This is a genomic window from Niallia sp. MER 6, assembly GCF_023714395.1.
Lineage (GTDB): Bacteria > Bacillota > Bacilli > Bacillales > Cytobacillaceae > Niallia.
In genome coordinates this window covers 1-115,343 of sequence record NZ_JAMAUK010000012.1, presented here as the reverse complement: position 1 = coordinate 115,343, position 115,343 = coordinate 1, and the positions used below count along the sequence as shown (strand labels likewise).

At 39.0% G+C, this 115,343-nt stretch carries 111 protein-coding genes, 11 tRNA genes, 1 rRNA gene, 2 riboswitches and 1 other annotated feature (1 of these 126 running past the window's edge); of the genes, 100 read left to right on the top strand and 23 right to left on the bottom strand.

Annotated elements, in window-relative coordinates:
• The 3 genes from M3600_RS16000 to M3600_RS15990 all read right to left on the bottom strand — a co-directional run.
• Positions 1-331 carry the start of a DHH family phosphoesterase gene (locus M3600_RS16000; RefSeq protein ID WP_233316835.1) on the bottom strand. 851 nt of this gene lie to the left of the window's left edge, so the window shows 331 of its 1,182 coding nt (coding positions 1-331); its start codon is at positions 329-331; its stop codon lies beyond the left edge, outside the window.
• A gap of 123 nt (positions 332-454) precedes the next feature.
• On the bottom strand, positions 455-3,544 hold the full coding sequence (gene ileS, locus M3600_RS15995) for an isoleucine--tRNA ligase (protein WP_396953818.1): 3,090 nt from the start codon (positions 3,542-3,544) through the stop codon (positions 455-457).
• Between the two features lie 83 nt (positions 3,545-3,627).
• Positions 3,628-3,873 (bottom strand) — a binding site (T-box leader).
• Between the two features lie 86 nt (positions 3,874-3,959).
• Positions 3,960-5,852, bottom strand: coding sequence for a terpene cyclase/mutase family protein (locus M3600_RS15990; RefSeq protein ID WP_396953817.1), 1,893 nt, complete (start codon positions 5,850-5,852; stop codon positions 3,960-3,962).
• A gap of 148 nt (positions 5,853-6,000) precedes the next feature.
• On the opposite strand from M3600_RS15990, the gene M3600_RS15985 reads away from it, so the two are divergent.
• Positions 6,001-6,882: an SMP-30/gluconolactonase/LRE family protein gene (locus M3600_RS15985; RefSeq protein ID WP_237940555.1), complete on the top strand. Its 882-nt coding sequence runs from the start codon at positions 6,001-6,003 to the stop codon at positions 6,880-6,882.
• Between the two features lie 34 nt (positions 6,883-6,916).
• Here the strand turns inward: M3600_RS15985 and M3600_RS15980 are convergent, their stop codons facing one another.
• Positions 6,917-8,380 carry a SulP family inorganic anion transporter gene (locus M3600_RS15980; protein WP_251646672.1) on the bottom strand — a complete coding sequence of 488 codons (1,464 nt, stop codon included), beginning with the start codon at positions 8,378-8,380 and terminating at the stop codon, positions 6,917-6,919.
• A gap of 152 nt (positions 8,381-8,532) precedes the next feature.
• Between M3600_RS15980 and M3600_RS15975 the strand changes: the two genes are divergently transcribed.
• From M3600_RS15975 to M3600_RS15965, 3 genes are all read left to right on the top strand, one after another.
• Positions 8,533-9,072 (top strand): recombinase family protein, encoded by a 540-nt coding sequence (locus M3600_RS15975; RefSeq protein WP_237940556.1) that lies wholly within the window; start codon positions 8,533-8,535, stop codon positions 9,070-9,072.
• A gap of 22 nt (positions 9,073-9,094) precedes the next feature.
• Positions 9,095-9,631: a GrpB family protein gene (locus tag M3600_RS15970; RefSeq protein WP_233316841.1), complete on the top strand. Its 537-nt coding sequence runs from the start codon at positions 9,095-9,097 to the stop codon at positions 9,629-9,631.
• Positions 9,632-9,742: 111 nt separating this feature from the next.
• Positions 9,743-10,768, top strand: coding sequence for a DUF3231 family protein (locus tag M3600_RS15965; RefSeq protein WP_233316842.1), 1,026 nt, complete (start codon positions 9,743-9,745; stop codon positions 10,766-10,768).
• Between the two features lie 46 nt (positions 10,769-10,814).
• Here M3600_RS15965 and M3600_RS15960 read toward each other — a convergent pair whose 3' ends face one another.
• Positions 10,815-11,552: a MurR/RpiR family transcriptional regulator gene (locus M3600_RS15960; RefSeq protein ID WP_237942198.1), complete on the bottom strand. Its 738-nt coding sequence runs from the start codon at positions 11,550-11,552 to the stop codon at positions 10,815-10,817.
• 227 nt (positions 11,553-11,779) lie between these two features.
• On the opposite strand from M3600_RS15960, the gene M3600_RS15955 reads away from it, so the two are divergent.
• The 3 genes from M3600_RS15955 to M3600_RS15945 all read left to right on the top strand — a co-directional run bounded on the left by M3600_RS15955 (position 11,780) and on the right by M3600_RS15945 (position 13,800).
• On the top strand, positions 11,780-12,079 hold the full coding sequence (locus tag M3600_RS15955; protein ID WP_233316843.1) for a PTS sugar transporter subunit IIB: 300 nt from the start codon (positions 11,780-11,782) through the stop codon (positions 12,077-12,079).
• Positions 12,080-12,209: 130 nt separating this feature from the next.
• Entirely contained in the window at positions 12,210-13,550 is a 1,341-nt protein-coding gene (locus M3600_RS15950) for a PTS sugar transporter subunit IIC (protein WP_233316844.1), read from the top strand.
• Between the two features lie 4 nt (positions 13,551-13,554).
• Positions 13,555-13,800, top strand: a complete 246-nt coding sequence (locus tag M3600_RS15945; protein ID WP_233316845.1) for a hypothetical protein — start codon at positions 13,555-13,557, stop codon at positions 13,798-13,800.
• Positions 13,801-13,902: 102 nt separating this feature from the next.
• Here M3600_RS15945 and M3600_RS15940 read toward each other — a convergent pair whose 3' ends face one another.
• Complete coding sequence (locus tag M3600_RS15940; RefSeq protein ID WP_233316846.1) at positions 13,903-14,373, bottom strand: Lrp/AsnC family transcriptional regulator; 471 nt, start codon at positions 14,371-14,373, stop codon at positions 13,903-13,905.
• Between the two features lie 198 nt (positions 14,374-14,571).
• Between M3600_RS15940 and M3600_RS15935 the strand changes: the two genes are divergently transcribed.
• Positions 14,572-15,510, top strand: a complete 939-nt coding sequence (locus tag M3600_RS15935) for a DMT family transporter (protein WP_251646670.1) — start codon at positions 14,572-14,574, stop codon at positions 15,508-15,510.
• A gap of 202 nt (positions 15,511-15,712) precedes the next feature.
• Positions 15,713-16,693, top strand: a complete 981-nt coding sequence (gene trhO, locus M3600_RS15930; protein ID WP_233316848.1) for an oxygen-dependent tRNA uridine(34) hydroxylase TrhO — start codon at positions 15,713-15,715, stop codon at positions 16,691-16,693.
• 39 nt (positions 16,694-16,732) lie between these two features.
• On the opposite strand, the gene M3600_RS15925 is transcribed toward trhO, so the two are convergent.
• On the bottom strand, positions 16,733-17,425 hold the full coding sequence (locus tag M3600_RS15925; RefSeq protein ID WP_233316849.1) for a metal-dependent hydrolase: 693 nt from the start codon (positions 17,423-17,425) through the stop codon (positions 16,733-16,735).
• Positions 17,426-17,834: 409 nt separating this feature from the next.
• On the opposite strand from M3600_RS15925, the gene M3600_RS15920 reads away from it, so the two are divergent.
• From M3600_RS15920 to M3600_RS15840, 17 genes are all read left to right on the top strand, one after another.
• Positions 17,835-18,281 (top strand): hypothetical protein, encoded by a 447-nt coding sequence (locus M3600_RS15920; protein WP_237940557.1) that lies wholly within the window; start codon positions 17,835-17,837, stop codon positions 18,279-18,281.
• A gap of 181 nt (positions 18,282-18,462) precedes the next feature.
• Positions 18,463-19,071, top strand: coding sequence for a sigma factor-like helix-turn-helix DNA-binding protein (locus tag M3600_RS15915; protein WP_233316851.1), 609 nt, complete (start codon positions 18,463-18,465; stop codon positions 19,069-19,071).
• A complete protein-coding gene (locus M3600_RS15910; RefSeq protein ID WP_233316852.1) occupies positions 19,068-19,226 on the top strand; it encodes a YvrJ family protein in 159 nt (52 codons plus the stop codon). Before M3600_RS15915 ends, M3600_RS15910 begins: the two co-directional genes overlap by 4 nt.
• The gene (locus M3600_RS15905) at positions 19,223-19,462 is read left to right on the top strand and encodes a helix-turn-helix domain-containing protein (protein WP_233316853.1); all 240 of its coding nucleotides are present in this window, start codon (positions 19,223-19,225) and stop codon (positions 19,460-19,462) included. Before M3600_RS15910 ends, M3600_RS15905 begins: the two co-directional genes overlap by 4 nt.
• A gap of 155 nt (positions 19,463-19,617) precedes the next feature.
• Positions 19,618-19,941: a PadR family transcriptional regulator gene (locus M3600_RS15900; protein WP_233316854.1), complete on the top strand. Its 324-nt coding sequence runs from the start codon at positions 19,618-19,620 to the stop codon at positions 19,939-19,941.
• Positions 19,934-20,485 (top strand): HAAS signaling domain-containing protein, encoded by a 552-nt coding sequence (locus M3600_RS15895; protein WP_251646668.1) that lies wholly within the window; start codon positions 19,934-19,936, stop codon positions 20,483-20,485. The genes M3600_RS15900 and M3600_RS15895 overlap by 8 nt, the downstream gene beginning before the upstream one ends.
• Positions 20,485-21,285: a DUF4097 family beta strand repeat-containing protein gene (locus tag M3600_RS15890; RefSeq protein ID WP_251646666.1), complete on the top strand. Its 801-nt coding sequence runs from the start codon at positions 20,485-20,487 to the stop codon at positions 21,283-21,285. The genes M3600_RS15895 and M3600_RS15890 overlap by 1 nt, the downstream gene beginning before the upstream one ends.
• 141 nt (positions 21,286-21,426) lie before the next feature.
• The gene (locus M3600_RS15885; RefSeq protein WP_233316857.1) at positions 21,427-22,002 is read left to right on the top strand and encodes a TetR/AcrR family transcriptional regulator; all 576 of its coding nucleotides are present in this window, start codon (positions 21,427-21,429) and stop codon (positions 22,000-22,002) included.
• Positions 22,003-22,060: 58 nt separating this feature from the next.
• Positions 22,061-23,488, top strand: coding sequence for a lincomycin efflux MFS transporter Lmr(B) (gene lmr(B), locus M3600_RS15880; protein WP_233316935.1), 1,428 nt, complete (start codon positions 22,061-22,063; stop codon positions 23,486-23,488).
• Between the two features lie 292 nt (positions 23,489-23,780).
• Positions 23,781-24,437, top strand: coding sequence for a sugar transferase (locus tag M3600_RS15875; RefSeq protein ID WP_233316858.1), 657 nt, complete (start codon positions 23,781-23,783; stop codon positions 24,435-24,437).
• Positions 24,438-24,693: 256 nt separating this feature from the next.
• Complete coding sequence (gene tuaC, locus M3600_RS15870) at positions 24,694-25,902, top strand: teichuronic acid biosynthesis protein TuaC (RefSeq protein ID WP_251646664.1); 1,209 nt, start codon at positions 24,694-24,696, stop codon at positions 25,900-25,902.
• Between the two features lie 2 nt (positions 25,903-25,904).
• The gene (locus M3600_RS15865) at positions 25,905-26,840 is read left to right on the top strand and encodes an NAD-dependent epimerase/dehydratase family protein (RefSeq protein WP_237940560.1); all 936 of its coding nucleotides are present in this window, start codon (positions 25,905-25,907) and stop codon (positions 26,838-26,840) included.
• Positions 26,841-26,869: 29 nt separating this feature from the next.
• Entirely contained in the window at positions 26,870-28,336 is a 1,467-nt protein-coding gene (gene tuaE, locus M3600_RS15860; protein WP_251646662.1) for a teichuronic acid biosynthesis protein TuaE, read from the top strand.
• Positions 28,326-28,997 (top strand): hypothetical protein, encoded by a 672-nt coding sequence (locus M3600_RS15855; protein ID WP_233316862.1) that lies wholly within the window; start codon positions 28,326-28,328, stop codon positions 28,995-28,997. Before tuaE ends, M3600_RS15855 begins: the two co-directional genes overlap by 11 nt.
• Position 28,998: 1 nt before the next feature.
• Positions 28,999-29,757: a teichuronic acid biosynthesis protein TuaG gene (gene tuaG / locus M3600_RS15850; RefSeq protein WP_233316863.1), complete on the top strand. Its 759-nt coding sequence runs from the start codon at positions 28,999-29,001 to the stop codon at positions 29,755-29,757.
• Between the two features lie 11 nt (positions 29,758-29,768).
• Complete coding sequence (gene tuaH / locus M3600_RS15845; protein ID WP_237940562.1) at positions 29,769-30,926, top strand: teichuronic acid biosynthesis protein TuaH; 1,158 nt, start codon at positions 29,769-29,771, stop codon at positions 30,924-30,926.
• Between the two features lie 213 nt (positions 30,927-31,139).
• Complete coding sequence (locus M3600_RS15840; RefSeq protein ID WP_251646661.1) at positions 31,140-32,528, top strand: protoporphyrinogen oxidase; 1,389 nt, start codon at positions 31,140-31,142, stop codon at positions 32,526-32,528.
• A gap of 31 nt (positions 32,529-32,559) precedes the next feature.
• Here the strand turns inward: M3600_RS15840 and M3600_RS15835 are convergent, their stop codons facing one another.
• Positions 32,560-33,276: a tryptophan-rich sensory protein gene (locus tag M3600_RS15835; RefSeq protein WP_233316866.1), complete on the bottom strand. Its 717-nt coding sequence runs from the start codon at positions 33,274-33,276 to the stop codon at positions 32,560-32,562.
• A 235-nt stretch (positions 33,277-33,511) separates the two neighbouring features.
• Between M3600_RS15835 and M3600_RS15830 the strand changes: the two genes are divergently transcribed.
• From M3600_RS15830 to murB, 3 genes are all read left to right on the top strand, one after another.
• Positions 33,512-35,101 (top strand): histidine kinase N-terminal 7TM domain-containing diguanylate cyclase, encoded by a 1,590-nt coding sequence (locus M3600_RS15830; RefSeq protein ID WP_251646659.1) that lies wholly within the window; start codon positions 33,512-33,514, stop codon positions 35,099-35,101.
• Positions 35,102-35,151: 50 nt separating this feature from the next.
• The gene (locus tag M3600_RS15825) at positions 35,152-35,973 is read left to right on the top strand and encodes an ABC transporter ATP-binding protein (RefSeq protein WP_237940569.1); all 822 of its coding nucleotides are present in this window, start codon (positions 35,152-35,154) and stop codon (positions 35,971-35,973) included.
• A gap of 147 nt (positions 35,974-36,120) precedes the next feature.
• Positions 36,121-37,035: a UDP-N-acetylmuramate dehydrogenase gene (murB, locus tag M3600_RS15820; RefSeq protein WP_233316869.1), complete on the top strand. Its 915-nt coding sequence runs from the start codon at positions 36,121-36,123 to the stop codon at positions 37,033-37,035.
• Between the two features lie 30 nt (positions 37,036-37,065).
• On the opposite strand, the gene M3600_RS15815 is transcribed toward murB, so the two are convergent.
• Entirely contained in the window at positions 37,066-37,698 is a 633-nt protein-coding gene (locus M3600_RS15815) for a VanZ family protein (protein WP_237942200.1), read from the bottom strand.
• A gap of 240 nt (positions 37,699-37,938) precedes the next feature.
• On the opposite strand from M3600_RS15815, the gene M3600_RS15810 reads away from it, so the two are divergent.
• Both M3600_RS15810 and ilvD read left to right on the top strand, forming a co-directional pair.
• The gene (locus M3600_RS15810) at positions 37,939-38,838 is read left to right on the top strand and encodes an aldo/keto reductase (RefSeq protein ID WP_233316937.1); all 900 of its coding nucleotides are present in this window, start codon (positions 37,939-37,941) and stop codon (positions 38,836-38,838) included.
• Between the two features lie 293 nt (positions 38,839-39,131).
• A complete protein-coding gene (gene ilvD / locus M3600_RS15805; protein WP_233316870.1) occupies positions 39,132-40,808 on the top strand; it encodes a dihydroxy-acid dehydratase in 1,677 nt (558 codons plus the stop codon).
• 35 nt (positions 40,809-40,843) lie between these two features.
• On the opposite strand, the gene M3600_RS15800 is transcribed toward ilvD, so the two are convergent.
• The 4 genes from M3600_RS15800 to M3600_RS15785 all read right to left on the bottom strand — a co-directional run bounded on the left by M3600_RS15800 (position 40,844) and on the right by M3600_RS15785 (position 44,252).
• Complete coding sequence (locus M3600_RS15800; RefSeq protein WP_233316871.1) at positions 40,844-41,857, bottom strand: AI-2E family transporter; 1,014 nt, start codon at positions 41,855-41,857, stop codon at positions 40,844-40,846.
• Between the two features lie 77 nt (positions 41,858-41,934).
• A complete protein-coding gene (locus tag M3600_RS15795) occupies positions 41,935-43,161 on the bottom strand; it encodes a cation:proton antiporter (protein ID WP_233316872.1) in 1,227 nt (408 codons plus the stop codon).
• Positions 43,161-43,667, bottom strand: a complete 507-nt coding sequence (locus M3600_RS15790; protein WP_233316873.1) for a cation:proton antiporter regulatory subunit — start codon at positions 43,665-43,667, stop codon at positions 43,161-43,163. Before M3600_RS15790 ends, M3600_RS15795 begins: the two co-directional genes overlap by 1 nt.
• Positions 43,668-43,688: 21 nt before the next feature.
• Positions 43,689-44,252 carry a tyrosine-type recombinase/integrase gene (locus M3600_RS15785; protein WP_233316874.1) on the bottom strand — a complete coding sequence of 188 codons (564 nt, stop codon included), beginning with the start codon at positions 44,250-44,252 and terminating at the stop codon, positions 43,689-43,691.
• A 616-nt stretch (positions 44,253-44,868) separates the two neighbouring features.
• On the opposite strand from M3600_RS15785, the gene M3600_RS15780 reads away from it, so the two are divergent.
• The 6 genes from M3600_RS15780 to M3600_RS15755 all read left to right on the top strand — a co-directional run bounded on the left by M3600_RS15780 (position 44,869) and on the right by M3600_RS15755 (position 52,747).
• Positions 44,869-46,176, top strand: a complete 1,308-nt coding sequence (locus M3600_RS15780) for a hemolysin family protein (protein ID WP_237940570.1) — start codon at positions 44,869-44,871, stop codon at positions 46,174-46,176.
• 248 nt (positions 46,177-46,424) lie between these two features.
• On the top strand, positions 46,425-47,885 hold the full coding sequence (locus M3600_RS15775; RefSeq protein WP_251646657.1) for a PTS mannitol transporter subunit IIBC: 1,461 nt from the start codon (positions 46,425-46,427) through the stop codon (positions 47,883-47,885).
• A gap of 207 nt (positions 47,886-48,092) precedes the next feature.
• Positions 48,093-50,207 carry a BglG family transcription antiterminator gene (locus M3600_RS15770; protein ID WP_233316877.1) on the top strand — a complete coding sequence of 705 codons (2,115 nt, stop codon included), beginning with the start codon at positions 48,093-48,095 and terminating at the stop codon, positions 50,205-50,207.
• The gene (locus M3600_RS15765; RefSeq protein WP_233316878.1) at positions 50,195-50,626 is read left to right on the top strand and encodes a PTS mannitol transporter subunit IIA; all 432 of its coding nucleotides are present in this window, start codon (positions 50,195-50,197) and stop codon (positions 50,624-50,626) included. Before M3600_RS15770 ends, M3600_RS15765 begins: the two co-directional genes overlap by 13 nt.
• Position 50,627: 1 nt before the next feature.
• Entirely contained in the window at positions 50,628-51,776 is a 1,149-nt protein-coding gene (locus M3600_RS15760; protein ID WP_233316879.1) for a mannitol-1-phosphate 5-dehydrogenase, read from the top strand.
• Positions 51,777-51,889: 113 nt separating this feature from the next.
• The gene (locus tag M3600_RS15755) at positions 51,890-52,747 is read left to right on the top strand and encodes a glycosyltransferase family 8 protein (protein ID WP_233316880.1); all 858 of its coding nucleotides are present in this window, start codon (positions 51,890-51,892) and stop codon (positions 52,745-52,747) included.
• Between the two features lie 81 nt (positions 52,748-52,828).
• Here M3600_RS15755 and M3600_RS15750 read toward each other — a convergent pair whose 3' ends face one another.
• Entirely contained in the window at positions 52,829-52,954 is a 126-nt protein-coding gene (locus tag M3600_RS15750) for a hypothetical protein (protein ID WP_233316881.1), read from the bottom strand.
• Positions 52,955-53,163: 209 nt separating this feature from the next.
• Here M3600_RS15750 and M3600_RS15745 point away from each other — a divergent pair, with 209 nt between their 5' ends.
• The 11 genes from M3600_RS15745 (at position 53,164) to M3600_RS15695 (ending at position 65,732) form a co-directional block, all read left to right on the top strand.
• Positions 53,164-55,260, top strand: coding sequence for a transglycosylase domain-containing protein (locus M3600_RS15745; RefSeq protein ID WP_251646688.1), 2,097 nt, complete (start codon positions 53,164-53,166; stop codon positions 55,258-55,260).
• 423 nt (positions 55,261-55,683) lie between these two features.
• On the top strand, positions 55,684-56,628 hold the full coding sequence (gene qoxA, locus M3600_RS15740) for a cytochrome aa3 quinol oxidase subunit II (protein ID WP_233316882.1): 945 nt from the start codon (positions 55,684-55,686) through the stop codon (positions 56,626-56,628).
• Positions 56,628-58,583: a cytochrome aa3 quinol oxidase subunit I gene (gene qoxB / locus M3600_RS15735; protein WP_233316883.1), complete on the top strand. Its 1,956-nt coding sequence runs from the start codon at positions 56,628-56,630 to the stop codon at positions 58,581-58,583. The genes qoxA and qoxB overlap by 1 nt, the downstream gene beginning before the upstream one ends.
• Positions 58,583-59,182 (top strand): cytochrome aa3 quinol oxidase subunit III, encoded by a 600-nt coding sequence (gene qoxC, locus M3600_RS15730; protein WP_245399827.1) that lies wholly within the window; start codon positions 58,583-58,585, stop codon positions 59,180-59,182. The genes qoxB and qoxC overlap by 1 nt, the downstream gene beginning before the upstream one ends.
• A gap of 3 nt (positions 59,183-59,185) precedes the next feature.
• Positions 59,186-59,485: a cytochrome aa3 quinol oxidase subunit IV gene (gene qoxD, locus M3600_RS15725; RefSeq protein WP_233316884.1), complete on the top strand. Its 300-nt coding sequence runs from the start codon at positions 59,186-59,188 to the stop codon at positions 59,483-59,485.
• A 248-nt stretch (positions 59,486-59,733) separates the two neighbouring features.
• A complete protein-coding gene (locus tag M3600_RS15720) occupies positions 59,734-60,690 on the top strand; it encodes an ABC transporter permease (protein WP_233316885.1) in 957 nt (318 codons plus the stop codon).
• Positions 60,677-61,633, top strand: coding sequence for an iron chelate uptake ABC transporter family permease subunit (locus M3600_RS15715; protein WP_237940573.1), 957 nt, complete (start codon positions 60,677-60,679; stop codon positions 61,631-61,633). Before M3600_RS15720 ends, M3600_RS15715 begins: the two co-directional genes overlap by 14 nt.
• Complete coding sequence (locus M3600_RS15710; RefSeq protein ID WP_233316887.1) at positions 61,627-62,385, top strand: iron ABC transporter ATP-binding protein; 759 nt, start codon at positions 61,627-61,629, stop codon at positions 62,383-62,385. Before M3600_RS15715 ends, M3600_RS15710 begins: the two co-directional genes overlap by 7 nt.
• 273 nt (positions 62,386-62,658) lie before the next feature.
• The gene (locus M3600_RS15705) at positions 62,659-63,606 is read left to right on the top strand and encodes a siderophore ABC transporter substrate-binding protein (protein ID WP_282581412.1); all 948 of its coding nucleotides are present in this window, start codon (positions 62,659-62,661) and stop codon (positions 63,604-63,606) included.
• Positions 63,607-63,759: 153 nt separating this feature from the next.
• Positions 63,760-64,749, top strand: coding sequence for a Gfo/Idh/MocA family protein (locus M3600_RS15700; protein ID WP_233316888.1), 990 nt, complete (start codon positions 63,760-63,762; stop codon positions 64,747-64,749).
• A 92-nt stretch (positions 64,750-64,841) separates the two neighbouring features.
• Entirely contained in the window at positions 64,842-65,732 is an 891-nt protein-coding gene (locus M3600_RS15695; RefSeq protein WP_237940574.1) for an ROK family protein, read from the top strand.
• 48 nt (positions 65,733-65,780) lie between these two features.
• Here M3600_RS15695 and M3600_RS15690 read toward each other — a convergent pair whose 3' ends face one another.
• On the bottom strand, positions 65,781-66,224 hold the full coding sequence (locus M3600_RS15690) for a GNAT family N-acetyltransferase (RefSeq protein WP_233316890.1): 444 nt from the start codon (positions 66,222-66,224) through the stop codon (positions 65,781-65,783).
• Between the two features lie 175 nt (positions 66,225-66,399).
• On the opposite strand from M3600_RS15690, the gene M3600_RS15685 reads away from it, so the two are divergent.
• From M3600_RS15685 to M3600_RS15670, 4 genes are all read left to right on the top strand, one after another.
• Complete coding sequence (locus tag M3600_RS15685) at positions 66,400-67,098, top strand: response regulator transcription factor (RefSeq protein WP_233316891.1); 699 nt, start codon at positions 66,400-66,402, stop codon at positions 67,096-67,098.
• Positions 67,088-68,497, top strand: a complete 1,410-nt coding sequence (locus tag M3600_RS15680) for a sensor histidine kinase (protein ID WP_251646655.1) — start codon at positions 67,088-67,090, stop codon at positions 68,495-68,497. Before M3600_RS15685 ends, M3600_RS15680 begins: the two co-directional genes overlap by 11 nt.
• A 246-nt stretch (positions 68,498-68,743) precedes the next feature.
• Positions 68,744-70,357, top strand: a complete 1,614-nt coding sequence (locus tag M3600_RS15675; RefSeq protein WP_311315927.1) for a trypsin-like peptidase domain-containing protein — start codon at positions 68,744-68,746, stop codon at positions 70,355-70,357.
• A 181-nt stretch (positions 70,358-70,538) separates the two neighbouring features.
• Positions 70,539-71,435 (top strand): peptidylprolyl isomerase, encoded by an 897-nt coding sequence (locus M3600_RS15670; protein ID WP_233316893.1) that lies wholly within the window; start codon positions 70,539-70,541, stop codon positions 71,433-71,435.
• A 46-nt stretch (positions 71,436-71,481) separates the two neighbouring features.
• Here the strand turns inward: M3600_RS15670 and def are convergent, their stop codons facing one another.
• The gene (gene def, locus M3600_RS15665; RefSeq protein ID WP_233316894.1) at positions 71,482-72,057 is read right to left on the bottom strand and encodes a peptide deformylase; all 576 of its coding nucleotides are present in this window, start codon (positions 72,055-72,057) and stop codon (positions 71,482-71,484) included.
• A 208-nt stretch (positions 72,058-72,265) separates the two neighbouring features.
• Here def and M3600_RS15660 point away from each other — a divergent pair, with 208 nt between their 5' ends.
• From M3600_RS15660 to M3600_RS15625, 8 genes are all read left to right on the top strand, one after another.
• The gene (locus M3600_RS15660; RefSeq protein ID WP_237940575.1) at positions 72,266-72,991 is read left to right on the top strand and encodes a hypothetical protein; all 726 of its coding nucleotides are present in this window, start codon (positions 72,266-72,268) and stop codon (positions 72,989-72,991) included.
• Positions 72,992-73,452: 461 nt separating this feature from the next.
• Positions 73,453-73,698: a hypothetical protein gene (locus tag M3600_RS15655; RefSeq protein ID WP_233316896.1), complete on the top strand. Its 246-nt coding sequence runs from the start codon at positions 73,453-73,455 to the stop codon at positions 73,696-73,698.
• Between the two features lie 199 nt (positions 73,699-73,897).
• Positions 73,898-74,440 (top strand): helix-turn-helix domain-containing protein, encoded by a 543-nt coding sequence (locus tag M3600_RS15650; protein ID WP_233316897.1) that lies wholly within the window; start codon positions 73,898-73,900, stop codon positions 74,438-74,440.
• Between the two features lie 23 nt (positions 74,441-74,463).
• Entirely contained in the window at positions 74,464-75,570 is a 1,107-nt protein-coding gene (locus tag M3600_RS15645) for an ABC transporter ATP-binding protein (protein WP_233316898.1), read from the top strand.
• Entirely contained in the window at positions 75,560-76,363 is an 804-nt protein-coding gene (locus tag M3600_RS15640; protein WP_233316942.1) for an ABC transporter permease, read from the top strand. Before M3600_RS15645 ends, M3600_RS15640 begins: the two co-directional genes overlap by 11 nt.
• Positions 76,360-77,163: an ABC transporter permease gene (locus M3600_RS15635; protein WP_233316899.1), complete on the top strand. Its 804-nt coding sequence runs from the start codon at positions 76,360-76,362 to the stop codon at positions 77,161-77,163. The genes M3600_RS15640 and M3600_RS15635 overlap by 4 nt, the downstream gene beginning before the upstream one ends.
• Entirely contained in the window at positions 77,160-78,233 is a 1,074-nt protein-coding gene (locus M3600_RS15630; protein ID WP_233316900.1) for an ABC transporter substrate-binding protein, read from the top strand. Before M3600_RS15635 ends, M3600_RS15630 begins: the two co-directional genes overlap by 4 nt.
• Before the next feature lie 98 nt (positions 78,234-78,331).
• Positions 78,332-79,111 carry a divergent polysaccharide deacetylase family protein gene (locus tag M3600_RS15625; protein ID WP_233316901.1) on the top strand — a complete coding sequence of 260 codons (780 nt, stop codon included), beginning with the start codon at positions 78,332-78,334 and terminating at the stop codon, positions 79,109-79,111.
• Positions 79,112-79,309: 198 nt separating this feature from the next.
• On the opposite strand, the gene M3600_RS15620 is transcribed toward M3600_RS15625, so the two are convergent.
• A complete protein-coding gene (locus M3600_RS15620; RefSeq protein ID WP_233316902.1) occupies positions 79,310-80,824 on the bottom strand; it encodes a mechanosensitive ion channel in 1,515 nt (504 codons plus the stop codon).
• Positions 80,825-80,977: 153 nt separating this feature from the next.
• Complete coding sequence (locus tag M3600_RS15615) at positions 80,978-81,634, bottom strand: potassium channel family protein (protein ID WP_233316903.1); 657 nt, start codon at positions 81,632-81,634, stop codon at positions 80,978-80,980.
• A gap of 138 nt (positions 81,635-81,772) precedes the next feature.
• On the opposite strand from M3600_RS15615, the gene M3600_RS15610 reads away from it, so the two are divergent.
• The gene (locus M3600_RS15610) at positions 81,773-82,675 is read left to right on the top strand and encodes a YegS/Rv2252/BmrU family lipid kinase (protein WP_233316904.1); all 903 of its coding nucleotides are present in this window, start codon (positions 81,773-81,775) and stop codon (positions 82,673-82,675) included.
• Between the two features lie 33 nt (positions 82,676-82,708).
• Here the strand turns inward: M3600_RS15610 and M3600_RS15605 are convergent, their stop codons facing one another.
• The 3 genes from M3600_RS15605 to mgtE form a co-directional block, all read right to left on the bottom strand.
• Positions 82,709-83,161: a Dps family protein gene (locus M3600_RS15605; RefSeq protein WP_251646654.1), complete on the bottom strand. Its 453-nt coding sequence runs from the start codon at positions 83,159-83,161 to the stop codon at positions 82,709-82,711.
• A gap of 295 nt (positions 83,162-83,456) precedes the next feature.
• Positions 83,457-84,617 carry an FtsW/RodA/SpoVE family cell cycle protein gene (locus tag M3600_RS15600; RefSeq protein WP_251646653.1) on the bottom strand — a complete coding sequence of 387 codons (1,161 nt, stop codon included), beginning with the start codon at positions 84,615-84,617 and terminating at the stop codon, positions 83,457-83,459.
• A 171-nt stretch (positions 84,618-84,788) separates the two neighbouring features.
• Positions 84,789-86,147: a magnesium transporter gene (gene mgtE, locus M3600_RS15595; protein ID WP_233316907.1), complete on the bottom strand. Its 1,359-nt coding sequence runs from the start codon at positions 86,145-86,147 to the stop codon at positions 84,789-84,791.
• Positions 86,148-86,322: 175 nt separating this feature from the next.
• A riboswitch (purine riboswitch) is annotated at positions 86,323-86,422 on the top strand.
• A gap of 45 nt (positions 86,423-86,467) precedes the next feature.
• Here mgtE and M3600_RS15590 point away from each other — a divergent pair.
• From M3600_RS15590 to uvsE, 12 genes are all read left to right on the top strand, one after another.
• Positions 86,468-87,802 (top strand): 5'-deoxyadenosine deaminase, encoded by a 1,335-nt coding sequence (locus tag M3600_RS15590; protein ID WP_233316908.1) that lies wholly within the window; start codon positions 86,468-86,470, stop codon positions 87,800-87,802.
• 322 nt (positions 87,803-88,124) lie between these two features.
• Positions 88,125-88,904, top strand: coding sequence for a hypothetical protein (locus M3600_RS15585; RefSeq protein WP_233316909.1), 780 nt, complete (start codon positions 88,125-88,127; stop codon positions 88,902-88,904).
• Positions 88,905-88,924: 20 nt separating this feature from the next.
• On the top strand, positions 88,925-89,668 hold the full coding sequence (gene sfsA, locus M3600_RS15580) for a DNA/RNA nuclease SfsA (protein ID WP_251646652.1): 744 nt from the start codon (positions 88,925-88,927) through the stop codon (positions 89,666-89,668).
• Positions 89,669-89,711: 43 nt separating this feature from the next.
• Positions 89,712-89,900: riboswitch (cobalamin riboswitch) on the top strand.
• A 189-nt stretch (positions 89,901-90,089) separates the two neighbouring features.
• Positions 90,090-91,049, top strand: coding sequence for an ABC transporter substrate-binding protein (locus M3600_RS15575; protein WP_233316911.1), 960 nt, complete (start codon positions 90,090-90,092; stop codon positions 91,047-91,049).
• A complete protein-coding gene (locus M3600_RS15570) occupies positions 91,015-92,067 on the top strand; it encodes a FecCD family ABC transporter permease (protein ID WP_251646651.1) in 1,053 nt (350 codons plus the stop codon). The genes M3600_RS15575 and M3600_RS15570 overlap by 35 nt, the downstream gene beginning before the upstream one ends.
• A 4-nt stretch (positions 92,068-92,071) precedes the next feature.
• On the top strand, positions 92,072-93,556 hold the full coding sequence (locus M3600_RS15565; protein ID WP_251646650.1) for an adenosylcobinamide amidohydrolase: 1,485 nt from the start codon (positions 92,072-92,074) through the stop codon (positions 93,554-93,556).
• A complete protein-coding gene (locus M3600_RS15560; protein ID WP_251646649.1) occupies positions 93,553-94,134 on the top strand; it encodes a cob(I)yrinic acid a,c-diamide adenosyltransferase in 582 nt (193 codons plus the stop codon). Before M3600_RS15565 ends, M3600_RS15560 begins: the two co-directional genes overlap by 4 nt.
• Positions 94,135-94,351: 217 nt before the next feature.
• Positions 94,352-95,422: a D-alanine--D-alanine ligase gene (locus M3600_RS15555; protein WP_237940578.1), complete on the top strand. Its 1,071-nt coding sequence runs from the start codon at positions 94,352-94,354 to the stop codon at positions 95,420-95,422.
• A gap of 115 nt (positions 95,423-95,537) precedes the next feature.
• Positions 95,538-96,920, top strand: coding sequence for a UDP-N-acetylmuramoyl-tripeptide--D-alanyl-D-alanine ligase (locus tag M3600_RS15550; protein ID WP_251646648.1), 1,383 nt, complete (start codon positions 95,538-95,540; stop codon positions 96,918-96,920).
• 145 nt (positions 96,921-97,065) lie between these two features.
• Positions 97,066-97,749 (top strand): alpha/beta hydrolase, encoded by a 684-nt coding sequence (locus M3600_RS15545; RefSeq protein ID WP_237940580.1) that lies wholly within the window; start codon positions 97,066-97,068, stop codon positions 97,747-97,749.
• Between the two features lie 719 nt (positions 97,750-98,468).
• Positions 98,469-99,959 carry a degradosome RNA helicase CshA gene (gene cshA, locus M3600_RS15540; RefSeq protein WP_282581413.1) on the top strand — a complete coding sequence of 497 codons (1,491 nt, stop codon included), beginning with the start codon at positions 98,469-98,471 and terminating at the stop codon, positions 99,957-99,959.
• 96 nt (positions 99,960-100,055) lie between these two features.
• The gene (uvsE, locus tag M3600_RS15535) at positions 100,056-101,030 is read left to right on the top strand and encodes a UV DNA damage repair endonuclease UvsE (RefSeq protein WP_233316918.1); all 975 of its coding nucleotides are present in this window, start codon (positions 100,056-100,058) and stop codon (positions 101,028-101,030) included.
• Positions 101,031-101,044: 14 nt separating this feature from the next.
• Here uvsE and M3600_RS15530 read toward each other — a convergent pair whose 3' ends face one another.
• Positions 101,045-101,767, bottom strand: a complete 723-nt coding sequence (locus M3600_RS15530; protein WP_233316919.1) for a rhomboid family intramembrane serine protease — start codon at positions 101,765-101,767, stop codon at positions 101,045-101,047.
• 100 nt (positions 101,768-101,867) lie between these two features.
• Between M3600_RS15530 and acpS the strand changes: the two genes are divergently transcribed.
• The 14 genes from acpS (at position 101,868) to M3600_RS15460 (ending at position 112,993) form a co-directional block, all read left to right on the top strand.
• Entirely contained in the window at positions 101,868-102,218 is a 351-nt protein-coding gene (gene acpS / locus M3600_RS15525; protein WP_233316920.1) for a holo-ACP synthase, read from the top strand.
• A 165-nt stretch (positions 102,219-102,383) separates the two neighbouring features.
• Complete coding sequence (locus M3600_RS15520) at positions 102,384-103,394, top strand: LolA family protein (RefSeq protein WP_233316921.1); 1,011 nt, start codon at positions 102,384-102,386, stop codon at positions 103,392-103,394.
• A gap of 149 nt (positions 103,395-103,543) precedes the next feature.
• A complete protein-coding gene (alr, locus tag M3600_RS15515) occupies positions 103,544-104,698 on the top strand; it encodes an alanine racemase (protein ID WP_237942205.1) in 1,155 nt (384 codons plus the stop codon).
• A 237-nt stretch (positions 104,699-104,935) separates the two neighbouring features.
• Positions 104,936-105,217 (top strand): CopG family ribbon-helix-helix protein, encoded by a 282-nt coding sequence (locus M3600_RS15510; protein ID WP_127740842.1) that lies wholly within the window; start codon positions 104,936-104,938, stop codon positions 105,215-105,217.
• Positions 105,218-105,221: 4 nt separating this feature from the next.
• A complete protein-coding gene (gene ndoA, locus M3600_RS15505; protein WP_019156408.1) occupies positions 105,222-105,572 on the top strand; it encodes a type II toxin-antitoxin system endoribonuclease NdoA in 351 nt (116 codons plus the stop codon).
• A gap of 272 nt (positions 105,573-105,844) precedes the next feature.
• Entirely contained in the window at positions 105,845-106,666 is an 822-nt protein-coding gene (locus tag M3600_RS15500) for an STAS domain-containing protein (RefSeq protein WP_233316922.1), read from the top strand.
• A 1-nt stretch (position 106,667) separates the two neighbouring features.
• Positions 106,668-107,024: an STAS domain-containing protein gene (locus M3600_RS15495; protein WP_127740846.1), complete on the top strand. Its 357-nt coding sequence runs from the start codon at positions 106,668-106,670 to the stop codon at positions 107,022-107,024.
• Positions 107,025-107,027: 3 nt separating this feature from the next.
• Positions 107,028-107,429 carry an anti-sigma regulatory factor gene (locus tag M3600_RS15490; protein WP_233316923.1) on the top strand — a complete coding sequence of 134 codons (402 nt, stop codon included), beginning with the start codon at positions 107,028-107,030 and terminating at the stop codon, positions 107,427-107,429.
• A gap of 11 nt (positions 107,430-107,440) precedes the next feature.
• Positions 107,441-108,451 (top strand): PP2C family protein-serine/threonine phosphatase, encoded by a 1,011-nt coding sequence (locus tag M3600_RS15485; protein ID WP_233316924.1) that lies wholly within the window; start codon positions 107,441-107,443, stop codon positions 108,449-108,451.
• Positions 108,452-108,508: 57 nt separating this feature from the next.
• Entirely contained in the window at positions 108,509-108,841 is a 333-nt protein-coding gene (locus M3600_RS15480) for an anti-sigma factor antagonist (RefSeq protein ID WP_233316925.1), read from the top strand.
• A complete protein-coding gene (gene rsbW, locus M3600_RS15475) occupies positions 108,838-109,311 on the top strand; it encodes an anti-sigma B factor RsbW (RefSeq protein WP_251646647.1) in 474 nt (157 codons plus the stop codon). The genes M3600_RS15480 and rsbW overlap by 4 nt, the downstream gene beginning before the upstream one ends.
• On the top strand, positions 109,289-110,086 hold the full coding sequence (sigB, locus tag M3600_RS15470; RefSeq protein WP_233316927.1) for an RNA polymerase sigma factor SigB: 798 nt from the start codon (positions 109,289-109,291) through the stop codon (positions 110,084-110,086). Before rsbW ends, sigB begins: the two co-directional genes overlap by 23 nt.
• Positions 110,083-110,679, top strand: coding sequence for a PP2C family serine/threonine-protein phosphatase (locus tag M3600_RS15465; RefSeq protein ID WP_251646645.1), 597 nt, complete (start codon positions 110,083-110,085; stop codon positions 110,677-110,679). Before sigB ends, M3600_RS15465 begins: the two co-directional genes overlap by 4 nt.
• Before the next feature lie 139 nt (positions 110,680-110,818).
• Entirely contained in the window at positions 110,819-112,993 is a 2,175-nt protein-coding gene (locus tag M3600_RS15460) for a Tex family protein (RefSeq protein WP_233316929.1), read from the top strand.
• Positions 112,994-113,046: 53 nt separating this feature from the next.
• On the opposite strand, the gene cmpA is transcribed toward M3600_RS15460, so the two are convergent.
• A complete protein-coding gene (gene cmpA, locus M3600_RS15455) occupies positions 113,047-113,160 on the bottom strand; it encodes a cortex morphogenetic protein CmpA (RefSeq protein ID WP_233316930.1) in 114 nt (37 codons plus the stop codon).
• A gap of 159 nt (positions 113,161-113,319) precedes the next feature.
• On the opposite strand from cmpA, the gene M3600_RS15450 reads away from it, so the two are divergent.
• The 13 genes from M3600_RS15450 to M3600_RS15390 all read left to right on the top strand — a co-directional run.
• On the top strand, positions 113,320-113,790 hold the full coding sequence (locus M3600_RS15450; protein WP_251646643.1) for a SprT family protein: 471 nt from the start codon (positions 113,320-113,322) through the stop codon (positions 113,788-113,790).
• 182 nt (positions 113,791-113,972) lie between these two features.
• A tRNA-Asn gene (locus M3600_RS15445) sits at positions 113,973-114,047 on the top strand.
• A gap of 11 nt (positions 114,048-114,058) precedes the next feature.
• A tRNA-Ser gene (locus tag M3600_RS15440) sits at positions 114,059-114,149 on the top strand.
• Between the two features lie 12 nt (positions 114,150-114,161).
• Positions 114,162-114,233: transfer RNA gene (locus tag M3600_RS15435), tRNA-Glu, on the top strand.
• A 38-nt stretch (positions 114,234-114,271) separates the two neighbouring features.
• Positions 114,272-114,347, top strand: a tRNA-Asp gene (locus M3600_RS15430).
• A 10-nt stretch (positions 114,348-114,357) separates the two neighbouring features.
• Positions 114,358-114,432 (top strand) — tRNA-Gln (locus M3600_RS15425).
• A gap of 7 nt (positions 114,433-114,439) precedes the next feature.
• Positions 114,440-114,515 (top strand) — tRNA-Lys (locus M3600_RS15420).
• 17 nt (positions 114,516-114,532) lie between these two features.
• A tRNA-Leu gene (locus tag M3600_RS15415) sits at positions 114,533-114,617 on the top strand.
• 54 nt (positions 114,618-114,671) lie between these two features.
• Positions 114,672-114,755, top strand: a tRNA-Leu gene (locus tag M3600_RS15410).
• A 66-nt stretch (positions 114,756-114,821) separates the two neighbouring features.
• Positions 114,822-114,898, top strand: a tRNA-Arg gene (locus M3600_RS15405).
• A 6-nt stretch (positions 114,899-114,904) separates the two neighbouring features.
• Positions 114,905-114,981, top strand: a tRNA-Pro gene (locus M3600_RS15400).
• Positions 114,982-115,015: 34 nt separating this feature from the next.
• Positions 115,016-115,089 (top strand) — tRNA-Gly (locus tag M3600_RS15395).
• Positions 115,090-115,221: 132 nt separating this feature from the next.
• A 16S ribosomal RNA gene (locus M3600_RS15390) occupies positions 115,222-115,343 on the top strand; the annotation flags it as partial.

The window sequence follows — 115,343 nt, the reverse complement described above, 5'->3', positions numbered from 1 at the left end:
CACAGGTGGAAATTCCTTCTTCATCTTCTACTACTACATGTCCCCATTCAAAATCATTTAAATGTAAGGCTGTTTTATGATGATCTATCAGTTGGACCTTGCCGCCCTTCTTATAGTAATCATCCAGCCTGATAGCATTCTCTTCACTTACAGAAAGGTCTGTAACGATAAGGAATGTATCCTCAGGCTTTTGGTCAAGGAATCTTTCTACCTCAAGATTCAGGCTGGAAACAGAATTATAGCGGATTTCCACATCTTCTCCAAAGGCAAGCTTTGCGATGATTCCACAGCCGACCCCATCAAGGTCATTATGCGACAATAATTTATACATTTTTTTCACCCCTGCCCAATAGTATAATCTAATATGGAAAAAATAGAACATGTTTCTTTTGAAAAGGACATATAAACGAGAAAGACCTAAGGTAATATGTACTTAGGTCTGACTCTTATGGACTTATTCAAAAGCAACAAAAACCTGGTAGCTGCCTATACGCAATTCAGTCATGCTTTCTGACACTGTGTAACGAATGCTATTTAAAAGGACACCTTTATTAATCAGATTCTCATACTCCTGTGCCAAGGAAATAAATTCTTTTGATCCGCCAAGCTTCAAAGTAATCCGCTGCTCGACAGGCAAATTCTTTTGTTTTCTCAAGTCTTGAACAGAGCGGATAAAATCCCTTACTAATCCTTCTTTTGCTAATTCGTCTGTGATGCTAGTATCTATTATAACAGTAAAGTTCCTGTTTGACGCCTCGCTGTAGCCTGACATAGATGCAGTTTTCTGGACAAGCACATCCTCTTTAAAGAGTTCAACCTGCTGTTCGTCTGCTGTGATGGTTAACTTTCCATCGTAAAGAAACTGTTCTATCTCTTCTTTTGTGAGATGGCCGAGAGCTTTATGAACGGGATTTGCCTTTTTACCGAGACGCTTGCCGGCATTTTTGAAGTCGAGCTTGAGGCTGTATTGTACATAGCCTTTACTTGACTCAGTCCAGTCTATCGTTTTTACATTCAGCTCACTTTTAATGATTTGGCTGAAAGATTGCAATGCCGAAGGCGGAGTGTCATTTGAGACTATAGCCATCATGGCAAGCGGCTGTTTCGTCTTGATTTGGCTTTGATGCCGTATGTTTCTTCCCAGTTCCACAATTTCTCTTACACCGCTCATTTTCTTTTCAAGCTCTATGTTGATGTTCGCTTCTTCACCAGCTGGGAAATCTTCTAAATGAACGCTTTTTCCAGTCAGCTTATAATGAATATCTTCAGCAGTAAAAGGTGTGAACGGTGCGAGCAGCTTAGAGATATGAACAAGAAGGCTGTAAAGAGTATGGTAAGCACAAGCTTTATCCTCAGACATGCCTTCACTCCAAAACCGTTCTCTGTTTCTTCTGATATACCAATTACTTACGTCTTCTAAAAGAGTGCCAATATGTCTTGCTGCATTTGTCAGCTGGAAGCTTTCCATTTCTTTGCGGACTTGCGAGACAGTTGAAGCAAGCCGGGAAAGAGCCCATTTATCCATCAAGGTTAAGGAAAGACTAGCTGGCGTTGAATTCGGATCAAATCCATCGATATCAGCATACATTTTGTAGAAATGATGAAGACTTGTTAGAGTATCGACTAGCTTTGACTTAGCTTCCTGTACATTTTTGACAGAAAATCGCTTCTGGTTCCAAGGTGCGCTGTCCTCTATCAATGCCCATCTTAGCGAATCGGCGCCAAACTTGTGGATCAGCTCTACTGGGTCAAGGGCGTTGCCTTTGCTTTTTGACATTTTTTGTCCTGCCTCATCAAGAACGTGGCCAGTCGCCAGTACATTCTTATACGGCAGCTCGCCTTTATAAAGAGTGGAGACAGCCAATAAGGAGTAGAACCAGCCTCTTGTCTGGTCAATTCCCTCAACTATCACATCGGCTGGGAATTGCCTTTGCCATAACTCCTCATTCTCAAAAGGGGTATGATATTGGGCGAATGGCATAGACCCGCTATCGAACCAGACATCGATTACTTCAGGTGTGCGCACCATCATTGTGCTGCAGGAAGGACAAGGGAATGTCACCTCATCGACATATGGTTTATGAAGCTCAAGCTCAGCAAGATTGCTGCCGGTTAATGCTGCTAATTCTGCTATTGATTTGGGAGCCTCCTGATGGTTACAGGAAGGACATTCCCATACATTTAAAGGTGTACCCCAATAGCGGCTCCGGCTTATATTCCAATCTACCATTCCCTCAAGAAATTTCCCGAAACGCCCGTCCTTGATAGTGTCTGGATGCCAGTTTACCTGCTGGTTATTAAGTAGCATTGCCTCCTTGACAGCTGTTGTTCGGATGAACCAGCTCTCTAGTGCATAATAAAGCAGGGGAGAATCACAACGCCAGCAGTGCGGGTAAGAATGTTCGTATCTTTCTTTATGGAACAATAGCCCTTTCTCATGAAGGAGCTTGATGATGTCGACATCACAATCCTTAACGAATCTGCCTGTCAAAGGTGTGACCGCTTCTGTATATTTGCCCTGTTCATCCACGACTTGAACAAAGGAAAGGTTATTTTCTTGTACAAGACGATAATCGTCCTCCCCATATGCTGGAGCAATATGAACAATGCCAGTTCCGCTGTCTGCAGTCACAAAGTCGCCATGAACAACATAATGGCCTTTTGCGACTTTGATAAAGGAGAATGGCGGTTCGTAACTGAGACCGAGCAATGCAGACCCCTTCACTGTCTCTAAGAGGACGCTGTCAGGAGACATTAATGTAGGAGCCAAATCCTTTGCTACGATATATACTTCGTCTCCAGTCTGTATTCGAACGTAGTCTAACTTTTCATTCACTGCAAGAGCAACGTTTGCAGGCAGTGTCCAAGGTGTTGTCGTCCAGCCGAGGATAAACTCATTGTCCTTATTCTTTAGTTTGAACCTTACAGTTGCGCTCAAGTCCTTTACATCTTTATAGCCTTGCGCGACCTCATGAGAGCTTAATGATGTCTGACAGCTCGGGCAGTAAGGGGAAACTCTGTGACCTTTATAAAGCAGGCCTTTTTCATGGATGGTTCCGAGTATGTGCCATACCGATTCAATATACTCATTGCTCATTGTCATATAAGGGTTCTCCATGTCGACCCAGTATCCTAGTTCCTTTGTAAAGTCTCTCCATTGCTTTTCATAGGAGAAGACGCTCGCCTTGCATTTTTGAATAAATGCCTCTACTCCATATTCTTCAATGGCCTGCTTTCCGGATATGCCAAGCTCTTTTTCCACACCAAGCTCTACAGGCAGACCGTGCGTGTCCCAGCCAGCCTTTCGGATTACCTGCTTGCCTGCCATTGTCTGGTAACGTGCTATGATGTCTTTGATTGTGCGCCCAAGAGCATGGCCAACATGGGGTAAGCCATTTGCAGTAGGCGGTCCCTCGTAGAAAACAAAGGATTCCTGATTTTTTCTTGCCTCAACTGATTTTTCAAAAATATGATTGTGCTCCCAAAGAGCAAGGATTCTTTTTTCTCTTTCTGCTTGTGTTTCTTGCTGGCTATTTTTCATGATAAAATCCTCCTTGGATTTAATAGTTACCAGAAAATACCGGAACATGACAGAGTCGGAGTAAACAAAAAACACTCGTCCCTATAAATAGGGACGAGTGTATATACCCGCGTTACCACCCAAATTCTGCTGCAAAAAGCAGTCAGCGCTTAGTCAACGTACTATCATACGCGTTCCTTTTTAACGGGGGAAATCCCGTCAAGGCTTACTTTAAATATTCAGCCTTGCATCTCAGAGATGATTTTTCCGTCAGAATCCCTTGCCGGCTTCCACCAGTTCCGGCTCGCTTATAAGTTCATGCATGACGTACTTGTTCTCTTCATCGATTTATAAGTTTCTGGAATGTTTTGTATATAATATCACTTATTATACCTTAATTCAAGGTAATTGATTCTTGATATTTTAGTATATGAGCGGTTTAGGATTTAGTTGCTTGCAAGTAATGAGAAATGGCTAGCAGGGGGAAGATTTTGCTGTAGCTATAATAATCAATATAGAATTGCCCAGGCAAACCTATACCTGTAGGGTAGGTGAGGCTGCGTTCATCCTTCATGCCCTTTAAGAGAAATTCTATCCCTTTTGTTACAGCCTTGCTTTTCCACTCTCCTGCAGCAATTAACGCGTCAAGTGCCCATGCTGTCTGGGAATCTGTACTAAAGGGAAGAGGGATATAATGGCGCTTTTCGCAGCTATGACAAGATTCACCCCAACCTCCATCCTCTCTTTGAATAGTTTTCAGCCATTTGATGCCTTTCTTTATGCTCTGGTCGCTTGCTGCTGTTCCGGTTGCCCTTAAACCAGTGATAGCAGCCCATGTTCCATATATATAACAGACACCCCAGCGGCCATACCAAGAACCATCTTTTTCTTGATTGTCTATTAGCCATCGCGCAGCTGACTTAATATGAGGGTGTTTCTGTTGAAGTTTGGCAAAACGACCTAAATATTCAAGTACTCTGCCCGTCAAATCTGGTGTAGACGGGTCAACAGCAGCGTCCTTTGCATTCTCAATAGGAACATGCTGAAGAATCTCCCAATCAGTGTTTTTTTCAAATGCACCCCAGCCTCCATCGCTGTTTTGCATGGAAAGGAGATAGTTAGTTCCGCGCTGCCAAGAGCTATGAACGTTCGTATTTAGAAGAGCTGTTCTAGTTAAAGCTCGCAAAGCGGCCGATGTATCGTCATTGTCTGGATTGTTTGTATTAATATCTGAAAAGCCCCAGCCTCCAGGAGTTGTATCTGGATTATGGACTTTCCAGTCTCCCGCTGCTGTATGCTGTTTTTTAAGGAGATAGTTAATAGACTTCCTAATAACAGGACTGTCAGGCAAGCAGCCTGCTTCTTGGAGACTGTAGCTTGTTAATGCTGTGTCCCAGACGGTGCTTGTTGAGTTTTCCAAGTGGGCGTTTTCTCCTTTTTTGTCAATCAGGGAGGATAATCCTGATATTGCCTTTTTAATAACCGGCGAATCCTTGCGATAGCCAATGGAAAGCAGGCCGTAAATCATAAAAAAAGTTGCACTTGCATAGCTGTAAAGTGTACCATCCTCTTCAAGCCGATCAAGTATATATTTTTCCGCATAATAATATCCGAGCTGATGGAGGTAAGCAGGCCATCTTCCAATTTGTTTTATTTCTTTCCAAACAAATGACAGTGGTGATCTTTCAGCCTCCAAATGAGCAATCGGGTTGAACATTTCCTCGCTTCTTCCGTACAGGTCGCTTAAATCAGGCTTGTTTTTAGTGTGGACGGCAAATTTTTTATTGGATGCAAGCAGCATAGGGATGAAATGAATGCGAGCATAGGCACTGAACTGAAAGAAATTAACAGGCTGGTAGGAAGGCAAAAGTAAAAAGGTCATTGGAACATAAACCATTCGGGACCATGGATACAGTCCGTTGGCAGAGAGCATCCATCTAATCATAAAATGGGCTTTGGAAATCCCTCCGTTTTGAACAATAAAGGACTTTGCCTTTATCATATTGTCGTCTGTCTGCTTAGCGTAACCAGAGTATAAAAGGGCCGTATACGCAATGATTGTCGCAGATAAATGCCCATTCGGTGCATCTATGTATGCTTTCCAATAGCCTTCTTTATGCTGGGAATTTTTTAAGGATGTGGCAAGAAGCTTAATATTATCTTCCTCCGTACTAATTTCCAACGCTCTGCATGTAATGATAAAGAAAGCATCTGTCATTAAACTGCCTTGAAAGCGAAAGCGGAAAGACCCGTCGCTATGCTGTAGCTTTACAAACTCATCAATTCTGTGTTTTTTTTCGTTTTCAATATCTGCTATTTTCAAGTTAATCACCTCAAATCTTGATTATCTATACATAAGGTATGCATCTCATCCCCAGTATCGTGAATACAAAGGCAAAAAGAATAGATGAAAGCAGTTTCTAGACAAAGGAATCGAGGTATAGGAAAAGAAAATACGAAGTTAGAAAGTAGGGAATTGTATGGTACATCATTTAAAGCTTGCAGTAGATGCAAATGCTGCCTTAGGAGAGGGACCGTTTTGGGATCACAAGGAAAATGTGCTTTATTGGGTTGATATTAATAACAAAAAAATCTGCATGTATAATCCAGCTGACAATGAAAATAAGGAATTAGAGCTTCCTGAGAAGGTCAGTGCTGTCATTCCGGTGAACAGCGGAAAGGGAGCAATAGCTGCTTTGGAAAATGGCTTTCATTATGTCGATCTTACAAACGGTGAGATTCAACCGATTTTTGATCCAGAAGAGCATTTGTCTAATAACAGGTTTAATGATGGAAAATGTGACGCACAAGGTCGATTTTGGGCAGGTACGATGAGCACAAAGGACGAGATGGAGCAAGGCGCGTTATATTGTTTGGATAAGGATGGCACGATTACAAAAAAGCTTGATAAGTTAAGCACATCTAATGGATTGGCTTGGTCATTGGATAACAAGTACCTATACTTGATTGATACCCCTGTGCAAAAGGTATACCGATTCGATTATGAAGTTCATTCAGGCAATATTGACAATAGCGTGGCTATTATTGATTTTTCAAATGAAGAAGGGTTTCCTGATGGTATGACAATAGATGAAGAGGGGATGCTGTGGATTGCTCATTGGGGTGGCGCGCGTGTATCAAGGTGGAATCCTCATAGTGGCGAAAAAATAGATGAAATTAAAGTGCCAGCCCAAAACGTTACCTCCTGTGTATTTGGAGGAGAAGAATTAAATGAGCTTTATATTACAACAGCGCAAGAAGGAATGACTTCAGAGGAGTTGGAAAAATACCCGCTGTCAGGGGCACTTTTCACATGCAAAATGGACATAAAAGGTCTGCCTGGTAATTATTACGGCGGATAATGAAAAAGATTCATGGCAATTGCCATGAATCTTTTTAATGACCTGAAGGATTAGCATCAGGGTTTTGGAAAATGGCCAGCTTATCGACGAGTTTCTTACTGGCCGAATCAAGGCCGCTAATGCTGACTGTATTATTATTTTCTTTAAATTTAAGGACTACTTTATCAATTGCTCCTACAGCAGAATCATCCCAAACACGAGCTGAAGAGAAATCAATGGAAATTTGCTTGTTCTGCTCAGATGTATCGAATGCTGCAATAAAGCTGTCAACAGAAGCAAAAAATAATTGTCCTTGCACAAAATATTTATACTCATTTTCTGTTTGCTCTTTGTTTATTTTCAGATGAGATATTTTTGCAGCAAAGAACACCGCGCTCAAGATAACACCTGCAATTACTCCTTTTGACAAGTCATGTGTTGCAACGACTATAACTACTGTAACAACCATAACAATTGCGTCTGTTCGAGGAGCTCTTACTACATATTTAAAGGAAGACCAGTCAAATGTACCGATGCAGACCATAATCATAATGCCAACAAGTACAGGCATTGGTATTTGGACAACTAGATCTCCCAGCACAATAATCAAGAACATTAAAAATGCACCAGCAACAAAGGTCGAAAGTCTGCCCCTGCCTCCTGATCTTACGTTGATTCCAGACTGTCCAATCATAGCGCAGCCAGCCATACCGCCAAAAAAGCCAGTGATAAAATTGGCAATTCCTTGTCCTCTAGCTTCTCTGTTCTTATCGCTGTCTGTATCTGTTGCATCATCTAGAATGCTTGCAGTAAGAAGTGATTCTAGTAAACCTACAATCGCCATAGCGATACTGAATGGAAAAATAATAGCTAAAGTTTCAAATGAAAATGGTACATCCGGAATCAAGAAGGACGGCAAGGTTTGCGTAATATTTCCTAAATCGCCAACTGTTTCAACATGGATATGACCAAAAATTGCTACTGCTGTCAAAACGATGATTGCAATTAACGGTGCCGGCACTGCCTTGACATATCGAGGCAATATATAAACGATTAATAATGTTATGCCGACAAAAAGATAAGTCATATTAGAGATCCCAATAAAATGAGGAACTTGTGCCATAAAAATTAGGATGGCAAGGGAATTAACAAATCCAATCATAACCGCTCTCGGAATGAATTTCATCAGCTTAGCAATTTTAAATACTCCAAAAAGCACCTGAAATACTCCTGTCAAAATAGTTGCTGCAAAGAGGTACTGCAGACCGTAATCCCTTACTAGCGGTCCCATCAGCAATGCCATTGCCCCTGTTGCTGCGGAAATCATCGCAGGTCTACCGCCTGCAAAGGAGATGATGATTGCAATACAGAAGGAAGCATACAACCCTACCATCGGGTCGACTCCTGCAATAATCGAGAAAGCGATTGCCTCAGGAATAAGGGCCAACGCAACGACGATGCCTGAAAGAATATCAGCTCGTACATTGAAGAACCACTCTCGTTTTATTTTTTCTATCAAAATGTTCACCTCAATTTTTTATCGCAGTAGTTCAATAAGGAGAAGTGTAACAGAATTATTCCCAAAAGGGAATATATATTGGGAAGTTTTTTACAAAACTCATTTTCCTATCTATAATGGTTAGTAGCAGAAATGACAAGGGAGCGAAAAAGATGATAATAGGTTATATGAGGCCATCTCAAGAAGATGAAGATTGTCAGCAGCAGGAGCAAATGCTTAAGGACATCTGCGGTAGTATAGTCCGGGAGGAGCATTCATCTGCTAAAAAAAGAGCGGTGCTTACTCAGATGCTGGAGCACATAAATGAAGGGGACAAGATTGTTGTATCCAGATTATTTACGCTAGCTGATTCTAGCAGGCATCTATTTGAGCTGCTGGAAATACTAGAACAAAAAGGTGTCTACCTGCAAGCAATATATGAGGAAATTGACACAGAAGAAAAGAAGGAATACTCCCTAAGGAAAATGGTCGGCTATTTAGTGGAATTTCAAAATGAAATTATCAGTGAACGGACAAAAAAAGGAATGGAATATGCAAAACAAAAAGGCATCTCCACAGGACGGCCAAGAAAAGCAGATGAAAATGTAAAAAAGGCCATCAAAATGTATCAAAGCAAAAAATATAGTCTAAAGGAAATAAAAGAATCTACAGGCATAAGTAAATCAACTCTATACCGCTATCTAGAAAATTAGTGCGAAGAAGGGAGCTTGATGTATGAGGAAAGTGGAAGTGTGCCCATACAGCAATGAGTGGCGTGTTTTATTTGAAACAGAGAAAAAACTTCTTCAGCATATATTTGAAGCAGAGTTGCTGGAAATCCACCATATAGGGAGCACAAGCATACGAGGTATGAAGGCTAAACCAATCATTGACATTATGCCCATTGTAATAAATATACATAATATTGACAGCTATAATGGGAAAATGATTGAAATCGGCTATGAAGCAAAGGGAGAAAACGGAATTTCTGGCAGGCGATATTTTCAAAAAGGCGGCGATGAAAGGACACATCATGTTCATATTTATGAAGCTGGCAGTCCAGAGATTTTCCGTCATCTAGCATTTAGGGATTTTTTGCGTGCTAACAAGGAGGAAGCCGAGAAGTACGGTGATTTAAAAGAAAAACTCTCCCAAAAATATCCTGCTGATATACAGGCATATATAAACGGCAAACATGATGCTGCAGCATCTTTGGAACAAAAGGCTTTAAAATGGGCTAACCTCAGAAAATCAAACCTCCATTTCCAGTAACAATTTTATTCGTTAGGCACAAATTCCTCACAAGTATTTATCTGACAATTGCTGATAAAAACAAATAAAAAGGAGAATATAAGGAATATCAACATTCGTGGGAGGATCATCATGCCAGAACAGAATATTGAGCTTACTTCAACAGAGATTGCTTCGTTATGGACTTCTTATATGAATAACACCATGTCCAAGTGTGTGCTTAGCCATATGAGTAACTCCATAACCGATCAAACGATTGCAGATGCGATAGACAAAGCACTTGTTATCTCTGTCAAGGAGGTAGAGAAGCTTGAACAAATCTTTCAGGAAGAAAATTTTGCACAGCCGTATGGGTTTACAGACAAAGATGTGAATTTAGCAGCTCCTGCTTTGTTTACGGACACTTTCTCCCTTCAATATATTAATCATATGGCAAAAGCAGGTATGCTTGCATACAGCGGATTCACTGCAATGAGTTTTCGGGAAGATATCATCCAGCACTTTACAACAACCTTAAGCGAAACTGCCAAGCTTTATAACCAAACGAATAATGCATTAAAGGAAAAAGGGATGCTGGTTCGCTCACCTTACATAATCCCGCCTTCAGAAAATGATTATATTGACAGTAACAGCTACTTAAGCGGTTTGAATCTTTTTCATAAAAAACGCCCTTTGAATGCCATTGAGATTTCACATTTGTTTCTGAATACCCAAACGAATAATATCGGTTATAAAATCAGCCTTGCATTCGGACAAACATCTAATGACAAAGATGTTCAGGATTATATGATGCGAGGAAAGGATATCTCGCAAAAACATGTAAAAATCTTTGCTGATACGTTAATTGAGGGGAATATACAGAGTCCTATGTCTTCCGATATTGGGATTACGGAGTCCACAAACAAGACATTTTCTGATAAGTTAATGATGTTTCATATGTCTCTACTAAGTGCTTCTGGAATCGGTAACTATGCAGCAGCAGCTGGCGCCAGCCAAAGGAGCGATCTTGCCGTTAATTATGAGCGGCTTTCCTTTGAAATAGCACAGTATGCAAAAGCAGGAGCAAATATCATGATTAAAAACGCTTGGCTGGAGCAGCCTCCAGCAACAGCTGATCGTGAAAACCTCATTAAAAACAAAAAATCAGAACAGAGATGAAGGATAGAAGACAGAGCTATACATAAAAGCTCTGTCTTTTATCATATTAAGGCGCAGGTTTCTTTAAATTTTTTTGAATAATGTGAGCGCTTTCTTCCAATATGTACATAACCGGCATCTGGGATGTAATATTCGAATCCCCGAGAAATACTTCTGTCACATAATAGGCAATATTTATATCTGATATCCTGGCAAGCTGGCAGTTTTTACTATTAGTAATACTGACAATATTGGAACCTTCTACTTTCAGTTGATTTGCCAAGTTAAGTGTGAAGTCAGTTTCCCCAGAAACGGAAAGAATAATGGATGTACTGTTTTTTAAATCCTTGCTGTTTATTGGATAAAATGGATCTTTAATAAAGGAGGAGAATTTTCCAAGACTGGAAAAATACCTTGCACCATATTCGGCTAAAATGCCTGAACTTCCTGTACCTACAAAAATAATCTTATCAGTCCGCAACACGAGTTCTGCCATTTTTTGAATATCGGACTCAAGATTTCCTTTTAGCGTTCGTTCTAAAAACTCGGAGAGATAGTATTGAGTAGATTTCAGATTTTCTTGTTCATTTCTGTCCAAATATAGCTTGAGCTTTACTTTAAATTCTGAGAAGCCATCACAGTTAAGCTTCCTGCAGAAACGCAAGATGCTGGAAGTGGATACATGGGTTTGATCGGACAGCTCTCTAATCCGCATATAAATGACTTTATCGCTGTTTTTCGTAATGAAGTTATAAAGAATCATTTCCAATTCATTGAATGTTTGGACCATTTCTTTTGTAAACAGGTTAATCTCCTCCTAATAGGATCTGTTTTTATTCCAGCAATGATTTCAATCCACAATATAAATATAAAACAACATGTGCCATAATTGAAACAATTTCCACAAATTGAAACAAAAATCTAAGTATCTAAATTATATTGATTAATAAATGAAAGCGTATACAATACAATTTAAGGAGGAGTTAACAAAACCTAGATAGGTTAAAGAAAAAATATCTGGAGGGGTTCATAATGAAAAAACTGTTATTAGTTTGTGCAGCAGGGATGTCTACAAGTCTCTTAGTCAATAAAATGAAGGATGCAGCAGAGGAAAAAGGGGTAAGTATCGAGATATTTGCATTGCCTGTTTCAGAATGCCAAAGCGTAGCAGATCAGGTTGATGTGGTGCTGCTTGGCCCGCAGGTAAGATATCAGAAACCGCAGGTGGAATCCATTATCGCAGGCAGAGTTCCCGTCGAGGTAATTGACATGCGAGCATATGGAACGATGAATGGGAAAGCCGTTTTAGAAAGAGCACTTGAGCTGCTGTAATCAGCAGCTTACAAAGAGAAAAAGATCAGGCAAGACCTCCTGTACAGCATGAATTTACACCCATTGCCTAATCAAACAAATTCTTCATCTAAAGGGTGGAAGAATTATATATTAATAGGGGGAGTAACTTATGGGTTTTATGGCTAATTTTGAAAAATTTGCTGAGAAGGCTTTGGTGCCAGTTGCCTCTAAACTGAACTCACAGCGACATATTGTAGCAATTCGCGATGCATTCATTTTATCATTTCCGATTACGTTAGCTGGTTCACTTATCGTTTTGCTCAATTTCGCTGTATTGGCGCCAGATGGGTTTATTGCAAAAATACTGTTTCTTCACAAGCTGTTCCCTGGCTTAGCAGATTTACAAGCAGTCTTTTCCCCTGTCCTAAATGGATCGACGAATATTCTTTCTATGTTTATCGTCTTTCTAGTGGCAAGGAATATGGCAATTTCGCTTAAAGCAGATGAACTGCTGAGCGGCTTGACGGCATTATCTACATTCTTTATTATTTATCCGCCATATACGGCTGTTGAAGGAACTAACTTCCTGACTACACAGTGGGTAGGGGCCCAAGGTCTTTTCGTTGCCATTATAGTTGGTTTGATTGTCGGTGAGTTTTTCAGTGTGCTTTCCAAGTCAAAGAAATTGCAGATTAATATGCCAGCATCTGTCCCGCCTGCTGTTGCCAGGTCCTTTAAGGTGCTGTTCCCGATCATTATTATTACTGTAGTGTTCGCAGTTGGGAACGCTATCATCAATGCCTTTTATCCGAAAGGCCTGCATGAGTTCATTTATGCAGTAATTCAAACACCGCTAAAGCATTTGGGCACTAATATTTTCTCACTTGTTATTTTGGCAATTGTCTCTAACCTTTTATGGGTATTTGGGATTCATGGTCCAAACACGATTGCTGCTATTCGTGAGGCTATGTTTGCAGAAGCAGGTCTAGAGAACTTGAACTATGTGGCAGAACATGGTTCGGCATGGGGAGCACCATATCCTGTTACTTGGGCAATAAATGATGCCTTTGCTAACTATGGTGGTTCAGGGATGACATTAGGTTTATTGATTGCGATATTTATCGTCGCTAAACGGAAGGATTACCGAGATATCGGCAAGCTATCGATTGCTCCAGGATTATTCAATATTAATGAACCTGTCATTTTCGGTTTACCGGTCGTGTTAAACCCGATTTTGATTTTGCCATTCATATTGGTTCCTGCCGTGAACATTATCATAGGCTATGCTGCTATTGTGACTGGCTTAATTCCGCCAATTGCGTACTCTGTGCCATGGACGACTCCAGGTCCGCTGATCGCATTCTTAGGCACAGGAGGAAACTGGCTTGCATTAGTTATCGGCTTTGTTTGCCTGGCTGTCTCAACACTTATTTATATTCCATTTGTAATGGCAGCAAACAAAGCAGCTGCTGATAACAATGTCTCTAGCGATTCGGAGAAGTCCGCGTAAGAAAATGAACGAATATACAATTGAGTTCTACTGTGGGCAGATTAAATTTATAAAGGATTTTTTTGAGGGCTACCAAGACAGCAGGGTGTCCACATATGTGGAGCAATCAAGCAGAATAAAGGCTGACGTCAAGGTGCATACATTGCTGCCAATCCATGAAACAAAGAAGCATTTAGAGAATGTTTTTAAGCAGTCCAAATATGGATGCGCCCTCCATTTTACAGTTAAGGCAATAGATGAACCCTTTTAATAAATAAGCAAAGAAACCTCTATTTATAATAGAGGTTTCTTTTTTTATAACAATATTTGCTTCATTAAACAACTAAAGGCACAGAGTGTCTCTGAAGCTTTATCAAATCGGCAGGACCGTAGAGGATTTTATTTCTCTTAGGGCAAGGCTGGTATTTATTTTGGAGATGCCAAGTTTATTCAGCTTCTTGATAAAGCTCTCTAATCCACCTGTATCTTTATTGGCAACCTTCAACAAATAGTCATACTCTCCTGTTAAACAATGACATTCCAATATTTCCTCCATACTGCTTAACACACCTTCAAGCTCTGCAATAGCTTCCTCTTGGTGGATATTAGTCGAAATGAAAATATAGCATAACAAATCAAACCCTAATTTTTTATGATTCAAGATTGCCACATGCCTCTCGATAAATCCCTCCTTTTCAAGTCGCTTAATGCGGGCATGTGTGGCTGGAGGAGATAAATTAACGAGTTTAGCAAGCTCGGCGTTGGAAATAGCGGCGTTTTTTTGCAATAAATCTAATAAAGTAATATCAACCGAATCGAGCACTTTATGAACAATGGATTCCATAAATGTAACCTGCCTTTCTTTTATTCTGATTCTGCTGCAAAAATCAGTACACTTCTTTATAAAATTCGGTAAAATCGCAAAATAAATATGAAAGTTTTGTATTTATTGCATTATACAGAATTTTATATCGTTTTAAAAGGTGCGGTGATACGATATTAACAAGAAATTTCTAACTTTGTGCTTGAAGGAGTTGTTTGTATGCCGTATGTGTTTCTGTTGATCACAAGCTTTTTATTTGGAGGGAATTTTGTTTTAGGCAAATTTCTTGTTGGGCATGCTTCGCCTGCAACACTGACAAGCTTAAGGTGGGCGCTTGCTGTTATCTGTCTGTTGCCGATTATTTGGAAACGAGAACAAAGATTGATTCCGCCAAAAGCTGCATTGCTGCCTTTATTCCTTATGGGTCTGACAGGAGTAGCTGCTTTTAATCTATTGCAATTTCAGGCATTAGAATATACTTCAGCCAGCAATGTAGGTTTAATCTCAACATTAAATACAATCTCTATTGCGCTGTTTTCCTTTCTTTTATTGAAGGAAAAAATCAATAGCTGGCAAATGGCTGCCATGCTTTTGTCCTTCTCTGGAGTTCTTGTTGTACTAACAGAAGGTTCTTTAAGTCAGTTATTAGATTTACGCTTTAACAAAGGAGATTTATATATGATGGGAGCGGTATGCATTTGGGGGCTTTACTCTGTGTGCAGCAGGTGGGCAATGCAAAAAACATCACCGCTGATGGCCACCTTTTTTTCTGGAGCAATCGGTGTTGTTCTGCTCTTGCCATTTAATGCAGCTGATTTTTCAATCACAGAATTCAATGTTTCCTTCATGGTATCCATCCTTTATACCGGTGTTGTTTCAACAGTCATTTGTATGGTGCTTTGGAATATCGGCGTACAAAAACTCGGTGCTACAGAAGCAGGGCTGTTCCTTAATTTCAACCCAATCTTTACGGCTGTGCTGGCGTCTGTATTTTTGCATGAGAAATGGAGCTGGATGCAGGTTATTGGAAGCCTTGTCGTTATCCTGGGCTGTATTCTTTTTACGAAGCTTAAAAAGCCTCCACAGCTTCCTTTAAAAAAGAGTGCGATAGTAATTAATGAAGAGAAATCGACAAATTTCGTCCATGGAAAAAAGTAGCCCTTTCTATTTTAGTTGAAATTTACTATAATAATAAGTACACATAAGCAAGAGGGGATTTCATAATTGGAGTCTCCTTTTGTTTGTTCTAAAATTCTTCATAGTGGATTTAGCAAGTGAGCAATGAGTTTTTACTGTTTTCACTTTTATTGTATAGTTAAATATATGTTAATAAATTTGTATAGAACAGGATGTTGAAATAATGAGCGAAAAACCATATAGAGTACTTCTTTACTATAAATATGCAACTATTGAGAACCCAGAAGAATTCACTAGCGAACATTTAGCTTTTTGTAAGGAGCTAGGTTTGTTGGGACGTATTCTTGTATCATCAGAAGGAATTAATGGTACGGTATCTGGTACAGTTGAACAGACTGATAAGTATATCGAGGCAATGAGAAAAGACCCTCGTTTTGCAGACACTGTCTTTAAAATAGACGAAGAAGAGGGACATGCTTTCAAGAAAATGCATGTGCGTCATAAAAAAGAATTGGTAAACTTAAGTCTTGAAGATGATGTTAATCCGTTGGAGTTAACTGGAAACCATCTAAAACCAGCTGAGTGGCTGGAACAAATGCAGGATCCTAATGCCGTAATTATTGATGCCCGCAATGACTATGAGTTTGACTTAGGTCATTTCAGAGGAGCAATTAAACCTGAAATTGAAACATTCCGGGAATTACCTCAATGGATTCAAGACAACCGTGAAATGCTAGAAGGAAAGAAAATCCTGACTTATTGCACAGGCGGCGTGCGTTGTGAGAAATTCTCAGGCTGGCTTAAGCGCGAAGGCTTTGATGATGTATCACAGCTTGACGGTGGTATCGTAACATACGGTAAAGATCCAGAGGTGCAAGGTAAGCTTTGGGATGGCCAATGCTATGTATTCGACCAACGAATTAGTGTTCCAGTTAACAGAGTCGAGAATGTAGTAGTAGGTAAAGACTACTTTACTGGTGAACCATGTGAGCGTTATGTGAACTGTGCAAACCCAGAATGCAACAGAAAAATTCTTTGCTCACCTGAAAATGAAGAGAAGTTCATGAAGAGCTGCAGTCATGAGTGCCGTACACATTCAAGAAACCTTTATGTAAAAGCACATGACCTTACACCAGAACAAGTGGAAGCAAGAGTGAAAGAAATTGCTGAGTGGGAAGCAAACCATGCTGGCAATTTAGCTTAATGAAAAGAGGATGTCTTAAGGACATCCTCTTTTTGTATTTTACAATTCGATGCTTTCACCAATCTGAAGGACTTTGCCTTTAATACCGCGGTCTTTTAGCGCCTTTACGAAGGCATCTCCATCTTGTTCGATAGCTGGGAAAGTATTGTAATGAATAGGTATGATTAAATCCGCCTTATACCATTCTGCAGCCAGCACAGCATCTTCAGGTCCCATTGTATAGTGATCGCCAATTGGGAGGAATGCGATATCGATATCATGTCTGTCGCCAATAATCTTCATGTCTCCAAAAAGGCCTGTGTCACCAGCATGAAGAATCGTTTTTCCTTCTGCCTCAATGACGAATCCAGCAGGCATGCCGCCATAAAGAATATTTTTGTTTTCTTCATCAATGATACCAGAGCTGTGAAATGCATGTGTCATCTTCGCTTTGGCAAACTGTAAATCTAATGTGCCGCCAATATTCATTCCGATTGTCTCGGCGCCTTGCCAGGACATGTATGCAGCCAATTCAGGTATAGCAACAATTGGTGCATTATTTGCTTTGGAGATTGGTGCTGCATCTAGAATATGATCTCCATGAGCATGTGTTAATAGCACAGCATCAACCTTAATATCATCCACTTTCACTTTAGCTGCTGGGTTTCCACTGATGAAAGGATCAATAATAAGTGATTTTCCATTTGCTTCAATTACAATAGTTGATTGTCCGTGATAGGTAATCTTCATCATACCATCTCCCTTTTTTTTCTTTCCAATAATGACGCTTTGATTTTCACCACTTAGATTAGAATAGTTTAGCCGATTTTGCCAAGCAATATGCTTGTTAGCAGCTAGACTGTTTTTCTTTTGTCAGGAATATATTATAATGAGCCGTTAATCTGAGGAAATTGATGCACTAAATAATTAACGTATCTGTTTCTTAAGAAAATCATGTTCTTGGCAGATTTGTATGTGAACAAATTTTTTTCTACATAATGGGTAGCTTCTTGTTGGCTGACCAATCGGGTATTCATTGCAAGGCTAAAAGAAATAAAGTGTTTAAACACTATCATTTCAACTCCTGACAAGATTATTTTATAATTAGTGTAGTGGAAAAATTAGAATATAACTATTTTTCAGAATAAGGGGGATTCGGGAAATGGCAGAGAAGGTGGCTTTAAATTACGCATTAATGATTGAACAGGTCAAAAGCAGAGGATACAGCAATGAGGAAATACTTGAGGCTCTAAATAAGGGGAATATTGATTTCTTTCGAGAGTTTGGCAAGGGACTTCCAGATTGGGAAACGCTTTTCTCTTATTTTCATGATAAAAAGGAAAAAGTGGAACAGCTGCTTAGAGGCAATTATGAGATTGCATTTTTAACAAAAGGGACATTAAAAAGATACTTGCTGTTTAAATTTGGTTTGGCTGAGGGCAAAGATTTTAAGGATAAGGGAGAAGTGCTTGGAGTATTTATGCTATCACGTGAAGACTACCAGGCTTTATCGAAAAATATAGCAAAAAACTGGATTATCACTAATGTAGAAGAGGATAAGAATAATGTACAATTTACAATTGAATTACAATTTAAACCAGTCCTCTAATAAAATTTTTATAAATAGGTTGTTATTTTTTCAAGAAATCTTTCTTTATTATATAGAGGAGGAAAGATTGATGAAATTCGTTCATGGAAGGATATGTTATAATAAGAAAGTGGCTAATGCGAGTTAGTCCCTTTTTTTACACTAAAAACAGAACGTACGTTCCTTTTAGGAGGTGCTAATCATGTGTGAGGAATCTGTTAATGGATTGAAAAGGTTTATAGAAGAGAACAAAGAATTTATGGGAAATACAATTGTACAAGGTTTTTTACGGGAAAAGGGTCACTTTAAGCTGTTTGCCGACGCTGTTTGTTATCCTTCTAAAGAAAACAAAGAAAATTTAGATGAAGCGTTTAAAAAGTATTATTTTACGATTCGGTTCACGTCCTATATCTCCTCTTCCATACATTTTAGCACATTAAATTTTCATAGGAAGCAAAGGCTCTATGCAAACAGATATCCTTTGTTATTGGACGCTGAAACAGAAGATGGTAGGACGCATAAAGACAGAATGGAAGATAGGAATGCAAATTTGGAAGCATATGCAGAAAGGGAGGGAATTCGGGAAAGCATTTCTGAATATATAGCTGATCCTTTACTTTATGATGCAATACAATCACTGTCTGACTCCCAAAAGACCGTTCTCTATTTTGCTTATATTAAGAAGCTCAATGATACAGAGATAGCGGAGGTGATCCAAAAAAGCCAGCAATATGTGTCGAAGTGCCATCAAAAAGCTTTGCAAAGGATATACAGCTATATGGCCCAAAAAAAGGAGGATTATAGACGATGAGTATTGGAGACTTGACGCAATGGATGACAATTGTAAGCAATTACGCATTTCCGGTGAGTGTTTCTATATATCTGTTATTAAGAATTGATAAAAAGCTTGAACGGTTGGGAAAAGAGCTGACAAAAAGGACGGAAGAAGGAAAGGAAAATGGATGATGGCCACATTATATTCATTAGTAAAAGAGTCGAAGATTAACAAGGATGCATTAGAAGAAGTGATAGAGATGTTTGAACCAAAGTTGAACAAAGCAGTCCAATATACTTCCCCTAATGAACAAGATGATCTCTCACAAGAATTGAAAATGCTGTTAATGAAATGCATTCAGCTATATGATTTAGATAATATCCCAGGCTTCTGGGAATTTAGAGACAAAATCAATAAAATCAAATAATAAGATAAAAGGCTCCTTTCGCCAGATGGCAAAGGAGCACTTTTTTTGAAAAAAGTATTAATCAGTACTTTGCATTGAACAGTAGATGGTGTTATATTATTAATCAAAGACCAGTACTGTTCATTGTATAGTACTAAAAGAAAGGAGATCTGTAATTGAACGTCCAATTTAAAAAGGGAGTCCTTGAGCTTTGTGTTCTTGTTCTGCTTGATAAACAAGACAGGTACGGATATGAGCTTGTTCAAAAAATTTCTGATCAGATCGAAATATCAGAAGGCTCTGTTTACCCGCTGTTAAGAAGGTTGACGAAAGAAGAATACTTTTCAACCTACCTCCAAGAATCTACAGAAGGCCCTCCAAGAAAATATTACAAGCTTACTGAAAAAGGCAGGGAATATCTCCAAACATTACTTAGTGAATGGCAACAATTCAGAGACGGTGTTGATACTTTAATTAAAGAAGGTGCTAGTGATGAATAAAGATCAATTTATAAAGGAACTGTCTGTGTTACTGAAGGATTTAAATGGTAAGGAAAAACAAGAGATATTGCATGATTACGAGGAGCATTTCCAATTTGGAATCGAAGAAGGCAAAGCAGAGAACGAGATTGCTGCTTCTTTAGGATCACCAAAATTGCTGGCAAAAGAAATACTTGCCAATTACCACCTTGAAAATGCTAAGGGTGCTCAAACAGCTGGAAATGTTATGCGGGCAGTATGGGCGGTGATTGGGTTGAGCTTCTTTAATATCATCATTGTGTTAGGTCCGTTTATTGCGCTTGTTGGTGTTATATTAGCTGGCTGGGCTGTAAGCATTGCCGGCATCAGTACTCCGCTTCTCGTTCTTCTTAACAATCTTTTTGGAAGTTCCTTTGATCTTTTTGAATGGTTTTTATCCTTTGTCTACTGTGGAGCTGGTTTATTGCTATTTGTAGGGATGCAAGGGATAACAAAATGGTTTATGCACGGCTTTGTCCGTTATATTTCATTCAATACAGCATTAGTTAAAGGAGGCATCAAGTAATGAACAAACGAAAGTTACTGTGGGCTGGAGCAGTTTTGCTTGTGATTGGACTGATTGGCAGTCTAGCCACCTATAAACATAGTGCAGAAAAATTTGATTTGAATGAGAGAAAAGTAATAGAAAGCAATAACTTTGAGCATGTGGAAATTTCAGCAGATAACGCTGCAATTGAAATTCATCCAATACAAGAGTCTTCAGCTTATGTTCAGCTATCGGGAACAAAAAGAGGAAATAGAGAATTGAATTATTCAGCAGAAGTTGAAAGCAATAAACTTAAAGTGATATTAAAGGAAAAAGGACATCAGCTTATTCCAATGAGCTTATTTGGGGACAGTGAGCTTAGCTTAGATTTGTACTTGCCGGAGAAACAATATGCCAGCATGATAGCAGATATTAAAAACGGCAGGATAAAAATGACAGAGTTGTCTTCAAGAGAAGTTGTGCTCCATACAGCAAACGGCCGTCTGGAATTGGCAAATATAACTGCAGAAACAGTTAAGGCAGACTCTTCTAATGGAAGAATTCAGTTGGATAATGTCTCAGGGGAAATCGATGGAAAAACAATCAATGGAAGAATTGAATTGAACGCAAGCGCATTAAATCAGGATATACAATTACAAACAAACAACGGCGAAATCTCCGTAACAGCAGAGAAGGAACCAGAAAATGCTAACATAAGTGCAGAAACAGATAATGGGGATATTGAAATTTTTAAGCAAGCCAATTCTAATGTAATCTTCGGTGATGGTGAGTATAAGATAAGATTAAAAACAAATAATGGAGATATAGAGGTAAATTAAAAGAGTAGCCCTTTTTTCAGGAAAAAAGGGCTTATTTTTTTATGTGATTTTTTATTTAAAAAAGCAGTTGACAAGTAACCGTTTACAGAATTACCTTTATATAGACCAATCGTTATAATTTTTCCTAAGGAGGATATGAGCTTGGGTGAAAAGGGGAACACTCGTGAGTTGATCCTAGAGACTGCCTCTCGCTTATTCCAGATTCAAGGCTATTATGGAACTGGCTTGAATCAGATTATTGCAGAGAGCAATACACCAAAGGGATCACTTTATTACTATTTCCCTAGTGGTAAAGAGGAATTAGCAATAGAGGCAATAAAATATACAGAAAATGTGCTGTTGCAGAAGACAAAGGATATTCTGTTTTCCGTCAACGACGCAATAACAGCATTTCAATTGCATATCAATGAAATCGCTGCTGATTTTGACAAGAAGGAAAGCATACACGGAATGCCAATCGGACTTATAGCGTCAGAAACAGCGTCGACATGTGAGCCAATTAGAAAGACTTGCTTAGTGACTTTCGAGAAATGGCAAGCTGTATATGCAGAAAAGCTTAAGGAAAGCGGATTTTCTGCTGAAGAGGCTGCAGATTTAAGTATACTTATCAATTCTATGATAGAAGGAGCCATCGTCCTGTGCTTAACAAAGCAATCAGGAAAGCCGATGAGAATTGTTGCAGATAAGCTTCCAAAGCTGCTGTCACAAGAATGTTAAGAAAGATGAAAGGGGATTTTTTATGGAAATGAATATGGACGCGGTAAAGGGGAAGGGAATGGAAGGAAGGCAATTTAAGACATTGCCTATCGTAACTTCTTTCTTGATTGCCGGTTTTATAGGTATGTTCAGTGAAACTGCCTTAAATATGGCATTGAATGATTTAATTGTTATTTTTAATATTGAGCCGACAACAGTTCAATGGCTGACAACAGGCTTTTTGCTTACATTGGGTATTTTAGTCCCGATTTCAGGATTATTGCTGCAATGGTTTAAAACTAGACAGCTTTTCTTTGCATCATTAAGTTTCTCTATATTAGGAACACTAATTGCTGCACTTGCACCAACCTTTGAATTTTTATTAGTGGCAAGAATTGTGCAGGCTGTCGGAACAGCGTTGCTGCTGCCGCTAATGTTTAACACGATTTTGCTAATTTTCCCTCCTGAGAAAAGGGGAGGAGCAATGGGAATGATCGGGCTTGTTATTATGTTTGCTCCAGCTACTGGGCCAACAATTTCTGGTTTGATTATTGAAAATCTGACATGGCATTGGATTTTCTGGATTTCCTTGCCGTTTCTAGTATTTGCTTTATTGTTCGGTATTCGTTATATGGAAAATGTCTCAACTGTAACAAAACCGAAAATTGATATAGTATCGATTATCTTGTCTACATTAGGATTCGGCGGAATTGTATTTGGCTTCAGCAGTGCTGGAGAAGGCGGAGACCATTCAGGCGGCTGGGAAAGCCCAGTTGTAATTGTCTCTCTAATCGTAGGTGTAGTTTCACTTATTCTTTTCTCCATTCGTCAGTTTAAAATGGAACAGCCAATGATTAATCTTCGAGCATTTAAATACCCGATGTTCGTCTTAGGACTTATCTTAGTCTTCATGTCTATGATGCTTATTCTGTCTACGATGCTTCTTCTTCCAATGTATCTGCAAGGCGGTTTAGGTTTAACAAGCTTTACAGCAGGACTACTGTTGTTGCCTGGAGGTTTAATTAACGGATTCCTTTCACCAGTGATGGGAAGATTGTTTGATAAATATGGACCAAAATGGCTCGTCATTCCAGGTCTTGCCCTATGTTCAGTTGTTCTATGGTTCTTTACAGGAATTACAACAACATCAACAGTTGCGCTGATTATCGTGCTGCACAGCTGTTTAATGATTGGTGTATCCATGATTATGATGCCAGCACAAACAAATGGTTTAAACCAGCTGCCACCTCAATTATATCCTGATGGTACAGCGATTATGAACACATTACAGCAAGTTGCAGGAGCGATTGGTACAGCAGTTGGTGTATCTATATTGGCTTCTGGTCAGAAGAACTTCCTGGCAGGGGTAAGCAACCCTATGGACCCTGCTAATATTCCTGCTGCATTAACTTCAGGTGTACAAAGTGCCTTTACTTTTGCACTGATTGTAGCAATAATCGGATTTATTTGCAGTCTCGTAATAAAAAGAGTAAATCCAAAACATTAATCATAAAAAACAGTCTGTATGAAAAATGCAGGCTGTTTTTTTGTGATTAGAATTTCGAGAATATTGAAGAACTTTGGCGAAATACCGCGCTAGCATCCGTCAACAAATCCTCTAAAACTGCTATTTTGCTAAGCAGCATCAAAGCAAGAGCATTTTTTCTCCTAAATATTAAAACTGTCTTTACAAAGATTTACCAATATTTAATTTTCCCTAAACGATTACCATACAATCTCATTCTATACTTGACACAAAGGTTCAAAATACACATAAACAGTCTACGAGGTGACAATATATGCGTGAAAAGAGCTTTAATATCTACCACGATTACACCATTGTCGAGGGGGAAAAGTTCTCTGTACCAAAGGAAGCAGAATACTACTTGTATACAAAAAGGTGTTTGGATCTGCTGCTGGCAAGCGTTGGGCTAATTTTAGCAATACCGATTATTGCTGTCTTCGCAATTCTAGTTGTGTTAGAGAGCCCAGGCTCCCCATTTTATATACAGCAGCGCGTTGGAAAAAACGGAAATTACTTTAATTTAATAAAGCTTCGCTCTATGCACAATGATGCCGAAAAGGAAGGCGCTAAATGGGCCGAAGCAAATGACCCGCGTGTTACGAAAGTTGGTCATTTCATGAGAAAAACTAGAATAGACGAGCTTCCTCAGCTGTTATCTGTTTTAAAAGGAGATATGTCTATTGTTGGTCCGCGGCCGGAAAGACCAGTCTTTACTGCACAGTTTGACAGTGAGATTCCTGGTTTTGCGAAAAGGCTAGCAGTAAGACCAGGTTTGACTGGACTTGCTCAGGTAAGCGGAGGATATGAAATTACTCCTCGTGAAAAACTTCAGTATGATCTTGAGTACATTTCAAATTTGACGTTTAAGCTTGAACTGAAGATTATGCTGAAAACAGTAAAGGTATTGGTTACAGGTGAAGGCGCGCGCTAATTGACCGTATCTAAAGAGTTAAGCATAGGAATGAGCAGATTTTAACATTGCCATAGTTTTAAGCGAAGTTGGACCAACAGTCCCAGCTTAAAGCATTGTGTCTGCTGTTCCTGCTTTTTAGTATGTTTCTAAAGCTAGTTTTTGCCTACCAGGTTTTTTGAGCTGGATTCAGATGAAAGTGTAGTGATTATGAGTCTAATGCTCGTTAATATGCTTTATTTCCAGTTAGCTAAATAAATGTAAAAGGAAGAGAAGCATGAAGATTCTGTGGATTACGAGTGTTTATCCGAGTAAAGAACAGCCTGGCAATGGGGTATTCCATGAAACACAGGTTCAAGCTTTGAAAAAACGAGGGTTAGAGATAACGGTAATCTGCCCAACACCGCAAAACCCTGCCGTTTTAAGAGCGTTAAAGAAAACATATAAGCGCAAAACTTTGCCGTTTTATGAAGTACGAGAGGGAGTGAAGGTTTATAGGCCGATTTATAGAGCACTTCCAGGGCAGCTCAGATGGGCACAGCCGGACAAGAGAATTGCTAAGGCAATTCTAAAGACGATCCAAGACAAAAGTCTGCAATTTGATATGATCCACGCACATTTTGCGATGCCGTCAGGAGGCGCTGCTCATATTATTTCAAAAGAGCTGCAGAAACCATGGCTTTTAACACTGCATGGAAGTGATGTGCATATTTATCCTGCTTTTAGCAGAAGTGCCAACAAAGCATTTCAGCGCTCTGTTCACTCTGCCGATGAAGTGATATCAATCGGAAGACATCTTGCTCTAGCAGCAAAGGAAAAGACAGGCAGGGATAGCTTTGTTCTCCCTATTGGGATAAACCTTTCTAGATTTCAGGCTGCAGCATTGCCGAAGGAGAACGTAAGAAAAGAGCTTAAGCTGCCTTCTGACAAACAGCTGATTACCTTTATTGGAAGGCTTGTAAAGGAGAAAGGCGTGTATGAACTTGCTGACAGTCTTAACCGACTGCCAAAAAATATGGCAGTTGTCTTAGTCGGAGATGGCCCTGCAATGGATGATTTAAAAAAGCATGAACAATATGGAAAAAGGCTGTTTCTTCCTGGCCAAATTAGCAATGATAAAGTGAAGGATTACTTGCAGGCAAGTGATATATTCGCATTGCCTTCTTATTCGGAAGGGATGCCGACTGTTGTCATAGAGGCAATATCTATGAAAGTGCCAGTTATTTGTACAGCAGTAGGCGGGGTACCCGACTTGTTCGGCGAGTTCAATCATTTGCTTATTAAGCCAAAGTCCGTTGACAGCATTGTTGAAAGAGTATTGGACTATCATTCAGAAAAATATGACCTTCCTATTATTAAGGATCAATTGCTTCAATATGTACAAGACAACTTCCATGTGGGCAGAAATGCTGAAGTCTTGGAAAAACGCTATCGGAAACTGGCATGGAATGAAGGCAAAGCTTCATTAAGCATTAAGGGGGATTAAGGATGAGCAGAGCAGTTGTAACAGGTGGAGCAGGATTCATTGGTTCCCATATTGTCGAAGAATTATTAGCAAATAATTATGAAGTGATTGTAGTTGATAATTTCACTACAGGTCATTATCGAAATATTAGCCATCTTCCTATTAAAATCTATGACTATGATATTACCGATCCTTCCTGCATTGATTTTATATCATCATTAAATCCGGAATATATTATCCATCAGGCTGCCCAAGTAAGTGTAGCTGAATCAGTACATGATATATTGCACGATGAAAATGTTAATGTAAAGGGTTCACTGCACGTCATTAAAGCAGGCATTAAAGCATCCATAAAAAAAATAGTATTCGCTTCATCGGCTGCTGTTTATGGAAATCCGCATTTTCTGCCTGTTACGACAGATCACCCTACAATGCCTGAGTCTCCGTATGGGTTAACAAAGCTGACTGTTGAGCGCTACTTGCAAATGGCTTATAAGTTTTACCAGTTGCCATACAGCATCCTTCGGTACAGCAATGTTTATGGTCCAAGACAAGACGCGAAAGGAGAAGGCGGGGTTGTCTCTATATTTGCTGACAAGATAGCTGAAGGAAAAGCACCTGTTATATTTGGAGACGGCGAACAAACAAGGGACTTCATTTATGTAAAGGATGTAGCAAAGGCTAATGTTAAAGCGATGGAGGCGCAAGGGAATATTTGTGTAAATATCTCCACTCAAACCAAAATTACGGTCAATGAATTATGGGAGACAATGGTCAAGGCTGGTGACATCCAATTAAAAGCAGAGCATCAAGCTGCAAGGCCAGGGGATATTCTGCACAGCACTCTTTGCAATCAAAAAACATTGGATGTATTAAATTGGGTCCCGCAAACAAGCTTGGAAACGGGGTTAAAGGAAACGCTAGTTTTTACAAGGAGTATGCTCCAAGGAACAAAATGACTAATGGAAAGAAAGGGTCTGAACAGTAAATGGAAAGCAAGCAACTAGTTCGTCAGACAATTGGAGCGCTAATTGTTGTCATGGCATTACTCTCCCTTTTATATGCGATCCAAAATTTTGATATGAAGCTGCTGCTTCTTCTCCTCGGGGGCTTTGGGGGACTGCTCCTTTTTTTATACTTAAAATCGACTATTGGGCTGGAGGATATGTTGAGAGGGGCAGTTTATGCCCTTCTCATCACTACGTTTTTGAATCAGTCTATTATCAACATTAATATTGGTTTTTTTAGCTTGTTTTTGTATAGAATTCTGCTTATTGCTGCAGTATTTATTTATTTTATGTATGCCATTTCAGACAAGGGCTTAAAAAAAGACTTTGATGGTTTGTCTGTTAAAGGTATCTGGATGTTTTTAGCAATATGGCTTGTGTATGGAACAGTATCCATGCTTTGGGCAAGATCGATTATCGAAACATTCAAGTACATGTCGCTTATGTGGATGGGCTTGTTGTTCGTCTACTTAGCAAATGTCACATTTACAAGAGTATCCCGTCTGATAATCTTTTATGTCATTTGGATGGGAATGACGCTTCTTTTAATGGCCATTGGATTGGTGAACCATTATCTGCATATTCAACTGCCAACCTCGAGCCTTTATGGTGCTGGCGAATACAGAATCGGCTATCCGACAGCAGTGTTTTTTAACCAAAATGACTTTGCTGCATTTTTGAGTATTTCTTTCTTTTTCTATTTAGCAGCAGCAAAAAACGGCAGCAGTATAAAGGTCCGAATTCCTGCTCTTGTTTTGAGTGTTTTATCCTTTTATGTCATCTATTTGACACAATCTCGCGCAGGTATCCTTTCCGTATTAATCGGGCTGTGTTTTTATGTTTTCCTGCTGGTCAATGATAAGCTGAAAAAGCTGCTTTTAATCGGTGCTTTTTCAGCCGCAGGGATTGCAGTCCTCTTGTTTTCAGGAAGATTAATAGGGAAATTCCAGCATGCTTTCACACAAGCAAACCTTTATGGAGTAGATGAGACGATGCCCTCCAATTTGGCAAGAATAAATCTGCTACGAAATATACAGCAGTATATTATTGATACATTTGGTATTGGTGTAGGAGCAGGGAATATTCCTTATTACTTAAAAAACCATCCTGTATTTTCTACGGGAGGTGTGCAGCAGGCGCATAATTGGCTGGCTGAAATAGCAGGCAACTTCGGGATTTTTATCCTTCTTGGTTACGTAGGGCTTATCCTTTCCCTGTTTATCCAATTGTACAGGATCTACAAAAAGGCAAACAGCAGGACATATAAAATGCTTTTAGAGGCAAGCATGCTTGGACTGGCAGCTTTTATGGCATCCAGTATCAGTCCCAGCACAGTCAGCAATTTGTATTTTCATTGGGTATTGATGGGCTTTATCATTTCTGTCCTGTCAGTGTTTAAAAAAAGAATTAAAGCAATGGATAAGGGGATTGTATCTCATGAAAGATAGCATAAAACGAATTGTTGGCCGACTGAAGAAATATATATGGGCAATTTTAATTATTTGCGTGGCAATGCCGATTCTTGGCTGGTTCATGCCCACAGGCAACGGACAGTCGGAATACACATCAGAAGCGATAATCAAACTAGGAAACTATGAAACCAGCTATTTAACAAATGCTGATCAGCTTGTTTCCTTGTTATCAAATGAAGCATCATTTAAACAAATCCTCCCGGATGTTTGGGAAGAGGAGGTAACTGATAAGCTCGCTGTCTCCTCTACGCCTAGTAAACTGCTTGTGCTTAGCCTTACAGGAAAAACAGAAGAGGAAGCATTAAACAATCTGACAACTATTGTTGATGGCTTTATGAAGCTTGATCAGTCTTCCTTTGAAGAAAAAAGCACAATTATTGAATCAAGCATTCAGGCATTAGAGACAGAAAATGCAAGCAGTGATACGATTGTTGACCAACAGCGGTTTCTTTATGAATTAAAGAACGAAAAGCTTGGTCTCGAGCAGGCTATCTTGATTAAGGATGTTTATGTAAAAGGGCAGATAGTGGAGGCTTCTGCAGAAGACAGAGTTATATTAGGGGCTTTATTAGGTATCATGGCGAGTATTTTAATATTAATCACTCCAGAGTTTATACGAGCACATTCCCGACAGTGAGGTGTCTTTCTTGAAAGAATTAGTTTCGGTAATTATGCCTTCATATAACAGCAAGGATTATATTTCGTTCAGCATTGAGTCTGTTTTAAAACAGACTTACCCTAATTGGGAGTTGATTATTGTCGATGATTGTTCGACAGATGGAACCCCTGATATGCTGGCAGAGTGGGCAAAAGCAGATGAGCGAATACATGTTATTAACAGGAAGGAAAACGGCGGAGCAGCTATGGCGCGAAATACAGCATTGGATTATTCGTCAGGGAGGTATATTGCCTTTTTAGACAGTGATGACAAGTGGAAGCCGAATAAACTGGAACTGCAGCTTCGTTTCATGGAAGAGAACAATTATGCCTTTACGTTTACATCGTATGAATATATTACAAAAGATGGAGAACAGCTGGAGAAGCAAGTTCACGCTCCGAGGATTATCTCCTATCAGGATATGCTGAAAAACACGATTGTCGGCTGTCTTACAGTCATCGTCGACAGAAGTATCATTGGTTCCTTCCACATGCCGAATATAAGAACTCGACAAGATTTGGCTACGTGGTTAAGTATCCTGAAAAAGGGACATAACGCTTATGGTATGAAAGAAATTCTGGCTGAATACCGTATCGGCAATGATTCTATTTCCAATAATAAGTGGAAATCAGCGCAAAAAACATGGTTTGTTTACCGGGAAATTGAGAGACTTAATCTCGCTAAAGCAGCATGGTGTTTTTCCCATTATGCTTACCATGCGATTAGAAAAAGGATATAAGGTGGTCAAAAATGAAATCAATCCATGTACTTGTAGCAACAGCAGAATGGGAGAATGACCAGTTGCGCTACAGAAGACATCGTTTGGCAGAATATTTGCAGAAACAAGAAAAAACAGCTGAAGTGATTTGGTTATGTCCTGGGAAATCTCTGGACAGCGAGGCAGTAGAAATACTTCCAAACGGTATTAAGCAATGGAAAGTTGCTGATTTGGGTGACAATAAGCTGCTTCGTTTCAGCCGCTTTATATCTATATTCTATAAGAAAAAACTAGAGAAACTGGTTGCTTATTTACAGGCAAAGCAAAGTGCGTATGATATCAACCTATGGTACACCTATCCTGCTTTTCCAATTCTTGCGGAGATGTTCCCTTGGAGAAAAATTGTATATGATTGCAGTGATTTATGGGCAGCATCCATTGATGGAAACAAATCTGCAGTAAATATGCTTAAGTATAAGATTATTCAATCAAGTGAGAGCAGAATTATCGAGAGTGCTCATACTGTTACATGCACCTCTGTCTATTTAGCTGAGCAAGTAAAAGATAAGCTGCCAATCCCAAAACAAAAAAAGGTCTATACGTATGAAAATGGGGTTGATTTTTCGCTGTTTCAGCATAATGAGAAAGCTGCGCACGTGTTAGCAGACAAGGGAAATGGACCTGTGCTAGGGTATATTGGCGGAATAAAACCGAAGCTGGACTTTGCTCTTATTCAAGAAGCAGCAGAGCAAAGAAAGGATTGGCAGTTTTTATTTGTTGGGCCTGACGGAACGAACCAAAGTGAAGAATTCCAGAAATTATTGAAGCTTCCGAATGTTACTTGGACAGGAAGTGTACCGCCCACATTAGTTTCCCATTATATGAATTTAATTGATATAGGAATTATGCCGTATAAACCATCTACTTATAACAAAGCAATATTTCCGCTTAAGCTGTTCGAATTTCTTGCAGCAGGGAAGGCAGTTATTGGGACGAACTTGCCGTCAACCAAAAGATATGCTGAAAATGGCATCTATACACATCTTGAAGGAACCAGTGTTAGCAGCTTCCTAAAAGCATGCGAAGAGATCCGCATTAATAAAGCCGAGACAGAAACAGCAGAGAGAAGGATATCACTGGCAAAAACCAAAGATTGGAATATGATTTTCGCCCAAATGATGGAGCTATAAATAATTAAACAAAAAGGGAATGTAAGCAGCCGGCTTGCATTCCCTTTTCTTTATAGTTGCTGTGATGAGACTGGTAAGAGGATATAATGCTAAAATAGTTTTAGCAGCTTTATATAATTTGTGAACAAAAAGTCATTATATATCCGCTCTTTTTTAGTGGGAATAATGGCATAATACATCATATAGGAAAGATTATTTTAGGCGGTGTAATTATTGAAGACTATAGTCGTTGTCGGCGGAGGAATCACAGGATTGTCTGCCATGTACTATTTACAGAAATTAAAACGAGAACATAAGCTGGATATTAAGCTTATCCTGATTGAAGGGGAGATGTCGCTAGGCGGGAAAATTCACTCGATTCATAAAGGCGACTTCATCATGGAAACAGGCGCAGATTCAATTGTAGCACGAAATAAAAACGTTCTTCCCTTTGTACAGGAGCTTGGATTAGAAGAAGAGCTTGTCTATAATGCAACAGGGATTTCTTACATTCATACGAGAGATAAGCTTTTGGAAATCCCGAAGGACTCTGTATTCGGCATCCCTATGACATTAGAATCCTTGCTTTCGAGTGAGCTGATTTCCCAAAAAGGAAAGCTGGAAGCATTAAAGGATTTGTTAAGAACTAATAAGCATTTTACAAAGGAAACATCTATCGGCGAGTTTTTAGAGTACTTCTTAGGGAAAGAGATCGTCGAAAAGCAGATTACCCCTGTATTAGCAGGAGTATATTCTGGAGGATTATATAACTTAACGATGGCATCAACGCTTCCGTATTTACTTGAATACAAGGAGAAGTATGGCAGCATTATTCGAGGACTGGGCAAGAACAAAAGTCAATTCCAGTCTGCCTCTAATAAAAAATTCATCTCCTTCCAGAATGGACTTTCCACCATTATAAACCGGCTGGAGGAAGTGCTGGAAGATGTTGAATTTAAAAAGGGTAAAGCAGTTGAATCAATCAAGAAAGAGCAGGATGGCTACAGTATAAGTCTAGCAGAGGGTGAAGCTGTTCAGGCACAATTTATTGTGCTGGCAGCACCTCATCAAGCTGCAGAAAAAATCCTTGCTGAAAGCAGCCTTTCTACAGAGTTTGCTAAGCTTCAAAACTCTTCTAATATCACCATGTATCTTGCTTATGATATTCCAGATGAACAGCTGCCAAAGGACGGAACAGGCTTTATTGTGGCAGAGGACAGCGATTTGACTTGCAATGCCTGTACGTGGACAAGCAGAAAGTGGACACACACCTCCAAAAGCAGCAGTCTGTTGCTTAGACTTTTTTATAAGAAATCTAATCCTGCATATGAGCAGCTTAATTCATTGTCTGAAGAGGAACTGTTAAAGGTCGCTAAAAAGGATATTGAAAAAAGTCTCGGAATTACAGAAAAGCCAATCAGTTATGAAGTGACGAAGTGGAATGAGTTAATGTCGGTTTATTCCTTGCAGCATAAATCAGCAATAGATACGATAAATGCTAAGATGGCCGAGCTTTTTCCAAATGTATTATTAGCAGGAAGTTCCTATTATGGAGTTGGAATTGCAGCCTGCATCGCAAATGGAGAGGAAACAGCAGGGAAATTGACCAAGTCTCTACTTTAAAAAAAGGTGCTGGATGAACCAGCACCTTTCCTTATGTTCTTTTCTTTTTAAATGGTATAAACACAAGAATAAGCAGCAACAGTGAGATAAACAAAGCCGAATAAGATACAGCTTGTGCAGATGACCAATTTTTGATTGCAATTGCAAGATAAGCCCAGATAATAACGAGGGAATATGCCCAATCCTTTTCAAAGATGCGAAAGAAAATCCCCAGAATACCGCCAATAGCTAACAGGGAAACGGTCCAAAGCGGGTCAGTGACATTTAAGCCGATATAAGTTACGTAATAGCTTATGTTAACAATAGAGGCTACGGATATCCACCCAATATAAATAGAAAAAGGGAAGATGTCGAATAAACGATTAGACGCAGCCTTTATTGCTTTATAAAGGAAAAGCAAGGTTAATAGCAAGAGCAGAATGACGGCTACTGACAAGGCAAATAGTTCATAATGCCAGACGAGTATCCAGCCGGCGTTTAGAATGCAGGTAAGCACGAATAGAATGCTGTTTGTTTTCGAATATATAAGTGCTCTGTGTTTGCGCATAAAGCCGCGCGCAAGCCAAATTGCTAATAGAATATAAATAAATCCCCAAATCATAAAAGCATAAGAAGCAGGAGTTACAAGCACTGCTAATTTATTTGATATTTCGCCAGTTGTTTGCCCGTTGATAGGAATGATATTGGCGAGGGCATTTACTCCTACCATCATCACATAGAACAATAGGCTCAGAATTATATAGGCCAAGACAATTCCTCCCTTTTTATATACTTATTCCACCCACAACGAGAATATAATCCAAAAAAAGAAGAATACTCCAAGCGGATTGGGAGTATTCTTCTCCTTATCTATATGGATGATATAAAGAAAAAAAACAGGGTATTATTTCCACTTTTATGTATTATCAAGTTTTAGTAGCAAGTTAGTTTACTTATTTAATATAATAAGTAAGGTCAAAATACCTGAATAGGGGCTAGTAAAAATGATGGACCAAATCATATTAACATATATTGTCATAATGACGGTTGGTGGGGTTTTACAGCTTGTATTGGCATTTATAGGCTATACCAATAGACATGTTTTTGCGGGAACTAGAACGTTTGCGTGGCTTTCGTTATTTTCAGCCATCTATGCATTCGGACATGCGCTCGAGCTTACGAGCAGTACAGGAAAAGGGATTATGTTTTGGGTTGTGTTTCAATACTTAGGAATGCCGTTTTCTGCTCCAGCGACCTTGATTCTTGTTTTGCAGTACATAGGCTTGGATAAGCATTTGAACAGAAAAACCTTGCTCTTGTATTATCTCATCCCTGTGCTCACCTTTCTTTTTATCGTAACAAATGATTTTCACCATTTATTTTATAAACAAGTTAATTTTGTGCAAAGTCATGGTGCTTTATTGTTAGATATGACAGTAGGCCAATGGTATGTAGTTCATGGAAGCTACACATTTGGCACTTTGTTTGTCGGAGCTAATATTTTAATTTGGTATTGGATTAAGTCGAAGACAAAGCATTGGAAACAGGTACTAACACTTTTAATCGGCATTTTATTGCCAATTACAACATCATTGCTCTACTTATTAGGATTAACACCATATGGCATTGATCCTGTACCGATTGTGATGGGTATCACAGGCTTGTTGTATCTATGGGCGATTATGTCTACACATATGCTGACAGTGGCTCCTGTTGCAAAAGATTATTTATTTGAAAGCATGAGGGACGCAGTCATTGTTCTTGATTTGTCTGGAAAAATAGTTGAATTCAATCCGCTTGCTTCCCTGCTGTTTCCTTCCTTGAAGAATGGAAAACAAATTGATGATATAATGGAAGACAGAGACCGACTTTTAGCATTTGGCGACAGAATAATAAATGATGATACTGTATATGAGATGGAATGGAAAGACAGTGGGAAATACTATCAAGTAAGGATATCGCCGATTCACAAACGAAATCATATTCTTGTGGGAACAGCGATTGTTATTATAGATATTACAGAACTAAAAGTAGTGCAGAAACAGCTGCGAGAATTGGCCTATAAAGATGGCCTTACAAAAATATATAACCGCACCTTTTTTATGGAGAAATCCAAGGAAGTGATAAGTCGGGACAGAGGTGCACAGGATTATACATCATTGCTGCTTTTTGATGTAGATCATTTCAAAGGAATCAATGATACTTTTGGACATTTTGCTGGTGATGATGCGTTACGGCATATTGTGTCTGTCACACAAGGCCTGCTAAAAGAAGACATGCTATTCGGAAGATATGGGGGAGAAGAGTTTATTGTGCTACTCCCTGGATATTCCCTTGAATCAGCAGCTGAAATAGGCCATTCAATCAGAAGTTGCCTTGAAAATTCGAGTTTTTACTCTAAAGCAGAAAAGATTGCTATTACAGCAAGCTTTGGAGTTGCAGCAACGGAGAACATCTCTCATCCGGAGGCTGCTTTAAGCGAGCTTGTTGAAAAGGCTGATGTTGCTCTGTATGAAGCAAAAAGGAATGGCAGAAACAGAGTATATGTCGGGATTAATAGTGAATATGAGGAATACAGCTTTATATCGCATTAAAACGAACTAAATGACTTAACATACGAAATAGGCTAGGGGTGAAAGCGCAAATGAATATCCTTTCAGCGAAAGATGTGAAAATAGGTTATGATGATAAAATCATTGTCGAGCAGCTGAGCCTGGAAATTGAAACAGGTAAAATTACAACCATCATCGGACCGAATGGATGCGGAAAGTCAACGATATTAAAAGCGCTGGCTAGACTAAATAAGGTGAAGGCTGGAGCTGTTTACTTAGATGGTGAGGCTATTCAAAAGATTCCAACCAAAAAAATCGCTAAAAAGATGGCGGTTTTGCCCCAATCTCCAGATGCCCCAAGCGGATTAACGACTTATGACCTCGTTTCCTATGGACGATCTCCTCACCAAGTGGGATTTGGTCGGTTAGGGGAAAAAGATAAAGAAATAATTGATTGGGCACTTGAAGTGACAGGTCTAACTGAATGGAAGTATCAAGAGGTAGATACGTTATCAGGCGGTCAAAGACAAAGAGCGTGGATTGCAATGGCAATTGCCCAAGAAACAGAACTGCTTCTATTGGATGAGCCGACGACCTATCTTGATATGGCACATCAGCTTGAGGTGCTGCAATTGCTTAAAAAGCTCAATGAAGAGGAAAAGAGAACAATTGTAATGGTCATACATGATCTTAATCATGCTTCCCGTTTTTCTGATAAAATGATTGCCATGAAAAAAGGAAAGCTGAGAAAAGAAGGCACCCCGAATGAAGTCATGACAGCAGAAGTTTTAAAGGATGTCTTTCAAGTGGATGCAGAAATTGTTACAGATCCAAGGACAAATAAGCCGGCCTGTTTATCCTATGATTTGCTTGGTGCAGAAATGAGAAATACAGGGGTGCTGTCCCGAGGGTGATAGGCATAAAACAGCAAATTAACTCATATAATGTTACAAAAATATAAAATTCACATAAAAACAATAAGTGTTTTTGTTTCAAACAGTTAGAATGTTATACAATGGTAAATGGTAAAAGGATTGAAATATTAGCAGAAGGTTGAGATTATGAAAAATTATGATGTAAAAGAAAAGTTCTTACAGATAATGACAGAAGATGAAGTTAAGATAGATGAGCCGCTAAGTCAATATACGTATACAAAAATAGGAGGGAAGGCAGATTACCTGCTTTTTCCGACTACGTTTGAACAACTACAGAATGCTTATAAAGTAGCATTAGAGGCTGGAATTCCCATCACGATTTTAGGGAATGGATCTAATGTCCTTATAAAGGATGGAGGAATTCGTGGTGTTGTGTTCAACTTGACGAAGCTTGTGACCATTCGGCTTGAAGGAGATAAAGTATTTGCTGAGAGCGGAGCAGCACTTATCGATACTTCCCGATTCGCGCTTGAGCATTCCTTAACTGGTCTTGAATTTGCTTGTGGAATTCCAGGCTCTATCGGCGGTGCGCTCTATATGAATGCAGGGGCTTACGGCGGTGAGATTGCAGATGTATTAGAGAGTGCAACTGTTCTGACTAGTGCCGGGGAAATCATCTCAGTACGTAAAGAGGATTTGGATTTAGGTTACCGCACAAGCAATATTGCCAAGAACCATTATGTTGTCTTAGAAGCGGTTTTTAAACTGCAACCAGGTAAACAGGAAGAAATTAAGGCGAAAATGGATGAACTGACATTTTTGCGAGAATCAAAACAGCCTCTTGAGTATCCTTCTTGCGGCAGTGTCTTTAAAAGACCTCCAGGCTACTTTGCAGGGAAACTGATACAGGACAGCAATCTTCAAGGAACAAAAATAGGCGGAGCGCAAGTTTCCACAAAGCACGCAGGCTTTATTGTCAATGTGGATAATGCAACTGCTGATGATTATATTTCTCTTATCAAACATGTTCAAAAGACAGTCAAAGAGAATTATGATGTTAACTTAGAAACAGAAGTTAGAATCATTGGGGAAGACAAATAAAAAATAACCACACTGAACTTTACAGTGTGGTTATTTTTTATTGATCACTTGAATGACAGGGATTTTCGGCGGATACTTAGTTGTGAATTTTTGGTGAATCTTAAATAGGATATATCCTAACATACTGCCTATAACATTTAAAATAAAGTCATCTATATCTGCAGCCCGGTTTACGGTAAAGAAGTATTGTGTAACCTCAATGATAAGCGAAGTAACAGCCCCGAGAAATACAGTTGCAAGCCATTTGAAGCGTCTGCGGTAAATAGCCGGGAACAGCATGCCAAAAGGAATAAACATGATAATATTGCCAAGTGTATAAAGCATCCAAAATATTGGAGGCTTATTTTCATATTGATAAAGAATCTGCACATACGGAATCAAGTTAATATTCTCTCTATTGCCGGGTGGAGTGAAATGGAACGGATTCAATGTCACATACATAACCATTAATAAGTAGAGAAAAAAGATATTGACGATCCATTCTCTTTTTGCGGCAACAAATTGCTTTTTCTTTGAGCGATATATTCTGTAATAAATCCAAACTGGCACCAGCATTAGCAGGATTATTGGGAAATTGAGCGTTAATTCGATATCTGTCTGAATCCAAATAATAAATAACAGGGCCAGAAAAGTGAGTAAAATAATCTTTTTCGGTATGTACACTTTCAAAACTCAAAATCCTTTCGTGTTATAACTATATTATATATATATGGCTAGGCAAATTAAAGTAGAAGCCGTAAATGAAAGAAGCAGATTGCTTTACTATTTATCCAATGATTCCCATAATAAAAGAGAAGGGTCATATTCTTCATAGGAATCTAGTGATTTCCTGAACGAAGCCCGAATTTGGAAATAAGGAGATGGAACATTTTGAGTAGTAAAGTTCAAATTGGGAAAACATCAATGAACGTCACAAAGCTAGGGTATGGAGCAAACTCAGTTGGAGGGCATAATTTATTTCCAAACTTAAAAGATGAAACTGGTAAGGAAGTAGTGAATGCAGCCTTAGATGCAGGAGTAGACTTTATAGATACTGCGTTTATTTATGGGCTGGGGAAATCAGAGGAGCTAATCGGAGAAGTGCTCAAAGAACGGGGAATTAGAGATAAAGTGGTTATTGCCAGCAAAGCTGCCCATAAAGCAGTCGACGGCAAGATTGTTCTCGATAATAGCCGTCAATTTTTGCGAGATTCAGTAGAGGAAAGCTTAAAAAAACTGCAGACAGATTTTATTGATTTGTTTTATGTTCATTATCCAGATGGTGTTACTCCACTGGCCGAAGTGGCAGGCACTTTAAAGGAATTAAAGGATGAAGGTAAAATCGGAGCAGTCGGTGCGTCTAACTTAAATGAAGAACAACTAAAGGAATTTAACAAGGATGGCTACTTGGAAGTATTTCAAGGAGAGTATTCGCTGTTAAAAAGGGAAGCAGAACATTCCTTTTTACCGTATTGTGCGGAAAATGGGATAAGCTTTGTCCCTTATTTTCCTTTGGCATCAGGGCTTTTGACAGGTAAATTCTCTAAAGATGCTAAATTTGATGATATTCGTGCAAAAGATCCGCTTTTCCAAGGAGATGCATTCCTTAAAAATCTCGAAAAAGTTGACCAGTTAAAAAAGCTGGCTGAAGAGAAAGGATTTGAAGCAACACATTTGGCGCTTGCTTGGCTGTTAGAGCAGCAGGCAGTAGATGTCATTATTCCAGGAGCGAAAACGGTCGCTCAACTGCAAAACAACTTACGGACATTAGAAGTTACTTTAACAAATGAAGAGATAGCAAGTATCAGTAGAATCTTTTCTTGATAGATAAGGAGCATCCTTTACATAGGGTGCTCTTTTTGTTCCGGTTGATATTATTTCAAAATAGTAAAACTCGAAACAGAATAAGTCGGGGATATCCTCGTATTCTCCTTCATGTTAGTATATTTAACGCGTGGTGTAACGAAGGTCATAATTACTTGCTGGTTTTAAGCTGATATATTTTTTCTGAAAAACGTTGAGAAGAAATTATACCAATTTTTCTATGATAGTGTTACAATGATTTAAAGTTTAAATATACAGATAATTCGTTTTAATCGGAAAATGGAGGGGTAAAAGTGGCAGAGTTAAGAAGCAACATGATCAAAAAGGGGTTTGACCGCGCTCCGCACAGAAGCCTATTGCGTGCAGCTGGTGTAAAAGAAGAGGATTTTAATAAACCATTTATCGCTGTAGTGAATTCATATATTGATATTGTTCCAGGTCATGTCCATTTACAGGAGTTCGGAAAAATTGTAAAAGAAGCAATTAGAGAAGCAGGTGGCGTACCGTTTGAAATGAACACGATTGGTGTGGATGACGGTATTGCTATGGGGCATATTGGAATGAGATATTCGCTTCCGAGCCGAGAAATCATTGCAGACTCCATTGAAACAGTAGTTTCAGCTCACTGGTTTGATGGTATGGTATGTATCCCTAACTGTGACAAAATCACACCAGGAATGATGATGGCTGCAATGCGTCTAAACATTCCAACCGTGTTTGTCAGCGGCGGTCCTATGAAAGCAGGGGTTACTAGTGATGGCAGAAAGATTTCCCTATCATCCGTATTTGAAGGAGTAGGAGCATATCAATCAGGCAAGCTTGATGATAAAGGATTGCTTGAATTAGAACAATTTGGCTGTCCGACTTGCGGTTCATGTTCAGGCATGTTTACAGCTAATTCTATGAACTGTTTAGCAGAAGCTTTAGGACTGGCATTGCCGGGTAATGGTACTATTTTGGCTGTGGCACCAGAGCGCAAAGAATTCGTGAAAAAATCTGCCAAGCAGCTTATGACTCTAATTGAAAAAGATATTAAGCCAAAAGATATCGTGACAGAAAAGGCAATCGATAATGCCTTTGCGTTGGACATGGCATTGGGCGGTTCAACAAACACTGTCTTGCATACATTGGCATTGGCTAATGAAGCAGGTATTGATTATCCGCTGGAAAGAATTAATGAAGTGGCAAACAGGGTGCCGCATCTGTCGAAATTGGCTCCATCCTCTGATGTGCATATTGAAGATTTGCATGAAGCAGGCGGAGTTTCAGCAGCGCTTAATGAGCTGTCGAAAAAAGAGGATGCTCTTCATTTAGATACATTAACTGTAACAGGCAGAACACTTGGTGAAAATATTGCTGGTTGTGAAGTACAGAATTATGATGTTATCCGTCCAATTGATAACCCGCATACAGAAAAGGGCGGCTTGGCAGTATTGTTCGGCAACCTGGCTCCAGATGGCGCAATCATCAAAACAGGCGGTGTGCAAAACGGTATTACTAGACATGAAGGACCTGCAATTATATTTGAGTCACAAGAGGATGCTCTTGAAGGTATCTCTAAAGGCAAGGTGCAGGCTGGTCATGTTGTAATCATTCGCTATGAAGGACCGAAGGGTGGTCCGGGAATGCCGGAAATGCTTGCCCCGACATCACAGATTGTGGGCATGGGTCTTGGGCCGAAAGTGGCATTAGTAACCGATGGGCGTTTCTCTGGAGCATCCCGTGGTTTGTCAATCGGCCATGCTTCTCCGGAAGCTGCTGAAGGCGGTCCGCTGGCATTTGTTGAAGATGGTGATCACATCGTTATTGATATCGAAAACCGTTCAATGGATGTTATCGTTGATGATGTGGAATGGGAAAGACGGAAGTCAGAATGGAAAGGGTTCGAACCAAAAGTTAAAACAGGTTATCTTGCCCGTTATTCTAAATTGGTTACATCTGCAAGCACTGGCGGAATCATGAAAATCTAATAAAAAAAGTCGATGGCATATGCCATCGACTTTTTTTATTCTTCCTCCGTATGAATGCTTTGCACTTGAAGGATATCGAGCAGGAAGACAAATACCGGTATACCAAGAATTAATCCCCAGACTCCGAAGAAGTGCTCTGAGAAAATCAAGACAATAAATGTAAAGAATACAGGCAAGTCTGTTTTAGAAGACATTAGTTTAGGATTCAGAACATAGGCCTCTAATGCATGAATGATGCAAATGAAAACGATGAGGATAATGATATACATATAACCGCCAATCGTATAACCTATTGTCAAAAGTGGAATGAGAGATATGACAACCCCTGCAACTGGTATCAAACCGAAAAGGAAGACCATAATCGACAGACCGAGCAATTGCGGGAATCCTAAAATCCATAAACCGATTGTTGTTAAAATACAATTAACTAATGCAATAATGAATTGTGCTTCCAAAACTTTTCCGAAAGTCAGTACGAACTTCTTTCCGAAGAAAGCTATTTCGTTGTAAAAAGCAGCAATTTTGCTTGTTTTAAAGTTTTCTTTGTACTTAAGAAGTCTTGGTTTTTCCAGCAGAAAGAAAAAGCTTAAAATAATCGCGAGCAAAAACTGAATGCTGAAATGGCTGATTGTCGTAAAGTAAACGACGATAACCCCAAGTCCTTGTTCTAAATAACTGTCAATATCCCTAGCTTGAATTGCCTTTACAATATAATTCAAGACGGCATTATCGTGAGGCTGGGAATAGAAATCCATCAGCTGTCTGACCAACGCTGTAATTTCTTCGATAAGCATCGGCAAATACTTAATGAAGCCGTAAGATAGTAAGCTGATTGTTATGAGGTAAAGCAGGCTAACAATGATGTTTCGTTTAATCGGTATTTTTTTGGAGATGATTTTTTCCAGCCTATCCATTAGAAATGAAAGGATAAAGGTGAAAAGCATCAAATTGATCATGCTTCTTAAAAAGTAAATCCCTAAAATAAGCAACCCGAAAATGACGATGCGCTTTGCACTTTTATTTGCTATTAATTTGTTTACTAACTCCATTCTCCTTCTCCTGACCCTTATTGTTATACTTCTTTACCTTAATTCTACCTTATATGGGAGAATATCATAACAAAAACTTACGATATTTGACTGGTTTTTTTCTTTTTTGTGTCAACTTTTTTCCATTTGAAAATTTTGTTCAGTAAATTGAATATTTTCGTTGATTCCTTTGTGAGCAAAGGACCTAAAATGGCAAGTATTAACACGTAAAGAGCAGAGAATGGCTTCAGCATTGGCATAAGACCGCCGGCAATGCCTAAGTTAGCGACGATGATGGAGAATTCACCGCGGGAAACAATTGTTAAGCCGATATTGGCTGATGCTTTGTGGGACAAACCTGTTCTTCGTCCGGCAATCATACCTGCAATGAAGTTTCCGAAAATAGTCAGGATGACAGCACCAAGAGTAAACCAGACTGCACCGCCTAATTCGAATGGATCGATTGTCAAACCGAAGCTAAAGAAGAAGATAGCTCCGAAAAAGTCGCGGAACGGAACAACAAGTTGTTCTATGCGGTGGCTGTGTTCTGTTTCAGAGAAAACAAGCCCTAATAGCAATGCGCCAATTGCTTCTGCAACGTGAATTGTTTCTGAGAAGCCAGCAACAAAAAATAGTGCTGCAAAGATAACGATGATAAAGATTTCGTTTGAGGAAATATCAAGCAACTTATTTAATAAAGGTGCGCCTTTGCGAGCGATAATGAAAAATAGCAGCATATATCCTAGAGCAGTTCCGATGCTGATCAGCGTTCCACCAATTGATGTGGAGTCGCCCATAACGAGTCCGGAAATGACAGATAAATAAACAGCAAGGAAAATATCCTCGAACATGATTATTCCTAAGATAAGCTCTGTCTCTGCATTACCTGTTCTGCGCAAATCGACAAGAACCTTTGCGACTATTGCGCTAGAGGAAATAGTGATAATACCTGAAATGATTAGTACCTCGATTAGGTCATAACCATTCAAGAATCCGTATAAAAGACCTAATGAGAAGTTGATTACTATATATATCGTGCCGGCAGTGACAATAGAGCGACCTGATTTAATCAGCTTGCCAACGGAGAATTCCAGCCCTAAATAGAACAAGAGGAATAAAACTCCGATTCTGCCCATGAAGTTAATGATTTCGGCACTTTCAATGAATCTCAGGTCAATTATTCCGAAGTGGGGTGCATGGGGACCAACCAGCATGCCGACAATGATTAAAAATGGGATAATGGAGAACTTCAATTTGCCTGCCAATATGGCTGCAAGGGCAACTAGAAGCAGTGCGGTACCAACTTCAAAAACTAAGTGATCCATTAAGTGTCACCTCCAGTGCTTTTTGTCAGTTGCTCAAGTATTAATCTTTTTAAATGCTGTCTTTCACCGGAAATGACAAGTGTATCGCCTGCCTCAACTAATGTTTCAGGTCCAGGGCTTAACATCTTATCTGCTCCTTTTTTCATGATAGCAATAACATTTACATTGTAATTGTTGCGGATATCCATATCTCCGATTGTATGATTAGCAGCTCTCGATTCACGCTCTACTTTATACCATTCAATAATGAGGTCGTTAAATGCCATCTCAATCGTTTCAAGCGCTTTAGGTTTGTATGCTAAACCACCTAATATACCGGCGATTTGCCTCGACTCTAAATCGTTGAATGTCACGCTAGAAATGCTTTCCTCATGATCGTCATCATCAAAATGATAAACCTCTCGTCTGCCGTCATCGTGAATGACGATAACTACCTTATCGTTATTTTTGGTTACTAGTTCGAATTTTTTTCCAATGCCAGGGAGTTCAGTCTCTCTGATATTCATCTTTCTTTCCTCCTTAATAATTTATAGGTTTACATCAATGCGAGGAGTGGTTACCTCTTCTTTGTTAATCCCAAGGAACTTGTATGTCTCTTGTTTTGTAGAATGGTTAAAGTGCCTCTGCAATAACGAAATGGCAACACCTCGCTTGTAAGCATGATAACCAAAGGTCTTTCGCATCGAGTTAGTACCGATATTGGAGCCGATGCCTAAAGCTTCTGCAGCCTGATGAATAATCCGGTATGCCTGCTGTCTGCTTAAATGATTTTTGGATTTCTTCGATTGGAATAAATAGCTTTCCGGTGGAAGCTGGCTCACTTGGATATAGTGAAGAATTTCCTTTTTAACCTTTTGGTTCAAATAAACCTTGCGTTCATCCCGAAGATCATCCTTTTTAATTGTGTAGAAATCGCGAATACCTGCCTCTTCGAGAAGATCGGAGATGCGGATATCCAGTAGCTCCGTAATCGTCAAACCAGTATTGATGCCAAGCAAAAACAGCAAGTAGTCCCGTTCAGACTGCTTCTTTAAATAGCGTTTCATACTGTTTATTTGCTTTAAGTCCTTTATTGCCTCTACAACTTCCATTTTCTTTTGCTCCTTTGGATTTAATGTTACTCAACATATAAAAAACATAGTATTGAGTAACATAACTCTATTATAGGTCATAATAGATGGTCAGTCAAATGTAAACGTTGTTCTGCTGTTAAAGCTAGAACTGCTGCTTCATATAAAGAGGTAGAAAAGGTTTTTTTCTTGAATATTATTTGTGTTCGACTATATAATTATTTCATTAAAGTAAAAAGTTTTTTGAGGGGGTGGAAGAAATGGGGCTGTGCAATTAAAGATTGATTTCCTAATAACAAAACGAACTATTAATCATTACACGAACCTAGGTCTCTCCATCCTTTTGCTAACAAGTTGCCGATTGCGATGAACTTGCTAAAAAAAGTTTCATCATTATATAGGAAGTGATCGAAGGAAAATAGCTTAATTCTAAAAGAGATCAAGGTATGAAATGAGCACAAAAACGGGTATGGCCGTAATATCCATTGAGGAAAAAGGGGAGAATGGCCGCCCGACATAAAAAGAAGGAAGTTAGAAATACTATTCACATGAGTGTATTTCCTTCTTTGCAGGCATTGCTGCTTTTAAGCTAATTTTCTTATAATATCAGGAGGTGTAAGCCTTTTTAGGCTGTTCATTGGAAATTTTTAATTTAATTTTATTCGCAATACTTATAGCTTTTACAGGATTTTTTGTTGCAACGGAGTTTGCGATCGTCAAAGTAAGAGGATCGAGGATAGATCAACTGGTTGCGGAAGGAAGAAAAGGAGCTTTAGCGGCGAAAAGGGTAACTACTCATCTGGATGAATACTTATCTGCGTGTCAGCTTGGTATTACAGTTACAGCGCTCGGATTAGGGTGGATTGGTGAGCCGACGGTGGAAGCAATCCTTCATCCGGTATTCGAAAAGCTTCATATATCTGGATCACTTTCGACAATCCTGTCTTTTGGGATAGCCTTTATATCTGTAACCTTTATACATGTTGTAGTTGGGGAGCTTGCTCCGAAAACAGTTGCTATCCAAAAAGCAGAAACGATTACCTTGCTTTTTGCTCCGCCAATTATTTGGTTCTACAGACTTCTGTACCCGTTTATTTGGCTTTTGAACGGATCTGCCCGTGTCTTGACTGGAATGTTTGGCCTAAAGCCTGCCTCAGAGCATGAGCTAGCCCATTCGGAGGAAGAGCTCCGCATTTTAATGTCTGAAAGTTATAAGAGCGGTGAAATAAATAAAAATGAATTAAAATACGTGAACAATATTTTTGAATTCGATGAAAGAATAGCGAAGGAAATTATGGTTCCCCGTACAGAAATGGTCACAATCAGTGTAGACAATACTTTTGATGAAATCATGGACATTCTGGAAGAGGAAAACTATACTCGTTATCCATTAGTGAATGGTGATAAAGATAATGTTATTGGTCTAATCAACATTAGAGAATTCTTGACGGCAAGGATCCAAGAGAAGGAACAGATGGACCTGGAGAAATACATGAAGCCGATTATCCGCGTAATTGAGACAATACCTATTCGCGATTTGCTTATTAAAATGCAGAAGGAAAGAACCCATATGGCAATTTTATTAGATGAATATGGCGGTACTTCTGGTATTGTTACAGCAGAGGATATATTAGAAGAAATCGTTGGTGATATCCGCGATGAGTTTGATGAAGATGAAGTTGCAGAAATTCGCAAGCTGAAAGAAAATCACTATATCTTAAGCGGTAAAGTACTAATCAGTGAAGTTAATGACCTGCTTGGCATTCATCTGTCAGAAGAAGAAGTTGATACAATTGGCGGCTGGTTCTTGACAAATAATTTTGAAGCGGTCGAAGGTGATGAAATTGAGGAAGAAGGTTTTATCTTCAAGCTGAAAAGTATTGAGGAACATCATATTCATTTCATTGAAGTATTTAAATCTGCTTTTGAAAAAGAAACAATTTAATAAAAAGAGGACTTCAGGGTGCATGAAGTTCTCTTTTTTTGCGGAAAATAACAGCAGATTGTAAGTTAACAGTTTAAAACAGTAAATAAATCCAATAATAGGTATTTTTTTAAACTAATAATTGGAAAAGAATCATTCTATTTAATTATGTCAACATTGTGTCCGTCAAAGTTATGCTTAGTTTAAATTGTAACGAAGCTGAAACCGCTTTATCATTAAGGTTAGAAAGAATAAGGGGTGAACAATTAATGTCTAACGAAAATAATAAAGGTTTTCGCGTTAAAATACAGCGTTTCGGAAGTCACTTGAGCGGAATGGTAATGCCGAATATCGGCGCATTTATCGCTTGGGGGATTATTACAGCACTTTTTATACCTAAAGGATATTTTCCTAATGAAGATTTGGCAAAATTAGTTGATCCTATGATTACGTACTTGCTGCCATTATTAATCGGTTATACTGGCGGTAAAATGGTATATGATGTCCGCGGGGGCGTTGTCGGTGCAATTGCAACGATGGGTGTTATCGTCGGTTCAGATATACCGATGTTCCTTGGGGCAATGGTTATGGGTCCTCTTGGCGGATATTTAATCAAAAAGGTTGACGATCTGTTCAGAGGTAAAGTAAAAGCAGGCTTTGAAATGTTAGTAAACAACTTCTCAGCAGGTATTCTAGGAGCAATTATTACTATTCTTGCATTTAAGTTTGTAGGACCTGTTGTTGAAGCGATCAGCCAAATGCTTTCAAACGGAGTGGAGTTCATCGTTGATGTTAATCTACTTCCACTTGCGAGCATTATTATTGAACCAGCTAAAGTATTGTTCTTGAACAATGCAATCAATCAAGGTATTCTTGGACCAATCGGTGTAGACCAAGCAAAAGAAGTAGGGAAATCAATCCTATTCTTATTAGAAGCAAACCCAGGACCAGGTCTTGGTGTCTTGTTGGCTTATAGCATTTTCGGTAAAGGCACATCTAGACAAACTGCACCAGGTGCAGCTATTATCCACTTCTTAGGTGGTATTCATGAGATTTACTTCCCTTACATCCTGATGAAGCCTGCAATGCTATTGGCAGTTATCGGTGGAGGAATGAGTGGTGTGTTCACATTCACATTATTCAATGCAGGACTTGTAGCAACACCATCACCAGGAAGCATTATTGCCATTATGGCATTGTCTCCAAAAGGTGAGCATTTAGGAGTATTAGCTGGTGTAATCGTTGCAGCCGTTGTTTCCTTTGTAATCGGTGCAATCGTATTGAAAACAAGCAAAGGCGAAGCAGAAGACATCAACGCTGCTGCTGATAAAATGCAAGAGCTTAAAGGTAAAAAGAGCACTGTTGCCGGTGCAGTTACTGGTGAAGCTACTGGTGCTGATGCTTCTGTTGAAGCTGCTGAAGCAACAAACAAAGCTGCAGACTTCGATTACCACAGTGTGAAGAAAATCATCTTTGCTTGTGATGCAGGAATGGGTTCAAGTGCAATGGGTGCTTCTATCATGCGTAATAAAGTGAAAAAAGCAGGCATTGAAGGTGTGGATGTAACAAATACATCGATTGCCAACCTTCCAAGTGATGCAGATCTTGTTATCACACATAAAGATTTAACAGATCGTGCAGTTGCGAAGCTTCCAGATGCACACCATGTGTCTGTAGAAAACTTTATGAGCAGCCCTAAATATGATGAGATTATCAATAACTTGAAATAATGATAAAAGGAGTATCGCCTAAAATGGTGATGCTCTTATTTATGTTGTAAAAGGATTAAAAGTGGGTAATATAAACAAAATGATTTTTATGATCTAATATTTAATAATGGCAACATTGAGTGTGAAAAAAATGCTATAACAACTGTTTGAATCCAAGTAATTACTTACTTATAATTAAATTATGTCAAGAAAACAAGGTGATATGGCATGGTTATTTCTGCGAGAGAAAGACTGATTCTGCAATTTTTGCTTGAAGATATGAAAGAGGATGTCACCATTAAGCAGCTTGCTGACATTGTAAATGTGAGTGAGCGGACAATCCATCGCGACCTGAAGAATATTGAAGATGTTCTGCAGGCATTTCATTTGAAGTTGCAGAAAAAAGCAGGAGTGGGAGTAAAGGTAATTGGTACACAAGGTGATATTTATCAATTAAGGGTCACCATCCTAAAGCAGGATTTTACAGAATATACCCCAGATGAAAGGCTTATCGTCGCATTATGTACACTGTTAGACAATAAGGAGCCTGTGAAACTCTTTTCCCTTGCAAATGATATGGGTGTGACTACGGCAACGGTCAGTCATGACTTGGATAAGCTGGAGCCGATCATAAAAGAATACGACTTGCGGCTTGTGCGCAAACGGGGCTATGGAATCGAGCTGGAGGGTTCTGAAGATGCAAAAAGAAAGGCGATAACAAGTCTGATTTCAGAAAGATTTGATGTGCCGGAATTTTTGAAGATGGTCAGAGACAATATCCAAAAGAAATCCACCAACAAAATAGATTCCATTTCAGAACGGCTGTTAGGTCTCGTTCATAAGGAAAAGATTATCCTGATTGAGGGAATCATTGAAGATATTAATGAAGAGCTTCCTTACAGCCTGGCAGACAGTTCGTATGTAGGGCTGGTTGTCCATATTGCATTGGCGATGGAGCGTATCCAGCGGGGAGAAAATATCACTCTTCAGGAAGATTACTTAAGCGAGTTAAAGATAACAAAAGAGTTTGAATTCGCTCGTAAAATCGCCATGCGTCTGGAGCGGACCTTTGAGGTTGCAATACCAGATGAAGAAATTGGCTATATAACCATGCATTTGCGGGGAGCGAAAATTCGCTATGACAAGGATATAGGGATAAAGGATGAAAACATTGAGGTCGCTGTCATTGTACAGAGCTTAATAAAAAATGTGGAAAATTTGCTTCATACAAGATTATTAGATGAAACCTTATCTCAAGGGCTTTTAGCGCATCTCAAGCCAGCTTTATACAGGCTTAAACAAAAAATGAGAATTTCCAACCCGCTGCTAAGCGATATAAAATTGGACTATCATGACCTGTTTAAAGTTGTAAAAAAAGCAGCAGAATTAACATTACCTAAACTGCATATTCCAGATGAGGAAATTGGTTATTTAGTTCTTCATTTTGGGGCAGCGTTGAATTCCAAGCAGCTTACGACTAAATTAAGGGTTTTAATTATTTGTTCAAGTGGAATTGGTACATCAAAAATGCTTGCCACCAAAATCGGCAATGAAATACCAGGGCTGTCTGAAATAAAAACAGCATCTGTGTTTGAATTGAAAAACATTACCCTTGATGATTATGATGCCATTCTTTCTACTATCCCGATTGAGGAAATCAACAGAGATTATTTTGTGGTAAGTCCGATTTTAACGAATCAGGAACTCGAGATTGTCAAAAACTACTTACAGGAAAAAGGCGGACAATTAACAGAATCAGCTGATCCAGCTGTTGATGGGATGGAGATATTATCCTTAAGCTTTGAGCATTTTGATCAGTTAGGAAAGCGAGTCACAGTTCTTGCCAATCTGCTCAAAAGTTTCGAAGTGTGGGAAGCAGCTACTAATGCTGATTTATCTAGGTTATTACAAGATGGGCTGGAAAAGCTTAAGCAAAAAGATTCTATCACAGATGCTTCAGAAGTGTTACAGTCACTCCAGGCAAGAGAAAAGATAGGAGGCTTAGCCATTCCAGATACAACACTTGCTCTTTATCATACAAGAAGCAATTCAGTGGCGTTTCCATCTTTTAATATAATAAATACAACAAATGCTTTTGAATTAAAGGCGATGAATGGCGGAAGCGAAAAAGTTACAAGGATTTTGCTGCTCTTAGCACCATTCGATCTTGCTTCGTCCACTTTAGAATTGCTGAGCTTTATCAGTTCCCTTATAATCCAGTCGCAAACAAGCATCAGGATGTTTGAAAAGGGGTCAAAAGAAGAGTTGGCACATTTCATAAGCAACCAATACTTAAAAAACTATATTCATACAAATCAGGAGGCAACAAAATGTCTATATTAAAAAAAGAAAACATCATCTTAAACAGCAATGTATCTGAAAAAACGGAAGCTATTAAATTAGCTGGTCAAATCTTGGTAGATCAAGGCTATGTATCAGCAGATTATATTCCAGCGATGCTTCAAAGAGAAGAGATGTCGTCCACTTACATGGGGAACTTCCTAGCAATCCCTCACGGTACAGATGAAGCGAAAGCAGCTGTTCTTCAATCAGGTCTTTCTGTAGTGCAAGTCCCAAATGGTGTAGATTTTGGTGACGGCAATATTGTTAAATTGCTTGTTGGTATTGCAGGAAAAGATGGAGAGCATTTGGAAATCCTTTCTCAAATCGCTATCGTATGTTCTGAAGAAGAAAATGTAGAAAAGCTTGTACAAGCAAAATCAGAAGAGGAAATCATTTCAATTCTAAGCGAGGTTAACTAATATGAAAGCTATCCATTTTGGAGCAGGAAATATTGGGAGAGGCTTTATCGGTCTCTTGTTACATCAATCAAATTATGAAGTTCACTTTGTGGATGTAAATGAAAAAATTATTGATGAAATAAATCAAGAGGGAACATACCGAGTTCTCCTTGCGAACGATGCGAAGGATGAATTTACAGTTTCGAATATTAAAGGCATTAACAGTAAGGCGAACCCTCAGCTGGCTGTCGAGGAAATAGCTTCAGCTGATTTAGTAACAACTGCTATCGGTCCGAACATCCTTAAGTTCATTGCACCATTGATTGCAGACGGATTAAAAGCAAGAAAAGCAAATGATGGTTCATTCTTAAATATTATCGCATGTGAAAACATGATAGGCGGCAGCACAGAATTAAAAAAATTCGTGTTTGAGCACTTAAATGATGAAGAAAAGACTTGGGCTGAAGAATATATCGGATTCCCTGATTCTGCAGTGGATCGAATTGTTCCGAACCAGTCGAATGAAAAGCTGCTTGATGTTCTTGTAGAGCCATTTTTTGAGTGGGTTATTGATGAAACAAAAATTAAAGGCGAAAAGCCTGTAATTCCAGATGCGCATTTTGTTGAGAATCTGACTGCTTATATTGAAAGAAAACTTTTCACAGTTAATACTGGTCATGCTACTACAGCTTATTTAGGTAACAGAAAAGATTATAAAACTATATCTGAAACAATCGAACATAAAGATGTTGAGGAAAAAGTGCTGCAAGTATTGAGTGAGACTGGAAAAGTACTTGTTGAAAAATACAAGTTCGACAAGGATGAGCATCAAAAATATATCCAAAAAATTATTGGCAGATTTGCAAACCCTCATATCGTTGACGATGTGAAAAGGGTTGGACGTTCTCCGCTTCGTAAGCTAAGCCGTAATGACCGTCTGGTTGCACCGGCAATGGAATATATAGAATTGTTTAAAGAAAAGCCTGCTGGTTTAGTAGAAGTTATGGCATCGGCTCTGCTGTTTTTCTCTGGAGAAGACCAAGAGTCAGTTGAGTTGAAAGAATTAATTTTGGATAAAGGTGTGGAACAAGCATTCAGTGAAGTTTCCGGACTGCCTTTAGACAATCAATTAGTTGGTGCTGTCTCTGCTGCTTACAAAGAAATGCAATAAATTGTTTAGAAAGCTGTCCTTTAATGGGCGGCTTTATTTGTATTATTTTCCAACAGGTTTCACTGAATTTGGACAAGGGTAAATTATTAGCAAATAGAAAGGAGCGAGTAGTAATGAATTCTAGCAAGACTATCCATGTAGTTTCTTCAACAGATGATAATTATGTTCCCCATCTAGGAGTAATGTTTGTCTCACTTCTAGAAAACACACAAAAAAACAGAAAGGTGCAGCTGTATGTCCTTAATGGCGGCATAACGGAGAAGAACAAACAATGGCTGCAAAACACTGTGGCCCCGTACCAAACTTCCATACAATTCCTGGACGTCGATCCAAAACAATATGAAAATGCAGTCGAAAGCAGACATATCACAAAAGCCTCCTATTATCGTATTTCCATTCCTGATTTAATTTCAGAACCAGATATTGAAAAGGTGCTTTATATTGACAGCGACACTGTTGTGCTTGAAGATGTCTCTTCCATTTATGATCAGGATATTTCTCCAAACATAGCTGCGGCTGTAATAGATTGTGGACTTCATGACAGATTAGCAACACTCGGTGTCAGTGAGGAAGCCAATTATTTCAATGCTGGTATCATGCTTATCGACTTAAAAAACTGGCGTGAGAACCAAATTACAGAGAAAGCCTTTGAGTATATTAAGAATGCAACAGATGAGCAGCTAGAATACCATGACCAAGATATTCTTAATACATTGCTTTGCAATAAGTGGCTGGAGCTTCATCCAAAATGGAATGCTCAGGCGTATTTATTGTTAAAACAGAGGAGATTAGAGTTTATAGATGAAATTAAAAAGCAAGAAGCCTTTAGCAAACCTGCCATCGTTCATTTCTGCGGAGAGGAAAAACCGTGGCTTAAAGGCTATGTTCATCCATATAAAAAGACATACTATCATTTCTTAGCTAAAACAGCGTCTGGATTAGAGCAAGGGACAAGCGCTAAGAATTTTTAAAGGGAAAAAGCTGATAAATTCAGCTTTTTTTATATAGAAGAGGCCGAAACTTAAGTTTCGGCCTCTTTTAATGTCTTTTATTTAGTTAGGCATTCGTGATCTAGAGCGAGTACTTCCTTTAGATTGCTTCTTTTTATCCATCATCTTTTTTACGATAGGATAGATGACAGGAGCCCATTTAATGACTGTACGTATCATTTTTTTCATATCTATCACTCCTTTTTCTTATCTATTCCCTGCAATAAGTGTATATAAACAAGCCAAAATGAGGCAGAGTCCTGTATTTTGGCTATAATAAATATTGTATTTGCAGAAGAAAGAGCATATAGTTTTTATTAAATGAGATGCAACAATTTAAGACGGAAATACGTCTAAATAGAAAGTATAGAGAAATAAGCAAAGGAAAGGGTAAAATGATGGAGAAAATCAAATCCCTGCTGGAGATGTTCTGGCGGTTTTGGAAAAGAAGACATTTAACACAAATTCTTCTTTTAGCATTGTTATTATTTGTTCTAGTTTCTATATTATATTTTATGTATTTAGCAAGTCAGGCAAATGTAAGTACGTTGAAGGCTGGGCTTAGCCAAGCTACTGTTATTTATGATAAAGACGGCGACGAGGCAACGGAGATAAAGACAGAACGGACAGAAGGCATTGAGCTTAAGGATGTGCCGGACTATGTACCGGGTGCAGTCGTTTCTATTGAAGATGAGCGGTTCTACAGCCATAATGGCTTTGATTTGAAAGGGATAACGCGAGCGTTTTTTAAAAACCTGCTTGCTGGAAGTATAACAGGCGGGGGCAGCACGATCACCCAGCAGCTGACAAAAAATGCACTGTTATCTTCTGAACAAACATACAAACGAAAAGCAGAGGAATTGTTTTTGGCTGTGGAAATAGAGAAGCACTACAGCAAGGATGAAATTCTGCAGATGTATTTAAATCATGTTTATTTTGGGAGCGGTGCTTGGGGTATTGATCAAGCAGCCAAAAAATATTACAACAAGAATATCAAGGATGTTTCCATAAGCGAAGCAGCATTGCTTGCAGGGCTTTTACAGGCTCCATCTTCTCTTGATCCGTACAAAAATTATGATGGTGCCATCAAGCGAAGAAATGTAGTGTTAGGGAAAATGAAAGAAGAAAATGTCATTACAGAAGATGAATATAAGGATGCTGTCGCTGAAAAAATTGTTCTAGAGGACGGCGGAGGTTCGTTCATTGACAGAGATTATCCTTATTTTGTTGATTCCGTTATAAGTGAAGCAATTTCCGAGTATGGTCTTACTCAAGAGGAAATTCTGACTAGAGGGTATAAAATTTATACAGAAATGGACCAGAATCTCCAATCAACACTTGAAAAAACATTTGCAAACGATGCGCTTTTCCCATCGAGCAGTGATGGAACAAGCGCACAGGGCGGGGCTGTGCTGCTCGACCCCGAGACAGGCGGTATAAGAGGTCTTGTTGGAGGCAGAGGCGAACAAGTCTTCAGAGGATTAAACAGAGCTACACAAATTAAGGTGCAGCCTGGTTCGACAATGAAGCCGCTGGCAGTTTACACCCCCGCATTGGAACAGGGCTATAAGACAACCTCCATTTTGAAGGATGAGCCGTTTAAAAAGGGTAACTATGAGCCGCAAAACTTCTCGAAAACATATCAAGGAGAAGTGCCGATGTATGAGGCGTTAGAGAAGTCCTTAAATGTTCCTGCTGTTTGGCTTTTAGATAAAATAGGCATTGATAAAGGGCTGGATGCATTAAATAGATTCGGCATTCCATATGATGAGAAAGAAGATAAATATTTAGGTATTGCGCTTGGAGGAATGTATGAGGGAGTGTCGCCGCTGCAGATGGCAGAAGCGTACTCAACATTTCCGAATGATGGCGTTCGGATGGAAGGACATTTAATCACTAAAATCGTCGGACCGACAGGCAATGTGATTGCAGAGTATAAGTCGAAGTCGACTAAAGTAACATCAAAATCCGTCGCAGAGGATATGACCTCGATGCTGCTGGATGTTATAGATTCAGGAACAGGCCAAGGAGCGAAGGTTACAGGCTTTGAGATTGCTGGGAAAACAGGCTCGACTCAATTAGACAATGCTAATCTGTCTGGCACAAAGGATCAATGGTTTGTAGGCTATACACCAAATCTAGTTGGAGCGATGTGGCTTGGGTATGATAAAACAGATGAGCAGCATTATTTAAAGAGTAAAAGCTCTGGAGATGTTGTGCCGATTTTTAAAACGATTATGGATCAAGCAGTACAGTATGTAGAACCAGAAAATTTCTCTGTAATATCTGTAAGTGACCAGCTTGCTGGCAAGACTGAGCGAACACAGAAAGTAGAGGAAACAAAAGAAGCAATCAAGGAAAAAGCGAAAGAGATACAGACTACCATTGAAGAGAATTCTTCCAAATGGGGCCAAGTATTGGATGAAATGAAAGAGGACGCAGGCATCATCAGTGATAAGCTCAAGAATAAATGGAATGAAATAATGGGTCAATAAAATAAAGGAGGCTGGAACACAATGTTCCAGCCTCCTTTATATGATTTGTGACAATTTTTAAAGGAAAAAAAGAGTATATATAATAGAAGCGTTTAGTTTGGCTAAAAATGGTTCAATATCCTTTTAAAAAAGTATATGTGACAAGTTTATGGACATAGATTTTCATAGCCACATCTGCTATAATTACTGAGTTGGTATCTTCTTGGAAAATGTTTGCTAGATTTAGGGGTAAATCAATTATGACAATTGGTAAATTTATCCTTACGATTTTTGTCACATTTACAGGCTTCGAGATATGATATCATCATACAGGTAGTAATAATAGATATTTTACCTATTTAAAATGAATGTTCTATGTCTAAATCTTGAACATTCTGTGAATATTTTAACATTTAAAGTTAAATTGGAAGGAGATGCACTAAATTGAAGTCAAAAAAAGGCTTGTTATTATCACTTCTAGCGATTTTGCCAATTTTTGTACTGAGCGGCTGTGAAAGCATGGTTGTTTTTGATCCTAAGGGCCCTGTTGCTAAGAGCTTAATGGATTTGATCAACTGGTCGCTTATTTTTATGACAATTATCGTACTAGTTGTTTTTGGTTTGTTCGCGTACATTGTTTGGAAATACCGCGCTAAACCGGAAAACGAAGGCTATGAGCCGCCAGAGGAGCACGGAAGCACAGTGCTTGAAATTGTCTGGACAGTTATTCCTTTCTTAATTATCATTGCTTTGACTATCCCAACTGTTAAAACTATTTATGCAGTAGAGGATATTCCGAAGAATTATGAAGATCAAGAACCAGTTGTGATTAATGTAACATCTGCAGATTGGAAATGGATTTTCAGCTATCCGGAAGAAGGAATTGAAACTGTTAACTATGTAAAAATTCCTGCTGGTGTTCCGATTGAGTTCAAATTGACTTCTGCTGGAACAATGCAATCTTTCTGGGTTCCACAGCTTGCTGGGCAAAAGTACACAATGTATGGAGCTGAAACTGAGTTGTACTTAGTTGCGGATCATACAGGAGAATACTTAGGACAAAATACAAACTTCAACGGTAAAGGATATGCAGAGATGCAATTCAACGTAGAAGCTGAAACACAAGACGATTACGATGCTTGGGTTGATGAAGTTAAAGATACTGCACCTAAGTTGACAGAAGATAAATATAAAGAATTGTTGAAGCCGACTCATCTAGGGCGCATGACATTCTCTAATACTCATTTAGAGTGGATTGACCATGGAAAAGGCGGAACTTCTAACTACTACTTGAACCCTGAATTGTACAAAGTTCATGGTTATCAAGGTAAAATCTTCGATCATGAAGATGCAGACAGCGAAGAGAAAACTGATGGGGGTGAGCATTGATGGACATTAAATGGAATGAAATCCTTGTACAAGGAGATCCGTTGATCCTCGGTTCCCAAATCGGTATCGCATTGACGATGATTGGTGCTGTTGTTCTAATCACGTACTTGAAAAAATGGCGTTACCTTTGGGATGAGTGGATCACAACTGTCGATCATAAACGTATTGGTATAATGTACATCATTGTTGCGGTATTGATGTTCTTCCGCGGCGGTATTGATGGATTAATGATGAAAACACAAACAGCGGCACCAGACATGAAGTTCCTGGATGCACAGCACTATGATGAAGTATTTACAACACATGGTGTTATCATGATCTTGTTCATGGCGATGCCTGCTTTAATTGGTCTTATGAATGTTGTTATTCCGTTGCAAATCGGAGCGCGTGACGTTGCATTCCCGCAGCTGAACGCATTAAGCTTCTGGCTGACTTTCGCTGGAGCAATGCTTTTCAATATTTCTTTCGTAGTCGGTGGTTCACCAGATGCTGGTTGGACATCGTACTTCCCGCTTGCAGGTAAGGAGTTCACACCTGGGGTAGGTAACAACTATTACGCAATTGCCTTGCAGATTGCCGGGGCAGGTACATTGATGACAGGTATTAACTTTGTTGTCACAATCCTGAAAATGCGTACTAAAGGCATGACATTAATGAAAATGCCTATGTTTACATGGACTGCGTTATTGACAAACGTCCTAATCATTTTTGCATTCCCAATCCTTACAGTTGCATTAGCATTGATGACATTTGACCGTATGTTCGGTACACATTTCTTCACTGTTTCTGGCGGAGGAAATGCAATGCTTTGGAACAACTTATTCTGGCTATGGGGACATCCAGAAGTATATATTGTTGTCCTGCCGGCTTTCGGTATGTTCTCAGAAATTATTTCTACGTTCTCAAGAAAAACATTATATGGTTATAAATCTATGATTATTTCCATTGTTGGTATTGCGATTTTGAGTTTCGTTGTTTGGGTTCACCATTTCTACACAATGGGATCTGGACCTGTCGTTAACTCCGTATTCTCTATTACAACAATGCTGATTGCGGTTCCGACCGGGGTTAAGATTTTCAACTGGTTGTTTACAATGAGAAAAGGTCGTATCCAATTTACGACTGCAATGCTATGGTCACTTGCATTTATTCCAACCTTCACTATCGGTGGGGTAACAGGGGTTATGCTTGCAATGGCTGCAGCTGACTATCAATACCATAATACGTTATTCCTAGTGGCTCACTTCCATTATGTGTTGATTCCTGGGGTAGTATACGCAGTATTTGCTGGATTCTATTACTGGTGGCCAAAGATGTTCGGTCATGCATTGAACGAACGTCTTGGAAAATGGCATTTCTGGTTATTTAATATCGGTTTCAACGTAACATTCATGCCAATGTTCTTCCTTGGCCTTAAAGGTGCAGTTAGACGTTCTTACACGTTCTCTGCAGAATCAGGATTTGCACCGTTATTCGCAGTTTCAGCAGTAGGATCATTGATTCTAGCAGCTGGTTTCGCAGTATTAGTGTACAACATCTACTGGAGTGCACGTTATGCAAAACGCAATATCTCTACAGATCCATGGGATGCAAGAACATTAGAATGGCATACAGCTTCACCTGTACAGTTCTACAACTTTGCTCAACTGCCTGAAGTTAAAACATTAGATGCTTTCTGGCACATGAAGAAAAAAGATAAAGATGCGTTAGTTCTAAAAGAAGACGAGTTAGAAGAAATTCATATGCCAAGCAATTCAGGGCTTCCATTCATTATGTGTGTAATCTTTGGAGCTGCCGGATTCTTCATGGTATTTGAGTGGATTCCTCTAGCAGCAATTGCAGCTGCCTTTATATTCGTAGGCTTGCTTGTACGTTCCTTCGATTACGATGAAGGTTACCACGTAAAAGTCGACGAAGTTAAGAAAATTGAGCGTGCATGGAGGGGTGAAAAATAATGGCTAAAGTAGATACTTCTTTACCGTTGGAGTACCAAACGGAACAGAACCGTCTGAACATTTTCGGTTTCTGGATTTTCTTGGGTGCTGAAATAGTCTTATTTGCATCATTGTTCGCCGCACATGGCTCTCTATACAATGCATTCGCAGATGGACCTACTCCTAAAGATTTATTTATACTAAAAGACGTTATGATTGAAACATTGCTGCTGTTAACAAGTAGTTTCACATGCGGTATTGCTATCTGGTATATGCGCCGCAACAACTTGAAAGGCTTGTTAACATGGCTTGTTATTACATTGTTACTTGGTGCTGGTTTCGTATTCTTCGAGGTGACTGAGTTCATCCATTATGTTCATGAAGGTGCGAAAATGCAGACAAGCGCATATTTCTCAAGCTTCTTTGTACTGTTAGGAACACACGGACTTCACGTTTCTATCGGTATCGGCTGGGCAATTGCAGTTATTATTCAATTAGTTAAACGTGGATTGACACCTACGACTGCGCGTAAAACGTTTATTATCAGCTTATATTGGCACTTTTTAGACGTTGTGTGGATCTTTATCTTCACATTCGTTTATCTAGCAAGGATGGTGTAATAGATGGCGAAACATAATAGCAGTTTTCCGACAGGTCACGTAGCAGGATTTATCGTATCTATATTGCTGACTTTTGCAACAGTAGGTGCTGTAAGATATACAGATCTGCCTTTCGTGACAATCATGTGGATTATTGGTTCTTTAGCAGTTATCCAAGCACTTCTTCAGCTTTTCATGTTCATGCATTTAACTGAAGGTGAAGGCAAAATGCAAATGATTAATATCATTTATGCATTCTTCTGTGCGATTGTTGTTGCAGCAGGAACTATTTGGGTAATGACATCAGGACATGTTCATTACTAATTGATAAAAACCTCCGAGAAATCGGAGGTTTTTTTGTTGTTTTAAGCCTAGTACGAACGAACTAATTGAGAATAAAATGACTGGAAAATGGAAACTTGTTCAAGAAAAACCATTGACGATAATCAAAAAAATGATAAAATCAGTTTAAGAGCGTAAATGATAATGAAAATCATTTGAGAATTTTTTTTAGATAGAATTACTTTTTAAGGAGGCGAGTTGAGAGAGGTTTTTGACTCAATCTACCATCTATGAAGATAAGATATTTAGCCATCATGTTAATAGTGTTGTCAATCGCCTCCTTGTTTATAGGAGTTATTGATATTAATCCTTTGAGCATCTTTAAGCTGACAGAGGATCAAAAAGAAATATTATTAATCAGCAGGTTCCCCCGATTAATAAGCATTATTATTGCAGGTGTAAGCCTTAGCGTTTGCGGACTAATTATGCAGCAAATTACCAGAAATAAATTTGTGTCTCCAACAACAGCAGGCACGATGGACTGGGCAAGATTTGGCATTCTTATTGCGCTCATGATGTTCACAACTGCAACTCCGATTGTTAAAATGCTTGTTGCCTTCGTTTTTGCATTGCTTGGTACATTCCTGTTTATGCAAATACTGAATCGAATCAAATTTAAGGATGCCATTTTCATCCCGCTTGTCGGCTTGATGCTTGGAAACATCATCAGCTCCATTACAACATTCTTTTCTATGAAGAATGATCTTGTACAAAACATGTCATCATGGCTCCAAGGTGATTTTTCACTGATCATGGAAGGAAGATATGAGCTCCTGTACATAAGCATTCCTGTCGTCATTATCGCATATCTATATGCGAACAAATTCACAATCGCCGGCATGGGTGAAGAGTTCTCCACGAACTTAGGTCTTAACCATAAAAGAGTGGTAAATATTGGGTTGATTATTGTTGCCCTTGTTTCATCAGTTGTACTGCTCACGGTCGGTATGATTCCATTTTTAGGGCTTATCATTCCTAATATAGTCTCTCTCTACAGAGGAGATAACTTGAAGAACAGCTTAACGCACACAGCATTACTTGGTGCAAACTTTGTGCTGATATGCGATATCCTTGGACGGATAATCATTTATCCTTATGAAATCTCGATAGGTGTAATGGTTGGCGTTATCGGGAGTGCCATATTCCTTTATTTATTGATAAGGAGAAGAACGTATGAATCAGCCTAAGAGAAAACTTTTACTTCTAGCGATAATAGCCGTTCTGCTTATTGCAGTATTCATGCTGATAAAGGTGAGCAGTGTGAATTGGGAATATGTTATACCAAGAAGAGCAATCAAAATATTAGCAATATGCCTGACAGGCGGATGTATCGCATTTTCATCCATGGTTTTCCAGACCATCACTAATAACCGAATCCTAACACCGAGTATTCTAGGTCTAGATTCTTTGTATTTATTTATCCAAACGTTTGTAGTTTTCTTTTTCGGTTCACAGAGCTTAACGATGTTGAACAGTAATGTTAACTTTCTGTTATCAGTCGGGCTGATGATTCTTTTCTCAGTTGCCCTTTACTACTTGTTCTTCCGAAAAGGAAGTCAGAATATCCTGCTGCTTCTCCTGATTGGGATTATTCTTGGCAGCTTCTTCTCAAGTCTGTCATCTTTTATGCAGATGCTGATAGATCCTAATGAGTTTTTGATTGTTCAAGACAAAATGTTTGCTAGCTTTAATAGTGTAAATACGGATATTTTGACAATATGTATTGTGATAATTGCAGTGATTGCTATTTACGTGTCACGCTACAGCAAGTTTTTCGATGTAATGTCACTTGGAAAAGAGCAGGCAATCAATCTGGGAATTGATTATGATCGTGTTGTAAGAAATATGCTCGTTGTAGTTGCAATTCTGGTCAGTGTATCAACTGCTCTTGTCGGACCAATCACCTTCCTTGGATTGCTCGTCGTGAATCTTGCAAGAGAATTCCTTAGAACGTATAAACACAGCCAACTCATTGCAGGTTCCATCTTGTTAAGCATCATAGCCCTTGTTGGCGGTTTGCTCATAGTGGAAAGAGTGTTTACATTCTCGACAACAATCAGTGTTATCATCAACTTTGTCGGCGGAATTTATTTCATCTATTTATTGTTAAAGGAGAGAAGAGCATGGTAGAGGTCAAGAATGTCAGTAAACAATACAATGGAAAAAGCGTCCTTGAAAATGTGTCTCTTTCCATCGAAAAAGGAAAGATTACTTCCTTTATCGGCCCGAACGGTGCCGGGAAAAGCACATTGTTATCCATCATCAGCAGGCTGATTAAAGCTGACAACGGTGAAGTCCTGATTGATGGGCAAGATGTCTCCACTACAAAAAGCAATATTCTGGCAAAAAAGATTTCCATCCTCAAGCAGAGCAATCATATTAATATACGATTGACTGTTAAGGAACTAGTAAGTTTCGGAAGGTTTCCTTATTCACAAGGAAGACTGACGAAAGAGGATGAAACAGCCGTGGCAGAAGCAATTTCGTATATGGAGCTTGATGAAATTCAGCATAAATATTTGGATCAATTGAGCGGCGGTCAGAAACAGCGAGCATATATTGCGATGGTTATTGCACAGGATACAGAATACATCTTGCTCGATGAGCCGCTGAACAATCTGGATATGAAGCATTCTGTGCAAATCATGAAGGTTCTTAGAAGGCTTGTAAATGAGCTGGGGAAAACAGTTGTCATTGTAATTCATGATATTAATTTTGCCTCTGTTTATTCTGACAATATAGTGGCATTAAAGAATGGCAAACTAGTTAATAATGGTCCAGCAGACAGTATTATCAATCAAGCTGTTCTAAAGGATATCTATGAAATGGATATGCAGATTGAGGAGATTAACGATCATAAAATCTGTGTCTATTTCGCTTAAAATCATAAATTAATGACTGTAAAGCTAAGCGGAACTAATGGTAGATGTTGTTCGATAAAAAGAAAGGAGGCAGTGTTTCTATGGAATACTTAAAAATAAGTCTCTTCGCCAGAAGAACCATAATAACACTACCATTAGCATTAGTACTTTTCTGTGTGACATTCTAGGAAAATGCACTAGGAAAATACTAATATCTCAATCATAGGATATTCTGTTTATCATTGCAATCAATTTAATTTAAATAATCTAAATATAATAATAGGGGTGTCTTAATTGAAGAAAAAACTATCTATATTATTCATAGCATTAGTTATGGCAGTATTAGCAGCTTGCGGCAATACTTCTACAAGCAGCAGTTCATCTGATAATGAAAAAGCAGCAGAACCAATTACAGTAAAACATGATTTAGGCGAAACAAAAGTTGATCCAAATCCAAAAAAAGTGGTTGTATTTGATATGGGTATCTTAGACACATTAGACAAACTTGGTGTAGAAGTAGCAGGTGTTCCACAAGACAGCCTTCCAGAGTATCTTTCAAAGTACAGTGACAGCAAATATACAAATGTCGGTGGACTTAAAGAGCCAGACTTAGAGGCAATAAGCGAATTGGCTCCAGATGTTATCTTTATTTCAGGCAGACAATCAGCAGCATATGAAGACTTAAGCGAAATTGCGCCAACTGTTTATGTGGGTGTTGATACGACTAAATATATGGAATCATTTAAGAGCAATATGGAACTAGTTGGACAAATCTTCGGTAAAGAAGATGCAGTAAAAGAAGAATTAGCAAATATTGATGAAACAATTTCAGCATTAAACGATAAAGCGAAGGCAGTAGAAGGTAAATCATTAGTAGTATTAGTAAATGACGGCAGTGTGAGTGCGTATGGATCTGGATCAAGATTCGGAATCATTCATGACGTATTTGGATTGGCTCAAGCAGACGAAAAAATTGAGGCTTCAACACATGGACAAAGCATTTCCTTTGAGTATATCGCAGAAAAGAACCCAGAATATCTATTTGTTGTAGATAGAGGCGCTGTTGTCGGCGGAGAATCCTCTGCAGAAAAAGTATTGGATAACGAGCTAGTTAACGGTACTGATGCAGCTAAAGACGGTCATATCATCTACTTAAATCCTAACTATTGGTACCTTTCTGGCGGTGGTTTGATTTCTACAGAAGAAATGGCGAAAGAAATCGATGCTGGTATTTCAAAATAATAATTTCTAAGATAGGAACCCGGTTTGCTTATAAGCAGAACGGGTTCTTTCATTTACAATTTATGAAAATGCTGCTATAGAGTTGCTTTTTCATAATTTTCGATAGAAAATATAAAAGAGAAAATATGTTTAAGATGGGCAAGGAGGATTTTCATGAGTATTCGATTTGGAATTATAGGAACAAACTGGATTACAGAATCATTTATTCAAGCAGCAAGTATGGTGGAGGAGTTCACTTTAGCTGCTGTGTATTCACGTTCAAAAGAAAAAGGTGAAGCATTTGCGCAAAAGTATAATGCAGAACATATATTCACAAGTCTGACTGAGATGGCAGAAAGTGATCAAGTCGATGCCGTATATATTGCAAGCCCCAACTCATTGCATGCGGAGCAGTCCATCCTTTTTTTAAAGAATAAAAAGCATGTTTTAACAGAAAAAGCATTCGCTTCGAATGTTAAGGAAGCGGAAATAATGATATCGGTTGCAAAAGAAAACAATGTGCTGCTGATGGAAGCTTTAAAGACAACCATGCTGCCTAATTTCAAGGTAATTCAAGAAAATATACATAAAATAGGGAAAGTTAGACGTGCTTTCGCAAGCTATTGTCAGTATTCTTCCCGCTATGACGCATACAAAGAAGGGAATATTCTTAATGCTTTCAAGCCGGAATTCTCTAATGGAGCATTAATGGATATCGGCGTGTACTGCATTTACCCAATGGTAGCCTTATTTGGAAAGCCTCAGTCTGTCAAAGCATCAAGCTATCTGCTTGAGAGCGGTGTCGATGGAGAAGGAAGCATCATTATGACCTATAAGGATATGGATATTGTGCTAATGTACTCTAAGATCACAAACTCCCTTATCCCATCAGAAATCCAAGGTGAGGATGGCAATATCTTAATAGATCAAATGAATACACCGCAAAAGATAGAGATAGCGTTCCGCAACGGGGAAAGAGAAGATGTTTCTGTTCAGCAAAAGGAAGAAGCTATGTATTACGAAGCGAAGGAGTTTATTGATACTATCCTTGCAGGGAAGACAGAATCGTCCATAAATTCCCTTGATTTATCCTTAGCTGTAATGGAAGTAATGGAAGAAGTAAGAAAACAAACAGGAATTGTGTTTCCTGCAGATAAAAAGTAAATCCTTGTTTAGACACTTAAAATAGCCTGGTGCTATTTTAAGAGAAAATATTGAAAGCGTTCTTACTGATTATGAAACGGGGGAGAAAATGCATGAAATTATTCGGTGCAGTGGAGGCTGGCGGAACAAAATTTGTATGTGCGGCGGGAACGGAAACAGGAGAAATTAAGGAACGTATCTCAATACCTACTACTACTCCAGAAGAAACGATGCCAGAGGTAATTGCTTTTTTTAAAAAGCATAAAGTGGAAGCAATCGGCATCGGCTCTTTCGGACCAATTGATGTAGATAATAATAGTCCGACATATGGCAACATCACGACAACTCCTAAGCTTGCTTGGAGAGATTACCCATTACTAAATGCGCTTAAGAAGGAATTTTCCATTCCAATGGGCTTCAATACGGATGTAAACATTGCAGCCTTAGGAGAAGCAGTTCTTGGAGCAGCTAAGGGACTTGACAGCTGTCTCTATATAACTGTAGGAACCGGAATAGGTGCAGGAGCAATAGTTCAAGGAGAGCTACTCCAAGGTTTAACACATCCTGAAATGGGTCACATCCTAGTGAGGAGACATCCTGAAGATAACTATAAGGGAAGATGTCCTTATCATGGAGATTGCCTTGAAGGATTAGCTGCAGGACCTGCTATTGAAGAAAGATGGGGCAAAAAAGCAATAGAATTAAGCGATAATAACAAGGTCTGGGAAATAGAAGGATATTATATTGCTCAAGCACTTATGCAATATATATTAATACTGTCACCGAAAAAAATCATCCTCGGTGGCGGGGTTATGAACCAGGAGCATGTTTTGTCACATATTAACCGCAATCTCAAGGAGCTTTTGAATGGCTATATCGAATTTCCCCAAGTCTCCTCAGATATAGACAATTATATTGTGAGACCGGGCCTTGGCGACAATGCAGGTATAACAGGCGGAATACTGCTGGCAAGCCGTGTATGGAAAGAAAGCATAAATAAATAATGAACAGGAAAAGCCTCCAGGGAAAACCCTTTTCCCTGAGGCTTTTTATTATTTTATCTCAAGCTGGACGAGAACAGGGCCGCCTGCAGGTGTAAATGTCTTCGTTATTTCAAAACCCCATTTTTGGTAAAGCCGGACTGCTGGCGTATTCTTCGCAGCAGTGCATACATGAACTGGTTTCCCCCGTTTTTCCAACAGGCTGCTTAGAAGTCTTGAAGCTACGCCTTGCTGAAAATAGGCAGGGTGAACAATGAGTCTGCTGATGAGAAGGATATTCTCTGTTTCCTCGTAAGAAAGAACACCAACCAATTCTTTATTAACCTTCCAGCCGATAAACACTTCACAGCTGTTCTGAATATGAAAGAGGCTCTCCTTTAATGGAGGCAGATCATCATATTCAATAAGATCAGCCTCCACTTGATAGGAAAGCTTTTGTAATTTATGAATAGCTCCTGCAGCTAATTCATCTGCTTGATTTAAATGGATAAGCATAAACATCAGCTCCTTTGTTGTTTCCTTTTATTATAAAGCTTAAGCATAATTTTGAAATTATGAACAAATTATTGCTAACCCATTAACATTCATTTAAACCTGTTCAAGAACTGTTGCATAGAGGAAGGAAAGCAGGTTTAATAAATACAAAAGCAAGAGGCGGAGGGCAGCAAATATGAAAGTTTTAGTTGTAGAAGATAATATTGGTGTTTGCTCTATGTTAGAGATGTTTTTTGGGAAAGAAGGATTCAATGGAGTATTTCTTCATGATGGATTAGAAGGATATAAACATTTTATAAATAATGAATATGATATGGTTATTTTGGATTGGATGCTGCCGGGAATGGACGGAATAACAGTTTGTCGGAAAATTAGAGAAGTGGACCAAAATGTGCCGATTATAATGTTAACAGCAAAGGATACAGAATCTGATCAAGTTCTTGGTCTTGAGATGGGCGCTGACGATTATGTCACTAAGCCGTTCAGTCCGTTGGCGCTGACTGCGAGAATGAAAGCAATAATCAGAAGACAGGTAAAGGATAAAAATAGTTTGGAAGAAGCGTTAGAAACGAGTATCATTAAGATTAATAAGGAAACACGGGAAGTATATATTTCAGACAAGCTTATTCCTAATCTTACTCCTAAAGAGTTTGACCTTCTATCGTTTTTTGCACAGCATCCAAAACAAGTGTTTTCAAGGGATCAAATCCTTGAACAAGTGTGGGGCTTTCAATTTTACGGAGATGATCGTACAGTAGATGTTCATATTAAAAGGCTGAGACGGAAAATCGGCCGTGATAATCAGCCATTCTTTCACACTGTGTGGGGAGTAGGCTATAAATACGATGAAACGGTGGTAATGAATGAGAATTAAGTATTTATACCAGCAGCTGATCAGCCATATCAGTGTCATAGTAGTTGCGTTTTTAGTTGTAAGCATTGCCTCCACTCATTTTGTAGAGAAGGTCGTGCTCACCATTAAAGGACAGGAGCTTTATGATTATGGCATCAACATCCTGACAGATATTCAAGGAAACCAAATGCAGACCTCCGCTCAGGAAACACTGCTGAATTACGCAGATGTGCTCAAAAGCAGGGGCGTAACATTCGGGATTTTTGATACACAGCAAAATGTCATTGCATCTGTCGGCAAAAGAATTAATATAACGGATGAAGAATGGAATGCCATTAAAGACGGAGAGAACAATAAAGTAATTAAAAGCAGTACACGACGGGGCAATCAAGAAGTTACCCTTGTTGCTATTCCTTATAGTGTGAACGGAGAGGTGGAAGGTGGAATATTGCTGACCGCTCCTTTAAGTGATTCGAAGCAGCTTATAAATGAAATAAATAAATATCTTGTGTATTCTGTGTTTTTTGCATTTGGAGTAGCATTGCTGTTAAGTATATTGTTGTCGAGAATTCACGTGAGAAGGATTAAAAAGCTGCAGGAAGCAACAAGTCTTGTTGCTGTTGGAGACTACAGTGTCAGAGTTCACTCCTCGAACTTTGATGAGATTGGCGAATTAGCGAGTGACTTTAATTCCATGGTTGATCGTCTGCGTATTTCAAAGGAAGAGATAGATGCCTTAGAAAATCGACGAAGACAGTTCATGTCAGATGTATCTCATGAATTGAAAACACCGCTAACAACCATCAGCGGTGTTATCGAAGGACTCAATAATAATATGATACCTGAAGCAGAAAAAGGAAAAGGGATTACTCTTGTGAGTCAGGAAACGAAAAGGCTTATTAGGCTTGTGAATGAGAATTTGGATTATGATAAAATTCGCTCCAACCAGATAGTGCTGATGAAGGAAACAATTCAGCTTGGAGAAGTTCTGGAGATTATTCAAGAACAGCTTTATACACAGGCAGTCGAGAAAAATTTGGCAATCAATGTCGATGTGGCGGATGATATTTATATTTATGCCGATTATGACAGACTGATTCAAATTATTATGAATATCACGAAGAATAGTATTCAGTTTACAGATGCCGGCGAAATTTGGTTAAGAGGCAGAACGGATGAAAGTTATACAATAATAGAAATCAAAGATACAGGTATTGGAATGGACCCAGTAGAAATTGAAAATATTTGGAAGAGGTTTTATAAGGCTGATATTTCAAGAACGAATAATCCATACGGAGAGTTTGGGTTAGGGTTATCGATTGTAAAACAGCTTGTACAGTTCCATAATGGGAAAATTGAAGTAAGCAGCCAAAAAGGAGCAGGAACGAGATTTACGATTTATTTTCCAATATTTAAATAGGAGAGATGCTTCTGATTATGCTGGGTAGTAAGGTTTATGCTTAGCGTAATCAGAGCTTTTTTACTATCTGAAGCAACAGTAGGTGGAAATTCTCTATTTCGTCCTTAATTTTTCTAGGTCTATTAAAACTTTGTTAATAATTTATTCATATATAAGTTTTATTATATAAACATGAAATCAAAACAATAATTAATTTCTTCTTATAGATGATGCATAGTTGGTAATTATTATAGGAGGTATAAAACGATGAATGAGTTTGAAAAAAACAAAGAGAATATGAACGGAGAACAGGACTTTGAAAGCAAAAATGAGAGTGTGAACGAAGAACAAAATGTTGAAATGCAAAAAGAGCTCACAAACAATGCTGAGTTTACGGCAAGAAAGGAAGAAGACAAAGCGAATGATGAAGCAGTTGATTTAAACAAGCTGGAAGAAAATCCAATAGTAAAATCAGAGAATCAGGAGGATGACAGCCAAAATACAGGTATGTCCTACTTCGATAAGGCAGATGCGATAGCTCGTGAATATGAAAAAATGGCAAGTGACGCCGAGGAGGAAAGACTTGCAGCCCAAAAGCAGATTCACGTTCAGCAAACAATGGCAGCAGCTGCAACAGCTGAAGAGCCTTCTGGCAAAAGAAGCAAGGAGCGGCCGTCAGCAGGCAGTCCTAAATGGAAAGGGTTCTTTTCCTTGCTGGCAGCCGGTGTTGTCGGATCTGCATTGACATTTGTTGCTGTTCCACATACGAATTTGCTTGATGGGCAGTATGAAAAGCTGGAACAACAGGTAGAGGAATTAAGTAGTAAAGTTGGCAATAGCAGCTCTAGCTCTAATAATATAACAGCACAGACTACATCAGCCCAAACTTCTGACAGTTCAACGTCCATTGCAGATATGGTTGAGTCCTCTTCTAAGGCAATTGTTGGAATTGTGAATGTTCAACAACAAACAACGAGCCAATTTTCCCAAAGTACGTCCACTGACGTCGAATCAGGGTCAGGCTCTGGAATCATCTTTAAAAAGGATGATAAATATGCGTACATTGCTACAAACAATCACGTGATAGAAGGTGCGAATTCATTAGAGATCTCACTGTATAACGGTGATAAGACAGAAGGGAAATTAATCGGTGCAGATGCCCTTACTGACTTGGCTGTTGTCAGAATTGATGCGAAGTATGCTACGGATGTAATTAATTTTGGGGATTCCACTACACTGCGCCCAGGTGATCAAGTTTGGGCAATCGGTAACCCACTTGGCCTTGATTTATCGAGAACAGTTACACAAGGTATTGTAAGTGCGGTGGACAGAAGTATTACTGTTAACACATCTGCTGGTGACTGGGAGTTTAACGTAATTCAGACAGATGCGGCGATAAACCCAGGGAACAGCGGAGGTGCCTTGATTAACTCTGCAGGCGAGGTTGTCGGCATCAACAGCTTGAAAATCTCAGAGGATGGAGTAGAGGGGCTTGGCTTTGCAATACCAAGTAATGATTTGCTTCCAATCGTCAATGAAATCATTGAAAATGGCGAGGTAGAGCGTCCATATATCGGTGTCGGACTGGCAAGCTTAGAAGAAGTTCCGCAGATGTACTTGCAGGACCTTCCTGACTCTGTAACAAAAGGAGTTATGGTAACAAATATTGATTCTAACTCTGCGGCAGCTAAAGCAGGTCTTGAAGTACAAGATGTAATTGTCTCCATAAACGGAACTGAACTAGAAGGGTCTTCTGACTTGAGAAAATATCTATATACGAAAGTGGATATCGGCGATAAAGTAAAAATGGTCGTATATCATGATGGCAGTAAGAAGACAGTAGAGCTGACTTTAACGAGCAACAGCAGCAGCACTAATTAAGAGGCTTGTTTCATACTAAAAATCCCATCTGGTAAAATTACTAAAAATCAGATGGGATTTCTATTTTTGTTAATATTTTTGTAATATTTTTATGGTATGATGTATTTTATGTGGCAGTGGAATTGTCATATCTATTATGATAGTTTTAGTTTATTAAAATATAGTTTAGAGAGGACACAGGATGAAAAACAAAAAGATCATTTTACCCATTTTAGCAGTAGTACTAATAGCGTTGATCGTTGTTGCTGTTATTCTAGTTCAGAAGAATAACACAGTAGCATCTATCGATGGAGAAAAAATCACGCAAGATGACTTAAACGAGGCGTTGAATAAGCAATACGGGACATCTATCCTTGAGACTTTAATTGCTAATAAAGTAGTTGATTTAGAAGCGGAAAAAGAAAAAGTTAAGGTAACGGATAAAGAACAAGAGGACGAGCTTAACGAGCTTATTGAATCTTCAGGCGGCGAAGATGCTTTCAATGCTGCATTAGAAGCGAACGGTGCATCTAAAGCAGATATCGAAGAAGAGCTGTTGCGCTATTTGAAAATCAAAAAATTGCTTGAGCCAAGAATCGAAGTTACGGATGATGAAATCCAGGCTTACTTTGATGAAAACAAAGCAAGCTTTGACACTCCTGAGCAAGTAGAAGCAAGTCATATTCTAGTTGCTGACGAAAAAACAGCAAAAGAAGTGAAGCAAAAGCTTGATGACGGTGAAGATTTCGCTGATCTTGCAAAAGAATACTCAACTGATACAGCAACAAAAGAAAACGGCGGTGAGCTAGGATACTTCTCATCTGGCCAAATGGTTGAAGAGTTTGAAAAAGCTGCTTTCGCTATGGATGTAGATGAAATCAGTGATCCAGTTGAAACAACAAACGGCTGGCACATCATTAAAGTAACAGGCCATAAAGATGCAGTAGAAGCTAAATTGGACGATCATAAAGATGAAATTAAAGATACAGTGTTCGAGAGCAAAATGAACACAGAATACAGCACATGGTTGGAAGAAGTAAAAGCTGACTACGACATCAAGAACAACTTGGATACTGCTAGCACAACAAGTGCAAGCTAATGAAAAAAGCGACTTTCCTGTAAAAGGGAAAGTCGCTTTTTTATGCTTAAAGAGGATTGATATCCATATCTGGAAGCTGAAATGGATTAGTGCTGTTAATATGGTCCGGAAACAATATACCGTTTAAATGATCGATTTCATGCTGAAATACAATTGCTTCATAGTCTTTCAGTTTAATTTTTACTTCTTTCCCGTTAATATCATAAGCCTTCACTGTAATTCTTTTAAAACGGGGCACATAGCCAATGACAGGTCTGTCAATAGAGAGACATCCTTCGCTGTCAGGCAGGTATATCATGCTTGCAGAGTGGCTGATGATTTTTGGATTGATTAGCATATGCTCAAAGTTATTGCCATTTTCACCTTTAATAAAGGCCGCAAACATCCTTTTGTTAAGCCCGATTTGATTTGCGGAGATGCCGACACCGGGACGAAGCTTATACTTTTTAGCAAGGCTAGGGTCCTGGCTGTTTTTTAAGTATTGCAGCATGCACAGAAGCTCTTGCTTATCCTCCTCGGTTGGCGGCAGTGAAAGTTCAGGCATTTTCTCTCTGAGGATATCATCACCTTCTCTTACGATATCCTGCATCGTTATTACATATGATTGATTGTACTTGCTCATGTATTTAATCAACTCCATTATTGTCCTTTTATAGTCGAAAAACCATATAAGTAAAATAGCAAAAGAATGGATGGAAGTCTAATTCTAACTTACGGGATCATCATAAAAATAATGTCTGTTTTCTTCAAGTTAATTTACAATAAAAAATTACATAAATTATGAAACGAAGGAAAAGATAGGAGGGAAGGAAAATAAAGGAGGAAGCAATGTGAAAAAAATACTGGTAGTTGGATTGTTAACACTTAGTTTTATGATGCCTAGCTTTTTACATACAGCAAAAGCAGCTCCGGAGAACCCGCCGATAAACCATCAGGCGCCTGAGGAGGACCAAGCCTTCATTAAGAAGATGGCTGAGAGCTTAGGAATAAAAACAGACGGGAAAGACGGAGAAGCGCTAAAAAAGGAAATTCATGAGGTTTTAATTAAAAAAGAGGCAAGTAAGCTTGGTATTAAAACAGACGGAAAAGACATGAAGCAAATTGCTGCAGAGGTTCATGAAAAAAGACTGCAGGATGAAGCTAAAAAGCTGGGAATCAGCACAGAGGGCAAAGATCCACGCACGTTGATGAAAGAGTTATACGAAGCAAAGATTAAGCAAAAGGCAAAGGAATTAAATATTAAGACAGAAGGTAAAACACTTGAGCAGCTCAGTAAAGAAGTCAGAGAACAATTAATACTGTCAGAGGCAAAAAAATTGAACATTAAAACAGAGGGTAAGGATTTAAGAGCTCTTGCAAATGAAGTCAGAGAAGTCCAGATTACAAATGCCGCTAAGGAGCTTGGCATTGAAACGAAGGATAAAACACCGAAAGAACTGTTGAAGGAAATGATGATTAGTTACCCAGAAGAAGTGAAAAAGCTTAAGCTGCTGCCATTTCATGAAGGACCTATGATGGGGCATCACCATCGAGGCAAAGAAGCACGAGAGAATTAAATAACGATATTCTACAATACAGAGCTATAGACGCTGCTTTAAAGAGCAGCGTCTTCTCTATGGTTTATAGTGGAAAATTGTATTTTTATGCAAAATTAAAACAAATGATAAATGTACTATAAACCGGCAGAGAATAAGCAGTTTTTTAATAAAGGGAGTATTTGGAAGGAGAAACAGTGAGTGATTTGCGTAGTTTAATGCTATTTATTGACTAAATATTAAGACTATTATACCTGTGTTCTATATATTGAAATGATATGAAATACCTATTAACAAATCAGATTATCAACCCTAATATCTATTTTTGTAAAAAATATGCATAAATGAATGTTATTTTCGTTAATGATTAGTATTCTTATTTTACAGGGGTCTGTCTTTCATTCATTTTTGGTTAGAGAAATGAACAGAAGTCAGCTTAGATAAATTATCGAATAAGGGAGAAGCATTAGGAGGAATACATTTTGAAACAATATTCCAAACTACGAATTACCGAAAAAGATCAGAATATATACAACGCTTTGTGTGATTTGTATAAGGAAAAGAACGAGGAAGCTGGAATAGGTCCTACCGAGATTGGGATAAGAGTTGGCAGGGATTCGTATGATGCTTCTGCTTACTGTAATGCTTCACTTAAAAAGCTTATACATTTCGGGAAAATAGAAAAAGTGGAGAATGGAAAGTATAGACCGTTAATGGAGGAAGAATAAGTTTCTATTCAATGTGGGAGGATTTTGCGAAAGCAAAGTCCTCCATTTTTTTATATGTTGGATGTTTTTTTAAAATAGGATTGCAGTCCATTCAAATTATTGTATAATGAACGGAGTAAAATTAAACTTAAAGTTTAGTTTCACTAAACTTTTATGACTTTGAGTTTACTATTTCTAAACAAAAAAGTAGGTTAAAAATATGGAAATAGGTAAAAAGATAAAGAACTTGCGTTTGAAAAAGGGTCTGACCCAGGAAGAGCTTGGGGAAAGGACAGATTTAAGCAAAGGTTATATATCACAGCTCGAACGAGATTTAAGCTCTCCTTCTATTGAAACATTCTTTGATATTTTGGAAGTGCTAGGCTGTTCCCCAAAAGAATTTTTTGATGATGAAGAGAGGAAGCAGAAGGTTGTTTATACAGAAGAGGATGTAACAGACTTTTTTGATGAAGAAAAAGGCTATCATATTCAATGGCTAGTACCGGAATCCAATGAAAAGGAAATGGAGCCAATAAAGCTTAGCTTTAGTAAAAAAGGTGAATTTAAAAAGTTTGAGCCTTCCCTGTCTGAAACATATGCCTTCGTTTTGGAAGGGGAAGTGCTGTTAAAGCTCGGAAAACAAGAATACAGAGCAAGACAAGGGGAGTCCATCTATTTCCATGCGACAGAGGAGCACCAGTTCTTTAACATCGCTGATGGTAAGTCCTCACTGCTGCTTGTAGCAACTGATTCTTACTTATAAATTTAGGAGAAAAGGAGAATATCATGCCAGGTGAATCTATTATAAGGTTTGAAAATGTAACAAAAGCCTATGACCAAAATACGACTGTGCTAGAGAATGTCAGCTTTGAAATAGAACGAGGCAAATTCTATACACTGCTTGGACCTTCAGGCTGCGGAAAAACAACAATTCTGCGCCTTATCGCAGGCTTTATGGAGCCGACTGAGGGGAATATTTACTTTAATGATAAAGTTATCAATAAAATTCCAGCGAATAAACGACAAGTAAATACGGTGTTTCAAGATTATGCGTTATTTCCTCATTTAAATGTTTTTGAAAATGTTGCCTTCGGTTTGCGCATTAAAAAGCTGAAAAAGCAGGAAATAGAGAAGCGAGTAAAGGACGCATTACGGTTTGTCAATTTAGATTCCTATGAGAATAGGGAAATAAGTGAAATGTCAGGTGGCCAAAAGCAGCGTGTGGCCATTGCGAGAGCTATTGTAAATGAACCGGAAATAATTCTTCTTGATGAGCCTCTTTCTGCATTGGATTTAAAGCTGCGCACAGAAATGCAGTATGAGCTGAGAGAACTTCAGCAAAGGCTTGGGATTACGTTTATCTTTGTCACACATGACCAGGAAGAGGCATTAGCAATGTCAGATGAAATATTTGTCTTAAATAAAGGCAAAATCGAACAAAGCGGCACACCTACGGATATTTATGATGAGCCGATTAATCGTTTTGTCGCTGATTTTATTGGAGAATCCAATATAGTCTCAGCGAGAATGGAGAAAGACTTTGTCGTTCATTTTGCAAGCAAAACATTTGAATGTGTCGACCAAGGCTTTAACCATAATGAAGCGGTGGAGGTTGTTATCCGTCCAGAGGATTTAAACATTACTTCACCAGATGCAGGAAAGCTTAAAGTAAAGGTAGATTCCCAGCTGTTTAGGGGAGTTCATTATGAAATTTGCGGATATGATGAGGATGGCAATGAGTGGCTTGTTCATTCCACTAAAAAAGTTGTTGTAGGGGAAGAAATTGGTCTTGATTTTGAAAAAGAGGCAATTCATGTCATGAGAATAGGAGAAACAGAAGAAGAGTTTGACAGACGCCTTGAGGCATATGAAGGTGCAAATGATGAAAAATAAGGCAAATTGGTATACGATTCCCTACTACTTATGGATTGCGTTGTTTGTAATTGCTCCTGTGGTGCTGATTGTTTATTATTCTTTTTTTGATATTGAAGATCAGCTGACATTCAGTAACTACGAAAAGTTTTTTACACCTGTTTACTTGAAAATGACGTTAAACTCCTTTTGGTATGCGTTTTTGATCACTTTTTTCTCCTTGATTATCGCTTATCCAACAGCATATATATTAACGAAGACTAAGCATAAGCAATTATGGCTGCTCCTTATTATACTGCCTTCATGGATTAACCTGCTTTTAAAGGCTTACGCATTTTTAGGGATTTTCGGAACATATGGTGCAGCAAACGAGGTGCTGGACTTCTTAGGAATTGGTAAACAGCAAATTCTGTTTACAGATTTCAGCTTCCTGTTTGTCAGTGTGTATATCTTTATTCCGTTTATGATATTACCAATCTTTAATGCACTAGAAAAGTTGAATCCTAGTCTTGTAGATGCGTCAAAAGATTTAGGTGCATCGAGCTGGACGACGTTCTCAAAGGTAATATTTCCATTAACAATAGATGGGGTCAAGTCAGGCTGCCAGGCTGTTTTTATTCCAGCATTATCTCTGTTTATGATTACAAGATTGATTGCCGGCAACAGAGTCATCACGCTTGGAACAGCCATTGAACAGCATTTCTTAATCACACAAGACTGGGGAATGGGTTCTACAATAGCTGTTTTCCTGATTATTATCATGATTGTGATTATGATGCTAACAGGTAGCAAGAAAGAGAGGGGGATAAGATGAATAAATTATCGAAAGTATCTGTACTATATTTAGTTTTCATTTTTATTCTTCTATATGCCCCAATCTTTTATTTGATTTTTTATTCCTTTAACAGCGGTGGTACAATGCATGATTTCCAAAGCTTCACTTGGAAGTGGTACAAAGAGCTGTTTCAAGACACAAGGCTGCTTGTGATTGTACTGAACACGATAATTGTCGCACTGCTGTCAGCATCGATTGCGACCATTATCGGTGTGTTTGGAGCAATCAGTCTTTCCATGATGAGAAGAAAACGATTAAGGAATACGGTGTTGTCCTTAAATAATGTTTTGATTGTAAGTCCTGATGTTATCATTGGTGCATCGTTTCTGATTTTCTTTACTATTTTAGGAATAAAACTCGGTTTTGTATCTGTTCTCTTGTCGCATATTGCCTTTTCTATTCCGATAGTGGTAATAATGGTGCTGCCAAAGCTTCAGGAAATGAGCCCAACCTTAATGGATGCAGCTTTTGACCTTGGCGCAGGCTGGAAGGAAGTTCTGTCGAAGGTTATTCTGCCATATATTGCTCCAGGTATCTATGCTGGATTTTTTATGGCGCTAACCTATTCTTTGGACGATTTTGCAGTTACCTTCTTTGTGACAGGCAATGGTTTTTCTACTTTATCTGTAGAAATATATTCATTGGCAAGAAGAGGAATTTCGCTTAATATCAACGCACTTTCTGCTTTGCTATTCTTTATTACACTGCTGCTTGTCATCGGCTACTATTTCGTTGCGAAGCGAACAGTCAGAAGGCATAAACCGGGGGTGAGCAAATGAAGGGGCTAATAAGAGGGCTGACAGCAGCTCTCATCTTATCAGCTATCCTAATGGCAGTTGTTCATCAAGTGAACAGCAGCAGAGGGTATGCGGGTGGAAATACGATAACGGTCTATAACTGGGGAGATTATATCGATGCGGACCTTATCGATAAGTTTGAAAAAGAGACAGGAATAAAGGTTATATATGAGACATTTGATTCAAATGAAGCGATGATGACTAAAATAGAACAGGGCGGCACGAATTATGATATTGCCATCCCTTCTGAATATATGATTGATAAAATGAAAGAGGAGAATCTCCTTCTCCCGATTGATCATACAAAGTTACCGAATCTCAAAAATATTGACAGCAGATTCATGAATTTATCATTTGATCCGGATAATAAATATTCCATCCCTTATTTTTGGGGAACAGTAGGTATAGTGTATAATCCCGAAATGCTCGGAGGGAAAAAGATAACTTCCTGGAATGACTTATGGGATAGTGACTTGAAAAACCAAATCATGCTTATAGATGGAGCAAGAGAAATAATGGGGATGAGCCTTAACAGCTTAAACTATTCTCTTAATGACAAAGATCATAAGCATTTGCGGGAAGCGAAGGAGAAGCTGGATACGCTGACTCCTAATGTTAAAGCAATAGTTGGGGACGAAATTCGTATGCTTATAGAAAACGAAGAAGCAGCGATTGGCGTACTATGGTCAGGCATGGCAGCTGAAATCATGTGGGAAAATGAAGAGGTAGAATATGTGGTTCCACAGGAAGGCTCTAATCTTTGGTTTGATAATATGGTTATTCCGAAAACAGCAAAAAATATTGATGGTGCTCATCAGTTTATCAATTTTATGCTTGATGCAAAAAATGCAGCACAAAACACAGAGTATGTTGGCTATTCGACGCCAAATAAAGCGGCAATGCAATACTTGCCGGAAGAAATTACTTCTGATAAACGCTTTTATTTAGATGAGGAAATGACATCGAAACTTGAGGTGTATGAGAATCTTGGGCAGCGGTCTTTAGCTGAGTATAATGATCTGTTCCTGGAATTCAAAATGCATCGCAAATAGTGACTTGGCTTTATGCCAAGTCATTTTTTTATGGAAGTAAATAAGTGGATGAAGTCTGGATTAGAAGAAAATACTAAGGAAAAAAGCGAGGTGTTTTTATGAGAAAAACATTATTACTTTTTTGTTTGCTCACCTTTTCCTGTGTGACTGCATATGCGGAGGGTGAAAAGCAGCAGGCAAAAAAAGAGCTTGCGATTGTCATTGATGATTTCGGCAACAATATGAAGGGAACAGAAGAGATGCTGAATCTGCCTGTGCCAATCACTGCGGCAATTATGCCATTTATGCCGACGAGCAAAGAGGATGCCATTAAAGCTCACAAAAAGGGGCATGATGTTATCATTCATATGCCGTTAGAGCCTAAGCAAGGTAAAAAAAGCTGGCTTGGTCCTGGAGCAATCACAACGAATTTAAGCGATGAAGAAATTAGAAAAAGAGTTGTCTCCGCCATTGAAAGTATTCCTTATGCAGTTGGGATGAATCATCATATGGGTTCAAAGGCTACAGAGGATGAAAGAGTGATGAGGATAATATTAGAAGAGTGTAAAAAACACGATTTATTTTATCTCGACAGCAAAACGACAGGGAAGAGCGTCGTAAAAAAACTGGCAGAGGAATTGCAAGTGCCTTATTTGGAGAACAATATGTTCTTCGATCACATTTATTCTAACCAGCATATCCAAAAGCAGGCAACAAGTCTTGTTAAGAACCTTAATAAGAAGGACGAGTATATTGCAATCGGCCATGTAGGCATTTCCGGTCCTGCTGTTGTATCTGTGCTGAAACAATATATTCCGTTATACCAAAAAGATGCCGAAATCGTGCCGTTGTCCACATTGGTAGACGGTTATGAATTGCTTGATACAGACTTGCCGTAAGAATAAGCAGCGGAGCAGCTGACCATCACGCTATGCAAAATTCACGCATATAACGCTGAAAAGCTGCGCCGTTTAGTTAAGCATAAACTATGAAATTGGTTTCATATCAACTAATAACTTATAAGAAATGACGGTTTTTTCAGATGATTGAAAAAAACTCCGCAAGCAAATTGCGGAGTTTCTTTACATATAAGCTTATTACATACTGCTGTCATCTTGATTCTTATTGATTCCTGATTCATCCATCTTTGCATCAAGCTTTCTTAATCTCTTAGCAGCAAAATCTTTTCCGCCAAGACCGAAGGCTAGTCCGAATGCAAGAGCTAGACCACCAAGGATAAGAGTGAATGCAGCTGTAACAATAGAAGAAGCAACACCTAATTGATCTAATGCCATAAAGATTGTAATGGCAATAATAGAGTACTTCGCTATGGAAGGAAGCAGTCTAAATGCCGCTCCATGAAGTAGTCCTGCAAGTGTGTTTTTCACAAGAACTCCGAGCCACAAACCTACACCAATAATTACAACAGCGGCAATGACTTGCGGCAAGTAAGCCACAACAGCCGTTGATAATGTAACTAAGAACTCAAGGCCGAGCAGATTTAATGCTTGGACTGCCATCAAGAAAACAACTAAAATTTGTGCAATTGAACCAATCAGGTTGGCAATGCTTGTAGAAGGTGCAATTCCTATCTTATGGACATAAGAATCGATTCCTAAGCCAGATAATAGGGATGAGACGATTTGTTTAATCCATTTACCAATCCATACGCCCAGCAATACAAGGAAGATTGCCACAGCAATGTTTGGAATCATTGTCAGTACATCATTCAGCATGCTTACTGCAGGCTGGGAGATTCCGTCTATATCCAGTTTCTCTAATGCAGAAATAACGACAGGAATCATAATGAAGATAAATACGATATTACCTACTATAGTAGATAGGGATGTTTTTTCAAATAACTTCGCCATTCCAAAGCGGTTAGCCAATGATTCTAAACCGACGCTTTGCAGGAAGCTTGTAATGATTGTGCGGACGATTTTTGCTGCAAAATAACCGACTAAAACAATCAACGCTGCTGCAAGAAGCTTAGGCAGGAATGCAAGAATATTTTGAAGCATGTTAGCAAATGGTTCTGAAACCCCGTATAAATCAAGTGCGCCTAAAACCGCAGGCAAGAAAAGAAGTAGTACAAAATAAAAGACGATATTCGCAATCTTGTCTATCAGGTTAGGCTGCTGTTGATTGTTGTCTAGTAATTTCCATTTGTTAAGTTTCTCATGGACTTTCAATGTGTTCCCTGACTTTTTAATCAAGTACTTTAAGCCAGAAGCAACCAGCCATGCAACCAATAGAATGATGGCAGCTTTTAGAATATTAGGGATTGCTCCAAAAATAGATGAGAGCATTGATACTAATGGTGATGTAATAACAGTTAAATTCAAGATGTTAAAGAAGAGACTGAATACATACACAAGTAAAATGTAAAATATTATTTTACTGATAATTTTTTCAGAAGAGTACTTTTTTGGTTTTCCTTCAGGAAAAATTTTATCATCGAGCTTTGTTTTCTGAAGTCCTTTATAAATGGCTTTCTCAATGATTTTTGCGATAATCCAACCGAGGATTAATACGACCACTGCCAAGAGAAAATCTGGCAATCTGTCTAAGTAGTTGTTCCATCCATTCCAATTTCCACTGTTATTTATCATATTATTCCTCCTTGTCATGACTTATTGTCCTTATTACCCGTCAGATTTGAGAATAAACTAAAAAGTTAGAAGGAAGGTTAGCTGAAATTGGAGTGGAAACAGAGAAGGTCTGCATTCTAGCTGCATAAAAAAAAGCGGATTTTCTCCGCTTGCTTATAATCCATCTTCTTCGAATCGGTAAATATCTTCATTGCTGCCGATGACAATCAGTGTATCGCCTTTATAAATTTTCTCTTCGGCAGAAGGGGAGACGATTGTATCGCCCTTTCGTTGAATGCCGATTATCGTACAGCCGAAATTGGCTCGAACATTTAATTCAAGAAGTGTTTGCTGGTGTACTTTCTCTGTGGCAGCTAATTCTACAATGCCGTGTTTATCTGACAGCTCAATATAATCAATCATTTTTTCAGAGATAACATGATGGGCGATTCTTTTAGCCATATCCCTTTCTGGATGGATGACTCGGTCTGCTCCTATCTTTTCTAGGACTCTTTTATGATAAGTATCTGCTGCTTTAACCCAAACTTGCTTCATGCCCATTTCTTTTAAAATCAAGGTTGTAAGTACGCTCGACTCAATGTCATCTCCCAAAGCAACAAAAGCATGATCCATGTTGCGGATTCCAAGAGTTGTCAGCGTTGCCTCGCTCATATTGTTGACCTGTACACAGTGCGTGGCAAACGGGCGGTATTTTTCGACCCTTTCCAGGCTTTGATCAATTGCCAATACCTCTGTTCCAGCCTCATGAAATTCTTTAACAAGACTCCCGCCAAAATTCCCTAGTCCAATCACAACAAATTGTTTTTTCACATAAGTTCCTCCGCTGCTTTTGTATTTGGACTATATTTTATCATAATGCTAGATATTTCCAAAGTTATGCAGAGACAAGTTAGCTTTTATGTACTTTATGGGTAAAGGGTATAAAAAGAAGGAGGATGCATAGAAACTATGAAATATAAAAATGCCCTTTTTATTTATAATGGCAATGCAGGCAAAAAGGAAACGGATGTACAGCTTCAAAGCTGTTTACCTGTGTTTGCAAATGAAATAGATCAATTGCATGTTTTTAAAACGAGCCGGCCAAAGCATGCTGCAGAAATATGCAGAGAGTATGGAGAGAAGGTAGATCTTGTAATTGTTCTTGGTGGAGATGGAACTATCCACGAATGCATAAATGGACTGGCCGGCTTACAGAAACGACCTGTGCTGACTGTCTTGCCAGGGGGGACATGCAATGATTTCAGCCGGACTTTAAATATACAGCAAAATTTGCAAAAAGCAGCCAAGGAGCTTGTTTCTAATGGAGAAGAAGAAGCTGTTGATATTGTTCAAACTGATTCTGCTTACTTCTTGAATTTTTGGGGGATAGGCATTGTTGCTGAAACATCAAATAATATTAGGGAAGAGGAGAAAAACGTTCTTGGAAAGGCGAGTTATGTTCTAAGTGCTATTAGAACCATCCAAAACACAGAGCCGAAAGAGCTTGTCATGAATATAGACGGCAAGGAAATACGTGAAAAGGCTGTTTTGGCAATAGTAGTGAATGGTAACTATATTGGGGGGAAACGATTGCCATTCTCCATTTCCTATAATGATGGAATGGTTGATGTTTTCCTTGTCAGGAATACAAATTTTCAGCTAGTAAAAGAGTTAAATGACTTGCGGAAAATTGACTTCGAAACAGATAAGGCGTTTATGGAGGAGGTTGTGTATATAAGAGGGAAACATATTAAAATAAGCTCTGAGCATTTTGTGGATGTGGATATGGATGGCGAGGTTTACACAAAAACACCAAGTGAACTGAAGGTTCTTCCTGGACATATTAAAATGCTGAAGCCAAAGTTAACATGAGAAAAGGCATCCTTTGAAAGGATGCCTTATTTTTTATTCAGATAAGTATGCTGTAAGCATCCATAGATGCTTCTCGATTTTTTCTGTTAATCCAATTGCGATATCATGTGTCACAGTATCGTCAAGCTCGTCAGCATGTCCCGCTAATGCTCTAAGTTGTGTATTGAGGTGGCTGTAATCTTCTACAAGAGATTTCACCATTTCAGTTGCTGATAATTTTTCTGTGCTTTCTGATAGTGTAGAAGTTTCCATAAATTCTTTTAATGTGGAAACAGGCTTTCCACCGATTGCCAATAAACGTTCTGCAAGTTCATCTACAACTTCTGCCGCTTCGTCGTAGAGCTCTTCAAATTTTTCATGTAATGTAAAGAAGAAAGGTCCTTTTACATACCAGTGATGCTGGTGAAGTTTTGTGTAAAGCACGCTCCAGTTTGCTACTTGTACATTTAATTCTTTTTGTAATTCAACTTTAGTTTGTAATCCCATTTTGATTAGCTCCCTTCGATTTATCATACTTTAATTATAACAAGTTTTAATTTAAAATCAATACTTAATTATAATTATTTTAATTTAGTTTTGATTTCAATTTACTGATGATTCTTTCTACTACTATCATATACAGGAAACATGTGGAAAACTAGTGTAAAACACATAAGTTCAAATAACTTTCAAATATCACCATTATTTTCTGCAGCTGTTAGAAAACTATACCCGGTTGCTGCTAGGATTTAAACAAGCAAAAAAGCAGCAATGAATGATTTGCTGCTTTTTTTGCTTTCTATTATATGGAAAGAGAGGGAGAGAACATATAGCTGCGATGATGATAGCGAATGCTGAAGATTAGCCCCATTGCCATCATATTCGTCATTAGCGAGCTTCCTCCATAGCTGATAAAGGGAAGCGGAATACCTGTAATAGGAAGGAGCTGGATTGTCATCCCAATGTTCTCAAATACATGGAACGCAATCATGCTAATAACACCGACACATATATAAATGCTGTAAGGATCATTAGATAGAAAGGCAGTTCTGATTAAATGATATATAAGCAGGAAATATAGAATAATTAGGATGCTTCCACCCACAAAGCCATATTCCTCTCCAATAATAGTAAACACAAAATCTGTATGCCTTTCGGGGATATAAACCTCAACGTTCCCATAGCCCTTTCCTGAAATAAGACCTGAGCCTATTGCCTGCAGAGACCAGACGAGCTGGAGACCGGAATCTCCTGCTTCAACAGGATCAAGCCATGAGTCAATTCTGGCAAACTGATACTGGTCGATGCTTAAGTATTTAGCGAGCAGGCTTCTGCCGAAAACAGCTAAATACATCACAAGCGCCCCGAAGGAAATAATGGAGCTGTATAACGGAATAATGATCTTCCAGGTAATGCCTGAAACAAGAACCATCCCTGCGACGATGGCAATTAAAACTAATGTCGTTCCAAAGTCTTGTACAATAACAAGTCCTATTGGAATTCCTGCCGTAAGGCCTATTTTACATAAAAGGATAAGGTCTGTTTTTAATGAAGTATAAACTGTCTTTTCATGATGGTCATGGATAACCTTTGATAATGCCATAATCGTGAATACTTTCATATATTCCGAAGGCTGGATGCTGCCAACAGATGGGATGACATACCAGCTTTGAGCGCCGTTTCGTTCTGGAGTGAAATCGGTGATCGGTGCAAAAACGAGTCCTAGAAGAAGGGCGATTCCGATTCCGTATAAAATCCACGTCAGCTTCCTCAACTGGTCATTATCAAAGTAAGTAATAACAGCGATAGCGACCGAGCCGATCACATACCACATAATTTGTGAGGGCAGATAATCTTTGTCTGCACTGTATATCGACACACAGCTTGTCAAACAAAACAGCAGCAGCAGCAAACATAATGTCCAATCAACTTTATCTGAAACACTGTTGTTTCTTCCTCTCATAAGCAAAACTCCTTATAAATAACTGGAAATGAATTGCAATTATTAAGACGGTTACAAGGGACTAATAGTTTCCATTTTTTTATATTGGCAAAAAATATTTAACTTTTGCTTAAGTGAAAAAAATAACGCCTCATTAGAAATTGGGAAGTCATTCTAATGAAGCGTTTGGCTTTACATAATATGTTTAAGGAAGGCACTTGCGATGCCAAAATAAATAAACAAAGAAAAAATATCATTTAATGTAGTAATAAGTGGACCTGAAGCTACTGCAGGATCAATCTTAAAGCGATACAAGATCAGCGGAATGATTGTACCAGACAGTGTGCCGATAATAAGTGTAAAGAAAAGGGAGCATCCAACCACAAACCCTAAGACAGGATCTCCTTGCCATACATATGCTATTAATGTGATGATTATGCCACATGTTGCTCCAATTATAAGGCCGACAAGCAATTCCCTGAAAATTACCTTAGTAACAATCTTTTTATTAATTGTATTAGAAATTAATCCGCGAACGATAACCGCAAGCGATTGTGTGCCAGTATTACCGGTCATTCCGGAAATCATCGGCATGAAAAAGGACAACGCTACAGCTTTACTGAGAATATCCTCATAAGAACTGATAATACTGCCTGACACTATGCCGATAAACAGGAGCAAAATAAGCCAAGGCAGTCTGCGATATGCTGCAACATGTGCTTTCGTATCGAAGTCTATATCCTTACCGCCGGCAGATAATTTTTGAATATCTTCATCAGCTTCCTGGATAACAACGTCAATAATATCATCGACGGTAACAATACCCATCAGCATGTTTTCATCATCAACAACAGGAATGGCTAAGAAATCATATTTCTGGATGATATGAGCAACTTGCTCTTGGTCCTCAGCAACAGAAACACTGATTACCCGCTCATACATAATGTCCCTGATTTTATCCTGCGGCTCTGCAATTAATAAATCCCGGTAAGATACTACTCCAACTAATTTCCGTTTTTGATCAATGACATAAAGATAGCTTAATGTTTCTGCAAAATCAGCAAAGCTCTTAAGCTTATCGACTGCTTCTCTTGTCGAATAATAATCGCGTATCCAAACAAAGCGGTTCGTCATTAGTCGGCCGGCTGTTTCATCCGGGTAGTTCATTAAGTTTTGGACGATGATGGACTCTTCTTTTTTCATCCCCGAAAGCAATTGTTCCGTTTTTTCCGGTGAAAGTTCATTAAGAAGGGATGCGAGGTCATCGTTGTCCATTAAATCAAGAACCTTCCCTGTCTTTTCAATGCCAAGTTTATTCAATATATCAAGCTGCTCTTCTTTATTAACTTCTTCGAGCAGGTCTGCTAACAAATCTGTATTTAGATAAAGGAGAAAGTGGGTCCTATGCTTATCGGGGAGTGATTCATAAATTTGAGCAATGTCGTATGGCTGAAGCTCATCAACAATTGTCTCAAATTCTGCTTTTTTATTTTCTTTCAGTGTTTTAATAATGTGAAGTGTGATTTGATTGTCTGACATGTTTTGTATCATACTTCCCACTCCTTTCCGCCAAAGTCATAGTTGTTTATACCCTGTACTATTATATGAAATAAACAACAAGAATGAAATGGATATTTTTTTACCATCGGGTTGTAAAAAGTATGTTAAGTTTTCTGACAATTAACTTGCTGTCAAATGAGATTGAGTTAATATTATCTTATAAAAGTTAATTTAATTATGTTACTTTCGTATATCCTTAATAATTGGTTTAAGGGTCTCTACTTAGAAACCGTAAATTTCTAGCTACGAAAAAACAGGCATTTTCAGCTTGTTTTTTCGTAGCTTTTTATGTGTATAGGGGGAAAAGGACAATGACGACAATATTAATCAAGAATGCACAAATCGTAACGATGAATGGGCAAGAAGAAATAGTAAACGGGGATATATTAATTGAAAATGACCTTATCAAGGCAATTGGACCAGAAATTGATGCTAGCACTGCAGATAAAATAATAGAGGCGGCAGGACATACGGTAATCCCAGGATTTGTGCAAACACATATTCATTTATGCCAGACCTTATTCAGGGGCAAGGGAGATGATTTAGAGCTGATGGATTGGCTGCGCAAACGAATCTGGCCACTAGAAGCTGCTCATGATGAGGACTCAATTTATTACTCAGCAATGCTGGGGATCGGTGAGCTGATGGAAAGCGGTACAACAACAATTGTCGATATGGAGACCGTTCATCATGCTGATTATGCTTTTCAGGCAATCGCCAAAAGCGGAATCAGGGCGGTTTCAGGGAAGGTGATGATGGATAAGGGCAGCGAGGTGCCAAAGGCTCTGCAAGAAAAAACGGCAGACTCTATCCAGCAAAGTGTGGATTTATTGGAAAAGTGGGATCAATTTGATGGAGGAAGAATAAAATACGCCTTTTCACCGAGATTTGTTGTGTCCTGTACAGAGGAACTCCTCAAAGAAGTAAAGGTGCTTTCAGATAAGTATAATGTGCTTGTACACACACACGCATCTGAAAACAAAACAGAAATTGAAATTGTTCAAGAAGAAACAGGAATGAGGAATGTAGTCTATCTTGATCATCTCGGCCTGGCCAATGAGCGGCTGATATTGGCTCACTGTATTTGGCTTGATGAAGAGGAAAAGAGGATTATAAAAGAAAAAGGAGTTCATGTAAGCCACTGCCCAGGCTCTAACCTAAAGCTGGCATCAGGTATTGCAGATACCCCTGAGCTCCTGTGTAATCATGCCTCAGTAAGCCTTGGTGCAGATGGAGCTCCATGCAATAATAATCTTGATATGTTCAATGAAATGAGATTAGCTGCATTAATCCAAAAGCCAATTCATGGTCCGACAGCAATGGATGCAAGAACAGTATTTAGAATGGCGACAATCGGCGGCGCAAAGGCAGTAGGATTAGAGAAAGAAATCGGAAGCATTGAAGTGGGGAAAAAAGCAGATATAGCCATTCTCAATTTACAAAACTTCCACACATATCCTTCTTATGATGTAGATCCAATATCGAGGATTGTCTACTCAGCAACAAGAGCTGATGTAGTAACAACAATAATTGACGGCAGAATCGTAATGGAAAATAAAATAATGCGAACAATAGATAAACCGCTCATTTTGAAGGAAGCAGATAGCAGCATAAAAAGATTATTGAAAAAAACGAATATTGTGTAGGGGTATCCCATCATAAAACCGTCTCTTTTATTGAGGCGGTTTTTTAAAATAAAATTACATCTATATATCATTTTTTATATTCCTTCGATAATTATATAAAACAACACAGATACCTTGTATAATGTAATGGAAAATGGCTTGCTGCTGTATCAATCTACGTATATTAGGAAAGCATACAGGGAGAAATTAAAATACTCCGAGACAGTTTACATATTTGTTTTTGACGATAAATCATTTAGAAGCTATTTAAGTTTGTTTTTGATAAACTAAATGGGATAAAAAGTATCTATTATTTTTGCTTAAAGGGTTTGGGGGGTACTTTATGAAAAAAGGCAATCATGATATCCGGGATGTAGTGTATATTCATCTTCATGAAAAGGAACGATTCGTCCTATCATACGGAATTGAATTTTACGAATTTTATCAATTTTTATCTGAATCGATTTCATCAATCTTACTTATGAAGCATCAGTTTGATGACGGAGAATTACATACACACACAATGTTTGAATATGTTTCTGACCAAAAAATTGCAAAGCTTGCCAAAGAAGATGTTTATGGTTACGGTGACTTTGCGTGGATCGATTTTGAGGAGACAGAGGCATTAGATGTGCTTGATGGGCAAACAATTGCGGAGCTACTATATCTTGCTCATAAAAGAGACCATTTAAGGGCGCCGTTCTATCAGCATCTCAACAACCAGTTTGTATATTTAGCTCATGATGACGGCTGGTTCAATAAGACATATTATAAAAACCTTCCTGTATTTTATTCCTTTTTCGGTGAGGTGTTAGGACAGAAACTGAACCGTTTGAAGGCAGACAAAACTTTGTTTGGGGTAAAAAAGAAGCGGGTATATACACCGCTGAGTCAGCAAGGAGTTCTGCTTTTAAAGGGTTTAATGAAAGAAGGAATGGTCATTTCCATTCAAAAGGCAAGCCAAAACCGGCTTCGGATTGAAATCCCTATATGGGTCATCGGTGATTATCTGAATATGGATAATATGTACGAAGAATATGAGAAAAAAAGCAAACAAAGCAATTATGATGCAAAGCTAATTTATGATAAAAGAACAAAAGAGTGGGAGGTTATCATTAACTAGCTAGAAAGTGGTGAATAGTTTTGAGCAACTCGATTTCGGAAGCTTTTCCCCAGCCGCTTGTCAGAATGCTGTTTAAAGAAAGACCAAATCGCTTTATTCTTACATGTCTGCACGAAGAAACAAACTCTATCGAGACTGTTCATTTAGCTGATCCTGGCAGATTGAAGGAATTGTTAGTCAAGGATACGGTCGTATATGTGCTCCCAAGTACAAATCCTAACAGGAAAACTAAATGGACTGCCGTGCTTGTTGAGCATGAAGGGATATTTGTATCTGTTAATACGACATTTCCTAACAAGCTGATTGAAAAAGTGTTGAAAAGCAGTGCACTTCCCGAGCTTAACACGTTTAAATGGGTGAAATCAGAGTTTGCTTATGGCAATTCCAGATGGGATTTTATGCTGCAGAATGAAAAAGGCGAGGGGCTTTTGCTTGAAGTGAAAAGTGTCACACTTGCAGAGGGGAAGATCGGAATGTTTCCTGATGCTGTAACAGCACGAGGGGCTAAGCATGTTCAAGAGCTTGCAGCAATAGCGAAGGAAGGGACATGGAATACGGCTATATTATTTGTTGTCCAGCGGGAAGATGTTGATTTAGTTACATCTGCAGCACATATTGACCCCTTCTTTGCAGAATCACTCATCCAAGCTGAACAGGCTGGTGTGAGGCTGTTGGCATATACATGCAAGCTGTCTCTGGAGGGAATCCATCTTGATCGCCCGATACCTGTTGAGCTCGATAAAAAAATGCTTGCTGTTAACTAACTTTGACAGCTTAATTTAGTGTATAATCAACGTTGATGAAAAATGAAAAAGATAGAGGATGGTGCTTGGTGTGCTTTGCATTAAGCTTAAAAGGGAAGCTGGTGAAAATCCAGCACGGTCCCGCCACTGTAAATGACTGCTGTTCTTGCAATGATGCCACTGTAAACATATGGGAAGGCGCAAGGAAGCAATAGTCATAAGTCAGGAGACCTGCCATCCATCTATACACCTTAAAATGCCTACGAGGATAGGATGGTGTGGAGCGCGATTTTTATAATGAAAGTCCTTCCCGGAGGTTGTCCAATGGGACCTTTTAAAGCTGCCACACTCTTTTGCTAAAAAAGTGTGTTTTTTTATGGGTTCTAATCTATGAGGACAAGCCCCTTTTTATTTTTCCAAACAAATAAAGGGAGGAAATAAAATGAAAAAGTATTATTCATTATTTTGCGGAGCGTTAATGGCGTGTTTAGTGTTGGCTGGATGCGGACAAGCTTCTGACAGTGAAAGTAATGACAAGCAGAAATCTGAACAAGCAGAGGCAGAGTTTCCTGTTACTATTACAGATGCAGTTGATAAAGAGGTAGTCATTGAAGAAGATCCTCAAAAAATCGTTTCCTTAATGCCAAGCAACACAGAAGTAGCTTTTGCATTAGGCGTGGGCGATGAAGTTGTTGGTGTTTCTGAAAGTGATGATTATCCAGAAGAAACGAAAGATATCGAAAAAGTAGTGGGTATGGAGCTTAATGTGGAGAAGATCCTTTCCTTAGATCCTGATTTAGTGCTTGCACATGAATCAGTCGCTGACACATGGGCAGATGGACTGCAGCAGATGAGCGACGCTGGGATAGATGTACTTGTCGTAAATGATGCGACTGATTTTAATGGTGTTTATAACAGTATTGAAATGATTGGTAAAGCAGTTGGTGAAAAAGAGAAAGCTGAAGAAATAGTTCAAGATATGAAGGATGACATTGCTTCTATTAAAGAAAAGGCTGCAAGCATATCTGAAAAAGACAAAAAGGATGTGTATGTAGAGGTCAGCCCTGAACCAAGTATTTTTACAACTGGAAAAGATACATTTATGCAAGAAATGATTGATACCATTAATGCAACAAATGTTATTAAGGAAGCTGGCTGGGTTCAAGTTGACCAAGAGGCAGTCATTGAGGCAGATCCAGATGTAGTTATAACTACTTATGGCGGCTACTCACCAGATCCGGTCGGACAAGTAACAAAAAGGGATGGCTGGGATCAGGTAACGGCAGTAAAGGATAAACAAATAGTGGAAGTGGATGAAGATCTTGTATCACGTTCTGGCCCAAGGCTGGCACAAGGGGTAGAGGAATTTGCGAAGGCAGTATATCCGGATGTATTTAAATAAAACAAAAGCGGCTTATTTTTTGGCCGCTTTTTTTCTCATCATCGCACTTTTTTTAGGGATATCCATTGGAACGGTTTCTGTGTCTTTCTTAACGATCATCAAGATATTCATAAATTCAGTCAGTCATACAGAAGTATTTACAGTAGATACGATGCAAGCCAACATCGTTAGTAATATTCGTCTGCCTCGTGTTATCCTAGCGGGCCTTGTTGGTGCAAGCCTTGCAATTGCAGGCTGTGCTTTTCAAGGATTGCTGCGCAATCCGTTGGCAGACCCGTATACTCTCGGTGTATCCTCAGGTGCCTCTGTTGGTGCTGTGGCAACCTTGTTTTTTCATATTACCATTCCCTTTTTAGGGAGCTATACGTTGCCTGTGCTGAGTATTGTGACCGCTTTTTTAACCGTTTTTCTGGTGCTGTTATTTGCAAAAAAGCTGGACCCTGCTATGAAGGTAGAAACGATTATACTGACAGGCATTATTTTCAGTTCCTTTTTAGGCGCTTTTATTTCCTTGTTAATTGCGTTAACAGGAGATGAGCTAAGACAGATTATTGGCTGGCTGCTTGGAAGTGTTTCAATGAGGGGATGGACGTATATTCAAATTTTCCTGCCCTTTTTTATCATTGGCTGTTTGATTCTTTTATTGCAAGGCAGGGAGCTTAATATATTGGCATTCGGGGAAGAAAGAGCACAGCATTTAGGAGTGCAAGTAAGGTTTAGGAAAATGACCATTATACTTGCCGGCAGCATGCTCACAGGTGCTGCTGTTGCAGTATCTGGGACAATTGGCTTTGTTGGGCTTGTTATCCCACATTTAGTCAGGATAGTGGCTGGAAGTAATCACCGTCATGTACTGCCGCTGTCTATATTCGTTGGCAGCGGATTTTTAATCTTGGCAGATTTATTGGCAAGATCGATAATTTCCCCGGCGGAGCTGCCAATCGGTGTAATTACAGCCCTTTCCGGAGCTCCTGTATTTGCCATTTTGCTGTTGAACTATAGAAAGAAAGGGAGGTAAGACGATGCTGGAGGCAAAAAAGCTGTCATTTCAATATGGAGAGAAAAAAGTGTTAACGGATATTACTTTTTCTGTACAAAAAGGGGAAATGCTTGGCATACTCGGCCCGAATGGCAGCGGAAAAACAACTTTATTTAAGCTGATAAGCGGGATTGTTATACCTAATGCTGGGGAGCTTTTTATTAAAGGCAGAAAAGTCTCCGAATATAAACAAAAGGAATTTGCCCAGATCGTTTCTACCCTTTCTCAACAAACCGCAGAGGCATTTTCTTATACTGTCGAGGAAATCGTTTCAATGGGCAGATATGCACATCAAAAAGGCTGGATGCAAGGATTATCAAGGGAGGATAAAGCTGTCATTCATAGCGCAATGGAACAGACAGGCATCAGCCATTACAGCAATACCTTGATTGGTGAGCTGTCTGGAGGGGAAAAGCAAAGGGTGTATTTAGCGCAATGCTTGGCACAGGAGCCTGAAATTCTCCTACTTGATGAACCGACTAACCATCTTGATCTTTCCTTTCAAAAGGAGCTGCTTGAATTATTAAAAGAGTGGAGCAAAAAGCGGGGCTTGACGGTTGTTTGTATTTTTCATGACTTAAATTTGGCTAGTCTTTATTGTGACAGGCTATTATTGCTTCATAACAGCGAGATTGAAGCAGACTCGCACCCGCGGAAAGTTCTTCAAGAGGATAAAATAAAAAAAGTATACGGCACAGATGTGATAAGAGCTCAGCATCCGCAAGTGCCGGCGGCGAACCTTGTGCTCTCTCTTAGAGAAAGCAGTGCTTATTTGCAAGAGGAAGTTGGCGAAGCTAATTTGACCCTCTCTAAAGAATACATAGCCATTACAACCGATATTCCACTGAAATCATTATCTTCTGGTGTGACAGGAGCAGGGATAGGCTGGCACAAATATTTTATTAACCGTCATGTGAATAAAGACTACAACTGTGATGATTATAAAATGGAGATGAATGATTATCTCGTTAAAAACGGGTTTTTGCCAAGTGAAACGGTTGCGATGATGACAGCGGTTGAGCTGGAGGATACTGCTTACCGCAAATATCAGGCAGGTGCCACCAGTCTTTTCTTCGTGGTTACTGCCAGTGTCGGCAATCCGGCGGATGCAGCTTTGAGTGAGCAGCACTCCTCACTCATTGTCCCGGGCACGATTAATATTTGGATATTTATAAATGGCGAGCTGTCTGAGCAAGCATTTCTGCAATGTGCGATGACGGCAACAGAGACGAAAGCAAGCGTACTTCGGAACAGACAAGTAACTGATCCTGCTACTGGCACGCCTGCAACGGGAACTCCCACAGACAGCTTGCTTGTTGCTGCTACCCAAAAAGGCAAATTTCATGAATTTGGCGGCAACATTACAGATTTAGGGAAAGCTGTTGCTAAAGGAGTTTATGAGGTAATGACGATGGCTTTGGATAAAAGGCAAAATAGGAAGACAGCTTTAGAAAGAGGGATGAAATGAAAATTTATACGAAAACAGGAGATAAAGGCCAGACACATATCATTGGCGGAAGAGCTTATAAAGATGATATCAGAGTGGAAGCTTACGGCACAGTGGATGAAGCGAATTGCTTCGTTGGCCAGGCCATTTCTTTGTTAGTGGAGGATATTTATTCAGATGTAAAGGCAAATTTAGAAAAAATTCAGCATGAGCTTTTTGACTGCGGTGGAGATTTAGCTAGCATAACAAAAAACAGGCCGTTAAAGTTATCGGAAGAAGCTGTTTTGTATTTGGAAGAGCGCATCGATGATTTAATGGAGGAAGCGCCGCCTATTGAACGGTTTATTCTGCCAGGGGGAACAGCTGCGGCCAGTGCCATCCATATTGCCCGAACAGTAACAAGAAGAGCGGAGCGGTGTGTTGTTACTTTAATGAGGGAAGAGGAGCATGTCCCTGAATTGCCCTTAAAGTATTTGAACCGTTTATCTGATTATTTCTTTGCATTAGCGCGAGTCATTAATTTTCGCAGCAATGTAAGTGATATAGAGTATGTCAGAAGTGCCAAGGTTTTTCGCGGAGAAAATAAGAAAGAAGATTAAAGGCTTGGCAGCCTGTCTTAGATGACCGATAAATAGCCTATAGAAATTTCTTTGAATAAGCTGCATTTACATGGCTTGTGACATAATTTATTACAAAAGCATGCGCAAATTTTACAATTTGATAAAAAGCAGAGCTAGTCCATGATTCCTCTTTTGAAGATAAGGGTGTAGTGGTAGAATAACAAGTGTGTGTCTTTAAAATATGGAGGTACGAATTATGAAAAAGAAAATTGGTTTACTATATGGCGGAAAATCCGCTGAACATAGAGTCAGCATGCAAACTGCCTTGGCTGTTATAAAAGCCTTGGATACAGATAAATTTGATATTCATCCAATTTACATAACAGAGACGGGTGAATGGATTAGAGGAGAACAGCTTACTGGGCCTGTAGAAACAGTGAAAGAATTAGAGTTTAAAAGACAGGAAGGGCTATCAGGAACAGTTCTTTCTCCTGACTTGTTCCAAGCTGGTGACACTCAGCTTGATGTTATTTTCCCATTGCTTCACGGACCGAACGGGGAAGACGGAACAGTGCAAGGGCTGCTTGAGCTGTTGAATCTTCCTTATGTAGGTAATGGTGTATTAGCATCATCTGCTGGTATGGATAAGGTAATCATGAAGAATATCTTTGAGGTAGCCGGATTAAACCAGGTTAAATACACTTCTTTCATTCGAAGTGAATGGCAAAGTGAAAAAGAAGCAGCCTATACAAAAGTAGAACAAGACTTAGGATATCCATGTTTTGTGAAACCAGCTAATTTAGGCTCAAGTGTAGGCATCAGCAAATGTACGTCTCGAAATGAGCTGGATGCTGCGTTTGAAGAAGCATTCCAATTCGACCGCAAAATCATTGTGGAAGAGGGCGTTACAGCAAGAGAAATCGAAGTGGGTGTTCTTGGCAACGATTTCCCAGCAGTGTCTGTTGCTGGGGAAATCGTTCCGAAGAAAGATTTCTATGACTATAAGGCGAAATATGAGGATGGAAATACTGGTTTAATCATCCCGGCAGAAGTGTCAGAGCAAGAATATGCAGCAATTAAGGAAGATGCAATTAAAGCTTTCAAGGCACTAGATTGCTCTGGTCTTGTTCGTGCTGACTTCTTCTTGACAAAAGACGGCAAAGTTTATATAAACGAAGTGAACACAATGCCTGGCTTTACTCCATTCAGCATGTTCCCATTGTTATGGAAGCATACAAATGTTGAATATGCAGCTCTTATCGAAAAGCTTGTAGACTTGGCAGTAGAAAGACATGAAGAAAAACAAAGCATCAAATATACTTTTTAAGGGTAAGGGCATATTTGAAAGAAGACAGCCCGCCCTTTAAAGAAAAAAGGAGGCATTTTTTAACTGCCTCTTTTTTTTGCCAAACAATAATCTACCTAAAAAGGAGGAGACTGCTATGATCCGGAGATCTTTGCAACAAGCAGCAGATATGATTGGACCAGATGCAACTTTAAGTTCAAGCGATATTGGAGAAGTCATCATTCGTGGGGTGACAATTGATTCAAGAAAAATACAGCCAGGCAACCTTTTTATCCCCTTTAAAGGAGATAAAACAGATGGTCATAAGTATGTTGAGGCTGCTATTCAAAATGGGGCAGCTGCGTCCTTTTGGCAGAAGGATGTTCCAAATCCCCCCGAGCATTTACCGCTTATTTTTGTGAGCGACCCGATGACTAGCATCCAGAATCTTGCAAAAAGCTACCGTCATGAACTGGATATAAAAGTGGTTGGTATAACAGGAAGCAATGGGAAAACGTCTACAAAGGACATTACTACTAATCTCCTGTCATTGAAATATAAAGTGCAAAAAACAGAAGGTAATTATAACAACCATTTAGGACTTCCTCTAACAGTGCTGAGCCTAGAGGAAGACACAGATGTGGCTGTACTGGAAATGGGCATGAGCGGCCGGGGAGAGATTGATTTCCTGACAAAATTGGCTGAACCTGATGTTGTTGTTATCACTAATATTGGAGAATCCCACCTGCAGGATCTTGGTTCAAGAGAAGGCATTGCTGAAGCGAAGCTGGAGATTTTGAATGGGTTGAAAAAGCAAGGCAGAATTGTTTACTTTGGTGATGAACCGCTGTTGGCTGAAAGAATACCGACTTTTGATAAACCTGATGCTGCTATATGTTCTTTCGGCTTAGAAGATAAGAATAGTCTTTATCCGTTTGAAATAGAAGAAAGCAGTACAGGCAGCAAATTTAAGATAAACAAAAGTGATAAGGAGTTCAGCCTGCCGATATTAGGGAAGCACAATATCCTCAATGCATTGGCAGCAATGCTTGTAGCAGATTATTTTGATATCAGCTATGAGAAAATGGATGAAGGGTTCCAGAATTTAAAGCTGACTAATATGAGAATGGAGCTTTTAGAAGGGCAAGGTGGCCTGAAAGTCATTAATGACGCTTATAATGCCAGCCCTACAAGCATGAGAGCTGCTATAAATGTACTGCAAAGCCTTCCTGGCTTTAAGCATAAAGTTCTAGTACTAGGAGATATGCTTGAGTTAGGACCAGATGAGGCAACATTCCATTACGAAATTGGCGAGGAGATTGATGCTGCGGCAATTGATTATGTTTTCACGTTTGGTGAACTGGGCAAGCATATTGCACAAGGAGCAAAGACAGTATTTGCAAATGAAAGAGTTCAATCCTTCCTAGACAAAAGCGAATTGATTCAAGAATTGAAAAAAGTTGTTGATGGCGAAACAGCAGTCTTAGTTAAAGCATCAAGAGGAATGAGGCTGGAAGAGGTAGTAAAAGCTCTCCAGTAAGGTTTTTGAGTTAACAAGACAGGGAACAAAGGAATCTAGATGATTCTAGTTCCCTTTTTTGGTTTTAAATAGAATCGCAGAAGATATAGTGTAATTTATCATTAAATAGTGTAAAATGCAAACAAAACAATTGGTGGTGTTATCATTGACTGCTTGTTTATGTATTCACGGTTTTACCGGGGCTCCTAATGAGGTGGAGCCATTGGCGGAATTTTTAGGAGAAAACACAGATTGGGAATGTGCTGTACCTGTTTTACCTGGTCATGGTGAGCTTTTGCAATTAAGAGGAGTTCCTTTTAATGAATGGATAAGTTGTGCGGAAAGAGCATTGGAGGATTTATTGAAGAGGCATAAGGAGGTTTATGTAATCGGTTTTTCCATGGGAGGAATGATTGCAAGCTATCTAGCTGCCCATTATCCTGTAAAGAAGCTGGTACTGTTAAGCGCCGCTGCTTATTATATTAATCCACGGCAGTTGGGTGCAGACATCATTAGTATGTGCAAAGATCTTTATAGTGGGAAATTGCTTCAAAATGAACTGTTTAACCGCTATTCTTATAAAATCAAAACAACTCCCATTTCTGCGACTATCCAATTTAGAAAGCTTGTGCGGCATATTAAGCCGTTGCTTGAAACTATCACTATTCCGACGTTTATAGCCCAAGGAGAAAGTGATGGAATCGTCCCACTAAAGAGCGCGGAGTACTTATACGAAACCATTAAGGCAAGAAAGAAAAAGATTATGTATATGAAAGATTCCAAGCACTTAATCTGTCATTGTAAGGAGAAGCAAGTCCTTTTCTCTGAAATATTAAGCTTTTTATCATGAAGAAAAGGACCTTCCCTTTTCTGATAAAGTATGGAAGAATCTAGGATTAATATCCTATTTTTATATGTGGAAACGAAAGAAAATTAGCTGTTTTTTTAATGATAGCAAGCCTTGAGCTCCATTTTAAAACCGAGAAAGAAACTTGGCTTTTGAACTTCCACATTATTGCAAACCGATATTGTAAGTGATAAGATTATTTCTAAAAGTATTATGAAAATAAATGAAATGGTTATACTGAAAAAGGCACAATAAACATATTCAAATAAAAAGCAGTCAAATAGAGAGAAATTATTCAGCATGGCAGATGCTTTGCATCCTCTTTATGGAGGAGATGTTTGCAAATTGTGCCCAAAATTTCTCTGTCTTTGGCTGACTTTTCAGTTTTAGCTAGCTATAAAAATTATAGAGTCATTTGAAATATTTCTCCTATTAACTTGGTTGAAAAGTATCTCATACTTGAGAAAAAAAGCATATAGCCTCGGAGTTTCTCCTTATAATTTTAAGTGATGATTATAATCCACAAAAACTTATGCATTCATAAAAAATATACGTAGTTTATTGTAATTATTAACTGTTTGGGGAAAAAACGGATAAGTGGACGGGTCAAACCATTTTTTATATGTTTCATTGATGGTAAAAAGGGGTACATACAATGGTTATTATTGGGGTAGACCATTATACCGTGGATATTTTTAATGACTAGAAGGAGATTGAATATATTGGTTAAGTTTCAAGATTTAGGCATCAGTTCTGCGACAATGAAAGCTTTAAATAGAATGGGGTTTGAGGAAGCGACTCCTATTCAAGCCGAAACAATTCCGTTGAGCCTTCAAAATAAGGACCTTATCGGTCAGGCGCAAACAGGAACAGGAAAAACAGCAGCATTCGGTGTGCCTCTAGTAGACAAAATAGATATAAGCAATGAAGTAGTGCAAGGCATAATCATTGCACCAACACGTGAATTAGCGATACAAGTATCAGAAGAGCTATACAAAATTGGTTTTGGAAAGCGTACAAGAGTATTGTCCATTTTCGGAGGCCAAGACATTAACCGCCAAATCCGTGCACTGAAGAAGAATCCGCATATCATTGTAGGAACTCCAGGGCGGATATTAGATCATATCAACAGAAAAACACTTCGTTTAGATAATGTTTCTACTGTTATTTTGGATGAAGCAGATGAAATGCTGAACATGGGATTCATCGATGATATCGAAGCAATCCTTTCTAAAATTCCAGAAGAGAGACAAACATTGCTATTCTCAGCTACAATGCCTCCGCAAATCAGAAGAATGGCAGAGCGCTTCATGAAGGAGCCTCAAGTGGTCAAGGTAAAAGCAAAAGAAATGACTACACCGCTTATTGAACAATATTATGTTGAAACACAAGAAAAAACGAAGTTCGATATTTTAACAAGATTATTGGATATCCAATCACCAGAATTAGCAATCATCTTCGGACGCACAAAGCGCCGTGTTGATGAGCTGTCTGAGGCTTTGAACCTGCGCGGTTATACAGCAGAAGGCATTCATGGTGACCTTAGCCAAGCGAAACGTATGTCTGTTTTGCGTAAATTTAAAGAAGGTGCCATTGATGTTCTTGTAGCTACAGATGTTGCTGCACGTGGATTGGATATTTCCGGAGTTACACATGTTTATAATTTCGATATCCCGCAAGATCCAGAAAGCTATGTGCACCGTATCGGAAGAACGGGAAGAGCTGGTAAAGAAGGAATGGCGATTACGTTTATCACATACCGTGAAAGATCATATCTTCAAGTTGTCGAAAAAGTGACAAAGAAAAAAATGGAGAAGATGATTCCGCCTACTGTTGATCAAGCACTAGAAGGACAGCAAAAAGCTGTATTGGAAAAAATCATGCAGACAATTGATGAGAATAATCTTGATTCTTACAAAACAGCTGCAGATGAACTTCTGGAACAAAAAGATGCTTCTACAGTTGTAGCTGCTGTTCTAAAAATGATGACAAAAGAACCGGATACAACTCCAGTTAAATTGACAGAGGAAAAGCCGCTTCCACAAAGACGTGACCGTAAGTTTAATGACCGCAACAGCGGTGGCGGTTATAAAGGCAAGAAGAGCTATAACTCTAACTCTAATTCTAATTCTCGCCAAAGACAAGGCTACAGCAACAAAAGATCAGGCCAATCTAGCAGCAGCAGCTATTCTAAATCTAATTCTTACAGATAAGAATTCAACCCCTGTGAAGTGAATCTTCACAGGGGTTTTTTATGTTTTTTCTTGTGCATACTAACCAAAAGGCTTATAAGGAAGGATGTTAGCCAATTGACTATATTCAAACTAGGCTATGTTGCAATGAGTGAAAATCTCAAAAATGCATCACCATCTCAAACGATGACATATAAGCAATTCTCCCAAATTGCGAATAAGGAAGCGGCATTGCAGAAGCTTGAGAGGATTGCCATCAGCAATCTTGAGAATTGCTTAAGACTCTTAAAACATAATATAGGTAATGATATTCACTTCTTTCGTTTTAGCTCTAAGCTGATACCTCTTGCCAATCACCCAGAGCTTCAAGGCTGGAACTTTATGCGGCCGCTGAAATCAAAGCTGTCAGAATTGGGGGAATGGGTGAAGAAGCATTCCATGCGCGTCGATTTTCATCCAGACCATTTTGTTGTTTTAAACAATTCTCATGCTGATATCTTAAAAGCATCCTTGAAGACACTGTCTGTCCATGAGGGGTTGCTGAAAGGGATGGCTATAAATACTACTCACAGATGTGTGCTTCATGTCGGAGGAGCCCATGATGATAAGGAAGGGGCACTAGAGCAGTTTATCGTCAATTGGGGATTTGTTCCTGAGAAGCTGCAAAGAATGATTATCCTTGAAAATGATGATACGACCTTTACGATTGATGACACCCTTTATTTATGTGAAAAATTAGGGATACCGTTTGTTTTTGATTTGCATCATCACCTAGCCAACCATACGGACAGCAATTGGGAGGAACAGTGGCCGAGAATGATAGAAACGTGGAAAGACTCTCCGCTTCCTCTGAAAATGCATATATCCAGCCCCCGTTCTGAAGCAGAATTTCGGGCGCACGCCGATTATATTGATGTTGATATGTTTATGGGATTTTTGGAGAAAGTCAATCAGACTTTGCCAGAAATACATTGTATGATTGAAGCGAAAGCAAAGGATAATGCCCTCTTTCAACTGGCAAAAGATCTTCGTGAGTCAGGGAGGGCAGAATTCATTGATCAGTCTACCTTTACTTTGAAAAATCAATCATAAATGAGTTTTTTAGGTCAGCGAAACAGACCGATTAATGCAAGCAAAATAATAATTGTCCAAATCGTCAGCGTTCGCGCTGGCGGTTTTCTGTTTGAGCGAACTCTTCCTTTGAGTTCTAAAAACTCTTCTTTATACGAAGAGAAGATTTTTCTGCCTTTCGCTTCAATAAGGCTCCCGGCTGCCATTCCAAAGAAAAAGCCGAATAGATGTGCAGCAATATTAATATTGGGTTGGAGGAACGTCATGATTAAGCTTAATGCCGCAATCGTGCCAATTACTTGTGAATTATTCCTTGATATAATATCTTTGCGGAATACAATTAAAGCGATATAGTAGCCGAATAGACCAAAAATGCTGCCGCTTGCACCGAGATGTGAAAAGGTGAGCGGTTCTGTCACAAGGGTGGCGAGATTTGCTAATATGCCAGTTAACAAGTAAATAGCAATAAATTTAAATTTACCAAGTATTCTTTCTAATGCAGGTCCAAATAAAAAGATGCTGAAGCAATTGAACAGGAAATGGGAAAAGCTCGTATGCAGGAAAATCGGTGTGATCAGTCTCCACCAGTCTCCTTGGATAATATAGAGATTGACGCCAACCATGTTCGTCATGATAAGCTGGTTTGGAAAAACAGGCAGTACAGTTGATAAGTAAACCAACAAGTTAATGAACAGAATGAGAGAAACAATAGGATAGTAAGTTAAATACTCTTTAAAGCTTTCTCTTCTTGTAAACAATAAAAAACCTCCTTTGCACTTAGTTTCATGATAGCCAATGGGAAGGGAAAGATACAAATAATTTATGCTTACTAAATAGAAAATAGAAGGATGTGTCCTGATGATAAAGGGAATTGGAATCGATATTGTAGAACTTAAGAGAATAGCTGAGCTGCTAGAGCGTAAACCGCAATTTGCGGACAGAATTTTGACAGCATATGAAAAGGAAAGATTTGATAAACTGCTATTAAAAAGAAAAATAGAGTTTCTAGCAGGCAGATTTGCAGCAAAGGAAGCATTCTCAAAAGCTGTTGGAACAGGTATTGGCAAAGGGCTCAGCTTTATAGATATAGAAGTTGGGCAAACCGAGCAAGGTAAGCCGTATATAGTCAGGCCTTATTCAGATGGAGTTCATTTATCCATCACCCATAGCAGCGAGTATGCGTTCGCCCAGGTAGTAATAGAGGAATAATAATCAAAAAAATGAACAGCTTGTTTCTTTCTGATGTGCATATTCCCTATAGTTGTCTCATATATTCATAGAGCAAAAGGAGACAAGTTTAAAGTCAGCTTTATGCTAATAAGACCTAAACTTCTCTTCTTAAATCGATGAAAAGAGAATAAGGGAGTTGAAAAAATGAACAAGAAATTATGGTTGCTTTTCGTAGGGCTAGCGGTCATGGTAATGTTAACTGCCTGTGGAACAAAATCCAAGGAGGATGTACTTAAAGATTTGGATGAAAAGGTTGCTACAAAAGGCTATAAAGCCGATGCAGAAATGACATTGCAAATGGGCACTGAGCCGCAAACCTATGATGTTCAAATCTGGCATAAAGATCCTACGTATTACAGGGTGAATTTAAAGAATGCGAAAAAGGACCAAAGCCAGATGATCCTCAGAAATGATGAGGGTGTTTATGTACTGACACCAGCATTGAACAAAAGCTTTAAGTTTCAAAGCGATTGGCCAGAAAACAGCAGCCAAGCGTATCTATATGAGTCTTTAGTTAAGGACATCGAGGAAGACAAGGATGCGAAATTCTCCTCTACAGATAAATATTATGTATTTGAAACAAAAACTAGATACCAAAATAATAAGATGCTGCCTACACAGGAAATCACTTTAAACAAAAAAGATTTATCACCTGTGAGTGTTAAGGTGAAGGACACAGACGGCAAAGCACTTGTCACTGTGAAATTCTCTAATGTGAAATTTGATGTGAATTTTGATAAAGCTGACTTTGATTTACAAAAGAGCATGACTGCAGCCAAACTAGCTGTGCCTGTAATGGCTGAAGTGGATGAGGATGAATCATTCTCCGTCAAATATCCGGAAACTTTATTAGGTGCAAGCCTTGTTGAAGAGAAAAAGGTTGCAACTGAAGATGGTGAAAGGGTAGTTCTGACATATGACGGACAGAAATCATACACAATCATTCAAGAAAAAGCAGAAGTAGCCCCTGCGACAGCAGGTCCAATTAATATGACTGGAAATCCTGTCGACTTAGGTTTTGCGATTGGAGCTGTTTCTGGCAATAAGATATCGTGGACATATGAAGGAGTAGACTATGTTATTGCATCTACAGAGCTGTCAGAGGATGAAATGGCAGAGATAGCACGGTCTGTTCAAGGAGAAGCAATTAAATAAGCCGTAAACAAGCCGGGTGTGGTACCACACCCGGCTGTTTTTTTGTTATGCTGGTCCGTATCATTGATAATTTATTGACAAGCAAAAGTGGAAATAGAATAATTTAACTATTATACTTCGTGTTTAGGAAAGAAGGAAGGTTAGCTTTGATGCTAGAAAATACATTTTTTCGGGATACTTGGGCAGAAATAAATTTAGATTATATAGAAGAAAATGTGAAAAACATGAGAAGCAGGATGAAGCAAGACAGCAAACTTTTTGCAGTAGTGAAAGCGAATGGTTATGGTCACGGAGCTGAAGAGGTTGCTCGTGCTGCACTTCATGCAGGAGCAGATTATTTAGCGGTAGCTTTTTTAGATGAGGCTCTTTCACTACGGAAAAAGGGCATTGCTGCACCGATATTGGTATTAGGAGCAAGCAGACCTGCTGATGCCTTAATAGCAGCACAGCAAAACATCTCCTTGACCGTTTTTGATATACAATGGTTAGAAGAAGCTGCGATTCAACTGCAAGGCAGTGATATTAACATTCATGTAAAAGTCGATTCAGGCATGGGAAGATTAGGGCTAAGAACGGAAAGGGAAGTTAAGGAAATTGAGGAATTTCTTTCTCGGCATACAGAGTTTATTTTAGAAGGAATTTATACCCATTTTGCAACAGCAGATGAGCGTGATTCCGATTACTTAAACAAGCAGTCACAAAAATTCGCAGAAATATTAGCTAGCTTTACAGCTAAGCCTCCGATTGTACATTGCAGCAATAGTGCTGCAGGACTTCTTCATCCTGAACTGGCGTTCAATGGAATCAGGCTGGGGATTTCCATGTACGGCTTGTCTCCTTCAATGGAAATTGAAGAATTGCTGCCATTTAAGCTTAAAGAAGCTTTCTCGCTTCACACAAAAATTGTCCAAGTGAAAAAGCTTCAAAAGGGTGATAAAGTAAGTTATGGTGCCACATATGAGGCGAAGGAAGATGAGTGGATTGGGACATTGCCGATAGGTTATGCAGATGGGTGGCTCAGAAAGCTGCATGGCCAAGAGGTTCTTGTTGATGGCAGAAGAGTTCCGATTGTAGGCAGGATATGCATGGACCAATGTATGATTAAACTTCCCTTTCAAATGGAGGTTGGAACAAAGGTTACATTGATTGGAATTCAGCAAGAGCAAGCGATTTCTATTAATGAAATTGCCAAAAAACTGGACACGATAAATTATGAAGTGACCTGCACCATTGCTAGCAGAGTGCCGAGAATATATATAAAAGACAAAGCACAGCGAAATATCGTTAATCCGCTCCTAAATTAATGTAATGGAAACATACTATGCAGAATAGGATTAATAAGGGTTGCTGCCTAAATACTTGAGGCAGTGTGTGAATATAAAAAAATGTACAAAATTTATTGGGAATGATGCATAAAACCTATAATTTTTGGCGGATAATACATTAGAATTGCTGAATGGACTTTGCAGATTGGGTTATTAGTGGTATGATTAAAAAAAAGAGCTAAATATGGTGTGTAGTGATGGTGGAGGTGTATGTTTGTGTCTGAATCCAGCGCAACGACAGAGATCATGATAAAATTACCAAAGCATTTATTATCTGAATTGGACGGCTTCGTAAAGCAAGAAAATGTGAATCGTAGTGAATTTATTTATCAAGCAACGAAAATGTACCTTCGTGAACGGAAAAAGAGACATATACGGGAATCAATGAGAAGAGGCTACATGGAAATGGCAAAATTAAATTTATCCATTGCATCGGAAAGCTTTCTAGCAGAATATGAGGCAGAGCATACAGTAGAACGTCTAGTTAGCGGAGGATAATCCTTTGATTGTCAAACGTGGTGACGTTTATTTTGCAGACCTATCCCCAGTTGTTGGCTCAGAGCAAGGCGGTGTCCGTCCTGTACTTGTCATTCAAAACGACATCGGGAATCGGTTCAGTCCCACAGTCATTATTGCAGCAATTACGGCTCAAATTCAGAAGGCTAAATTGCCGACTCATGTGGAAATTGACGCGAAGCGCTATGGTTTTGAGAGAGATTCAGTAATTCTTTTGGAACAAATTCGCACGATAGATAAACAGAGGTTAACGGACAAAATTACCCATCTTGATGATGAAATGATGGAAAAAGTAGATGAAGCTCTGCAAATAAGCTTGGGTCTCATTGAATTTTGATAGGGATTATTGCGCTCTTTTTTAAAGAGCGTATTTTTTTTGCATTCATGCACATAAATTTTATATATTTTTCTTGAAAACAGGTTTTGAGGCAGACGATAAAGGGAAAATAGAAAAGTCAAATAGACTTTGTTCATATTCGAAGCATATTAATGGTTCGTAAAGATATTGTATACTAATAATTTCACCTGCTAGTTATGAAATTTGATGATGATAGACCTGTAAAAAACCCCATTACTATCATCCGAATATGTTAAAATGGAGGTTGAACCTTGAAAAAAGAAATAATAGATTTTTTGAAATCTAATCATAAAGAAATCCATTCTGACTGGCTCAACAAGATGGAAGAAAATAGGGATAAACTGACTATCAGAATCACCTCTGATCATGATTATTACATGATGGGCGAGGAATTTATTAACCTGCTCCTTGTGGATTCATTAGGTAATAAAGTGTTTAATGATAAGCTGCCTGCTTTTATAGAAAAGGCTGTCAGCTATAATTGGCCTCTCCGGTTCTTGGTGCAGGGAATACAGGTTCTTGAGCAGGTGGTGTTGGAACATCTGGAGAAATCTGAGTCGAGTCATAATAAGGCCTATGAGCAAGTCAGCCTCTTAAATGCTTGGGTTCATCCACTGTGCCAAAGGATTGTAGAAGTATACTCCGAAACATGGGAAAGGACTTTCTCCTTGCAAAAGATTGCGCTGCAGGAACTGTCAGCTCCTTTAATTCCAGTTTTTGATGGAATTACAATAATGCCGCTTGTTGGTACAATAGATACACAGCGTGCAAAGCATATAATGGAAAATCTGCTCCAGGGTGTAGTTAAGCACCGATCAGAAGTTGTGCTGATTGATATAACAGGTGTTCCTGTTGTTGATACGATGGTTGCCCACCATATCATTCAAGCAGTTCAAGCCGTTCGGCTGGTAGGAGCAAAAAGCATGATTGTCGGAATTAGGCCGGAGATTGCACAAACCATTGTTAATCTTGGAATTAAATTAGATCAGTTTGAAACGAAAAATACATTAAAAAAAGGCATGGAAAAAGCTTTAGAATATACAAACAGAAAGTTGGTTGAAATTGGTGAATAAAGTGAGAATACCAATATTAAAGCTGCATGATTGTTTGCTTGTTTCTATCCAGTGGGAGTTGGATGACCAGACAGCCCTCCAGTTTCAGGAGGATTTGCTGAATAAAATCCATGAAACAAGTGCAAATGGTGTCGTAATCGATTTAACTTCTATTGATTTTATCGATTCATTTATAGCGAAGGTGCTGGGCGACGTTATTGGCATGTCCAAATTGATGGGTGCCAAGGTTGTGTTGACAGGCATTCAACCTGCTGTTGCAATTACGTTAGTAGAACTTGGGATCAGCTTGAATGATGTGTTGACCGCCCTAGATCTAGAAAAAGGTTTGGAGAAATTACAACAGGAATTGGGGGATTGACCTATGGGAGACCAATCCTGCGTAAAGATTGTCAACGAGTGGGACATTGTAGCTGCTCGTCAATTAGGAAGAAATGTAGCAAAAGAGCTAGGGTTCGGTACCGTAGATCAAGCGAGAATAACTACGGCTATTAGTGAGCTAGCTAGAAATATATACTTATATGCGGGCCAAGGCCAAATATGCATCAGCAAGCTTTCCGAGAACGGCAAAGTTGGCTTGAAATTAAGTGCTGTTGACAGCGGTCCAGGTATTAAAGATTTACGCCAGGTCATGCAGGACGGATTTTCAACCTCAGGCGGATTAGGAGCTGGCCTTCCGGGAGTGAAAAGGCTGATGGATGAGTTCCAGATAGAAACAGCAGTAGGAAAGGGTACAGATATCCAAGCAATCAAGTGGCTCAGATAAGGAGGGGGAACATGGATTTCCGTGAAATGATGGATTCTAAGTATCGAGATCTTCTTGTCAGTTACATCAAAGACGAATCTGAGCAAGCCCTCTATCAAGGGCAGAAGTTCAGCAGGAAATCGATTGAACATAAAATATCACCAGAGGATATCATAAGCCTACATAAATACTTAATGATGGATTTATATCCAGATTTACCGGAGCATGTAACAAGGTCTTTTGATATATTGCTCGAGGTTATGATGGGTTACGGTCTTGCGTACAGAGAGCATCAGAGCCTCCGCCATGTGCAGCAGGAGATTAGAAGTGAGATGGAGATTGCTTCTAATGTTCAGCAAACCTTGCTGCGTACAGAGATTCCTGATGTGGAAAGTATTGATATTGGTGCAATAAGTGTTCCTGCTAAAATGATGAATGGTGATTATCACCATTTTGTACAGGATGAAGATAAGTTTATCAATATTGCCATAGCTGATGTTATCGGCAAAGGGATACCTGCCGCTCTTTGTATGTCCATGATTAAGTATGCGATGGACAGTCTGCCGGAAAACCGCAACTTTCCAAGTAAGGTTCTGGAAAACTTGAACCGAGTAGTTGAACAAAATGTTGATCCAAGCATGTTTATAACAATGTTCTATGGCGCTTATGAAATGCAAACACATATTTTTCATTATGCTTCTGCCGGTCATGAACCAGGATTTTTCTTTGAAGCAAAAACCGGTGAGTTCAGCGACTTGGAGGCAAAAGGGCTCCTTTTAGGTGTAGATAAACAAGCTAAATATAAACAGTTTGAAAAAGAAGTGAATATTGGCGATATGATTATCCTGATGTCAGACGGCGTGACTGAGTGCAGGACAGAAGAAGGTTTTATCGAAAAGGAAACTTTAATCGGTTACATAAAAAAACATATTCACTTGAAAGCACAGGAAATAGTTAACAATGTCTATGAAGAGCTAGTGAAAATACAGGATTTTCAACTAAGAGATGATTTCACTTTAATTATTTTTAAAAGAGAAGTTTAAACTTCCTGCGCATCGGGTATTTATCTAAGACATTAGAATGTTAAAGGTGGGTCGTACATGAATATTGTGATAGATGTAAACGAAAAAGAGTTAGATGTTGATATTAAGGTGGCTGGTGAAATTGACGCATATACAGCACCGAAATTAAAAGAAACAATTTATTCCTTCTCTGAAAAAGAGGGTGTAAGGATGACTATAGACTTATCAGATGTAAATTATATGGACAGCACAGGTCTTGGAGTATTTGTTGGCGTCTTTAAAAATGTACGTTCAAACGATGGAGAATTTAAGCTTATCGGCTTATCTGAACGCCTAATCAGGCTTTTTGAAATAACAGGTTTAGCAGATATTATCGACATTAACAGTAAGATTGAAGGTGGGATTAAATGAGCCAGCATTTTGAATACATTGAAATGAAAATCCCTTCAAAACCAGAGTATGTAGGTATCATTCGGTTAACCCTTTCCGGAATTGCGAGCAGAATGGGATTTAATTACGATGAGATTGAAGACTTGAAAATTGCCACAAGTGAAGCATGTACAAATGCTGTTCAGCATGCTTATAAAAATAAAGAGTCAGGGGAAGTGCTGATTGGGTTTCGACTTTATAATGACCGTCTAGAGGTTATTGTTGCTGATAATGGAAAAAGCTTTGATTTTGACAGCACAACAAAAGATATCGGACCATACGATCAGGATGAATCTATTGAGTTCCTTCGAGAAGGAGGCCTTGGACTCTATCTGATTGAAACACTAATGGATGAAGTTAAAATTCATCACAATGAAGGTGTTACGGTCTTGATGACGAAATACCTTGAGGGAGAGCAGGTGGAGAGTGATGCCAAGACAATCTCAACCTAAGCGCCAATTAACAAAAGAAGAAGTAAATGAGCTTATAAAAAAATTCCAGCTAAATCAAGATGAGGAAGCCCAGAATATACTTGTGATGAATTATCGGGATCTAGTAGAAGTGCTGGCAAGAAAGTACTCTAAAGGAAAAATGTTTCATGAGGATATCAGCCAGGTAGGCATAATCGGGCTGCTCGGAGCTATTCGCAGATATGACGAAAGTTTTGGGAAAAGCTTTGAAGCATTTGCTGTGCCGACTATTATAGGTGAGATAAAAAGATTCTTACGAGACAAGACGTGGAGTGTCCATGTTCCTAGAAGAATAAAAGAGATTGGTCCGAAAATAAAGAAAACAGTAGAGCATTTAACAACTGAATTACAAAGATCACCAAAAGTTGATGAAATTGCTGACTATCTAGAAGTCTCTGAAGAGGAAGTGCTTGAGGCAATGGAGATGGGTAAAAGTTACCAAGCTTTATCTGTTGACCATTCCATCGAGGCAGACTCTGAGGGCGGTACAGTAACCTTGCTTGATATTGTAGGGGATGTAGATAAAGGCTTTGAGCGTGTCAATCAAAAGCTTGTGCTTGAAAAAGTGCTGCATGTATTGAGTGAGAGGGAAAAGAGTATCATTCAATATACATACCTGGATAATATGAGCCAGAAGGAAGCTGGTGACAAGCTCGGAATTTCCCAAATGCATGTCTCCAGACTGCAAAGAAGGGCGATTAAAAAACTCCAGGAAGCGATTCATGCTGAATCCAGCAATTCGGAGTTTATTCTATGACTGCTATAGCTGACTCCAACATTCAAGTTTTAGCACATCAGACGAACAAGCAAGGTAAAACATTATGTGGTGACAGCTATTTTTTTCTATCGACAGAAGAATACTTTATCTGTGTGCTTGCAGATGGCCTGGGGAGTGGAGAGTTTGCCAATGAATCATCCCAAGCGGTAGCAGACGTAATTGAAGGTAATCACACTGCAGACGTGGAAGAATTGATGGAGTTGGCAAACAAGGCTCTTCTTAAGAAAAGAGGTGCCGCTGTTAGTGTTTTCAAAGTGGATTATGAATCGAAAAGCATTAAGTACAGCTGTGTCGGAAATATCCGGTTTTTCTTGTACACTTCCGGCGGAAAACTCACCTACCCGCTTCCTGTAACAGGTTATCTGTCAGGAAGACCACAAGTTTATTATACTCAAATTTTTTCATATGAAGCTAATTCGAAGTTCCTTGTCCATTCAGACGGCTATAATATTCAAGGAGTGAAGGATTTACTGAAGGGCTATCACCCATTGCGTAATATTGCCGATACAATCGCCAAAAAATATAATAATTCAGATGATGATTCTACCTTTATTTTAGGAAGCTTGCTTTAATGTAAGCTTTTTTTTTGTCTTTTAAAGTTTGATATACCTTATTTTGGGATGATAGGGTTAGATAATTTCATTCAATATATAGTAATATGAAGGAAGCAACTCTTTATGATACATATAAGGAAGGACAGTGGTAGTTCGTATGGAGAAAGTTTTAATTAAAGAGGATTATCAAAATATGATTGCGAAGGAGCAATCAATCACGAAAAAACAAGTATCTAGTGTTCTTGCGCTTTTAGAAGAGGGGAATACAGTGCCCTTCATCGCCCGTTACCGCAAGGAGCAAACCGGTGCTTTAGACGAAGTGCAGATAAAGGATATTATGGACCGATATCATTATATTCAGAACCTGGAGCAGAGGAAAGAAGAAGTTATACGGTTGATAGATGAACAAGGAAAGCTTACAGAAGAATTGCGAAAGAGTATTTCAGCATCTGTTAAGCTGCAAGAAGTAGAGGACTTATATCGTCCTTATAAGCTTAAAAGACGAACTAAAGCTACAATTGCAAAGGAAAAAGGGTTAGAGCCACTTGCTCAATGGCTGCTTGAATATAACGGTAGCTCTCCTATAGAACAAGAGGCAGTTAAATATATTTCAGAAGAAAAAGAAGTGCTGACAGCTGAAGATGCCATCGCAGGTGCAAGGGATATTATTGCAGAGGTAGTATCAGATGATGCTGACAGCAGGAAATGGATACGAAATAAAACATTTCAAGGAGGACTTATCGCATCAAGTGCTAAAGATGCTGATAAAGATGAAAAAAATGTTTATGAAATGTACTATGAATATGAGGAGCCTTTAAACAAAATTGTACCTCATCGTACATTGGCGTTAAATCGAGGCGAGAAAGAAGACATATTGAAAGTATCCATTAAAGCGCCTGTTGATACAATTGTCAGCTATCTCGAAAAAAAATGGATGAAAAGAGAAGGTTCCCCGTCTCATGACACGATTAAAGCTGCAATTGAAGACAGCTATAAGAGACTTATACAGCCTTCTATTGAGAGGGAACTTCGAGGAGAGCTGACAGAAAAAGCCGAGGAGCAAGCAATTCATATCTTCTCGGAAAATCTTCGGAATCTGCTGCTACAGCCGCCTCTAAAAGGGAAAATGGTGTTAGGAGTCGATCCAGCTTACAGGACAGGCTGTAAATTAGCAGTCGTAGATGAAACGGGTAAGGTGTTAGAAATAGGAGTTATCTATCCTCATCCCCCGGTCTCGAAAGCGAAAGAAGCAGCTGCTAAGTTTCAAGAGCTGTTAACAAAATATAAAATTGAAATGGTTGCTGTAGGGAATGGAACAGCCTCCAGGGAAACAGAACAATTTGTTGCCGAGCAGATTAAGAAGCAAGACAAGGAAATATTCTATCTGATTGTCAATGAGGCAGGGGCGAGTGTATACTCAGCTTCAGAAATTGCCAGGGAGGAGTTCCCGAACTTTCAAGTAGAGGAAAGAAGTGCAGTATCCATTGCAAGAAGGCTTCAAGATCCTTTGGCAGAACTAGTGAAAATTGATCCGAAGTCAGTCGGCGTCGGACAATATCAGCATGATGTGTCTCAGAAAAAACTGTCCGAATCTCTTGGATTTGTCGTTGAAACGAGCGTAAATAAAGTTGGGGTTAATGTAAATACGGCATCTTCTTCTCTTTTGCAATATGTTGCTGGTCTTTCTAAAGCGGTAGCTAATAATGTTGTTAAAAAGAGAGAAGAAGAAGGAAAGTTTACAAACAGAAAGCAGCTAAAGAAGATTCCGAGGCTCGGTGCGAAAACATATGAACAGGCAATCGGCTTTTTGCGCATATTAGACGGTGATGAACCGTTAGACAGAACAGGAATACATCCGGAGCATTATGATGAAGTGAAGGCCCTGTTGAAAAAAATCGGTTTTGATTCTAAACAAATTGGGACAGATGAATTGAAGGAAGCATTAAGCGGTCTTAATATAAAGGCGGTTTCAGCTGAGCTTGGAATCGGTGAGTTGACTTTAGGTGATATTGTCGATGCTTTAATGCGTCCAAGTCGTGACCCGAGGGATGAACTTGCAGCACCGCTCCTTAGAACGGATGTTTTGAAGCTTGAAGATTTACAAGCAGGCATGGAGCTTCAAGGGACTGTCCGGAATGTTGTTGACTTTGGTGCCTTTGTTGATATCGGCGTTAAGCAGGACGGTTTGGTTCATATCTCAAAACTCAGCAATAAGTTTGTTAAGCACCCATTGGATATAGTGAGTGTAGGCGATGTGGTCACAGTATGGGTCGACGGTATTGATCATAATAAAGGAAGAGTCGCTTTGACTATGCTGCCGCCAAAAGCATAATTGCCAATGCTGAAAAAACCAAAGGACATGCTTAGTCCTTTGGTTTTTTATTTTCATGAGCAATTTTTTCTTCTATAATAATACCAGCATTGGTTAAGCAACCTGACTTGGTAGGTGTTTTTTTCATAAAACGCCTTTTTAATTTGATTTTGCAGCCATGTAGGCATAAGCTTATACCCCCTTTGTAATGTGCTGAAAAAATAGATGAAGCGCAGTTGCTGCTAAACCCAGCTTAGTAAAGGAAATATAAATCCTAGTAGTTACGAATTGCTGATGCTTAAATCATCATATGCTATAATATTTGTCTTGTTGAGGAGGGGACACTATTGACTGATCAGGAGCTGCAATTGTTAGTGGAAGAATTGTCAAACACTCATTTTAAAATACCGTTTATGCATAAAGCATCCTTTAACCCGAGACTCAGGACAACTGGAGGCAGATATATACTGAACAGCCACAATATTGAGATCAATAGAAAGTACTTAGATGAATTGGGGATGGAGGAACTAATCGGAATTATTAAACATGAGCTGTGTCATTACCATCTTCATATAAATAAAAAAGGCTATCAGCATAAGGATGCTGATTTTAAAAACTTGCTGCGAAAAGTTGGGGGGCCCCGTTTTTGTTCTTCCTTGCCGCAGGAAAAAACGCAAAACAAACCAAAGAGAACACTCATATACAGATGCCAATCATGTAATCAAATTTATTTTCGCCGAAAAAAAGTAGATATGAAAAAGTATGTTTGCGGGAAATGCAGAGGGAAATTGAGTCTTGAGGAGATAAGAAACAGCTAGAAATTACAGTGTTTATAAGGCATTTATATGCAGTGAAGGCATGTTCAGATTCGTTTTAAAAAAAGTTTTAGAAATACGCTTGACTTTTAATATATACCTGCCTATAATGTAAAGAGTCGACAAGAGAGAGCGACGAACTAACTAAGTTCTCTAGAAGACAAGCTTTATAGAATAAACATTATTCCGCAGTAGCTCAGTGGTAGAGCACTCGGCTGTTAACCGAGCGGTCGTAGGTTCGAATCCTACCTGCGGAGCCATTGTTTTTTTCGGGGAAGTACTCAAGAGGCTGAAGAGGCGCCCCTGCTAAGGGTGTAGGTCGCGATAGCGGCGCGAGGGTTCAAATCCCTCCTTCTCCGCCATTATTTTTTAATGGCCCATTGGTCAAGCGGTTAAGACACCGCCCTTTCACGGCGGTAACACGGGTTCGAATCCCGTATGGGTCACTTTATTAATTTAATAAACATTATGCAAAAAGCGAAATGGTCCCGTGGTGTAGCGGTTAACATGCCTGCCTGTCACGCAGGAGATCGCGGGTTCGATTCCCGTCGGGACCGCCATTTTTGTTGGTGGGCTATAGCCAAGCGGTAAGGCAACGGACTTTGACTCCGTCACTCGTTGGTTCGAATCCAGCTAGCCCAGCCATTTTTAAGAGCCATTAGCTCAGTTGGTAGAGCATCTGACTTTTAATCAGAGGGTCGCAGGTTCGAATCCTGCATGGCTCACCATTTATTATTGTAGATTCGCGGGTGTGGCGGAATTGGCAGACGCACTAGACTTAGGATCTAGCGCCGCAAGGCGTGGGGGTTCGACTCCCTTCACCCGCACCATGAATTTTAAACGAAATCGTTTATTGTAGTATGATGAAGGTTATCTAATATAGTGCGGTCGTGGCGGAATGGCAGACGCGCTAGGTTGAGGGCCTAGTGGGGGTTAACCCCGTGGAGGTTCAAGTCCTCTCGGCCGCATCTTTAAAAGACACTTGACAACCAGATATAAACATTATATGATAGTAAAGTCGCTTTCGTGGATATGCGCCCGTAGCTCAATTGGATAGAGCGTCTGACTACGGATCAGAAGGTTATGGGTTCGACTCCTTTCGGGCGCGCCATATTAGCGGGAAGTAGCTCAGCTTGGTAGAGCACTTGGTTTGGGACCAAGGGGTCGCAGGTTCGAATCCTGTCTTCCCGACCATTATCAAGTTGATTTAAGAAATTATAATTTAAATGCGGGTGTAGTTTAATGGTAAAACCTCAGCCTTCCAAGCTGATGTCGTGAGTTCGATTCTCATCACCCGCTCCAATTTATCTAAAATTGCTCTTTGAAAACTGAACAAACAAAACGTCAACAATAATCGTTTTTATAACTTGCGTTATAAAGATGAAAACAAAGTAACAAAAAGCTAGAGTTTAGCAAATGAGCTAATCTGACTCTTTATCGGAGAGTTTGATCCTGGCTCAGGACGAACGCTGGCGGCGTGCCTAATACATGCAAGTCGAGCGGACTTAAAAAGCTTGCTTTTTAAGTTAGCGGCGGACGGGTGAGTAACACGTGGG

Coding starts and splice junctions, on each gene's coding strand:
- M3600_RS15925 (WP_233316849.1), bottom strand. CDS start 17,425: ATGATGAAGATTACCTATCACGGACAATCAACTATTGTAATTGAAGCA.
- M3600_RS15610 (WP_233316904.1), top strand. CDS start 81,773: ATGAAATATAAAAATGCCCTTTTTATTTATAATGGCAATGCAGGCAAA.
- M3600_RS15775 (WP_251646657.1), top strand. CDS start 46,425: ATGTCTAACGAAAATAATAAAGGTTTTCGCGTTAAAATACAGCGTTTC.
- M3600_RS15720 (WP_233316885.1), top strand. CDS start 59,734: ATGAAGATAAGATATTTAGCCATCATGTTAATAGTGTTGTCAATCGCC.
- M3600_RS15790 (WP_233316873.1), bottom strand. CDS start 43,667: ATGAATATCAGAGAGACTGAACTCCCTGGCATTGGAAAAAAATTCGAA.
- M3600_RS15970 (WP_233316841.1), top strand. CDS start 9,095: ATGAGGAAAGTGGAAGTGTGCCCATACAGCAATGAGTGGCGTGTTTTA.
- M3600_RS15890 (WP_251646666.1), top strand. CDS start 20,485: ATGAACAAACGAAAGTTACTGTGGGCTGGAGCAGTTTTGCTTGTGATT.
- M3600_RS15680 (WP_251646655.1), top strand. CDS start 67,088: ATGAGAATTAAGTATTTATACCAGCAGCTGATCAGCCATATCAGTGTC.
- M3600_RS15745 (WP_251646688.1), top strand. CDS start 53,164: ATGGAGAAAATCAAATCCCTGCTGGAGATGTTCTGGCGGTTTTGGAAA.
- rsbW (WP_251646647.1), top strand. CDS start 108,838: ATGAGCCAGCATTTTGAATACATTGAAATGAAAATCCCTTCAAAACCA.
- M3600_RS15520 (WP_233316921.1), top strand. CDS start 102,384: ATGAACAAGAAATTATGGTTGCTTTTCGTAGGGCTAGCGGTCATGGTA.
- M3600_RS15895 (WP_251646668.1), top strand. CDS start 19,934: ATGAATAAAGATCAATTTATAAAGGAACTGTCTGTGTTACTGAAGGAT.
- murB (WP_233316869.1), top strand. CDS start 36,121: ATGAAAAATTATGATGTAAAAGAAAAGTTCTTACAGATAATGACAGAA.
- alr (WP_237942205.1), top strand. CDS start 103,544: ATGCTAGAAAATACATTTTTTCGGGATACTTGGGCAGAAATAAATTTA.
- M3600_RS15630 (WP_233316900.1), top strand. CDS start 77,160: ATGAAGGGGCTAATAAGAGGGCTGACAGCAGCTCTCATCTTATCAGCT.
- cmpA (WP_233316930.1), bottom strand. CDS start 113,160: ATGCCTACATGGCTGCAAAATCAAATTAAAAAGGCGTTTTATGAAAAA.
- M3600_RS15940 (WP_233316846.1), bottom strand. CDS start 14,373: ATGGAATCCATTGTTCATAAAGTGCTCGATTCGGTTGATATTACTTTA.
- acpS (WP_233316920.1), top strand. CDS start 101,868: ATGATAAAGGGAATTGGAATCGATATTGTAGAACTTAAGAGAATAGCT.
- M3600_RS15490 (WP_233316923.1), top strand. CDS start 107,028: ATGGGAGACCAATCCTGCGTAAAGATTGTCAACGAGTGGGACATTGTA.
- M3600_RS15485 (WP_233316924.1), top strand. CDS start 107,441: ATGGATTTCCGTGAAATGATGGATTCTAAGTATCGAGATCTTCTTGTC.
- M3600_RS15810 (WP_233316937.1), top strand. CDS start 37,939: ATGAACGTCACAAAGCTAGGGTATGGAGCAAACTCAGTTGGAGGGCAT.
- M3600_RS15945 (WP_233316845.1), top strand. CDS start 13,555: ATGAACGAATATACAATTGAGTTCTACTGTGGGCAGATTAAATTTATA.
- M3600_RS15855 (WP_233316862.1), top strand. CDS start 28,326: ATGAAAGATAGCATAAAACGAATTGTTGGCCGACTGAAGAAATATATA.
- trhO (WP_233316848.1), top strand. CDS start 15,713: ATGAGCGAAAAACCATATAGAGTACTTCTTTACTATAAATATGCAACT.
- M3600_RS15690 (WP_233316890.1), bottom strand. CDS start 66,224: ATGCTTATCCATTTAAATCAAGCAGATGAATTAGCTGCAGGAGCTATT.
- M3600_RS15920 (WP_237940557.1), top strand. CDS start 17,835: ATGGCAGAGAAGGTGGCTTTAAATTACGCATTAATGATTGAACAGGTC.
- M3600_RS15575 (WP_233316911.1), top strand. CDS start 90,090: ATGAAAAAGTATTATTCATTATTTTGCGGAGCGTTAATGGCGTGTTTA.
- M3600_RS15675 (WP_311315927.1), top strand. CDS start 68,744: ATGAATGAGTTTGAAAAAAACAAAGAGAATATGAACGGAGAACAGGAC.
- M3600_RS15800 (WP_233316871.1), bottom strand. CDS start 41,857: ATGGAGTTAGTAAACAAATTAATAGCAAATAAAAGTGCAAAGCGCATC.
- M3600_RS15625 (WP_233316901.1), top strand. CDS start 78,332: ATGAGAAAAACATTATTACTTTTTTGTTTGCTCACCTTTTCCTGTGTG.
- M3600_RS15965 (WP_233316842.1), top strand. CDS start 9,743: ATGCCAGAACAGAATATTGAGCTTACTTCAACAGAGATTGCTTCGTTA.
- tuaE (WP_251646662.1), top strand. CDS start 26,870: ATGGAAAGCAAGCAACTAGTTCGTCAGACAATTGGAGCGCTAATTGTT.
- M3600_RS15950 (WP_233316844.1), top strand. CDS start 12,210: ATGGGTTTTATGGCTAATTTTGAAAAATTTGCTGAGAAGGCTTTGGTG.
- M3600_RS15605 (WP_251646654.1), bottom strand. CDS start 83,161: ATGGGATTACAAACTAAAGTTGAATTACAAAAAGAATTAAATGTACAA.
- qoxB (WP_233316883.1), top strand. CDS start 56,628: ATGGACATTAAATGGAATGAAATCCTTGTACAAGGAGATCCGTTGATC.
- M3600_RS15620 (WP_233316902.1), bottom strand. CDS start 80,824: ATGATAAATAACAGTGGAAATTGGAATGGATGGAACAACTACTTAGAC.
- sigB (WP_233316927.1), top strand. CDS start 109,289: ATGCCAAGACAATCTCAACCTAAGCGCCAATTAACAAAAGAAGAAGTA.
- M3600_RS15785 (WP_233316874.1), bottom strand. CDS start 44,252: ATGGAAGTTGTAGAGGCAATAAAGGACTTAAAGCAAATAAACAGTATG.
- M3600_RS15600 (WP_251646653.1), bottom strand. CDS start 84,617: ATGAGAGGAAGAAACAACAGTGTTTCAGATAAAGTTGATTGGACATTA.
- def (WP_233316894.1), bottom strand. CDS start 72,057: ATGAGCAAGTACAATCAATCATATGTAATAACGATGCAGGATATCGTA.
- M3600_RS15695 (WP_237940574.1), top strand. CDS start 64,842: ATGAAATTATTCGGTGCAGTGGAGGCTGGCGGAACAAAATTTGTATGT.
- M3600_RS15560 (WP_251646649.1), top strand. CDS start 93,553: ATGAAAATTTATACGAAAACAGGAGATAAAGGCCAGACACATATCATT.
- M3600_RS15555 (WP_237940578.1), top strand. CDS start 94,352: ATGAAAAAGAAAATTGGTTTACTATATGGCGGAAAATCCGCTGAACAT.
- M3600_RS15700 (WP_233316888.1), top strand. CDS start 63,760: ATGAGTATTCGATTTGGAATTATAGGAACAAACTGGATTACAGAATCA.
- M3600_RS15795 (WP_233316872.1), bottom strand. CDS start 43,161: ATGGATCACTTAGTTTTTGAAGTTGGTACCGCACTGCTTCTAGTTGCC.
- M3600_RS15590 (WP_233316908.1), top strand. CDS start 86,468: ATGACGACAATATTAATCAAGAATGCACAAATCGTAACGATGAATGGG.
- M3600_RS15770 (WP_233316877.1), top strand. CDS start 48,093: ATGGTTATTTCTGCGAGAGAAAGACTGATTCTGCAATTTTTGCTTGAA.
- M3600_RS15565 (WP_251646650.1), top strand. CDS start 92,072: ATGCTGGAGGCAAAAAAGCTGTCATTTCAATATGGAGAGAAAAAAGTG.
- tuaC (WP_251646664.1), top strand. CDS start 24,694: ATGAAGATTCTGTGGATTACGAGTGTTTATCCGAGTAAAGAACAGCCT.
- M3600_RS15935 (WP_251646670.1), top strand. CDS start 14,572: ATGCCGTATGTGTTTCTGTTGATCACAAGCTTTTTATTTGGAGGGAAT.
- M3600_RS15635 (WP_233316899.1), top strand. CDS start 76,360: ATGAATAAATTATCGAAAGTATCTGTACTATATTTAGTTTTCATTTTT.
- M3600_RS15975 (WP_237940556.1), top strand. CDS start 8,533: ATGATAATAGGTTATATGAGGCCATCTCAAGAAGATGAAGATTGTCAG.
- M3600_RS15865 (WP_237940560.1), top strand. CDS start 25,905: ATGAGCAGAGCAGTTGTAACAGGTGGAGCAGGATTCATTGGTTCCCAT.
- M3600_RS15640 (WP_233316942.1), top strand. CDS start 75,560: ATGAAAAATAAGGCAAATTGGTATACGATTCCCTACTACTTATGGATT.
- M3600_RS15755 (WP_233316880.1), top strand. CDS start 51,890: ATGAATTCTAGCAAGACTATCCATGTAGTTTCTTCAACAGATGATAAT.
- M3600_RS15480 (WP_233316925.1), top strand. CDS start 108,509: ATGAATATTGTGATAGATGTAAACGAAAAAGAGTTAGATGTTGATATT.
- mgtE (WP_233316907.1), bottom strand. CDS start 86,147: ATGATACAAAACATGTCAGACAATCAAATCACACTTCACATTATTAAA.
- qoxC (WP_245399827.1), top strand. CDS start 58,583: ATGGCTAAAGTAGATACTTCTTTACCGTTGGAGTACCAAACGGAACAG.
- M3600_RS15465 (WP_251646645.1), top strand. CDS start 110,083: ATGACTGCTATAGCTGACTCCAACATTCAAGTTTTAGCACATCAGACG.
- M3600_RS15955 (WP_233316843.1), top strand. CDS start 11,780: ATGAAAAAACTGTTATTAGTTTGTGCAGCAGGGATGTCTACAAGTCTC.
- M3600_RS15670 (WP_233316893.1), top strand. CDS start 70,539: ATGAAAAACAAAAAGATCATTTTACCCATTTTAGCAGTAGTACTAATA.
- M3600_RS15765 (WP_233316878.1), top strand. CDS start 50,195: ATGTCTATATTAAAAAAAGAAAACATCATCTTAAACAGCAATGTATCT.
- M3600_RS15685 (WP_233316891.1), top strand. CDS start 66,400: ATGAAAGTTTTAGTTGTAGAAGATAATATTGGTGTTTGCTCTATGTTA.
- M3600_RS15825 (WP_237940569.1), top strand. CDS start 35,152: ATGAATATCCTTTCAGCGAAAGATGTGAAAATAGGTTATGATGATAAA.
- M3600_RS15875 (WP_233316858.1), top strand. CDS start 23,781: ATGCGTGAAAAGAGCTTTAATATCTACCACGATTACACCATTGTCGAG.
- M3600_RS15905 (WP_233316853.1), top strand. CDS start 19,223: ATGATGGCCACATTATATTCATTAGTAAAAGAGTCGAAGATTAACAAG.
- M3600_RS15550 (WP_251646648.1), top strand. CDS start 95,538: ATGATCCGGAGATCTTTGCAACAAGCAGCAGATATGATTGGACCAGAT.
- M3600_RS15710 (WP_233316887.1), top strand. CDS start 61,627: ATGGTAGAGGTCAAGAATGTCAGTAAACAATACAATGGAAAAAGCGTC.
- M3600_RS15910 (WP_233316852.1), top strand. CDS start 19,068: ATGAGTATTGGAGACTTGACGCAATGGATGACAATTGTAAGCAATTAC.
- M3600_RS15460 (WP_233316929.1), top strand. CDS start 110,819: ATGGAGAAAGTTTTAATTAAAGAGGATTATCAAAATATGATTGCGAAG.
- M3600_RS15750 (WP_233316881.1), bottom strand. CDS start 52,954: ATGAAAAAAATGATACGTACAGTCATTAAATGGGCTCCTGTCATCTAT.
- M3600_RS15645 (WP_233316898.1), top strand. CDS start 74,464: ATGCCAGGTGAATCTATTATAAGGTTTGAAAATGTAACAAAAGCCTAT.
- M3600_RS15830 (WP_251646659.1), top strand. CDS start 33,512: ATGATGGACCAAATCATATTAACATATATTGTCATAATGACGGTTGGT.
- M3600_RS15915 (WP_233316851.1), top strand. CDS start 18,463: ATGTGTGAGGAATCTGTTAATGGATTGAAAAGGTTTATAGAAGAGAAC.
- M3600_RS15585 (WP_233316909.1), top strand. CDS start 88,125: ATGAAAAAAGGCAATCATGATATCCGGGATGTAGTGTATATTCATCTT.
- M3600_RS15760 (WP_233316879.1), top strand. CDS start 50,628: ATGAAAGCTATCCATTTTGGAGCAGGAAATATTGGGAGAGGCTTTATC.
- M3600_RS15985 (WP_237940555.1), top strand. CDS start 6,001: ATGGTACATCATTTAAAGCTTGCAGTAGATGCAAATGCTGCCTTAGGA.
- qoxD (WP_233316884.1), top strand. CDS start 59,186: ATGGCGAAACATAATAGCAGTTTTCCGACAGGTCACGTAGCAGGATTT.
- M3600_RS15715 (WP_237940573.1), top strand. CDS start 60,677: ATGAATCAGCCTAAGAGAAAACTTTTACTTCTAGCGATAATAGCCGTT.
- tuaH (WP_237940562.1), top strand. CDS start 29,769: ATGAAATCAATCCATGTACTTGTAGCAACAGCAGAATGGGAGAATGAC.
- M3600_RS15650 (WP_233316897.1), top strand. CDS start 73,898: ATGGAAATAGGTAAAAAGATAAAGAACTTGCGTTTGAAAAAGGGTCTG.